Genomic DNA, 112480 nt, shown 5'->3' with positions numbered 1-112480 from the left:
AACCTCCGCCTCAAGGGCCTGAAGCTCTTCGGCAAGAAGCCCATGCCGATGTGGGGCTCCGACCTCTCGGGCATCGACTTCGACAACATCAAGTACTTCGTGCGCTCCACCGAGAAGCAGGCCGCTTCCTGGGAGGACCTGCCCGAGGACATCAAGAACACGTACGACAAGCTCGGCATCCCGGAGGCGGAGAAGCAGCGCCTCGTCGCCGGTGTCGCGGCCCAGTACGAGTCCGAGGTCGTCTACCACCAGATCCGTGAGGACCTGGAGGAGCAGGGCGTGATCTTCCTCGACACGGACACCGCGCTCAAGGAGCACCCGGAGCTCTTCCAGGAGTACTTCGGCACGGTCATCCCGGTCGGCGACAACAAGTTCGCGTCGCTGAACACCGCGGTGTGGTCCGGCGGCTCGTTCATCTACGTCCCCAAGGGTGTCCACGTGGACATCCCGCTCCAGGCCTACTTCCGCATCAACACGGAGAACATGGGCCAGTTCGAGCGGACGCTGATCATCGTCGACGAGGACGCCTACGTCCACTACGTCGAGGGCTGCACCGCCCCGATCTACTCCTCGGACTCGCTGCACAGCGCCGTCGTCGAGATCATCGTCAAGAAGGGCGGCCGCTGCCGCTACACGACGATCCAGAACTGGTCGAACAACGTCTACAACCTGGTCACCAAGCGCGCCGTGGCGTACGAGGGCGCGACCATGGAGTGGATCGACGGCAACATCGGTTCCAAGGTCACCATGAAGTACCCGGCCGTCTACCTGATGGGCGAGCACGCCAAGGGCGAGACCCTGTCCATCGCCTTCGCGGGCGAGGGCCAGCACCAGGACGCCGGCTCCAAGATGGTCCACATGGCGCCGAACACCTCCTCGAACATCGTCTCCAAGTCGGTGGCCCGAGGCGGTGGCCGCACCTCCTACCGCGGCCTGGTCGAGATCGGCGAGGGCGCCGCCGGCTCCAAGTCCAACGTGCTGTGCGACGCGCTGCTCGTGGACACGATCTCCCGCTCGGACACGTACCCGTACGTGGACGTCCGCGAGGACGACGTGACGATGGGCCACGAGGCCACCGTCTCCAAGGTCTCCGACGACCAGCTCTTCTACCTGATGCAGCGCGGCCTCACCGAGTTCGAGGCCATGGCCATGATCGTGCGCGGCTTCGTCGAGCCGATCGCGAAGGAGCTGCCCATGGAGTACGCGCTGGAGCTCAACCGGCTGATCGAGCTGCAGATGGAGGGCTCGGTCGGCTAGTCCCGACCGCCCCGCCCGCAGCACATCCACAGACGCAGACGCAGACCTGCTTAAGAGAGCGAGCAAGACGACAGCCATGGCTGAGGCTCAGAATATTCCGGCGGGCTCCACCACCGCCGGCGCGATCGCGGTGGCCGCCGAGTCCACCGTCGCCACCCGGATGAGCGCGCCCCCGTCCTTCGACGTGGCCGACTTCCCGGTCCCGCACGGCCGCGAGGAGGAGTGGCGCTTCACGCCGCTCGCCCGCCTCAAGGGCCTGCACGACGGCACCGCTGTCGCGGACGGCACGATGAAGGCCCAGATCGACGCGCCCGAGGGCGTCACCGTCGAGTCCGTGGAGCGCGGCGACGAGCGGATCGGCAAGGCCGGCACCCCCGTCGACCGGGTCGCCGCACAGGCCTTCTCCTCGTTCGCCAAGGCCACGGTCATCACCGTGCCCAAGGAGACCGTGCTCACCGAACCCATCCGGGTCGCCCTGCACGGCGAGGGCGGCACGACCTTCGGTCACACCGTCTTCGACGTGAAGCCCTTCGCCGAGGCGATCATCGTGATCGACCACACCGGTGACGGCGTGCGCGCCGCCAACGTCGACATCCTCGTCGGCGACGGCGCCAAGGTGACCTTCGTGTCCGTCCAGGACTGGGACGACACCGCGGTCCACACCTCGCAGCACAACGCCCTCGTCGGCCGTGACGCGAGCTTCAAGTCCGTCGTCGTCACCTTCGGCGGCGACCTCGTCCGCCTGCACCCGCGCGTCACCTACGCGGGCCCCGGCGGCGAGGCCGAGATGCTCGGCCTGTACTTCACGGACGCCGGCCAGCACCAGGAGCACCGCCTCCTGGTCACGCACGACGCGCCGCACTGCAAGTCGAACGTGGTCTACAAGGGTGCCCTGCAGGGCCAGGACGCCCACGCGGTCTGGATCGGCGACGTGCTGATCGAGAAGAGCGCCGAGGGCACCGACACGTACGAGATGAACCGCAACCTCGTCCTCACGGACGGCGCGCGGGTCGACTCCGTGCCGAACCTGGAGATCGAGACCGGCGAGATCGTCGGCGCCGGCCACGCCTCCGCGACCGGCCGCTTCGACGACGAGCAGCTCTTCTACCTGCAGGCCCGCGGCATCCCGGCCGACGAGGCCCGCCGCCTGGTCGTCCGCGGCTTCTTCGCCGAGCTCGTCCAGCAGATCGGTGTCGACGACATCGAGGAGCGCCTGATCGCCAAGATCGAGGCCGAGCTCCAGGGTTCCGTCTGATGAACTACGTCAAGGCCTGTGCGCTGAGCGAGCTGGAGGAGGACACCCCCAAGCGGGTGGAACTCGACGGCACGCCGGTGTCCATCGTCTCCACCGACGGGGAGGTGTTCGCGATCAACGACATCTGCTCGCACGCGAACGTCTCGCTCTCGGAGGGCGAGGTCGAGGACTGCATGATCGAGTGCTGGCTGCACGGGTCGGCCTTCGACCTGCGCACCGGCAAGCCCTCCGGTCTGCCCGCGACGCGCCCCGTCCCCGTATACCCCGTAAAGATCGAAGGGGACGACGTGCTCGTCTCCCTCACCCAGGAGTCCTGAGGTATCCATGGCAACGCTTGAAATCCACGACCTGCACGTCTCCGTCGAGGCCGAGAACGGCGCCCGCGAGATCCTCAAGGGCGTCGACCTCACCGTCAAGCAGGGTGAGACGCACGCCATCATGGGTCCGAACGGCTCCGGCAAGTCCACGCTGGCGTACTCGCTGGCCGGTCACCCGAAGTACACGATCACCGGCGGCACGGTGACCCTCGACGGCGAGGACGTCCTCGAGATGTCCGTCGACGAGCGCGCCCGCGCCGGCGTCTTCCTCGCCATGCAGTACCCGGTCGAGGTCCCCGGCGTCTCGGTCTCCAACTTCCTGCGCACCTCCGCCACCGCCATCCGCGGCGAGGCCCCCAAGCTGCGCACCTGGGTGAAGGAGGTCAAGTCCGCGATGGAGCAGCTGTCGATGGACCCGGCCTTCGCCGAGCGCAACGTCAACGAGGGCTTCTCCGGCGGTGAGAAGAAGCGCCACGAGATCCTCCAGCTGGAGCTCCTCAAGCCGAAGATCGCGATCCTCGACGAGACCGACTCCGGCCTGGACGTCGACGCCCTGCGCATCGTCTCCGAGGGCGTCAACCGCGTCCGCGAGACCGGCGAGGTCGGCACCCTGCTGATCACCCACTACACGCGCATCCTGCGCTACATCAAGCCCGACTTCGTGCACGTGTTCGCGAACGGCCGCATCGCCGAGTCCGGCGGCGCCGAGCTCGCCGACCAGCTGGAGAACGAGGGCTACGACAAGTACGTGAAGGGTGGCGCGACCGCGTGACACAGCTGCCTGGCCTCCTCGACATCGAGGCGATCCGCAAGGACTTCCCCCTGCTGGATCGTGTGGTCCACGACGGGAAGAAGATCGTTTACCTGGACAACGCTGCGACCTCGCAGAAGCCGCGCCAGGTGCTCGACGCGCTGAACGAGTACTACGAGCAGCACAACGCGAACGTCCACCGCGGCGTCCACGTGCTCGCAGAGGAGGCCACGGCGCTGTACGAGGGCGCCCGCGACAAGGTCGCCGCCTTCATCAACGCGCCGAGCCGCGACGAGGTGATCTTCACCAAGAACGCCTCGGAGTCGCTCAACCTCGTGGCGAACATGCTCGGCTGGGCGGACGAGCCCTACCGGGTCGACCGCGAGACCGAGATCGCCATCACGGAGATGGAGCACCACTCCAACATCGTGCCGTGGCAGCTGCTCGCGCAGCGCACCGGAGCGAAGCTGAAGTGGTTCGGCCTCACCGACGACGGCCGGCTCGACCTGTCCAACATCGAAGAGGTCATCACGGAGAAGACGAAGATCGTCTCCTTCACGCTGGTCTCCAACATCATGGGCACGGTCAACCCGGTCGAGGCGATCGTCCGGCGCGCCCAGGACGTCGGCGCGCTGGTGCTGATCGACGCCTCCCAGGCCGCTCCGCACATGCCGCTGGACGTGCAGGCGCTCGGCGCCGACTTCGTGGCCTTCACCGGCCACAAGATGTGCGGCCCGACCGGCATCGGCGTCCTGTGGGGCCGCCAGGAGCTCCTGGAGGACCTTCCTCCGTTCCTCGGCGGCGGCGAGATGATCGAGACCGTGTCGATGCACGCCTCGACCTACGCCCCCGCGCCGCACAAGTTCGAGGCCGGTACGCCCCCGATCGCCCAGGCCGTCGGCCTCGGCGCGGCCGTGGACTACCTGACCTCGATCGGCATGGACAAGATCGCCGCGCACGAGCACGCGATCACCGAGTACGCGATCAAGCGCCTCGCCGAGGTGCCCGACCTGCGGATCATCGGCCCCACCACGGCCGAGGACCGCGGAGCCGCGATCTCCTTCGTGCTCGGCGACATCCACCCGCACGACGTCGGCCAGGTCCTGGACGAGCAGGGCATCGCGGTCCGCGTGGGACACCACTGCGCGCGCCCCGTCTGCCTGCGCTACGGAATTCCGGCGACGACGCGAGCGTCTTTCTACCTGTACTCCTCTCCGGCCGACGTCGACGCGCTGATCGACGGGCTGGAGCACGTACGGAACTTCTTCGGCTGACGGACGAGGCGACGAGGACGCAGTGAAGCTGGATTCGATGTACCAGGAACTGATCCTGGACCACTACAAGCACCCGCACGGGCGTGGCCTGCGCGACGGCGACGCCGAGGTGCACCACGTCAACCCGACGTGCGGCGACGAGATCACGCTGCGCGTGAAGTACGACGGTGAGAAGCTGACGGATGTCAGCTACGAGGGCCAGGGCTGCTCCATCAGCCAGGCCAGCGCCTCCGTACTGAACGAGCTGCTCGTGGGCAAGGAACTGGCCGAGGCGCAGAAGATCCAGGCCGTGTTCCTGGAGATGATGCAGTCCAAGGGCAAGATCGAGCCCGACGAGGCCATGGAGGAGGTGCTGGAGGACGCGGTCGCGTTCGTCGGCGTCTCCAAGTACCCGGCCCGTGTGAAGTGCGCCCTGCTGAGCTGGATGGCGTGGAAGGACGCGACCGCCCAGGCCCTGGGCGACGCGGAGAGGAAGACGGCATGACCGAGAACGCGACGCCCGAGGCGTCGACCAAGCCGGCCACCGAGGAGGAGGTCCGCGAGGCCCTCTACGACGTGGTCGACCCCGAGCTGGGGATCGACGTCGTCAACCTGGGCCTGATCTACGGCATCCACATCGACGACGCGAACATCGCCACCCTCGACATGACCCTGACCTCGGCGGCCTGCCCGCTGACGGACGTCATCGAGGACCAGGCGAAGTCGGCGACGGACGGCATCGTCAACGAACTCCGGATCAACTGGGTCTGGATGCCGCCGTGGGGCCCGGACAAGATCACGGATGACGGTCGTGAGCAGCTCCGCGCGCTCGGCTTCAACGTCTGATCACCCCCGCTCGCGCAGGAGGGCCCCCGGCACGGTCGTGCCGGGGGCCCTCGGTGCTTTCCGGATCCCTCTCCGGATCCCTCTCCGGGTCCCTTTCCGGATCCTTTTCCTGATCGACGCCCCGGTCCGGACGGCTGTTCTCCGGGTGGACGGACGGCGTGCACCCCGTGTTGTCCACCGTCGCCGAATCTTCTCGACGGCCGTCACGACGTGGCGGCGCATACGAGAGGACCCCCTGTGACCGTTCGTTTCGCCGCCGGGACCGCCGGCCTCGCCGCGCTGCTGATCGCCGGGCTCACCGCGCCCGCCCAGGCCGTGACGTACGGGACGCCGACGATCGCGCTGTCCGCGTCCTACCTGTCCGGGGCCGTCGGGGCGACCGGGGACCCGGTCGTGAACGTCACCGTCGGCCAGAGCGGCGCCGACGTCTCGGCGCTGACGGTCAGCGCCTCGGCGTCGAGCAAGCCCTCGGTCGCCGGGACCGGGGACGTGAGCGTCACCGGCGCCGGGGCGGTCCGGCAGCTGGCCGTCACCGCGCGCGGCCGCGGCTACACCAACCTCACCGTCAAGGTCACCGGGCTGGGCGGCAAGACCGCCACCAAGACGCTGTACTACGCGGCCTCCGCCGCCGTGCAGAACCCGGCGGACGCCCGTTACCTCACCGGCTCGGCGGACGCCTCCGCCGCCGTGGACGTGGGCGGCGGGTACGCGGTGGTGGCCGACGACGAGTCCAACGTGCTGCGCCTGTACGACCGTTCCCGCTCGGGCGCGCCGGTCAAGACCTGGGACTTCAGCTCGCAGCTCGGTGTCAGCAAGGAGGTCGACATCGAGGGGGCGACCCGGATCGGCAACACCATCTACTGGACCGGCTCGCTCGGCAACAACAAGGACGGCGAGTACAAGGCGCCCCGGAACACGGTGTTCACCACCACGGTCAGCGGATCCGGCTCGGGCACGCAGCTGGCGTACGGGCGCTCGTACAAGAAGCTCCGTGACGACCTCGTCGCCTGGGACAAGGCGAACGGCAACAGGTACGGCTTCGCCGCGGGCACCGCGGACGGGGAGGCGCCGAAGCAGATCGACGGGTTCAACGTGGAAGGCCTGGAGTTCGCGCCGGGCTCCACGACCACCGCCTACCTGGGCTTCCGCGCCCCGCTGGCGCCGGCGGTGCCGGGCGGCAAGGCACTGCTGGTGCCGGTCACCAACTTCGACCAGGTCCTGGCGAGCGGGGCCAAGGCGGTCTTCGGGGCCGGTGTCGAGCTGGACCTCGGCGGGCTTGCCGTGCGGGACATCCGCAAGAACGCGGCCGGGCAGTACCTGATCCTGGCCGGCTCGTGGGCCGCCGACGACAACTCCGACCCGTACGCCCTCTACCAGTGGGACGGAGTCCCGGGACACGCCCCGGTCAAGCGGGCCGACCTGCCGACCACCGACCCGGGCGGCTGGGAGGCGATCGTGGAGGTCCCGGACTTGACGGCGGCGGGGGCCCGGGTGCAGCTGGTCACCGACAGCGGCTCCGCCGACCTGTACGGGGACGGCACCGAGGCCAAGGACCTGACGCACGCGGAGTGGAAGAAGGCGCGGGCGGCCTGGTTCACGCTGAACCCGTGATCAGGGACGGCGCGTGATCCCCGTGCTCAGGGGCTCGTGATCAGGGGCTCCGCCGCGAGCGACCCGGCCCGGTGCTCGCGGCGGAGCCGCCGGTCGGCGTAGAGCAGCCCGACGGCCAGCTGTGGGAAGGTCAGCAGCAGCGCCGGCGCGAGCAGCAGCCCGAGGGCGCCGAACCACTGCTGGAGGACGTACGAGGCCCCCAGCGCCAGTGCGCCCGCCGGAGCCGTGACACCGAGGGTCCGCCACCAGGCACCGCGCACCAGGCGGGCCGACCGGCGCAGGGCCGCCACCGGGCCGAGCGCCTCGTACCCGGCGGCCGTGGGCGCCAGGGCGAAGAGCACGGCGAGCCACAGGGCGACCGGGGCCAGGGGCAGCAGCCCGAGCGGCGGCAGCCCGGCGGCGAAGGCGGCGGCCCCCGGTCCGACGGCCGCCAGCAGGGCCAGCAGCCGCGCGCCGAGGACCGCAGGGGTCCTGGGCAGGGCGGCCCGCAGCAGCTCGCGCGCGGCCACCGGGCGGCCGAGCACGGCCGGCCGGAGCAGGGCCGCGGCCAGGGCGCCCGCCAGCGCCCAGCTGAACAGCAGGAACAGGGCGGTGGCCGGGACGAGGACGTAGACGAAGGCCCGGCTGCCGGCGGTACGGGTGAGGGAGGCGAGGGTGGCCGCCCCGCCGACCGCGGCGAGCAGGAGCAGCCCGCCGAGTTGGCCGAGGAGCAGGGCCCCGAGCAGCCGGCCCCCGTACCGGCGCAGCGCGGTGAGGGCGCCGCCGAGGATCTCCCGGGCGGCCAGCGGCCGCAGGGGTATCACCCCCGGCCGGGGAGCACGCGGGGGAAGCCAGCCGCCGCCCTGGTGGGTCCAATGCTGCGCCATGCGCCGCCCGCCCCTTCGTCGCCCGTCGCCCGTTGCCCGTCGTCCGTCGTCCGTCGTCCGTCGTCCGTCGTCCGTCGTCCGAGGAGGCGTCAGGGTAGCGCCGCGGGCCGCAGGAGTCCCGGGCCATGCGCGCGCGTCCGCATGTGTACAGGTGTACGTATCGATGTGTACTCTTGTACGCATGCCCTATGTCCTGCTCGCCGCAGCCATCGCCGCCGAGGTCGCCGGCACCACCGCCATGAAGTACAGCGACGGCTTCACGAAGCTGTGGCCCTCGCTCGGCACCCTGCTGGGATACGCCATAGCCTTCACCCTCCTCGCGCAGACCCTGAAGACCATGTCGGTCGGCACGGCCTACGCGATATGGGCCGGTGTCGGCACCGCCGCCATCGCCGCGATCGGCATGGTGTTCATGGGGGAGGCGGTCACCGCCGCGAAGATCGCCGGGATCGCCCTCGTGATCGGCGGGGTCGTCCTGCTGAACCTGGGCGGGGCGCACTGATGCCGCGGGGCGCGCGGCGCTACGACCCGGACCGGCGCCAGCGGATCATCGACGCCGCGATCCGGGTGGTGGGCGCCAAGGGCATCGCCGGGCTGAGCCACCGCAGCGCGGCCGCGGAGGCCGACGTACCGCTGGGCTCGACGACGTACCACTTCAAGACCCTCGACGACCTGCTGGTCGCGGCGCTGCGGCAGGCCAACGAGGGCTTCGCCCGGGCGGTGGCGCAGTCGCCGGCACTGGCCGATCCGGACGCGGACCTCGCGGGGGCGCTGGCCCGCCTCCTGGGCGAGTTCCTGGCGGTGGACCGGGGCCGGGTGGAGCTGGAGTACGAGCTCTACCTCGCCGCACTGCGCCGCCCGGCCCTGCGGCCGGTCGCCGCCGAGTGGTGCGAGGCCGCGTCCGAGGCGCTGGTCCCGAGGACCGACCCGGTCACGGCCCGGGCGCTGGTGGCGGTGATGGACGGCATCGGCCTGCAGGTCCTGCTGACGGACGCCGCGTACGACGAGTCGTACGCCCGTGAGGTCCTGGCCCGGGTCCTGCGCCCGAGGGCCTAGCGGGCTCAGAGGGCCGGAGGGCCGGAGGGCTGCAGGGCCGCAGGGTGTCCTGGAGGGCGGCTACGCCGTGCGCACCGCCGCCAGGGCCGTGCGCACGCTCGCCTCGATGTCGCGGATCGGGTAGATCACCTCGCGCACCGTGCGGTCGCGGTCGACGACCAGGGTCAGCCGCTTGATCCGGCTCACGCCCGCCGCCCGGAACGTCGGCAGCCTCAGCGCGGTCGTCAGTTCCAGGTCGGCGTCCGAGAGGAGCGGGAAGCGCAGCTTCTCCTGCTCCGCGAACTCCCGCTGCTCGTCCGGGCGCTGGGTCGAGACCCCGTGCACGGTGGCGCCGGCGGCCGTGAACTCCGCGAGCTGGTCGCGGTAGGTGCAGGACTCGAGGGTGCAGCCCTTGGCGCCCGGGATCCCGGCCCAGTCGGGCGGGTAGGACTCGGCCCGCGCGTAGGCGCCAGGGAAGAAGTACAGGACCGTGAACGGCGTGTCCGCCACCGGGTCGCCGAGCCCGCCGAAACGGTCCGGCAGCATCAGCTCCGGCACCCGCGTGCCGCGCAGCGCGTGGACCCGTTCCGCCTCGCGCGATGCCGCGTCGGTCGTCGCCGTCATCTCTCCCTCTCCCAGGACCCAGGTGTCTCCCCAGTCCTGGAGGGCCACCAGGACCGGCAGCAGCCCCCGCCCGCGCGGGGTCAGCCGGTACTCGTGCCGCACCGGACGCTCCTGGTACGGCTCGCGCGACAGCACCCCGGCCTCCACGAGCAGCTTGAGCCGCTCCGTGAGCACCTTGCGGGACACGCCCAGCTCGCGCTGGAGCTCGTCGAAGCGGTGCAGGCCGCGCGCGGTGTCGCGCACGATCAGCAGGGTCCACCAGTCGCCCACCACGTCGAGGGCCTGGGCGATGGCGCAGTCCGCGTCGCCGAGGTGTGTGCGCTGGGCCATGGGAGCTCCTTTGTCCGTTGACCCAAGGCTGTCATGCTGACATAGTCCGTTCCCAAAAGGAACTGACTAGCCGGATACGGGGGGCACGGGTGTGCTGCAGGGGTTCAAGGACATACCGAGGGTCGTGTGGCTGCTGGCTGCGGGGGTGTTCGTCAACGCCGTCGTCAGCTTCACCTTCGTCTTCGTCTTCCTCTACCTGACCGGCCCGCGCGAGCTCGGCGCCGCCCAGGCCGGCATCGTCACCGGGATCGGCGGCATCGGCCTGGTCGCGGGCAACTTCAGCGGCGGCTGGTACGGGGACCGCTACGGCCACCGCCGGGTGCTGCTCGCCGCCGCCACCCTCGCCGGAGTGGCCCTCGCGGTCATCCCGCTGCTGCCCACGCCGCTCCTCTTCGCGGCCATGCCGGCGGCCCAGTACGCCTCCGGCGTGATCCGGGCCGCCAACTCCGCACTGGTCGCGGTCACCGTCCCGGAGGGGGGCCGCCGCCAGGCCTTCGCCCTCGTACGGTGCGCGTCCAACGGCGGCTTCACCCTCGGACCGCCGCTGGGCGCCATGGTCGCGACCGGGCTCTCGTACGACTGGCTCTTCGTCGCCGACGGCGTCGGAACCCTCTTCTTCGCCCTCTGGACCGCCCGCGTCGTCCCGGCCCGCGGCGCACCCCGCACGACCTCCGCGGCCCCGGACGGGGGTCGGGGCCGCGGAATCGCCGCCGAACTGCGGGCCCGGCCGGCCCTGTTGGTGGTGCTCGGCGCGATCCTGGTGACCGACGTCGTCTACCGCCAGCAGTACTACACCTTCCCCGTCTTCCTCACCGACCACGGCCTGGACCCGCGCGCCTTCGGGCTCGTCATCGCCCTCAACGGCGGGGTGATCCTGCTGCTGGAGCTGCCCGCCGCCGTCGCGCTGCGCGAGCGGCCCGCGCTGCCGGTGATCGCCGCCGGGCTGGTGCTGGTCGGGGCCGGGTACGGGGCGCTGCTGTTCGGGGCGGGGATCGCGAGCGCCGTGGTGATGATGGTCCTGCTGAGCCTCGGGGAGATCCTCTACAAGACCACCGCCACCGCCTACGTCGCCGACGAGGCGCCCGAGCACGCCGTCGGGCGGTTCCAGAGCCTGTACGCGGGGATCTCGGTCAGCGGGGTCGTCATCGGCCCGCCGCTGGGCGGAGCGCTGTACGCCGCCGCGCCGGGGCTGCTGTGGCCGCTGTGCGCCGGGCTCGCGGCGACGGCGGGCGCGGCAGTGCTGTGGGCCTCGGCGCGCCGGCGCCGACACGCGCTCCGACCGGCACATGAGACCGGTTCGCAACCGCAGCCCGTCGCCGGTTAGGTTTCGGGCATGACTGCTACGCGTACCACCGGCGCCGTCGCCGCCGGACTTGCCACCCTCACCGCCGACGGCACCGTCCTCGACACCTGGTTCCCCGCCCCCGAGCTGATCGCCGAGCCCGGCCCGGCCGGCACCGAGCGCCTCACCGCCGAGCAGGCCGTGGAGCTCCTCGGCGCCGCCGCGGCCAAGGCGATCCGCAGCGACGCGGTCCGCGGCGTCGAGGTCGTAGCCGTCCGCACGGTCATCGCCTCCCTGGAGGACAAGCCGCTGGACGCGCACGACGCGTACCTGCGCCTGCACCTGCTCAGCCACCGCCTGGTCAAGCCGCACGGCCAGAACCTCGACGGCGTCTTCGGCCTGCTGACCAACGTCGCCTGGACCTCGCTGGGCCCGGTCGCCGTCGACCAGGTCGAGACCGTCCGCCTCAACGCCCGCGCCGAGGGCCTGCACCTGCAGGTCACCTCGATCGACAAGTTCCCGCGGATGACGGACTACGTCGCCCCCAAGGGCGTGCGCATCGCCGACGCGGACCGCGTCCGCCTCGGCGCGCACCTCGCCGAGGGCACCACGGTCATGCACGAGGGCTTCGTCAACTTCAACGCCGGCACCCTCGGCACCTCCATGGTCGAGGGCCGCATCTCCGCGGGCGTCGTCGTCGGCGACGGCTCCGACATCGGCGGCGGCGCCTCCACCATGGGCACCCTCTCGGGCGGCGGCAAGCAGATCATCTCGATCGGCGAGCGCACCCTGATCGGCGCCGAGGCGGGCATCGGCATCGCCCTCGGCAACGAGTGCGTCGTCGAGGCCGGCCTCTACGTCACCGCCGGCACCCGCGTCACCCTGCCGGACGGCCAGATCGTCAAGGCCCTGGAGCTCTCCGGCGCCGACAACATCCTCTTCCGCCGCAACTCGGTGACCGGCGCCGTCGAGGCCCGCCCGTACAAGGCGAACTGGGGCGGCCTGAACGAGGTCCTGCACAGCCACAACTGACGGTCGTACACGTCTGCGAGCGCCCTTCCGGACCCGGTGGTCCGGGAGGGCGCTCGGTCGTGGTCAGGGCGGGGCGGGCAGCGCCGTGCGGGCGCGCTCGATCTCGCCCAGGTACTGGTCCAGGCGGAAGCGGACCTCCTCGACCACCATGCCGTCGGCGCCGGGGAACATGAGGTCGGACCAGACGACCGTCTCCCCGCGCAGCCGGACCCGGATGGTCAGCCGGTCAGGTCCCGGGTCGGGACCTTCCTCGGCGGCCACGTCCACCGTGCGCGGGGTGTCAGCGGGGTGGAGCGGGCCGCCCGGGCGCAGGAGCAGTCCGGGGGCGAGTCCGGCCATCCTGCGGTCGCTGCGCGTGATCAGGTCGAGGCCGTCGACGAAGAGGTAGGTGTGCACCGCGGTGCACGCGGGCGGTCCGGGACACGTGCCGATGAGCAGCGTGCCGACCGTGTCCCGCGGGCCGGTGGGCGCCTCGGCCCTCAGCCTCCGCGGGGATCTACGAGGCATCCGCCCCAGGTGTCGTCATGGGCCGATCGTAGCGGCCGCACCCGCGTGGGGCCGCAGGTTTTGCGGGAGGTCAGGCGCGTGGCCCCGACGGCGTCCGGTACACCCCTCAGTGGAGCGGAATGGTGCGGATCAGGCCCGCGAAGGCCTGCTCCTCGGCCTCGGTCAGCTGGACCGACTCCATCGGGTGCGCGGCGGCGGTGCGCTGGGCCGGGATCATCGGCAGGGCCTCGACCGCTCGGCCGGTCTCCGGCTGCCGGACGCGGCCGCCCCACCGCATGTGGCCCAGACCGGCCACCCAGACGAGCGCTGCCACGAACAGGACGGCGAGGCCGATTTCCTGGGCGAGGGAGATCGAGGGGAACACCAGGATCCTCCAGGGGTGCGGGCGGTGCGAGCCGGGACAAGATCGGGCGTGCAGATACTCAACACCACAACCGGTCGATTCGGTGGAGATGTGGCGAGCGTCACGCCAGGGGCGAAAGTCCCTATCTCGCCCGCTACCGGCCCGTCACGGCCGCTCCAGCGGCAGCTTGAAGCCCTCGTGGCTGCGCGCGAAGCCCAGCCGCTCGTAGAAGCGGTGGGCGGCCGTGCGCCGCTTGTTGCTGGTGAGCTGGATCAGGCCGCAGCCGCGCCCGCGGGCCCGCTCGGCGGCCAGCCGCATCAGCTCCGCGCCGAGTCCCTCGCCCCGCCGGTCCGCGCGGACCCGTACGGCCTCCACCAGGGCCCGCTCCTGCCCGCCCTGGCCCAGGCCCGGTATGTACGTCAGCTGCAGGCAGCCCACGACGGTCCCGCCCCCGCCGGCCTCCGTGTCCGCGTCCGTGAGGACCAGCATCTCGTTGCGGGCGTCCGACTCGATCGCGGCGAAGGCCCGCTCGTGTTCCTCGCCCACCGGCATCGAGGCGGGGTCGAGGACCCGGTCCTCGTCGGCGAGCAGGGCGAGTACGGCCGGCAGGTCCCGGCGGGTGGCGATACGGAAGATCATGCCGGGATTGTGGCAGGGGGCCCGGCCGGGACGGCGGCCGGACCCCCTGCTGCTCCTGGCCCGGGGACTACGGGCGGAAGCGCAGCACCTGCGGGTCGTGGTCGCTGTTCTGAGCGGCGAACTCCGCGTTGATGTGCACGCTGTCGTACGTGAACTTCTTGATCGCCGGGCTGGTCAGGATCTGGTCCAGCACCTGGGCGTTGCCCTGGTAGACGTACGAGTAGCGCTCGGCCTTCGGCAGCGACTTGATCGCCGGGTACAGCGCCCCGCCGTCCGCCAGCGCGTCCGTGGTCGCGGAGAACTCGAAGTCGTTGATGTCGCCGAGGACGAGGACGTTGGCGTTCTTGTCCTCCGCCAGGATCTGCTTCACGAAGCCGTTCACGGCCTGCGCCTGGAGCAGCCGCTTGGCCTCCGAGGAACGCAGCGGCGGCTGGTGGTGCGAGGTCAGGCCCTCGTCGCCGCCCTTCGAACCGAAGTGGTTGGCGATCACGAAGACCGTCTTGCCGCGGAAGACGAACTCGCCCGCGAGCGGCTTGCGGCTGTCGGCCCACGCCGGGTTCGCGGGGTCCACGCGGCCGGGGGAGTGGGTCAGGTGGGTCTTGCCGTTCTCCTTGACGACGCCCGTCGCCGTGACCGCGTCACCCGGGGCGCGCTCGGTGAAGGAGACCCGCGCCGGGTTGAAGAGGAACACCTGGCGGATGTTGCCGCCGGGCTCGCCGCCGTCCTTCTTGTCCTCGGGGTTGACGGTCCGCCACTGGTAGGCCGGGCCGCCCGCCGCCGCGATGGCCGCGGTGAACTTGGTGAGGGTCTGCTCCGCCGAGACGGTGCCGTCGTTCTTGGCGCCGTTGTCGTCCTGGATCTCCTCCAGGGCGAGGACGTCGGGGGAGGCGAGGTTCTCGACGACGGCCTTCGCCAGCGCGTCGAACTTCTCCTGCGGGTCCGTCGGGTCGAGGTTCTCGACGTTGTACGTGGCGACCGCGAGCTCCTGCTCGGTCTGCGGCTTGGTCTTCTCGGGGGCGAGGGTGCCCGCCTTGACGGTGCCGAGGGTGCGGGCCACCAGCGTGTAGCCGCCGAACTGGTTGAAGTCCAGCGGGCCTTCCGTGGTGCCGGTCAGCTTGTCGCCGACGTTGGCCACGGGGAAGGGCTGCTGCGCGATCGGCGCGAGCTGCTGGATCTGCAGGCGCCCGGTGTTCTGGGACTCGTAGGAGCCGTAGACGGTGCCGCCGCGCTTGGCGGTGTTCTCCCAGCCCTTCACCGTGACCCACAGCTCGGAGTACGGGTCGGTGGCGCCGACGACGCGCGAGGTGCCGATCTTGACGTTCATGCCCTCGAGGGACTCGTAGTGGTCCAGGGCGTAGCGCGAGGGCTCCAGCGTCAGGCCGTTGATGCTGCCGCCGGCGGCCGGGTCGCCGGCCGGGGTGTACTCGGCGGGGACCGTGTACTCGTTGATCGCGGTGGCCTCGGGCAGCGCGTTGCCGGAGGAGACCACGGTGACGGCCGGCTTGGAGATCTGGGTCACCGACTGGTTGCCGGAGCTCACGCCACCGGGGATGTACTCGCCGACGGTGCCGGAGACCTTGACCGCGTCGCCCACGGCGACGGTCGGGACGGAGTTCGTGAAGACGAAGACGCCCTCGCTCGTCGCGTCGTTGTCGTCGGCGTCGGGGTCCTGGATCCAGAAACCGCGCGAGCCGTAGGTCCGCACGCCCGTCACGATGCCCTCGACGTCGGCGACCTGCTTGCCGTTGAGCGGGGATATCCGGGTGGTGCCCTGGATGTCGTGGATGCGTACCGGGTCGGCGGACGCCGCGCCCTCGGCCGCGTCGGCGGAGCCCGCGAGCAGGCCGGTGGCCAGCGCGGAGGCGACGAGGGCCGCGACGGCGGCGGAGCGGGGATGCGAGGAGCGCATGGTCAGGAAACTCCGGTGTGGGAGAGGGGTAGGGAGAGGCTGCGAACAGCGAGATCTGCGGGGGGTTGGTCAGCCCCCAAACGTCTACGCGCGTCAATTTCCTGTGTTGCCAGCAAAGTTGTCAAGCCCTCCAGGGGAGACGGCAGCTGACTGTGGGATGAACCAAAGGCGATGGCCCGCCGGGTGCGCCCGATATGCGTCTACGCTGGGTCGCCGTACGACGGCCACGGCTGTCATCTGCGCCACATCGGCCATGCCCGCACTGCCCCGTCATGTCGGCCATGTCGCCGGTTTTCGGGCGCGTATGACGGTCCGGCCGCCCGGCCGGACCGTCAGGGCCCGCCCGTCACCACCGCGTCCGCGAGGAGAGCCTCCCCATGTCCGCTGAGTCGCACCCCACACTGCCGCCGGTACGGCTGCACTCCGATGCGGAGCTGGCGCGCGACGCCCTCGGCGCCCCGCTGTTCGCGCGCGCCGTACGGCTGGCCCGCTGGGCCGGGCCCGCGACCCGCGTCGGGGTCGGCGGCGAGCTGGCGGCCGACCAGCTGCCCGCGGCCGCCGCCCATCTCGGCCTCGACACCGCGGACGAGGACGCCGCCGGGTACGCGAGCCAGGCCTGGCGGGTGGCCGTGGACACCGGCCTGGTGGACGTGACCGAGCCGGAGGAGGACGCGGCCGCCGAGGGCACCGCCGCGGCCGACAGCGTCGCGGAGGGCGCCGGGGAGGCGGGCGAGGAGCCGTACGGCACGGCCGCGCCCGGCGAGGACCTGGCGCTGGTGACGGGCGGGGCCCCCGGCGACGTCCTCGGCCTGTGGCGGGCGGCCCTGGAGGCGGTGCTCGCCGACGCGGCCGTGCCCGACCTGGAGGACCTGGTCGACGCGCTGGACGCGGGCGGGGAGATCGACTTCGACCGGCTGGACTGGAACCCGGGCCGGGAGGCGGACTTCCTCGACGAGGTCCTCGCCAACCTCTACCTGCTCACCGTCACCGAGGGCGGCGCCGCGGACCGGCCCATTCCGCTTCTGGTGCTGGCCGCGTCGATGGTCGTGCCCGAGGGAATGGGCGAGCCGACCGACGCCGTCCTGGAGCGGGTCTCGGACGCGATGATGCGCCTCGACGACCAGTTCCGGCAGCTGGAGCCGATCGGACTGGTGGAGTTCCGGCCCGTCGACGAGGAGCTGATGGCGCAGGCCGACGAGGACGGCCCGGGCGGTGCGACGGAGGCCGACGACGAGGACGTCTCCCGCTACGGCATGGTCCGCCTGACCCCCCTCGGCCTCTACGGGATCCGCGCCCGGATGCTGGAGGCCGGAGTGGAGGCCCCCGCGGTCGGCGAGCTGGCCGGCAAGGGCGCCGACGCCCTCCTCGACGCCGTCTCCGCCTACCCCGAGCACGCGGCGCAGGCCGAGATCGAGCAGTGGATGGCGGGCCGCAAGACGGCCGCCGCGGTCGCCGAACTGCTGGCCGCCGCGCGCGGGGACGACGAGGGCGGCCCGCTGCGCAGGCTGCGCTGCCAGCAGGCCCTCGCGCCGGCCGGACCGGAGGCCGAGCCGGCGGTCCGCGCGGTCCTGGCCGACGCGGAGCTCGGCGGGCTCGCCCGGGTCTGGATGGCGGAGCACGGCGTGGCCGACGTGCCGGCGCCCGCCCCCGAGATGGTCTTCTGGCTGACGGTCGACACGATCGCGGCGCAGCTCGCCGCCGACGGCGAGAGCGAGGAGCTGCCCCTCCTGATGGAGACCTTGACCGCTCATCACACGGGCTTCTTCGAGAAGGTGTGGCGCGTCGAGCACCCGTCGACGGCGCAGGTCCTGGAGGAGATGGGCCGGCTGCACCCGGACCGGAAGGCGGCGAAGGAGGCCCGCAGGGCCGCCTTCAAGGCGCGCTCGCGCAGGCCCTGAGGACCCGGTCCGGGCAGCCGGTGACAATGCGCCGTTCCTGGTCCGGAGTTGGCCATTGACGCCGACCGGCAAGGGGCCGGTCCCTCTTCGTGGGTAATTCAGCCGCCGTTCACGTGCGGGCGGGAGCGTGTGCGCCGACGACCGCACGACAGGCGCACCACTCCCCACCCCTGGAGACCCGATGCCGCTCAGCCGCAGAGACTTCACCGCCCGTACCGTCATCGCCGGCGCGGGAGTCGCGCTCACCGGGACGGTCGGCGCCCTCGCCACCGCTCCGGGGGCGCTCGCGGCCGAGGACGGTGCGGGCCGTGACGAGCACGGGCGGCCCTGTGAGCCCGGCTACGGCCCGCTCGTCCCCGACCCGGCCGGCATCCTCGCCCTTCCCGCCGGCTTCAGGTACCGCGTGATCACGCACAGCGGCGTCACCCGGCTGGAGTCCGGCGAGACCACCCCGTCCAACCACGACGGGACCGCGGCCTTCGAGGGCCACCGCGGCGTCACCCTGCTCGTCAACAACCACGAGCTCAAGGGCAAGCGGGAGAACTGGGCCCGCCCCGTCCCGCTCGCCGAGGGCCTCGTCTACGACCCGGCCGCGGCCGGCGGCTGCACGGTCGTCGAGGTCCGGCGCGGCGGCGAGGTCGCCGAATGGGTGGGCATCGCCGGTACCTCGACCAACTGCGCGGGCGGCGCCACCCCCTGGGACACCTGGCTGACCTGCGAGGAGAACTCCGACCTCGCCGGCAAGAACGGCATGACCAAGGACCACGGCTACGTCTTCGAGGTCGACCCGCACGACCGCCGCGCCAACCGCGACCCGCGGCCGGTCAAGGCCTTCGGCCGCTACGACCACGAGGCCGTCGTCATCGACCCGCGCCAGGGCCACGCGTACCTGACCGAGGACGCCTCCGGGCCCAACGGGCTGCTGTACCGCTGGACCCCGCCCCGCGGCTTCCGGCACGGGCGCGGCAGGCTCCGTACGCTCGCCGACGACGCCGGCGTGCTCCAGGCCGCCAAGTGCATCGACAGCTCGGGCCGGTTCGTCGACGACCTCTCGCGCGCCACGCGGATCGGCACCGTCTACGGCGTCGACTGGGTGGACGTGCCGGACCGCGACGCGCGCACCGTGCCGGTCCGCAAGCAGTTCGCGGACAGCGCGGTGACGCGTGGACGCAAGCTGGAGGGAATGTGGTGGGCCGATGGAGGCGCCTACTTCGTCTCCTCGTACGCCCGCGAGGAGAGCCCGGGCGCCGCGCACGACGGACAGGTCTGGTTCTACGACCCCAAGCGCCGCACGATCCGGCTGACCGTCCTCATCGGCGTCAACGCGGACCCGTCGGCGGAGGGCGGCTACGACGGCCCGGACAACATCACCGTGTCGCCGTACGGAGGCCTGGTCATCGCCGAGGACGGCTCGGGACTGCAGCATCTGTTCGGCGCGACCGAAACGGGCCGCACCTACCCGCTGGCGCGCAACGAACTGAACATCGGGTCGGCCGAGCAGCCCGAATACTCCGAATTCACCGGTGTCTGCTTCTCCCCGGACGGACGCACGCTGTACGCCAACATCCAGGACCCGGGCATCATGCTGGCCGTCACCGGGCCGTGGCGGCGCGCACACTGACGATCCGCCCGGCCGGCATCGCGGGCCTCAGTGGGCCGGGGAAACCTCCGCGCGGGAGGCCTCGGCCCACTCGGCGAGCAGGAACTCATACGCCTCGGAGGGCCACTCGCCGTCCACCCTGGTCTCCACGAGGTGCCGGATCGCCTCGTTCGCCTCGGCGGCGGACGGGCGGGCGGGCCCCGCGGGTGTGAAGGTCTCGTGCATGCTTCCAAGGCTACGGGCGGGCACTGACAGCCACCCACGGATTACGCGTGGCATCCATCACCCGCGGACCCGTCCGGTGGCCGCCCGTGCCCGCCCACCTGCTCAGAGTGCCTGCGCGGCGGGCTTGACCATGCCGCGCACTGTGCGCGACTTCACAAACTCGCCCATGGCCGTCATCTCCCACTCGCCGGAGAACTGACGGATCAGCTTCGCCATCATCACGCCCGTCTGCGGCTCGGCGCTGGTGAGGTCGAAGCGCACCAGCTCCTCGCCGCTGGCCGCGTCGATCAGGCGGCAGTAGGCCTTGGCCACGTCGGTGAACTTCTGGCCGGAGAAGGAGTTGACCGTGAAGACCAGCCCCGTGGCGTCCGCCGGGAGCCGGCCGAGGTCGACGACGATCACCTCGTCGTCGCCCGCGCCCTCACCGGTGAGGTTGTCCCCGGAGTGCTTGATGGCGCCGCCCAGGATGGACAGCTTGCCGAAGTAGCAGCTGTCGATGTGGTTGCGCTGCGGGCCGTACGCGATGACGGAGGCGTCGAGGTCGATGTCCCGGCCGCGGAAGGCCGGCTCCCAGCCCAGGCCCATCTTGACCTGCGAGAGCAGCGGGCGGCCGCCCTTGACCAGGGAGACGGTCTGGTTCTTCTGGAGGCTGACCCGGCCCTTGTCCAGATTGATCTTCCCGGTGGCGGGCGGGGCCGCCGGGGGCGCGGCGGGAGCGGGGGCGGCAGCCGGGGCCGGGGTGACCGGGGCGGGGGTGCCGGCACCGGCGGTGAGCCAGGGGGAGGGCTGGTGGACCGTCGGCCGGGCGGGCGGAGCGGGGGGTGCCGCGGGGGCGGCCGGTGCCGGCGGGGTCACGGCGGCCGCGGGAGCCGGTTCCTCGTCCACGCTGACTCCGAAGTCGGTGGCGATGCCGGCGAGGCCGTTCGCGTACCCCTGGCCGACCGCGCGGACCTTCCACACGCCGCCGCGCTGGTAGATCTCCACGACGACGAGCGCGGTCTCGGTGGCCAGCTGCGGCGGGGTGAACGAGGCGATCACCGCACCGCCGTCGGCGTTGCGCACGGTGGCGGTGGGCTCGATGCCCTGGAAGGTCTGCCCGGCGGCGTCGGGGCTGGCCGTGACCACGATCCGCTCGATGCCCGGGGGCACCGCGGAGGTGTCCACGGTGACCGAGTCCGGCGCCGCGCCGCCGCCGGACCGGTAGGCGACACCGGGCCCGGAGGGCTGGTTGAAGAAGATGAAGTCGGCGTCGGAGCGCACCTTGCCGTCCGCCGTGAGGAGCAGCGCGGACACGTCGAGCCGCACCGGCGCAGCCACGTCGACCGTCACGCTGACGGCGTTGAGCGGCAGGTTGGATCCAGGGGTCATAGCGGTCATGCCCGGAGAACGAGCGGAGGTGCTTTGCCGTTCCCTTACCTTCGGGGGATATTTCCGCCCCGGTTGCGGGGGTGGTTCTTGGCGGTGCGCTCGTTGCCGAACTTGTAGGAGCCGGTCCAGCGGGCCATCACGAGCTGCGGATCACCGCCCTCCACTTCGGCCAGGAACGCGGCGGCGCGGTTCCCGCGCAGGGTGGCCGCGGCGCGGCCCTGGTGGGTGATGACGACGCAACCGTCGCGCCGTACGTCGTACGTGAACCCGTGTGGTCTCGGCATGGCCCGCAGCCTGCCCCGCGCGGGGCGGGGCGGGCAACGGGATTGTTCGTGCGCGAGGGGCGGCCGGTGCGCGGGGCGCCGGGGCGCCGGGATTCGGGACGCCGGCGCGGTCGCTGCTCCCCGCCGGTCGGCCGCCGGTCGGAGGCGGGTCAGTCGCCGGTCACCCGGCGCGGGAGGCCCAGCGGATTGGCCTCGCGCAGCTCTGCCGGAAGGAGTGCGTCCGGCACCGACTGGAAGGCCACGGGCCGCAGCCAGCGCTCGATCGCCGTGCCGCCCACCGAGGTGGAGTGCGAGGTCGCCGCCGGGTACGGCCCGCCGTGGTGCTGGGCCGGGGCCACCGCGACCCCGGTCGGCCAGCCGTTGACGACGATCCGGCCCGCCAGCTGCGTGACCTGCCCGATCAGCTCGGCGGCCGGGCCGGGGGCGCCCTCGGCCTCGGCGGCCGACAGCTGGAGGGTGGCGCTCAGGTTCCCGCCGAGGCGCCCGAGGACCGCGCCCGCCTCGGACCGGCCCGCGTACCGGACGACGACGGTGACCGGGCCGAAGCACTCCTCCAGGAGGACGTCGTGCCCGTCGCCCGCGAGGAGGTCCTCGGCCCGCACCGTCAGATAGCCCGCCCCCACGGTGTGCTCGCCGCCCGATCCCGGGGTGACGGGGGCGTCGACGCCGGGCAGCGCGGCCCGCTCGCGCACCCCGGAGACGAAGTTCTCCCGCATCCGGTGGTCGAGCAGCACGCCGGGCTCGGTCTCGCCGAGGGCCTTGGTGAGCTCGCCGGTCAGCCGGTCGCCGTCCGGGCCGTCGGGCACCAGGACCAGGCCGGGCTTCACGCAGAACTGGCCGACGCCGAGGGTGACCGAACCGGCCAGACCGGCGCCGATCTCCTCGGCGCGCTCGGCGGCGGCGGCCGGGGTGACCACGACGGGGTTGAGGGAGCCCAGTTCGCCGTGGAAGGGAATGGGTACGGGCCGGGCGGCGGCCGCGTCGAACAGGGCCCTGCCGCCCCGGATGGAACCGGTGAATCCGGCGGCCGCGACCAGCGGGTGGCGGATCAGCTCCAGACCCGCGTCGAACCCGTGGACCACGCCCACCACTTCGGGCGGGAGCCCGTTCGCGACGGCCGCCCGGCGCAGCAGCGAGGCGCACAGCTCGGAGGTGGCGGGGTGGTCGGGGTGGGCCTTGACGACGACGGGGCAGCCCGCGGCCAGCGCGCTCGCGGTGTCCCCGCCGGGGACGGAGAAGGCGAGCGGGAAGTTGGAGGCGGCGTAGACGGCGACCACGCCGAGGGGAACCTTGTAGCGGCGCAGCTCGGGGCGCGGCGGGGTGAGGGAGGGGTCGGCGCGGTCGATCCGGACGTCGAGGTAGGACCCCTCGTCGACGGCGTCGGCGAAGGCGCGCAGCTGACCGGTGGTGCGGGCCAGTTCGCCGGTGAGCCGGCCCGGGCCGAGCGCGGTCTCGGCGTCGGCGGCCTCGATGACGTGGGCGGCCGCCTCGTCGAGCAGGGCGGCGGCGGTGCGCAGGAAGGCGGCGCGGACGGTGGCGTCCGCGAGCGGGCCGCGCGCGGCGTGCGCGGCCCGTACGGCTTCGTCCACCTCGCGGGGTGTGGCTTCCACCGCAACCTGCTCGCGCTGCTTCCCGGTGCGGGGGTCCACACTCCAGACTGGTGTCGTTGTCATGGCCCACTGCCTCCTGGATCGTTCAGTATTCTGAACGCAGTTCCGGTGGATGAATGATCACATCTGCTGCGGACTCTATTTCCGGGTCCTCCGCGTGACAAGAGGCGACCAGAGGGGAAGCAGGCGCATGACGACGACCGAGTCGGGGATCCCCGCCCAGGCGGCACCGGTCAAATCGGCGGTCCGGACCGTCCTGCTGCTGGAGCACTTCGCGGCCAGGCCGGGGCTGCACAGCCTGGCCGACATCCAGAACGACCTCTCCCTGCCCAAGTCCAGCCTCTACATGCTGCTGCGCACGCTGGTGAACCTCGGCTGGGTGGAGACGGACGCGACGGGTACGCGGTACGGCATCGGCGTACGGGCCCTGCTCGTCGGCAGTTCCTACATCGACGGGGACGAGGTGGTCGCCGCGGCCCGGCCCACCCTGGACCGGCTCTCCGACGACACGACGGAGACCATCCACCTGGCCCGGCTCGACGGGACGAGCGTGGTGTACCTGGCCACCCGGCAGTCCCAGCACTACCTGCGGCCCTTCACCCGGGTCGGGCGCCGGCTGCCCGTGCACTCGACGGCGCTCGGCAAGGCGCTGCTCGCCACGCACTCGGACGCGGAGGTGCGGGCGCTGCTGCCGCGGCGGCTGGAGGCGGTCACCGAGCACACGATCACCGACCGGGAGCAGCTCATCGAGGAGCTGGAGCTGGTGCGGGAACAGGGGTACGCGCTGGACCGGGAGGAGAACACGCTCGGGCTGCGCTGCTTCGGGGTGGCCGTGCCGTACCGCACGCCGGCCCGCGACGCGGTGAGCTGTTCGGTGCCGGTGGCGCGGCTGACACCGGGGCACGAGCAGGTCATCAAGGCGGCGCTGTTCGAGGCGCGCGACCGGCTGTCGGTGGTGACGCGCCGCATGTGACGGTGCGTGGGACGTCGGGTCCCGGACGGTTCCTCCCCCGCGCGGGGGAGGCGGTTCCCCAATGAGGGGGAGGTGGCGGGCCGCCGCGCACGGGACCGTTGGGGCATGACCACACGGGACGCTCGCACGAAGCACGCACCGCAGTACTCCGCCTCCGCCCCCTCCCCTTCTGCCCCCTCCCTTTCCGCGCCCTCCCCTTCCGTGCCCTCCTTCGACTCCGCCCCGGCTCCCGCTCCGGCAACCGGGGCCGGGGCCGGGAGGCGCGTCCTCGCGGCGGCGGCCCTGGCCGCGACGGCGCCGTACCTGGCGCTCAAGACCGCCTGGCTGGCCGGGAGCCGGATCGGGATACCGGACGGCAGCGTGCTGCTGGAGGCCGGCCCGTTCCTCACGGTGGCCAATGCCGTCACGCTGGCCATGGACGCGTGCGTGATCCTGCTCGTCCTGGTCCTCACCAGACCCTGGGGGCTGAGAACGCCCGCCTGGATGCTGACCGTTCCGGTGTTCACCGCCACCGGCCTGCTGACCCCGATCCTCCTCGGATTCCCGGGCCAGCTGCTCGTCCGGGCCCTGGGCTTCGGGGACGGCCCGGAGGTGGCGGCCGCGCGGGAGCCCTTCCTGGACTCCTGGGTCTTCATCGTCGTCTACACGGGATTCACCGTCCAAGGACTCGCCCTGGCCGGGCTGTTCGTGCCCTATGCGCGTCGGCGCTGGGGCCGGCGCTGGCAGGGCGCGGCGGGAGAGCGGCTGCCGTCGTCCACGGGGGTGGTGGCGGCAGCCGCGGCCTCGGGAGCCCTGGTCCTGGCCGCGTCGTTCCTCTACTGGGCCTTCGGCGGCACCGCCGGGCTGAGTGCGGAGCGGGCCGAGGCGTTCTCGGCGGAGAGCGCCGTCGGATCCGTGGCGCACGCGATGTGTGCGCTCGCCGCGGGAGCGGGAGCGCTGCTCCTGGCCCGCGGCGGGGCGCTCCGGGCGCGGTGGCCGCTCGGGCTCGCCTGGGTCGGTGGCGCAGCGACCCTGGCGTGGGGCGCCTGGCTGCTGAACGCCTCGCTGGGGCCGCAGCTCGGCGACGGTGAAGGACCGTCCGCCGCCGCGCAGTTGATCTACGCTGGCCAGATGGTCACGGGAGCGCTCACCACCGCCGTCCTCACCCGGTTCCTCATATCCCGACGCGAGAGCTGATGCGCCACGGCGCGGGCCGGCTGCTGGGCGCGCGGGCCCGACTGCGGTGGGTCCACCAGATCCTCGGCGGCGCCCTGCTGATGCCGTACTTCCTCCTGACCTCGGTGGCCGTCGGCTCGGCGGCCGGCGGAGCCAACGCCCTGTCCTCCCTGCCGCTGTCCCTCGCCGCCTACGCCGCGGCCCTGCCCCTGGTCGCCGCCACCGGGATGTACGCACTGGTCCGGCCGCTCTCGGTGACCGCCGTCCGGGCCATGTGCGCGGTGCCGGGGGAGCGGCTCGCCGAGGGGCCGGCGCGGTCATGGGCCGCCCGGGTGCGGGCATCGGCCTGGTGGACCCTGCACCTGGGGGTCGGAGCGCTGGTCAGCGGAATGACGCTGGCGGTGCCGCCCATGGCGGTGGTGCTGATCGTGCTGCCGTTCGTGAGCGGACTGCGCGAGGTCCGGCTGGGTTTCGGGTGGTTCAACACCGGTGTCGAGACGTACACGGCGCCGCTCCTCGGGATCGCCCTGCTGGCCGCACTGGCCGTGTGCGCGGCCGGGGCGGGGGAGCTGCTGGCCCGGCTGGCGCCCGTCCTGCTCGGGCCCACGGCGGCGGACCGGCTCGCGGCGGCCGAGGAGCGGGCGGCCGACCTGGCCGTGCGCAACCGGCTGGCCAGGGAGCTGCACGACGCGGTCGGCCACGCGCTCAGCGCCGTCACCCTCCAGGCGGCCGCGGCCCGGCGGATGCTGGACCGCGACCCCGACTTCGTACGGGAGGCGCTCACCGCGATCGAGGACACCACCCGGCGGACGGTGGGCGAACTGGACGCCGTACTGGGCCTGCTGCGCGAGGGGGACCCGGACCGGCCGGACGGTGCGACCGCCCCCGCGCCCACCCTCGCCGCCGACCTCGACGGGCTGCTGGCCCGCACCCGCGCCGCGGGCACCCCCGTGACCGCGCACCAGGACCCCGGGCCCGCGGGGGACTGGGCCCGGCTCCCGGAGACCACCTCCCGCGAGGCCTACCGGATCGTGCAGGAAGGCCTCAGCAACGCACTGCGCCACGGCGCCGGCCCGGTGGACCTGCGGATCCTCGTCCGGGCCGGCCACGACACCGCACGACGAGAACTGGAGATCACCATGACCAATCCGCCCGCCGCGCCCGAGGGCCGGGAGCCCCGCACCACCGGGGGCCGCGGGCTGCGCGGTTCCGCGGAGCGGGCCGCACTGCTCGGCGGCAGCGTCGAGGCCGGCCCCGACGGGGACCGGTGGCGGCTGCGCGCGGTCCTCCCGCTGGCCGGCGGCGGCCGATGACCGCCGCGGCCCCGGGGGGCCGGCCGCCGCTGCGCATCGTGCTCTGCGACGACGAGCGGATGGTCCGCACCGCGCTGCGGGTCATCCTGGAGGCGGAAGCCGACCTGGAGGTCGTCGGCGAGGCCGCCACCGGCGCCGAGGCGGTCCCGCTCGTGCGGTCCCTCGCCCCCGACGTGGTGCTGATGGACGTCCGGATGCCCGAGATCGACGGCATCCGGGCCACCGAGCAGATCCTCGCCACCATGGCCGAGCCGCCCAGGATCGTGGTCGTCACCACCTTCGAGAACGACGCCTACGTCTACGAGGCGCTGCGCGCCGGAGCCGTCGGCTTCCTCCTCAAGCGCGCCGACCCCGACGAGCTGATCGGGGCGGTCCGGATCGTCGCCCGCGGGGACTCGCTGCTCTTTCCGGCCGCCGTCCGCTCCCTCGCCGCCACCCACGCGGCGGCCGCCGCCCCGGCCACCGCACCGTGGATCGCCCGGCTCACCGACCGCGAGGCCGACGTACTGCGCCTGATGGCCACCGGACTGTCCAACCACGAGATGAGCGAACGCCTCGGGGTCGGCCCCCAGACGGTCAAGACCCACGTCGCGTCGGTCCTCGCCAAGACCGGATCCCGCGACCGCACGCAGGCGGTCATCGCGGCCTACGAGGGAGGATTCATCATGAGGAAAGCCTGAGAAGTCGGCCACAATCGGGGCAGAGCGGAACGCTTGGAGCCGCCGGGACGTCTTTTCGGGCGATGAACAAAACGATCAGGCGTGCGTCGGTCTTCTGTCTGCTCCTGGTGCTGGCCCTGCTGGTCCGGGTCACCTGGGTGCAGGCGTACCAAGGCCAGGCCCTCGCAGACGACAAGCACAACCGCCGCAATCTCATCGGGCAGTACGAGAACCCGCTGGGCAACATCATCGTGGGCGGGGAGGCGATCACCGGCTCGGAGAAGACGGGCGGCAAGGACTTCGGCTACAAGCGGACCTATGTCGACGGCCCCCTCTACGCGCCCGTCACCGGCTACAGCTCGCAGGCCTTCGGCACCAGCATGCTGGAGGGCGTCTACAAGAACGTCCTCAACGGTTCCGACAGCCGGCTGAAGACCGTGATGGACATGCTCACCAACAAGCGGGCCGACCCCGGCAACGTCCTCACCACCATCGACAAGGACGTGCAGAAGGCCGCCTACGACGCGCTCCAGGGCAAGCAGGGCGCGGCCGTGGCCATCGACCCCGCCACCGGCGAGATCCTCGCCGTCGTGAACAACCCCTCCTTCGACCCGGGCAGCATCGCCGGCGCCAACGACCAGAAGGCATGGGACGCGCTCTCCGCCGACAAGGGCAAGGCCCTGGAGAACGTGGCGCTCCGCAAGCCCCAGGCGCCCGGCTCCACCTTCAAGCTGGTCACCCTCACCTCCGCGATCGAGAACGGCCTGGTCACCGACATCGACCGGCAGACCGGCATCCCCGACCCGTACACGATCCCCGGCACCCGCACCCCGCTGCCCAGCGAGGCGGGCTCCGCGGCCTGCAACAACGTCTCGGTGCGCACCGCCCTGCGGCTGTCCTGCAACAACGTCTTCGCCGAGCTGGCCTCCAAGCTCGGCCAGGACAAGATGCGCGCAACCGCCGAGAAGCTCGGCTTCAACACGCAGATCGACACCCCGGTCCGCACCAACCCGCCGAGCAAGTACCCGTCCAAGAAGATGTCGATCGACCAGGTCGCGCAGACGGGTATCGGCCAGTTCGACGTCCAGGCCACCCCGCTGCAGATGGCCATGGTCACGGCCGCGATCGAGAACGGCGGCAAGCTCGTCGCCCCGCACATGGTCTCCGAGGTCACCGACGCCAACGGCAACGTGCTGGAGAGCTTCAAGGACCCGAAGTCCCAGCAGGTCATGAAGGAGAAGACGGCCTCGATGGTCCGGGACGCCATGCGCACGGTCGCCACCGAGGGCGGCGGCAAGCCGGCCCAGGTGCCGGGCGCGGAGGTGGGCGGCAAGACCGGTACCGCGCAGCGCGGTGTGAACAACAGCCTCGCGCCGCTGGCCTGGTTCACCTCGTACGGGAAGGCGAACGGCAAGCAGATCGCCGTGGCCGTGGTGATCGAGAACTCCGACACCGACCGCTCCGAGATCGGCGGCGGCAAGCTCGCCGCACCGATCGCGCAGAAGATGATGCAGGCCTGGCTGAAGAAGTAGCGGAAGGCGAGCACGCGGGGCTCCGCGCCCGACGCGCCGGGAACCGACGGGGTTCCCGGCGCGTATCTGTCTTCATGATCAGGAATGCGCGACCCGCCGACCTCGACGCCATCGCCGCCCTGCACACCAGGGCCCGGGCCACCTACTACCAGGGCCACATACCCGAAGAGGCCTACGCCGGCGAGGCCGAGCTGGCCCGCACCCGCGAGGGCTGGACCGCGGCCGTCGCCCGCGAGGCCGCCGAGGGCGGGGTGCTGTGCGCCGAGGAGGGCGGCGAGCTCACCGGGGTCGCGGCCTTCCAAATCCAGGAGGGCGGGACCACCCTCACCCAGCTCCACGTCGATCCGGTCCGCTGGCGCCGGGGCACCGGGGCCGCCCTCCACGGCGCCTGCCTGGAGGTCTGGCGCCGCGCGGGCATCCGCCGGGTCCGCCTGGAGGTCTACGAGCACAACCTCCGGGCCCAGGCCTTCTACGCCGCCCAGGGCTGGGCGCCCGACCCGTCCGCGCCCCCGTCGGGCAGCCACCTCACCCTCTGGCTGGACGTCGTCTGAGACCGCGTGGCCGGCCCCGCCCGCCACGCGGGATCCGTCGTGTCCGGGGAATGAGACGGCAGGGCGGTTGGTTCACACCACTGATGGTTGAACAGCAAACCGTCACCCCAGCGACCCCGGAGAGAAGAAGGATCATGCGCGTCGAGATCTGGAGCGACATCGCCTGCCCCTGGTGCTACATCGGCAAGGCCCGTTTCGCCAAGGGGCTGGCCGAATTCGCGCACCGCGACGAGGTGGAGGTCGTCTTCCGGTCCTTCGAGCTCGACCCGGGCAGCCCCAAGGGCGTGACCGCCCCCGTCGTGGAGATGCTCGCCAAGAAGTACGGCCGCACCCTCGACGAGGCGCGCGGCATGGAGGAGCACGTCGCCGCGAGCGCCCGCGCCGAGGGGCTGACGTACCGGACCGAGGGGCGCGACCACGGCAACACCTTCGACATCCACCGCCTGCTGCACCTGGCCGGCGCCAGGGGCCGGCAGGAGGAGCTGCTCGACCTCGCCTACCGGGCCAACTTCGGCGAGGAGCGCTCCGTCTTCGACCCGGAGGTGCTGATCGCGCTCGCGGTCGAGGCCGGTCTGGACGAGGCCGAGGCCCGCGCCGTCCTCGCCGACGGCTCCGCCTACGCCGACGAGGTCCGCGCCGACGAGCGCGAGGCCGCCGAGCTGGGCGCGAACGCCGTGCCGTTCTTCGTCCTCGACCGCCGCTACGGGATCTCCGGCGGGCAGCCGGCCGAGGTGTTCACCCGGGCCCTGGAGCAGGCGTGGGCCGGGCGCGAGGTGGAGGAGCCGGCGGCCGCGGCCGACGCGTGCGAGCCCGACGGGGCGTGCGCGGTCCCGCAGGCATAAAGTCCCGCAGGTATAAGTGTGACTTGGAGTGGGCGAGTAAAACTCGCCAATGGACTTTGAGTGCTTCCTGGCGCAGAGTTGACGGCATGGATCTTTCGATCGCCGAAGCGACCCGTGCCGAGTTCGCCCACTCCACCACCTATCTCAACTCCGCCAACTGCGGGGTCGTCCCGCGTGCCGCCGTCGCGGCCGTACGGGAACTGGCCGAGGCGGCGGGGGCCGGGATCCCCACCGGCTTCGGCGACTTCGACCGCGTGAACCGGGCCCGCGCCTCCTTCGCCCGCTTGGTCGGGGTGGACGCCGACCGGGTGGCCGTCGGCTCGGCCGTCTCCACCCATGTCGGCCTCGTCGCGGCCTCGCTCCCCTCCGGTGCGGAAGTGCTGTGCCCGGAGGGCGACTTCGCCTCCGTGATCAACCCGTTCGTGGTGCGGGACGACCTCAAGGTGCGGTTCGCGCCGCTGGAGTCCCTCGCCGAGGCCGTCGGCCCCGCCACCGCCCTGGTCTCGCTCAGCGCCGTACAGTCCGCGGACGGACGCAAGGCCGACCTGGCGGCGGTGCGCGGGGCGACGGCCGCGCACGGGGCCCGGATGCTGGTGGACGCCTCGCAGGCGGCGGGCTGGCTCCCCTTCGACGCCTCGCCGTACGACTACACGGTCGCCGTCGGCTTCAAATGGCTGCTCAGCGTCCGCGGGGCATCCTTCATGACCGTGTCGCGCGAGGCCCAGGACACCCTGACCCCGCTGCACGCCGGCTGGGTGGCGGCGGAGTCCATGTGGGACGCCGTCTACGGGCCGATGCCGCGACTGGCCGACTCCGCACGGCGGTTCGACGAGTCCCCGGCCTTCCTCGCCTACCACGCCGCGGAGGTCTCGCTCGCCCTCATCGAGCGGATCGGCATCGAGGCCGTGCACGCCCACGACACCGCCCTGGCCGCCCGTTACCGCGCCGGACTGGCGAGCCTCGGCCACGAGCCCGTGCCCGGCGATGCCGCCATCGTCTCCGTGCCGGGCCTGGACGCCCGGCAGCCCGCCCTGCAGGCGGCCGGCATCCTCACCTCGGCCCGCGCAGGCCTCCTGCGGGCCTCGTTCCACCTGTACAACACGGAGGCCGACGTGGACCGGCTCCTGGACGTGCTCTCCGCCTCCTGACGCCACGGGGTCCGCACGTACAGTGCCGCCATGAGCGATGTGAGCGATGTGCGCGATGTGAGCGGCACGGGCGACGTGCTGCACGTGAAGGGGCGGGTGCTGGTCGGGCCCGACGAGGTCCGCGACGAGCTCTGGGTCGTCGGCGGGCGCGTCTCCTACGAGCGCCCGCCCGGCGCCCGCGAGGTCACCACGGTCACCGGCTGGGTCCTGCCCGGGCTGGTCGACGCGCACTGCCACGTGGGACTGGACGCGCACGGCCCGGTCGACGCCGACACCGCCGAACGGCAGGCGCTCACCGACCGCGACGCGGGCACCCTCCTGATCCGCGACGCCGGCTCGCCCTCCGACACCCGCTGGATCGACGACCGCGAGGACCTGCCGAAGATCATCCGGGCGGGCCGGCACATCGCGCGCACCCGCCGCTACATCCGCAACTACGCCCACGAGATCGAGCCGGCCGACCTCGTCGAGTACGTCGGCCGCGAGGCGCGGCGCGGTGACGGCTGGGTCAAGCTGGTCGGCGACTGGATCGACCGCGACGCCGGCGACCTGACGGCCTGCTGGCCGCGCGCCGAGGTCGAGGCGGCCATCGCCGAGGCGCACAGGCTGGGTGCCCGGGTCACCGCGCACTGCTTCGCCGAGGACTCCCTGCGCGACCTCGTCGAGGCGGGCATCGACTGCATCGAACACGCCACCGGCCTCACCGAGGACACCATCCCGCTGTTCGCGGAGCGCGGGGTCGCCATCGTCCCCACCCTCGTCAACATCGCCACCTTCCCCAAGCTCGCGGCGGGCGGCGACGCGAAGTTCCCCCGCTGGTCGGCGCACATGCGGCGGCTCCACGAGCGGCGCTACGACACCGTCCGGGCCGCCTACGACGCGGGCATCGAGGTCTACGTCGGCACCGACGCCGGGGGCTCCCTGCCGCACGGGCTCGTCGCGGCGGAGGTCGCCGAGCTGGTCAAGGCCGGGATCCCGGCACTGGACGCCCTCTCCGCGACGGCCTGGGCGGCGCGCGAGTGGCTCGGCCGGCCGGGGCTCACCGAGGGCGCGCCGGCGGACCTCGTGGTCTACGACGCCGACCCGCGCGCCGATGTGGGCGTCCTGGCGCAGCCGCGACGGGTGGTCGTCGACGGCAGGGTCAGGGCCTGAGCGCGGTGCGGTGAGCGGCGCCGCAAATCGAAATCCCGCACGGAAACCACCCGTTGGGGTGAAGTGACCTCAGGTAGCTGCCCCGTCACCCACATTGAGTAAGGATTCCCAGGGTCGAAGCCGTCGGCGCGCGCGATGTCCCCCATTGGCCGCGCGACGGCACCCAACTCCCCGGGGGTTCCACCACCTTGAACAGCAACACCTTCCGCATGCCCGCGGCCGTTCTGCTCGCCACGGGAGCGGTCGTCCTGCTCACCGCACCGCCCGCCTCCGCCACGGGAGGCACCCCCGCCGGCGGAGAGGGCAGGTCCGGTGCCGTGGTCCTGCGCACCGGGCTGGACGTGGGCCTGCTCAACAAGACCGTGCACGTCCCGCTGAAGGCGACCCTCAACGAGGTCAGCGCCCCCGCTAAGGCCGAGAAGACCGCGCTGACCGTCACGCTGGACGGGGTCGAGGGGAACAGGCCGGTCAGCGTCCTGCGCGCGGACGTCGCCACCTCCAAGGCCACCGCGGACAAGACGAAGGCGGAGGCCGAGGCCAACCTGGCCAAGGCCCGCGTGCACGTCCCCGGGCTGCCGCTGCTCTCGCTGATCGAGGTGGAGAAGGTCACCTCCAAGGCCGTCTGCGAAGCCGGCAAGAAGCCGGTGGCCAGTGCGAACGTCCTGGGCACGGTGACCGCGCTCGGCAAGAAGGTCACCCTGTCGGCGGGCGGTCCCACCAAGGTCGAGGTGCCGGGGGTCGGCATGGTCAGCCTGGAGCTCTCCAGTACCGAGACCACTTCCACCACGGCCGCCGCGGCCGCGCTCCGGCTCAAGGTGGCCGTGAACCCGCTCAGCCTGAACGTGGCACAGGTGGACGGCGAGATCGTGCTGGCCGAGGCGCACTGCGAGTCCCCCAAGGGCTCCGCCCCGACGACGAAGGCGTCCGACCAGCCCGACATCAAGACCCAGACCGGCACCGGCACCGGCAGCGGTACCGGTACCGGCGGCGCCACCGAAGGCTCGGGCACCACCGCGAACGCCAACCTCGCCGAGACCGGCGGCGGTTCGCTCACCCCCTACATCACCGGCGGTGCGCTGACCCTGCTCGCGCTCGGCGGCGGCGCGCTCTTCCTGACCCGCCGCGGCAAGACCCAGTAGAGCCGCCGGGCGCTCCCGGCCCGGAGGCCGGCGCCCCCGGTCCGCGGGCCCACCGTGCGGCGCGGCCGGGGTACGGGACCGCGCCACCCGGCGAGCACATCGGAGGGGAGTGCTCAACGGGTGGCGTGGGCCAGTCCCTGTCCGCCCGCGCCCCGCGACAGCACGGCGTCGGTGACCTGCCGGTCGATCCGGGCGTACTCGTCGCGCTTCGCGGCCGGCAGCGCCTCGTCCGAGGCCGCGCAGGAGGCGCAGACGACGCGGAACGGCGGGCCCATGTCCGAGTACTGCGTGAGGTACTCGGCCTTCACCACCTCCCAGCGGCCCGGCCGGTCGGCCGCCGGGGCGAAGGTGAAGCGGGGGACCGAGGACTGGTTGCCGCGCAGCTTGTCGGCCGGGACGAAGCTGGCGACCTGGTCGCCCATGCCGAACACCACCCAGGTGCCGTTGATCTTCTCGTAGGGCTGCGGCACGTGGTTGTGCGTGCCGATGATCAGGTCGATGTCGGGGAGGCCGTCGGCCGAGCGGGAGGCGGTCAGCGCCTGCGCCAGTTCCTTCTGCTGCTCGTCGGGCGCCGTCTGCCACTCGGTGCCCCAGTGGACGCTCAGCACCACCACGTTCGCCCCGCCCGCCCGGGCCGCGCGGGCGTCGGCGATGATCCGGTCCTTGTCGATCAGGTTCACGGCCCACGGCTTGTCCCGGGGGAGCGGGATGCCGTTCGTGCCGTACGTGTACGACAGCTGCGCGACCTTCGCGCCGCCCGCGGAGAGCAGGGCCGGTGCCTTGGCCTCCTCCGCGCTGCGCGCCGAGCCGACGTGCGGGATGCCGACCCGGTCCAGGTGCTCCAGGGTGCGGGCCAGGCCCTCGTAGCCGTCGTCCAGCGTGTGGTTCGAGGCGGTGGAACACCCGTCGTACCCGGCGTCCTTGAGCGCGTCCGCCAGCTGGTGCGGGGCCTTGAAGGTGGGATAGCCGGTGTAGGGGCCGCCGGGGCGCCCGTACGGTATCTCGTGGTGGCATATCGCCAGGTCGGCGGCGGAGACCAGGGGTTTCACGCCCGCGAGTATCTTCGTGAAGTCGTACTCCCCGGCCTTGCCCGCGTCGTCCCCCGCCCGCTGGATGATCGACGGGTACGGGATGATGTCCCCCGTCGCCAGCAGGGTGAACGGCTGCCCTGCCGGAGCCGCGGGCACCGTCGGCGGGGACGTCGCGCCCCGGTCCGGCCCGTTCCCCAGGCGCTGCCCGGCGGCGGAGCCGCCGTCCCCTTCGAGCAGCTGCGGTACGGCGTACAGCGCGCCGCCCGCGACCACCAGTGCGGCCAGCGCCGTGCCTATCGCGGCGGATGCCTTCACTTTTCTGCCCCCCGTTGTTCGTCAGCCCGATGCGGGGATCCTCGAACGGCCCCGCCCCCGCAGCCATCGTAGGTGGGCCGTTCGGGTGAACCCGGGCCCGGAGCCCGGAGAAACGTGCAGGTCAGGGAACGGGGGGCAGGAAAGCGGGAGGTCAGCGGGAGGTCAGGGCGAGGGCGCGGTCCAGGGCCTGCAGCAGCCGGCCCGTCGTCGCCCGGTCGCGCACCGCCAGCCGGAGCCAGGTCCGGTCCAGCCCGGGGAAGGTGTCCCCGCGGCGGACCGCGAAGCCCAGGGCCCGCAGCCGGGTGCGGACCTCCGCGCCGTCCGCCACCCTGATCAGGACGAACGGCCCCTCCGCCACGCCCGCGACCTCCACCTCGTCGAACTCCGCGAGCCCCGCCAGCAGGTGAGCCCGGTCCACCGCGATCCGCCGGGCCGCCTCCTCCGCCTCGGCCAGCGCCGCCGGAGCCACGCAGGCCTCGGCCGCCACCAGGGCGGGCGTGGACACCGGCCACAGCGGCTGCGCCGCCGCCAGCTTCGCGATCACCTCGGGCTCGGCCAGCACGTAGCCGATCCGCAGTCCCGCCAGGCCCCACGTCTTCGTCAGGCTCCGCAGCACCACCAGACCCGGCAGGTCCGTCCGGCCCGCGAGGGCTTCCCGTTCGCCCGGGACGGCGTCCATGAAGGCCTCGTCCACCACCAGGATCCGCCCCGGCCGTGCCAGCCGTGCCAGGTCGACCGCGGGGTGCAGGACGGACGTCGGGTTGGTCGGATTGCCGATGACCACCAGGTCCGCGTCCTGCGGCACGGCCGCCGGATCGAGCCGGAACCCGTCCGCGGCCCGCAGTACCACCCGCTCGACCTGGTGACCGGCGTCCCGCAGGGCCGCCTCCGGCTCGGTGAACTGCGGATGCACCACGACCGGCCGTACGGCGCCCAGGGCCCGCGCGATCAGTACGAACGCCTCCGCCGCCCCGGCCGTCAGCAGCACCCGCTCGACCGGAAGCCCGTGCCGCGCCGCCACCGCCGCGCGGGCGGCCCGCCCGTCCGGATACGCGGCGAGGTCCCCGAGGGAGGCGGCGATCCGCTGCTTGAGCCACTCCGGGGGCGTGTGCGCCCGTACGTTGACCGCGAGGTCCACCAGGGCGGAGCCCGCGTCCACCACCTCGGCGTCCCCGTGGTGGCGCAGATCGTGCGCCTCGGCCGTGGCCACCGCGCAGGTCGCCGAGAGCGAGCGCCGCTTGGGCACGAGGAGTTCCCCGCCCGCCACCAGGGCGGCGGCCTCCGCCACCGAGGGGGTGCCGGTCGCGGCCCGTACCGCCTCCGAGGGGTGCGGTACGGCGACGGCGGCCAGCCGGTCCGCAGGATAGCCGAGAAGGGGCACGCCGAAACGTTCCGCCGCGCCGGCGATCCCCGGCTCGGCCGCCTTCACGTCCACCGTGGCCAGCGCCGTGACCGACTCCGCGGCCAGCCCGGCGCCCCGCAGGGTCTCCTCGACCAGGGCGCAGACCTCCTCGACGGAGACCCCCGCACGGCCGCCGACCCCGACCACCAGCCGCGTCGTGTACTCGCCCACTCCGGGGCCTCCCTCCGTAGTCACCGTCACCGGCACCTCACCCGACATCGGTCATTCATTCGTCAACACCGCTCCGCGGGCCCTCCGCGCGCGGACGTGCGCGCGGGCCGGGGAGTCTGTATTCAGGGGCACATGGCCGTGATCGTGGCGCTGGGCGCGTTCCTGATGACCCTGCTGGGCGGTTGGACGGCGCAGCGCGTCACCGACCGCCGCCACCTCGTGCTGGGCCTGGCCGGCGGGCTGATGCTCGGCGTCGTCGGCCTCGACCTGCTCCCCGAGGCCCTGCACGCGGCCGGCAGGGAGGTCTTCGGCGTCCCGCTCGCCCTGCTGCTCTTCGTGGCCGGCTTCCTGGTCGCCCACGTCGTCGAACGGCTGCTGGCCGTGCGGCAGGCCGCGCACGGCGCCGAGAACGGCGCGCGCGTCCCGCAGGTCGGGCTCACCGCCGCCTCCGCGATGGTCGGCCACAGCCTCGCCGACGGCGTGGCACTGGGCGCGGCCTTCCAGGTCGGCGGCGGGATGGGCGTGGCCGTCGCGCTGGCCGTGATCACCCACGACTTCGCCGACGGCTTCAACACCTACACGCTCACCAGCCTCTACGGCAACGACCGCCGCAAGGCCCTGATGATGCTCTTCGCGGACGCGGTCGCCCCGGTGGTGGGAGCCGCGTCCACTCTGCTGTTCACCCTTCCGGAGGAACCCCTCGGCGCGTACCTCGGGTTCTTCGGAGGCCTGCTGCTCTACCTCGCGGCCGCCGAGATCCTGCCCGAGGCGCACCACAAGCACCCCGCCCTGTCCACGCTGATGTGCACGGTGGGCGGGGTCGCCGGGATCTGGCTGGTGGTGGGCATCGCGGAGTGAGCCGGCGGGTCTCACCGCCGTGCTGCCGCGGCTTCCCGTACGGCCGCCGCGTGCGCGGCCGCGGCCTCGGCGAAACGGCGGGCGACGGACGGCTCCGCCGCCCAGTGCGTGTGCAGGTAGCTGGCGTGCACACCGCCCCGGACGAAGCCCTCGACCCGGCGCTCCGGGTGCGTGAACCCCCACGCGGGAGCCGCCCCGGCGCCCGGCTCGATCACCGTCCGGTGGAACTCGTGCCCGCGCAGCCGGGTACCGGCCGCCGCGAGCGAGCTGTCGGAGACCGCCACCGCCTCGCGGTAGCCGAGGGTCAGCCGCTCCGACATCCGCGCGTCCGCGTCGAGCACCCCGCACATGGGCTTCCCGTCCAGCGACCGCGCCAGGTACAGCAGCCCGGCACACTCGGCCGCCACCGGACCACCGGCCGCGGCGAAGGCCGAGACCGCCGCCCGCAGCGGTGCGTTGGCGGACAGCTCGGGCGCGTACACCTCGGGGAACCCGCCGCCGATCACCAGGCCGCCGGTGCCCTCGGGCAGCGCCTCGTCCCGCAGCGGGTCGAAGGTGACGACCTCCGCACCCGCCGCCCGCAGCAGCTCGGCGTGCTCGGCGTACGAGAACGTGAACGCGGCCCCGCCGGCCACGGCGACGACGGGCCGGCCGGACGGTGCGGCGTCCCCGCTGCCCGCCCGTGCGGTCGCCGGCGACCACGGCTCGCAGGGCAGCGGCGGGGCCGTCCGCGCCAGCGCCATCAGGGCGTCCAGGTCGCAGCCCGCCCGCACCTGTTCGGCCAGCGCCGCCACGGCGGCCAGCGCGTCGGCGTGCCGCTCGGCCACCGGCACCAGCCCCAGGTGGCGCGACGGCGTGGCCACCTGCGGGGCCCTGCGCAGGACGCCGAGCACCGGCATCCCGGCCTCCTCCAGGGCCTCCCGCAGCATCACCTCGTGCCGGTCGGAGCCGACCTTGTTGAGGATCACGCCGCCGAGGCGCACCTGCGGGTCGAAGGACGCGAAGCCGTGCACCAGCGCCGCGACCGACCGCGACTGCGAGGACGCGTCGACCACCAGCACCACCGGCGCCCGCAGCAGCTTCGCCACCTGCGCCGTCGACGCCAGCTCGCCCCGGCCCGCGGCCCCGTCGTAGAGCCCCATCACGCCCTCGACCACGGCGAGGTCGCAGCCGGCCGCCCCGTGCGCGAACAGCGGGGCGACCAGCTCCGGCCCGCACATGAAGGCGTCCAGGTTGCGCCCCGGCCGGCCGGTGGCCAGCGCGTGGTAGCCGGGGTCGATGTAGTCGGGCCCGGCCTTGTGCGGGGACACGGCGAGGCCGCGCTCCGCGAAGGCCGCCATCAGGCCCGTGGCCACGGTGGTCTTGCCGCTGCCGGACGACGGCGCGGCCACGACCAGCCGGGGCATGTCGAACGAGGTCACCACTCGATGCCCTTCTGGCCCTTCTGGCCGGCGTCCATCGGGTGCTTGACCTTCGTCATCTCGGTGACGAGGTCCGCGAACTCCACCAGCTTCTCCGGCGCGTTGCGGCCCGTGATCACCACGTGCTGGGTGCCGGGACGGCTCCGCAGCACCTCGATGACCTCGTCGACGTCGATCCAGCCCCAGTGCATGGGGTACGCGAACTCGTCGAGCACGTACAGCTTGTGCGTCTCGGCGGCCAGATCGCGCTTGACCTGCTCCCAGCCCTCCTTGGCGGCCTGCTCGTTGTCGAGCTGGGCGTCCCGCTGGACCCAGGACCAGCCCTCGCCCATCTTGTGCCAGACGACGGTGCCGCCCTCGCCGGAGGCGCCGAGCACCTTGAGCGCGTTCTCCTCGCCGACCTTCCACTTCGCCGACTTGACGAACTGGAACACCCCGATCGGCCAGCCCTGGTTCCAGGCGCGCAGCGCCAGCCCGAAGGCGGCCGTGGACTTGCCCTTGCCGGGCCCGGTGTGGACGAAGACGAGCGGGCGGTTGCGGCGCTGGCGGGTGGTGAGCCCGTCGTCCGGAACGACGGACGGCTGTCCCTGGGGCATTACGCGGCCCTCCTGGTGGTGTGGGAAGCGGGAGTGGTCACTGCGGTACGTACGTCCTTCACGAGCCCGGCCAGGGAGTCGGCCCGCAGCCCGTCGAGGGTGACGGCCGGCCCGCCGAGGTCGGCGGCCAGGGCCCCGGCCAGTCCCAGCCGGACCGGCCCCGACTCACAGTCGACGACCACGGACGCGACCCCCTCGGCGGCCAGCAGCCGGGCACTGCGCGACGTCAGCTCGCGCGGGTCGCCCCCGACGGCCCCGGCCGAGGTGGCCCGCCCGTCGGTGACCACGACCAGCAGCGGCCGGCGGCTCGGATCCCGGAGCCGCTCGATCCGCAGCACCTCGTGGGCCTTCAGCAGCCCGGACCCCAGCGGGGTGCGCCCACCGGTGGGCAGCTTCTCCAGCCGGGCGGCGGCCGCGTCCACCGAGGAGGTGGGCGGCAGCGCCAGTTCGGCGGCGGCGCCGCGGAAGGTGACCAGGCCGACCTTGTCCCGGCGCTGGTAGGCGTCCAGCAGCAGCGACAGCACGGCGCCCTTGACCGCGCTCATCCGCTGCCGGGCGGCCATGGAACCGGAGGCGTCGACGACGAAGAGGACCAGGTTGCCCTCGCGGCCCTCCCGGGTGGCCTGGCGCAGGTCGTCCTTGCGGATCACCAGGCCGCGCCCGGCGCGGCCGCGCGCCTTCTGGTGTGGGGCGGCCGCGTGCACGGTGGCCGCCAGGTGCAGCTTGGTGAGCTGGCCGCGGGGGCGCTGGGCGCCGGTGGTGCGGCCGTGCGCGGTGCGGGCGCGCGAACGCCGCCCGGCGGCGCCCTCGCCCAGCCCCGGAACGCTCAGCATCTTGGTCCGGAACGGCTCGGCCGCCCGTACGGCGGCCTGCTCGGGTCCGGCCTCCTGGGCGGGCGGCTGCGGGGCGCCCTCCGGGGCGTCGGCGGGCGCTTCGGCGGGTTCCGCCGGGGGCTGCGCGTCCTGGGGGCCGCCTCCCTGCGGGGGCACCCCGCCGCCGCCGTCGGGGCCGCCGCCGTCGTCCGGGCCCTGGGGGTTCTCGGGGCCCCCGTCCGGGTCGGGCTCCGGGTCGGTCCCGGGGTCCGGCTCCGGGTCCGGATCGTCCTGCGGCTCCTCGTCGGGGAACCGGTCGAGGATCTCGTCCAGCTTGTCCTCGTCCAGGCCGGGCGCGTCGAAGGGGTTGCGGCGCCGCCGGTGGGGGAGCGCGAGCAGCGCGGCCTGCCGGACGTCCTCCTTGAGCACGGTGGTCCGGCCCGCCCAGGCGGCCAGCGCGGTCGCGGTCCGCGCCATCACGATGTCGGCCCGCATGCCGTCGACCTCGAAGCCGGCGCAGGTCGCGGCGATCTGCAGGAGCGCGTTGTCCCCGAGACGGACCTGTGGCAGCAGCGCCCGCGCGGCCACGACCCGGGCGCGGACCTCGCTCTCGTCCCCCGACCAGCGGGCGGCGAAGCCCGCGGGGTCGTCCTCGTAGGCGAGCCGGCGGCGGACGACCTCCACCCGCTGGGCGGGCTCGCGGGAGGCGGCGACCTCCACGGTCAGCCCGAAGCGGTCGAGGAGCTGCGGGCGCAGCTCGCCCTCCTCCGGGTTCATGGTGCCGACGAGCAGGAACCGGGCAGCGTGCCGGACGGAGACGCCCTCGCGCTCCACGTACGAGGCGCCCATCGCGGCGGCGTCCAGCAGCAGGTCGATCAGGTGGTCGTGGAGGAGGTTGACCTCGTCGACGTAGAGGATCCCGCGGTGGGCGTCGGCCAGCAGGCCCGGCTCGAAGGCCTTCACGCCCTCGGCGAGGGCCCGTTCGATGTCGAGGGCGCCGACGAGGCGGTCCTCGGAGGCGCCGACGGGCAGCTCCACCATGCGGGCCGGCCGGGCGCTCCCCGGACCGTCCTCGTGCGGACCGTCGGGGCAGTCCGGATCCGGCGCGACGGGCGCGCACGAGAACCGGCAGCCGGGCACGACGTCGACGGCCGGCAGCAGCGCGGAGAGCGCGCGCACGGCGGTGGACTTGGCGGTCCCCTTCTCGCCGCGCACGAGCACCCCGCCGACCGCCGGGCTCACGGCATTCAGCAGGAGCGCCAGCCGCAGGTCGGTCTGGCCGACCACCGCGGTGAACGGATAGGGCGTGCTCATGCGATGCCTCTCTCTGTACGGGTACGGGTATGCGTGCGCGGGGCCCCGGGCGTCACGGGGCGCCCGGCGGGAGGAACGGGAGGCCGGCCGGGGCGCCGGATTCGATCAGCCGCAGCAGCGCGTCCGTGTCCGCGTGCTGTTCGATCAGGTCGCCCAGCAGGTCGAGCTGTTCCTCGCGCAGCGCGGCGAAGGAGGTGTCCGGAGCCGGTGTGAACCGCCGCCCGGCGGCCGCCGCCACGTCCCGCAGGAACGCCCGGCGGAAGCCGTCCGACTCCAGCGAGCCGTGCCAGTGCGTACCCCACACCGCACCCACCCGGCAGCCGTCCAGGAAGGGTTCCCCGCCCAGGACCTCGGCCACCCCGTGGTGGATCTCGTACCCGTCGACCGGCTCGCCGAGCGCGGTCCCGGTCGGGCGGGCCAGGGTCTTCTCGCGCTCGAAGCGGACGCGCACCGGCAGCAGACCGAGGCCCTCCACCGAGCCCGCCTTCGACTCGACGTCGTCCTCGATGTGCTCGCCCAGGGCCTGGAAGCCGCCGCAGATGCCCAGCACCGGCCGGCCCTCGGCGGCCCGCCGCGCCAGCGCGTCGGCCAGCCCCCGTTCGCGCAGCCACGCCAGGGCCTTCACCGTGCCGCGGGTGCCCGGTACGACGACCAGGTCCGCGTCGGCCAGCTCCTCGGCGCGGTCCACGAACCGCACGACGACCCCCGGTTCGGCCGCGAGCGCGTCGACGTCCGTGAAGTTCGACATCAGCGGTACCGCGCATACGGCGACCCGCAGCACGTCCTCGCCCACGGGCGGCGCCACCACGGACTCGCGGACGGCGCCCCGCAGCGAGACGCGCAGGCCGTCCTCCTCGTCGATGCCCAGCCCGTGCTGGAAGGGCAGCACGCCGTAGGTCGCCCGGCCGGTCAGGCCGCGCAGCATCTCCATGCCCGGCTCCAGCAGCGACACGTCGCCGCGGAACTTGTTGACCAGGTACCCGGCGATCAGCCCCTGGTCCTCGGGGGAGAGCAGCGCCGTCGTCCCGAAGAAGGACGCGAAGACCCCGCCGCGGTCGATGTCGCCGACCACGACCACCGGGAAGCGCGCGGCCCGCGCGATCCCCATGTTCACGATGTCGGTCCGGCGCAGGTTGATCTCCGCCGGACTGCCGGCCCCCTCGCAGATCACGGCGTCATACGTGCCCCGGAGCTGCTCCAGGCAGTCCGTGACGATGCCGAGGAGCTGTTCCTGCCGTCCGCCGTGGTAGCCGCGCGCGCTCATCTCGCCCACGGGCTTCCCCAGCAGCACGACCTGGCTGCTGCGGTCGCTGCCGGGCTTGAGCAGCACCGGGTTCATCAGCGCGGTCGGCTCCACGCGGGCCGCCTGGGCCTGCATCGCCTGGGCGCGCCCGATCTCGGCGCCCTCCCGGGTGACGAAGGAGTTCAGCGACATGTTCTGCGCCTTGAAGGGCGCCACCTTCACGCCCTGGCGGGCCAGCCAGCGGCAGATGCCCGCGGTGACCACGCTCTTGCCCGCGTCCGACGTGGTGCCGGCGACCAGCAGGCCCCCGCCGCGCCCCGTGCCGCTCATGCGCGTCCCCCTCGTACCCCTCGTGCCCGTCGTACCCCTCGTGCCACCAGCAGCCGGGTGGCCACGCAGGCGCCCAGGGCCAGCCACGTCACCTGCCGTGACAGCCGTACCGCCCGCTCGATGTCCGCGACCTCCACCGGCCGGCCCGCCCCGCCGTTCAGGACGGCCCGGTGCTCCACCCGGCCGCCGTAGGTCAGGGTCCCGCCCAGTCTGACGCCGAGCGCCCCGGCGAAGGAGGCCTCGACGGGACCGGCGTTGGGGCTCGGGTGCGCGGTGGCGTCCGCGCGCCAGGCGCGCACGGCTCCGCGCCGGTCGGGACCGGCGACCGCGGCGGCCAGGGCCGTCAGCCGCGCGCCGGGCCAGCCGGCGAGGTCGTCGAGCCGTGCGGAGGCCCAGCCGTAGCGCAGGTGGCGGGGGGACTTGTGGCCGACCATCGCGTCCAGCGTGTTGACGGCGCGGAACGCCAGCAGTCCGGGGACCCCGGCGGCGGCGCCCCACACCAGGGCCCCGACCACCGCGTCGGAGGTGTTCTCGGCGACGGACTCCACGACGGCCCGGGCCATCTGCTGTCCGTCCAGCGAGTGCGGGTCGCGGCCGCACAGGTGGGGCAGCCGCTCGCGGGCCACCTCGACGTCCCCGACGGCGAGCGCGCCGCCGATGGCACGGGCCTCCCTGCCCAGCGAGGTGCCGCCCACGACGGCCCAGGTGGCGGCGGCGGTCAGGGCGATACGGGCGGCCGCGGGCCGGGAGCGCACCGCGCGGGCGCCCAGCGCGCCGACGGCGGCCGCGCCCCCGACGCACAGCAGGGTGTGCAGGACGCCCCGGCCGCGGTCGTCACGCCACAGGGTGCGCTCGACTGCGGCGGCGGCTCGTCCGAAGGCGGCCACGGGGTGCCCTCGGCGGGGATCACCGAGGATCCGGTCGCCGATCAGGCCCGCCGTGGCGCCGTACGCGAAGACGCGATCGGCACGCATGGTGGCAGGTATGTCCTCACTCAGGGTCCGCGCCCTGGTTCGACGTGTCCGGCGGCGAGAGTTCCTGGCTCCCGGGGCGCACGCGCGGCGTGCGCTCCCCGGTGACAGTGGCGGGACCGCGCCGGATTCGCACCGGACTTCCTCTCCATGCCGCCGTATTGGCTCGGGCAGTCCACCACGCACCCGGAAGGCCCGTCAACTCGCCGTTGACCTGCGGTGCGGCAGGGCCGGGACGTGCGAAAGCTCCCCCCGGGACGAACCCGGAGGGAGCTCTCGCGCCCGGCCCGCGCCGGAGCGCGGGATCAGGCGGTGATCAGGCGACGATCAGGTAGATCCCGTACGTCACGGCCGCCGCGACGAGCGCGAAGCACAGGTACGCGCCGCTGCGGGCCAGGGTGGCGGTGCCGCCCTGCTCGGTGGCGGCCTCGTGCTTGGACAGGCCCACCAGGCCCAGGGTGAAGAGGGCCACGAGGGCGACGGTGGCGAAGAGGCTGACCCCGAAGACGGAGCCGAGCGCTTCCCAGTCGATCTTCATACTGCCGATTCCTCTGTGTGTCTCTGTCTCGGTCAGACCGTGGCGGCCGGAGCCGCCGGGGTCTGCGTCGCGGCCGGGATGGTGGCCTTGAGGTCTTCGTCCGTGACCGCGGCGGTGGTGCCGGCCGCGGCGACGGTGGGCGGGACGGTGACGGCCGCGATCGCCGTGGTGACGACGCCCGGCGCCTCGGCGTCCGCCTGCTCGACGTCGTTGACGTTGTGGTGGTCGACGACCTGGCGGCGCGAGATGAGCCAGATGGCCAGGCAGGAGCCGACCAGGAAGACGGTGACGGCGGCGATGCCGATGTCACCGGCGCGCATGACCAGCTCGGCACCGGCCGAGACCAGCGCGGCGGCCGGCAGGGTCAGGCCCCAGGCGACGAACATGCGGGTCGCGGTGGACCAGCGGACCACACCGCCCTTGCGGCCCAGGCCCGCACCCATGACCGCGCCGGAGCACGAGTGGGTGGTGGAGAGCGAGAAGCCCAGGTTCGAGGAGGCGAGGATGACGGACGCGGCCGAGGTCTGGGCGGCGAAGCCCTGCTGCGGCTGCAGGTCGGTCAGGCCCTTGCCCATGGTGCGGATGATGCGCCAGCCGCCCAGGTAGGTGCCCATCGCGATGGCCAGACCGGCGGAGACGATGACCCAGACCGGCGGGTTCGCGTCGGGCGTGAGCGCGCCGCCGGCGATGAGGGCCAGGGTGATGATGCCCATCGTCTTCTGCGCGTCGTTGGTGCCGTGCGCGAGGGAGACCAGACCGGCCGAGGCGATCTGACCGGCGCGGTAGCCCTTGGCGGAGGTCTTCTCGCCGACCTTGTCACCCAGCTTGTAGGTGAGCTTGGCGGCCAGGTACGCGGCGATGCCGGCGACCAGCGGCGCGGCGATCGCGGGGATGAGGACCTTGGTCACGACGACCCCGCCGTTGACCGCGCCGATGCCGGCGGAGGCGACCGCGGCACCGATCAGGCCGCCCATCAGGGCGTGGGAGGAACTGGACGGGAGTCCGACCAGCCAGGTGACGAGGTTCCAGAGGATCGCGCCGACCAGCGCGGCGAAGATCACCTCTGGCTGGATGCCTTCCTCGTTGACGAGACCCTTGGAGATCGTCTTGGCGACCTCCACGGACATGAACGCGCCGACGAGGTTGAGCACGGCGGACATGGCCACCGCGGTCTTGGGCTTGAGGGCGCCGGTCGAGATGGTGGTGGCCATCGCGTTGGCCGTGTCGTGAAAACCGTTCGTGAAGTCGAACACGAGAGCGGTGATGATCACGATCCCGAGGAGAAGCGTTATGTGCTCCATTTACCCAGGCTTCTGTTTGGCGTCAGTGGCTCGGCGAACGTAGGCAACCTGGATGAACGGAAGGTGAACTGGCTCCGGCGGAGCGGTGTACGGGCACGGGGCGGGATCGGGACATTCGTCCTGAATCTTGCGTAGATTTCAGCATAAACGCAGGCCAAAGCCGGGTGAATGAGCCCCTCCGCGTGTCCCCGGCGGCGCCCGCGATCATCCCCGGCGCCCCTCGAAAGAGACCCAGATCACTCTCCACGCGTAGACCCGGGAGGGTGCCCTCCGGTGGCTCGCCGGACTCTGCGCGACCACACTGGAACGGTGCGTACCGTGACAGCGACGGCAGCGGCCGTCACGACGACCCTCCTCGGGGCGGGCGCGGCCGCCGTGGCGGCCGGCCGGTACGCCGCCGATGCCGCCCTGCGCCCCCGGCCCGGCGCTCCGCTTCCCGGCGGACCACGGCTGAGCGTCCATTCCGCCGGCGACGGCAGGATCGCCCTGACCCGCTCGCTCGCCTCCCTGCGCCCCGGCGTGTACGGCCTGGCCGCGCCCGGAGTGCACGCGGTGGTCGGGCCCGTGCTCCCGGACGCCGCCCACGACCCCGACACCGTCGTGCGCCGGCTCCTCTCCGTCACCCACGGCAGCCTCACCCCCGGCACCCGCGTCACCCTCACCCCCCAGGTCCACATCGGCGACCCGCGCACCGCGCTCGGCCTCGACCACGCCGACGTGGACGTCCCCGGCGAGCTCGGCGCGCTGCCCGCGTGGTTCGTGCCCGCCGCCCGGGACACCTGGGTGATCACCGTGCACGGACTCGGCGCCGGCCGCGAGCACCCGATGGTCGTCATGCCCTTCCTGCACCGCCACCGGCTGCCCGTCCTGGACCTCGGCTACCGCGGCGACCTCGGCGCCCCCGAACCCCCCGACGGCCTCGGCCACCTCGGCGAGTCCGAGTGGCGGGACCTGGACGCCGCCATCCGCTACGCCCTGCGCTACGGCGCCCGGCGCGTGGTCCTGCACGGCTGGTCCACCGGCGCCACCATGGCCCTGCACGCCGTCGAGCGCTCCGCCCTCGCCGACCGGATCTCCGGCCTGGTCCTCGACTCGCCCGTGCTCGACTGGCACACCACCCTGCGCGCGCTCGCCGCGGCGCGCCGCACCCCGGCCCCGGTGCTGCCGCTGGCCGTGCGGGCCGCCGAGGGCCGCGCGGGGCTGCGCGCCGACCGGCTGCCGCCCGGCGCCGACCCCGGAGCGCTCAAGATCCCCGTACTGATCTTCCACGGCCCCGACGACACGTTCGCCCCCTGGGAACCCTCCCGGCGGCTCGCCGCCGCCCGCCCGGACCTGATCACCCTGCACACCGTCCGGGAGGCCGGGCACGGGGCGATGTGGAACGCCGATCCCGCCGGATACGAGGAGACCCTGCGCCGCTTCCTCACCCCTCTGATGTGAAGGCCGTGTGACGGACCGGGCCCTGCGGGCGGGTTGTCCCGGTCTGCCCCTGGGACCAGTGGGGAAGGAGCCGATTCCGTTTGGGCTTTCGGCCAGTGACGGGCGAGACTGCTTCCGTGACGTCCCGAAAGCCTGATGAGCAGTTGGCTCGCGACTCCAGACTCCGACTCGTCTCCCCGCGCTCCGTCGCCGCGGCACGCAAGGCGGTGACCGACCGCCGCACCCGCCCCGCCCCGCGCCCCCCGGCGGGCACACCGGCCACCGCCGACCTCGCGAACCGGGCCCGGGCCTCGCTGGCGGACGCCGTACGCCTGACCCGCTGGGCGGAACGCAACCTCGGCGCGGTGGACGGGGGCCGGCCCGCCCCCACGGGAGCCCTGCCCGCCGCCGATGTCGAACGCGCCGCCGACGAGCTGGGACTGACGCACGGCCAGATCCGGGTCGGCTGGGACCGCGCCCGACTCGCCGGCCTGGTCGAGGTGCACGGCGGCCACGCCCGCCCCGGCTGGCGGCTGCGCGCCTGGGACCGCGACGACACCGCCGTACTGCGCGGCTGGGTCGCCCTCTTCGACGCCTGGTCGCTGGTCCACCCGGCCCCCGCCGACATCGCCCCCGCGGCCGTCGCCGAGGTCGTCGAGGCCATGCCCCAGCTGCTCTCCCTGCTCCAGCTGTCCGCGGGCCCGGTGACCGTCCCCGACCTGCTGGACCTGCTCGGGCAGCGCGTCACCGAGCTGCGCGACGAGCGCTGCGAGATCCCCTACGAGGCCGAGCCCGCGACGGCGCTGACCGCCGCGGCCGGCTCCGCCGAGGCCCGCCCCGTACCGCTCGCCCGGCTGCTGCGCTGGGCGCTCGGCGGGCTCGCGGCCGTGGACGCGGTCACCCTCGGACCCGCCCGGGCCACCCTCACCCCGCTCGGCAGCTGGGCCGTCTGGGTCAAGCTGGAGCAGATCTGCGTCGCGGCGCAGAGCCCCGCCGGGAACATCGAGCAGTCCGCCGCCGCCATGCTGCACGGCTGCGCGCGGCTCACCCCCGGACCGGCCCGCGCCGAGTACCAGGCCTGGCTCGCCGCCCGGCCCGTCGGCCACGCCGTCGCCGAACTCCTCCAGGCCGCCCGCGGCGAGGACGCCCTGCTGCGCGGCCTCGCCTTCGAGGCGCTGCGCGTGGTCGGCGCCCCCGCGGAGCCCGAGGTGCGCGCCGCCGTGCGCGAGCCCGCGCTGCGCCCGTACGCGCTGCTCTGGCTCGCCGTGCACGACGGCGTCGACCCCGACGAGGCGCAGGACGTGCTCACCGCGGAGGAGTCGACCTGGCTGTGGGTGGACACCGCCGCCGCCATCGCCGACCACGGCGAGGCCGAGCTGCTGGCCCGCCACCTGGACTCGGCCGTCCGCACCACCGTCCCCCGGCTGCTGGACGAGGTCCGCGCGGTCGGCCATCCGCGCACCGTGCAGGTCCTGGTCGCGCTGGCCGCCGCCCACCCGGACCCGGCCCTGGCCAAAGCGGTCCGCCGGGCCGCCTTCCAGGTCCACACCGGCGGCGCCTGACCCCCGCGCTACGCGCGTACGCGCCGCGGACCGGGCCGGTTCCGCGGCGCGCACGTTCCCGCGGTGCGTAGGTTCCCGCGGTGCGCACGGTGCGCGGCGCGAGCGTCCCCGCGGCCCTCAGGCCTGGGGTGCGTAGGTGCCGAAGCTCCAGATGTTGCCCTCGCCGTCGCGGGCCATGTAGTCGCGGGAGCCGTAGTCCTGGTCGGTGGGCCCCATGAGGATCTCCACACCGTGCTCGACGGCCCTGCGGTGGTGGGAGTCCACGTCCTCGACGACGACGTAGACCCCCGAGGGGCCGGCGCCCTCCATGGCCTTGTCGAACGCCCCGCCGGTGCCCTTGCTGCCCAGCATCACCACACCGTTGCCGTACGCCAGCTCCGCGTGCACCACCGAGCCGTCGTCCCCCTCGTACACCGCGACCTGGCTGAAGCCGAAGGCCTCGGTCAGCAGCTTGATCGCCGCCTTCGCGTCGCGGTAGACCAGCGTGGGACAGATGGACGGAACGCCTGCCATGACGATCACTCCCTCTCGTGACGGTGACCCGCGTCACACAGCATGGCAGGCGCCGCCGACGGTCAGCGGAAGGTGTTGCACTGGGCCATGTCGCCGGTCCGGTAGCCCTGGTAGAACCACTGCTGGCGCTGCTCGGCCGAGCCGTGCGTCCAGGACTCCGGGGTCACCCGGCCCTGGAACTTCTCCTGGATCCGGTCGTCGCCGACCGCGGCCGCCGCGTCCAGCCCGTCCCTGATGTCCTGGTCGGTCAGCGTCGTGATCAGGGGGCGCCCCGTGGACTCGTCCGGGGTCCGCGTCGCGTTGTGCGCCCACACCCCCGCGTAGCAGTCGGCCTGCAGCTCCACCTTGACCGCGTTGCTGTTCGCGCCCTGCCGCCCGTCCTGGGCCCGCTGGAGGGTGCCGGTCAGGTTCTGGATGTGGTGCCCGTACTCGTGGGCCACGACGTACGCCTGGGCGAAGGGGCCGCCGCTCGCGCCGAACTTCGTCCGCAGCTCGTTGAAGAAGCCCAGGTCCAGGTAGACCTGCCGGTCGGCGGGGCAGTAGAAGGGGCCCACGGCCGAGGTCGCGGCCCCGCAGGCGGTGTTCACCCGGCCGGTGAAGAAGACCGTCGACGCCGGGCTGTACTGGCCGCCGCGCCGTGTGAACTCCTGCCGCCAGAAGTCCTGTGTGCTGTTCACCACTGCCACCAGCCGGCAGTCCTCGCGCGCGTTCGCGTCCTGCCCCGTCCGGCACGCCTGCTGGACCTGGTTGACGGAGGACGCCGCGGGAGCCGGCTCCTCGTCCCCGGAGGACAGCCCCAGCTGCTCGGGACCCACGCCGAAGAGCAGGCCCATGATGAGCGCGAGGATGCCGACGAGGCCGCCGCCGATGGTGGCCTTCCCGCCCGGGATGCGACTGCCACGCACATCCTTGACCTCGGACGTGTCCAGATTGGCGTTGTCGTCGAACTGCATCCCGCACCGCCCTCGATCCGTGAGGCAGACGCGGCCGCACGGCCGCCCCTGCGGCGAGTATCAACCCGTTCATCCCGATACGCGCCCCGGCTCCTCCTCGGGGGCGGCTGGGCCGAACGGGGGACACGGGCGGCGGACCGGACCGGCCGGGCCGCTCCGCCGCCGCCCCGGAAACCAGTTGCACACCCCCGGTAGAATGTCTCCCATGGCAAATCTCCTCGCGGATTAACGGCGTCGAAGCCTCGCGTCCCGCCCCCTTCCGCCGTCCCGACCCGCCCTGGAGTATTTCCGTGATCACCGCCACCGGCATCGAGCTGCGCGCCGGCGCCCGCGTCCTCATCGAGTCCGCCTCTTTCCGCATCGCCAAGGGCGACCGCATCGGCCTGGTCGGCCGCAACGGCGCCGGCAAGACCACCCTCACCAAGTGCCTCGCGGGCGAGGGCCAGCCCGCGGGCGGCTCCATCACCCGTTCGGGCGAAGTGGGCTACCTCCCGCAGGACCCCCGCACCGGTGACCTCGACGTCCTCGCGCGCGACCGGATCCTGTCCGCCCGCGGTCTCGACGTCCTCATCAAGAAGATGCGGATGAACGAGGAGCGCATCGCCACCGGCTCCGGCGCCACCCGCGAGAAGGCGCTCAAGCAGTACGAGCGCCAGGAGACCGAGTTCCTCACCAAGGGCGGGTACGCCGCCGAGTCCGAGGCCGCGACCATCTCGGCCGCGCTCAGCCTGCCGGACCGGGTCCTCGGCCAGCCGCTGCACACCCTCTCCGGCGGTCAGCGCCGCCGCGTCGAGCTGGCCCGGATCCTCTTCTCGGACGCCGACACCCTGCTCCTCGACGAGCCGACGAACCACCTCGACGCCGACTCGATCGTCTGGCTGCGGGACTACCTCAAGAACTACCGCGGCGGCTTCGTCGTGATCTCCCACGACGTCGACCTCGTCGAGACCGTGGTGAACAAGGTGTTCTACCTGGACGCCAACCGGTCCGTGATCGACGTCTACAACATGGGCTGGAAGCTCTACCAGCAGCAGCGCGAGGCCGACGAGAAGCGCCGCAAGCGCGAGCGCCAGAACGCCGAGAAGAAGGCCGCGGCCCTGAACTCCCAGGCCGACAAGATGCGCGCCAAGGCCACCAAGACGGTCGCCGCGCAGAACATGGCCAAGCGGGCCGAGCGGCTGCTGTCCGGCCTGGAGGCCGTCCGCGTCTCCGACAAGGTCGCCAAGCTGCGCTTCCCGGACCCGGCGCCCTGCGGCAAGACCCCGCTGACCGCCGAGGGCCTGTCGAAGTCGTACGGCTCCCTGGAGATCTTCACCGACGTCGACCTGGCCATCGACAAGGGCTCCCGCGTGGTCATCCTCGGCCTCAACGGCGCCGGCAAGACCACCCTGCTGCGCCTGCTCGCGGGCGCCGAGCAGCCCGACACCGGCTCGGTGGTACCGGGGCACGGCCTCAAGCTCGGCTACTACGCCCAGGAGCACGAGACCCTGGACCCCGACCGCACGGTCCTGGAGAACATGCGCTCCTCCGCACCCGACCTGGACCTGGTCGACGTGCGCAAGACGCTCGGCTCCTTCCTGTTCTCCGGGGACGACGTCGACAAGCCCGCCGGTGTGCTCTCCGGCGGCGAGAAGACCCGTCTGGCCCTGGCCACGCTGGTCGTCTCCTCGGCGAACGTGCTGCTCCTCGACGAGCCCACGAACAACCTCGACCCGGCCAGCCGCGAGGAGATCCTGGGCGCGCTGCGCACCTACAAGGGCGCCGTCATCCTCGTCACCCACGACGAGGGCGCCGTGGAGGCGCTGGAGCCGGAGCGCATCATCCTGCTCCCGGACGGCGTCGAGGACCTGTGGGGACCGGACTACCGGGACCTGGTGGCCCTGGCCTGACCCCCGCCCCGGCCCGGCCGGGGAGCTGCCGGGACGCCGTCCCGGCTCTGATCCACATCCTTATGGATCATTCGGCTCAGGGGTGATCCATCATCTGAGTGAGACGGTCTCGTACCGTTGCGCGCCGTACGACGGCCCCGGCCGCACCCGCGAGGGTGCGCGACCGGGGCCTTCGTTTTCCCGCGGTCCGGCCCCTGACCTGGAGATTCCCCGGGAGGAGGGTGAAGTGTGACGGAAGTCATGCGGCGGAAGGGGAGATTCCGTTCTGCCCGTGTGTCCACGGCTCGGGAAATGCCGCCGTACCGACCTTGCTGAATGGGTGGCCAGGAAGCCGGGGAGGGGTGATCATGAGAAGTCCAGAGCGCACTTCCCATGAGGAGGCACGGGTGGCCGAGACTCTGAAGAAGGGCAGCCGGGTTACCGGCGCCGCGCGCGACAAGCTCGCGGCAGACCTGAAGAAGAAGTACGACTCCGGTGCGAGTATCCGGGCGCTGGCCGAGGAGACCGGCCGGTCCTACGGATTCGTCCACCGGATGCTCAGTGAGTCCGGGGTATCGCTGCGCGGCCGCGGTGGCGCGACGCGTGGCAAGAAGGCGGCTACGGCCTGACCCCGGTCCATCGGATCCCACGTTCCAACGGCTTCAAGGCTCACATGATCCGACGTTCCCTTCGGTGACCCCCGGTCGGCCTCCCGGCCGACTGGGTGGTTACTGTGCAGTCACTTAGGCCGAGCTTGCGGCCGACTGCACACCGGAGGCACACGGATGGCTCTGCTCGACAAGGACGGCGTTCGACTCACCGTCGACGACACGGTCGCCACGGTGACACTGACCAATCCGGCCAAGCGAAATGCCCAATCCCCCGCGCTCTGGCGGGCTTTGGCCGAGGCGGGCAGGTCGTTGCCGGGCACCGTCCGGGTCGTCGTGCTGCGCGGCGAGGGCAAGTCCTTCTCCGCCGGTCTCGACCGGCAGGCGTTCACCCCCGAAGGCTTCGAGGGCGAGCCGTCCTTCCTCGATCTGGCGCGCGGTTCGGACGAACTGCTCGACGCCACGATCTCCGAGTACCAGGAGGCGTTCACCTGGTGGAGGCGTAACGACATCATCTCCGTCGCCGCCGTGCAGGGGCACGCGATCGGCGCCGGCTTCCAGCTCGCACTCGCGTGCGACCTGCGCGTGGTCGCCGACGACGTGCAGTTCGCCATGCGCGAGACGAGCCTGGGCCTCGTCCCCGACCTGGCCGGCACCCAGCCGCTGGCCTCCCTGGTCGGATACGCCCGCGCGCTGGAGATCTGCGCGACGGGCCGCTTCGTGCATGCCGAGGAGGCGGAGCGCGTCGGCCTCGCCAACCTCGTCGTCCCGGCGGACGAGCTCGACGCCGCCGTCCAGGACCTGACCACCGCCCTGCTGGCCCCGCCGCGGGACGCCGTCATCGAGACCAAGACCCTGCTGCGCAGCGCGCAGACCCGTACCTACGACGACCAGCGCGCCGCCGAGCGCGCGGCCCAGGCCCGTCGCCTGCGCGACCTCGCGGGCCTCTCGGACTGACCCGTCGCCCGCCCCACCGGAGGCCGGAAAGCGCCCCGGGACCACGCCGACCGGCGTAGTCCCGGGGCGCTTCGGCGTCCGCGCGCCTAACGTGGTGCGGAGTGAGTCCGTACACGTGAAGGGACACGCGATGACCGAAACCGCATCAGGGGGCTCCCACAAGGCCGCCGGCGACCGGGGGCGCACGACCATCGCGGACGGGGTGGTCGAGAAGATCGCCGGACTGGCCGCCCGTGAAGTGGTCGGCGTGCACGCCCTGGGCAGCGGCCTCTCCCGCACCCTCGGCGCCGTCCGCGACCGGGTTCCCGGCGGCGGGAAGTCCGCCTCGGTCACCCGGGGCGTGAAGGCCGAGGTCGGCGAGGTCCAGACCGCCCTCGATCTGGAGATCGTCGTCGACTACGGCGTGTCGATCCGTGACGTGGCACGGGCTGTCCGTGAGAACGTCGTCTCCGCGGTCGAGCGGATGACCGGCCTGGAGGTCGTCGAGGTCAACATCGCCGTCAGCGACGTCAAGCTGCCCGACGAGCCCGACGAGGAGCCGGAGTCCCGACTCCAGTAGCCGAGAGGAACCCGCACATGAGCATGGCGGTCGCCGGCATGTTGGCCGGCATGGCCCTGGGCTTCGCCGGCTACTTCGGCGGATTCGGTGCCTTTCTGCTGGTGGCGGCCCTCGGAGCCGTGGGCTTCGTCGCCGGCCGCTTCCTCGACGGGGACCTGGATCCCGGGGACCTGTTCCGCCGCCGCGACGACCGGCGCAGGTGAGGCGCGATGAGCAGCCTGCCGCAGGCCACTCCACCGGGCCCCGCCGCGCCGGAGGCCGCCGCCCGCGCCACCCCGCAGGCGGTGGCCGCCGCGGACCGCGGGGCCACCCGCATCGCCGACCGGGTCGTCGCCAAGATCGCCGCCCAGGCCGCCCGGGAGGCGCTCCCCGCGCTCTCCGGCGCGCCCCCGCAGGCCACCGTCACCGTGCACCACGACATCGCACGCATCCGGGTGAGCCTGGAACTGCACTACCCCTCCGACCTCGCCGCCCAGTGCGCGGCCGTACGCAGCCGGGTCACCCGCCGTGTCGAGGAGTGCGCGCAGATGTCCGTGCCCGAGGTCGACATCGACATCGAGCATCTGCACTCCGCGCACACCCGCACCGCCGGCGCACGGGACCGGCGGCTGCGGTGACGGCGACCCGGTTCCGGTCCGCCCGCCGCATCCCCGCGGCCCTCGTCGCTCTGGTCGTGCTCGGGGCGGTGGGACTGCTCCTGTACGACCTGGCCGCCGTACGGGCCGACCGCCCCGCCATGGCCTGGCGCCGCGAACTCGCCCACCGGCTGGAGGTCCACACCCCGGCGGACCTGCCGGTGCAGCTCGCCGGCGGAGCGCTGGCCCTGGCCGGGGCGGTCCTCCTGCTGCTGGCCGTCACCCCGGGGATCCGCAGGATCCTCCCCATGCTGAGCCCGGACCGGGACGGGGAAGCGGGCGAGGGCCCCCCGCTGCGCGCCGGGATCGGCCGCCGGGACGCGGCCCAGGTCCTGCGGGACCGGGCCATGGAAGTGCCCGGCGTGCGGTCGGCCCGGGTCCGCATGGGCCGCTCCCGGGTCCGGGTGCGGGCCACGTCCCACTTCCGGGAACTGGACGAGGTACGGGCCGACCTGGACGCCGTCGTGGCCGTCGGCATCGAAGAGCTGGGCCTCGTGCGCCCGCCGCGGCGGCGCGTACGGGTCAGGAGGTGAGCGGATTGCTCGGGACGGTGAACCGGATCCTGCTGGCGGTGGCCGGAGCGGTCCTGCTGGCGGCCGGGGTCGTGCTGCTGACGGCGGCACGCCCGCTCAGGGGCCGTGCGCAGCCGCTGCTGAGCGCCGCGGACCGGCGCCGGTACCTGCACGCCGACGGCTGGGCCTGGTGGGTGCTAGTCGCGGCCCTCACCGTGTGCCTGCTGCTGGCGCTGTGGTGGCTGCTGTCCCAGCTGCGCCGCTCCAGGCTGCGGGAGGTCGCCGTGGACACCGGGGACGGGGCCTTCGCCGTACTGCGCGGGCGCGCCCTGTCCGACGCCGTCGCCGCGGAGGCCGGAGCTCTGGACGGGGTCGCCGACTGCCGGGTCGTCCTGCGCGGGCGGCGCGGGTCGCCCGCCCTGCGGGTGGCGGTCGAACTGGAGCCCCACGCGGTCCCCGCGGACGCGCTGGCGGGGCTGGCCGGGCCGGTCCTGACCCACGCCCGGACCTCGGCGGGCCTGTCGGAACTGCCGGCGGAGGCCCGCTTCAAGGTGACCTCCCACCGGGCCCGGCGCGTCAGCTGAGGACGCGCCGGGCCCGGACACGGAGAGCCGGGCCGGGACGGACGGTCAGAAGCCGTGCCGGGAGCCGCCGTCGACCGGGAGCATCACGCCCGTCAGGTACGAGGCGGCCGGCGAGAGCAGGAACGCGGCCGTGCGGCCGAACTCCTGCGGGGAGCCGTACCGGCGCAGCGGGATGCGGGACTCGTTGCCCGCACGCGCCGCGGCGGCGTCGCCGGACAGCGCGTCGAGCTCCCGCACCCGGTCGGTGTCGATGCGGGCCGGCAGCAGGCCCACGACGCGGATGCCGCGCGGACCGAGTTCCACCGAGAGGGACTTGGCGAAGCCGGCCAGGCCCGGGCGCAGGCCGTTGGAGATGGTCAGGCCGGGGATCGGCTCGTGGACCGAGCCCGACAGGACGAAGCCGATGACCCCGCCCTCGCCCAGCACCGCGGCGGCCGCCCGGGCGAGGCGCACCGCGCCGAGGAAGACCGACTCGAAGGCGGCCGCCCACTGCTCGTCGGTGCTGTCGACGGCGAAGCCCGGTACGGGGCCGCCGACGCTGATGAGGATGCCGTCGAAGCGGCCGAAGCGCTCGTGCGCGGTGGCGATGAGCCGCGCGGCGGCCGCCGGGTCCGCGTTGTCCGCGGCCGCCCCCACGGCGTTCGGGCCGAGTTCGGCGGCCGCGTCGGCCGTCCGCTTCTCGTCCCGGCCCGTGACGATGACCTTCGCGCCGTCGGCGATCAGTTCCCGGGCGGAGGCGAAGCCGAGGCCGCGGCTGGCCCCGGTGACGATGTAGACACGGTCCTTCAGTCCAAGATCCATGCCCGACACGCTACGCCGTCGCGGGCTCCTGTTCGGCCGCTTCGGCCCGGGCCGCCGCCTCCTCGCGGTCGCGCTTCTCGCGCCGTACGAGGACCAGCCAGCCCACCGGCACCGCGGAGGCGAACAGCCACCACTGGACCGCGTAGGCCATGTGCGCGCCGATCGAGTCGTGGTCGGGGTCGGCGACGGTCTCGGGGCTGTCGTCCGCCGGGGCCGGGTCGGTCAGTTCCAGGTACCCGCCGAGGACCGGCCGGCCCAGGGACTCGGCCTGCTGCTCGCTGTTGATGAGCATCACCTGACGGTCGGGCAGGCCCTTGCGGTCCTTGATGCCGCTGCCGCCGCTCGTCTCGTCGGCCTTCAGCCGGCCGGTGACCGTGACCTCGCCCGCGGGCGCGGTCGGCACCGGCGGGTAGGCGCGCGGGTCGCCGCCGCCCGCCACCCAGCCGCGGTCGACCAGGACCACCCGGCCGTCGGCGAGGACGAGCGGGGTCAGGACGTGGAAGCCGACCTTGTCGTCGTTCGAGGTCCGCATCCGCACGACCACCTCGTGCGCGGAGTCGTAGGTGCCGGTGGCGGTGACCGCGCGCCAGAAGTCGGCGCGGGGGACCTTGTGGCCGGGGGAGGTGACCTCCGTCATCGGGACCGGCTTCGCCCGCAGGTTCGCCTCGATCAGCTGGTTCTGCGCGACCCGGTGCACATGGCGGTGGTACTGCCAGAACCCGAGTTTGATCATCACGGGGATGAGGACGAGGGCCATGAGGGTGAGGCACACCCACTGCCGGGTCAGCACAAAGCGGTACACGCCCACGACGGTACCCCGGCCGACGAGGACCCCGGCGGCCGGGTGGCCCTCCGGGGTCGGGGGGAGGAGGAGGAAGCGGTCAGACGTGGTCGACGATGCCCACCTTCCCTTCCGCGCGGGCGCAGTGCCCGCCGCAGAACCACTGGCCCTCGACCTCGACGCCCTGTCCGATGATCTGGACCCGGCAGTGCTCGCAGATGGGCGCCATGCGGTGGATGGCGCAGGAGAAGCAGTCGAAGACGTGCACCGCGCCCTGCGCGTGCACCTCGAAGGACATGCCGTAATCGTTTCCGCAGACCTCACAACGTGCCATGCGCCGCATGCTGCGCACGGCGGAGCGGCGGAACAAGATCCACCCTGGTGAGTCGCCGCGCGGACACCCGCCCGGACCAACGGCCGGCGGCCGGTCCGCTCGTTCCCCGGGTGCTCCCGGTCACTCCCCGGCCGGGGCCACGTCCCGCAGCAGCTGCGTGAAGGCCGCCTCGTCGACGACCGGGGTGCCGAAGGACTTCGCCTTGACCGTCTTCGAGGTCGCCGAGTCCGGGTCGTTCGTCACCAGGAGGCTGGTGAGCCGCGACACGCTCGTCGCGACGTGCAGGCCCGCCTCGATCGCCCGGTCCTCCAGCAGCTCCCGCTCCACCGAGGTGTCGCCGGAGAAGGCGACGCGCATGCCCTGCTTCAGGGGCTTGCCGTCCTCGAACCGCCCCGGGTTGGGGTGCGGGCACGCCGGCCGCTTGCGCGAGGGGCGCCAGCTGCCGCCCCGGTACGACGCCTGCTGGCCCACGCGCGGGGCGGCGGCCGAGTCCGACCACTCGGTCAGCGGCCGGCATTCCAGCAGCGGCAGGCGCACGCCGCCCTCGGCCGCGGCGTGCAGCGACGGACGGAAGGCCTCCGCGAGCACCCGGGCGTCGTCGAGCGCGTGGTGGGCGCGCTGCTGCACCACACCGAAGTGCGCGGCGAGCGACTCCAGCTTGTGGTTGGGCAGCGGGAGGTTCAGCTCCTTCGACAGGGCGATGGTGCACAGCCGCTGACGGACCGGCGCGGTCGTCTCGGCGCGCGCGTACTCCCGGGCGATCATCTGCCAGTCGAAGATGGCGTTGTGCGCGACCAGCACGCGGTCCGCGAGCCTGCCGGCGAACTCCTCGGCGATGTCCCGGAAGAGCGGCGCGCCTTCGAGCACGTCACTCGTCAGACCGTGGATCCACACCGGCCCCGGGTCCCGCTGCGGGTTGACCAGGGTGTACCAGTGGTCCTCCACGTTGCCCTGTGCGTCGAGCCGGTAGACGGCGGCGGAGACTATCCGGTCGTCGCGAGCGAGTCCGGTGGTCTCCACGTCGACGACCGCGTACCCCTGCGGGTACGCGGTCGGCCACGTCGTCTCTGCGGTCGTACGGTCGTCGAGCATGGTCACAGAGGATATCGGCACGGACTGACACCGTTGCCCCACCCTCGGTCAGCCCAGCGCTGAGACCAGGTCCCCGGCGGCCAGCTGTTCGAGCCCGCAGCCGTCAACGGGCCCCGGCAGCAGCCGGTACACGGACCCCCGCGCACCGGCCGGCGCCACGTCGCCGTCCACCAGCGCGAGCAGCGCCGACCTCCCCGAGGCGGCGGCGCCCGCGAGGGCGTCCACATCGGGCGAGGCCAGCACGGAGTCCGGATCCGCCAGCCCGAGCAGCCGCCCGGCGAACGCCGCGGTGTCCTCGTCCCCCCGGCGCCGGTAGGTCCACAACTCGTCGGGGTCGCTGGGCCGGGGGGTGCGGCGCAGCACGACGACCTCGCCGCAGCGGGCCGCCGCGTGCCAGCCCGCCAGCTCCCACAGGGTGGTGCGGCCGGTGGAGAAGTACTGGAAGAGGTCGCGGCCGATCCGGGCCAGGTCGTCCTGGTGCGCGTACACGCTGTGGTAGCCCTCGTCGTCGGGCAGGTGCACGTCGGTCCACAGGAAGCCGCGCCGCTCCAGGTCGACGAGCAGCGGCACGTGGATCCGGGAGTTGCCGACCAGGTCGTAGCGCTGCCGCACGGTCCGCGGGTCGTAGCGCGCGGTGCGCCCGGACCGGCCCGGCAGCGCCATGAAGCCGGCGAAGGCGTCGGGCAGCAGCTCGAAGGGGATGTTGTTGTAGCTGAAGACGACCGGCATGGCGAAGCGGACGCCGGTGTCGGCGAGGGCGTCGAGGTCGATGTCCACGTACTCGCTCGCCCCGGCGGGTGCGGGGGCGGAGGTGAGGTCGCCGGAGTGCACCACGGCCCGTCCGCCGTACACGAGGCTGGTGTAGTCGCACAGGCCCGCGTAGTTCCAGTCGGAGTCGAACAGCACCACCGACAGGTCGAGGTCCACCCTCTTCTTCGGCGGCTCCATCCAGTGCAGGAACATCCGCAGCACCTCGCCGTCCGGCAGCGCCTGGAAACTGCCCTTGGGGACGGTGACCAGGGCCTTGGCCGCCGCCCGCTCGGCCGAGGGGACGTGCAGGTGGGCCAGGCGCGAGTCGAGGACCGCCACGTCGTACGGCTCGGCAGCGGCCAGCCGGCGCAGCAGCTCCCGCTCGAACAGGCCGGTCACCGCAACGGTCACGGCCTCGGCGAGCGGCACCCGGGTGTCGTCCACGGTGTAGGAGTGCGCGACCTGTCCGCGCGGGAAGAACACCCGCCGGGTGCCGGGCAGATGGCGGACCCGCAGCCGTCCCAGCGCGGACAGCACCGGCCCCGGCCCCGCCTTCGGCAGCCGCTCCGCCAGCACCGCCGCCACCCGCTCGGGCAGGGCGTCGGCCGCGTACCGGCGCAGCAGGTGGTCGAGGCGCCGTACGAGTTCCCCGGGCCGCTCCGCGAGGACGGCGAGGGCGAGGTCCGGGTCGGCGCCGCGCAGCGCCTCCTCCGCGCGGCCCGTCCAGGTGGCGGCCCTGATGCGGGAGCCGTCGACCCGTACGGCCTGCGGGTGCTCGGCGGCGGTGGCCAGCAGGGCTTCGCCCAGCGCGGTGCCCCGGACGTCGGTCTCGCGCAGCACGGCGAAGGCCAGGGCGGCCCGCGGGTGGCGCCCGTACTGCTCGAAGGGGTGCAGGATCTCGGCGGCCCGCTTCCACGGGTCGGGGTGGCGCAGGACGTCCTCGACGAGCAGGGCGGGGTCCAGCGCGTCCAGCAGGGCGAGCAGTTCGCGGCGCAGCGGGCGCGGCAGGGACCGCATCCGGGGCGGCGCGAGCAGGTCGGCCTCGCCGCCGGACCAGACGGCCAGGAGCCGCAGGACGTCGGTGGCGGTGGTCAGCCGGCCGGGGAGCAGGGCCCGTACGGCCTCCCGGGTACGGCGCTCGCGCAGCAGGGTGCCGAGCACCATGGCCTTGGTCTCCCGCACCGGGACGGCCTCCGGCAGCCAGTCGAGGCCGGCCGGAGCGGCGGCGAGCAGCACCCGGGCCTCCTCGGTGTCCTGGGCCGACAGCGGGGTCCGGCGGGCGAGCAGCCGGCCGAGGGCGGTGACGGAGTCGGCCGCGCGGTCGGTGCCCAGGACCAGCAGCCGCAGCGGGCCCGGGCTCTCGCCGGGCGCGGGCCGGCCGGGCCGCTCGGCGGCCGGGTCCAGGAAGGGGTCCGCGAGGTCGATCCGGCGGTGGCAGATCGGGCAGCCCGTGTAGGCGGCGCCGTCCCAGCAGGACCGGCAGACCAGGTGGGCGCAGGGGGAGACGGGGTGGACGCTGCCCACGGTCGCGCACAGCACGCACGGCTGGGCGGGCCACTGCAGGAGGAGTGCGAAGACGCGGTCGAGCCACAGGGCGTGGGTGTCGTCGGGCACGGAGGCCGGAAAGGTGCGGAACAGCGGCATGTGGGTGCGGTCCGCGCCCAGCAGGACGTCGATGTCGCGGACGAGCGAGGTGCCGGCGTCGGCGAGCCCTGCGGGGCCGAGCCAGGCGAGTGCGGAGCGCAGCGGCGCCGTCAGGGCGAAGCCCCGGTCGAGGAGTTCGGCCTCCAGGGCGGTCAGGCCCTCGGCCGTGGACGGATCGCCGGGGCGCGGCCCGGCCTGGTCGACGTACACGGTGTGGAGACGGCGCAGCAGGACGGTCGACAGCTCGGGCAAAGGGGGGATTCCTCCGGAACCGGGGAGAGGTGTGGGGCGGGGGCGGAGAGGGGACGCGCTGCGTGGTCATCGGAGAGGTGAGAAGGAAGCACGTCGCGGAGCCGCCCCCGCGCAGCAGATACAACCACGGCCGGAGCGGGGCGCAAACCGATTTACGGACCGGTTCTACGGGCCGGCTCTACGGGCCGGTTCCACGGACGGTCCGCGGGCCCGGCGGCGCTGCCAGCAGGGCCGCCACCAGGGCGCGTACGGACAGCAGGAAGAGCCGCTCCGGATCCGCGGGCCGGGCCAGCGCGCGGGCGAGGGCCGGGTCGTGGGGGGCCGCGGCCGGGTCCCAGAGCTCGCTCTCGGCCGGGGACTGGGCCGGGGAGCGCTCACGGTTGCGCTCGACCAGCAGGAACCCGACGATCTGGAACTGCACGGCGCGCACCGCGTCGGCGGCCCGGGCGCCGCGCAGCCCCGCGGCGTGCACCTCCTGGACGAGCGCCTGCTGCGCGGGCAGGAACATCCGCTCCGTGAGACCGCGTTCGTGGACCATCGCGATCAGGTGCGGGCGCCCGCGCAGCTCGCGGCGCAGGATCCGCGCCACCGATTCGATCCGCTCCGCCGGGGTGCGCCCGACGGGGGAGAGGGCGCCCATCTCCTGCACCGTCCGCTCCACGAGCGCGTCGAGGAGGGATTCCCGGTTGCCGACGTGCCAGTAGATGGACGTCACCGCGGTGCCCAGCGCGGCGGCGAGTGCCCGCATCGTGAGGGCGGCCGGACCGCGCTGCTTGACCAGGGACGCGGCGGCGTCCAGCACCTCGTCCCGGGTCAGCGAGGATCTGGCCATGGCAGCGGTCCACCGATCTGTCGAGTCGTCAGTTCTCGTGTGTGCACGGGGGTTTACCCTTCATCGCCCGCGGTGTAACTGTGTTACAGACCCGAACCGAGAGGTGGTGCGAGACATGGCACGCGTACGGTACGGAGCGCGCACCGAGGCCGAGATCGCCGCGTCGCGCGAGAAGAGTTCCAAGCTCCCCGACATCTGGTCCACCGGCGTGGTGGCCGTCTGGGAGACCGATCCCGACGTGGTCGCCGCGGTCCTCCCGCCGCCGCTCAAGCCGGGCGATCGGCCCCTCGTACGGGCGAACATCAGCAAGGTGGACCTGCCCGGCTACCCCCTCGGCGCCGGCTCGGTGGCCGTCGCCGCCCGGCACGACGGGGTGGAGGGCTGGTACCCGCTGGTCATGCCCATGACCCACGAGCGCGCCCTGACCGGCGGCCGCGAGGTCTTCGGCGAACCGAAGAAGCTGGGCGAGGTCACCGTCGAGCGCGACGGCCTCGTCGTGCGCGCCTCCCTCGCCCGGCACGGGATCGCCTTCGTCGAGGTGCGCGGCGCCGTGGACCGGCCGCTCCCGCTGCCCGAGCCCACCCGGAAGACCGACTTCTACTTCAAGTTCCTGCCCGCCGTGGACGGGTCGGGCTTCGACGCGGACCCGGTCCTCGTGCACTGCGTCCGCAACGAGAAGGTCCGCAAGCTGGAGCACGTCACCGGTGACGTCGTCCTGCGGGAGTCGATGTTCGATCCCGTGGCCGACCTCCCCGTCCGCCGCATCGTGGAGATCACCCTCGGCGAGAAGACCACCGACCAGAAGGGCCGGGTCGTCGAGCGGGTCAGCGCCCAGGCCCTGCTCCCGTACATCCACCAGCGCTACGACGACCCGATGCAGATCCTCGACGGCCCCCCGGAAGGGAGCCTGTGAGATGCGGCTCGAACCGGGACAGACGGCCGTCGTCACCGGCGCGGCGAGCGGCATCGGCCTCGCCATGGCCCGCCGCTTCGCCGCCGAGGGACTGCAGGTGGTCCTCGCCGACGTCGAGGAGGCCGCCCTGCGCAAGGCCGCCGACGAACTCGCCGCGGACGGGGCACGGGTACGGGCCCGGACCGTCGACGTCAGCGACCGCGACAGCGTGCTCGCCCTCGCCGACGCCGCCTACGAGGCCTTCGGCGCCGTCCACGTCCTCTGCAACAACGCGGGCGTCGGCTCCGGCGCCGAGGGCCGGATGTGGGAGCACGAACCGAACGACTGGAAGTGGGCCTTCTCCGTCAACGTGTGGGGCGTCTTCCACGGCATCCAGGCCTTCGTCCCCCGCATGATCGCCGGCGGCGCCCCCGGCCACGTCGTCAACACCTCCTCCGGCGACGGCGGCATCGCCCCGCTGCCCACCGCCTCCGTCTACGCCGTCACCAAGGCGGCCGTGGTCACCATGACCGAGTCCCTCTACGCCCACCTCAAGGCGGAGGGCGCGGCCGTCGGCGCCTCCGTGCTCTTCCCCGGCCCGCACATGCTGCGCACCGGACTGTGGGAGTCCCACCGCAACCGGCCCGAGCGGTACGCGAAGCAGCGCCCGCGCAGGACCCCGTACCGCAGCCTCGACCAGTACGAGGCCGCGATGAGGCAGGCCGGCCACGAGGTGGACTTCACCCCGGTCGAGGAGGTCGCGGAGCACGTCGTCGACGGCATCCGCGCCGACCGCTTCTGGATGCTGCCGCCGAGCGAGCACAGCGACCGGCAGATCCGCGCCCGGTCGCAGTCGATGCTCGACCGCGCCAATCCCGCCTACCTGGAGAGCTTCATCCTCGACTGAGGAGCGTCCGCCATGAGCGACAGCACGCATGACAGCACCAGCGACACGCCGTACGAGGACCCGTACCTGATCATCTCCTCCGACTGCCACGCGGGCCTGCCCACCGAGCAGTACCGCCCCTACCTCGACTCCCGCTTCCACCGCCAGTTCGACGAGTTCCTCGGCCAGCGCGACGCCCGCCGCGCGGAGGCCACCCGGCTCGGCGTCCGCAACGAGGCCTTCGCCGAGAAGTGGTTCCACGACCACGAGGAGGGCCTGCGGGGCGGCTGGGACACCGGGCAGCGGCTGAAGGAACTCGACGGCGACGGTGTGGCCGCCGAGGTCGTCTTCCCCGACGCGGACGCCGTCGACAGCCAGACCGCGGCCCCCTTCGGGGTGGGCCTCGGGCTCTCCGGCGACCAGGACCCCGAACTCGGCATGGCGGGCGCGCAGGCGCACAACCGCTGGCTCGCCGAGTTCGTCTCGCAGACCCCCGAGCGCCACTGCGGCGTCGCCCTGCTGCCCATCACGGGCGAGCCGGACAAGGTCGTCGCCGAGGTCCACCGGGCCAAGGAGTCCGGGCTGGGCGCGCTCATGATCCCGGCCATGTGGGTGGACAAGGCGCCCTACCACGACCGCCGCTACGACCCCGTCTGGGCGGCGGCCGCCGAGACCCGGATGCCGATCGTCACCCACTCCGGGTCCTCGCCGCGCCACGAGTACGGCGACCACCTGGGCATCTTCGTCTCCGAGGTCACCTGGTGGCCGGCCCGCCCGCTGTGGTTCCTGCTCTGGTCAGGGGTGTTCGAGCGGCACCCGGGCCTGAGGTTCGGGGTCGCCGAGTCGGGCTGCTGGTGGCTGCCGAACCAGCTGTGGTTCATGGACCGCCTCTACCTCGGCGCGCACGGCGGCAAGAAGCTCTCGCCGTTCGAGGAGCTGAAGCGGCCGCCGAGCGAGTACCTGGACCGCCAGGTCTTCGTCTGCGCCACGAACACCAAGCGGCGCGAACTGGCCCAGCGCTACGAGATCGGCGTCGACAACATCCTGTGGGGCTCGGACTTCCCGCACCCCGAGGGCACCTGGCCGAACACCCGGACCTGGCTGAAGAACACCTTCCACGACATCCCGGTCGACGAGACCCGCCGGATGCTGGGCCTCGCAGCGGCGGAGGTCTTCGGCTTCGACACCGGGGCGCTGGCCCCGATCGCCCGCCGGATCGGCCCCACCCCGGCCGAGCTGGGCCAGTCCCCGGACCAGGCGGCGGTGGCGGCCTCCTGGGCGCGCTCGCGCGAGGTGGGCCGGCACTGGCTGACCGACCACGACTTCCCGGTACTGGGGGTGTCGCGGTGACCGGCGACGACCGCTACACGGTGATCTCGGCGGACTGCCACGCGGGCGCCGACCTCCTGGACTACAAGCCGTACCTGGAGAAGCGGTACCACGACGACTTCGACGCGTGGGCCGCCACCTACGTCAACCCGTACGAGGACCTCCTCGCGGACACGGCGGACCGCAATTGGAACTCGGCGCGGCGCCTGGCGGAGCTGGAGGCGGACGGCATCGTCGCCGAGGTCGTCTTCCCCAACACCATCCCGCCGTTCTTCCCCAAGGCCTCCCTGATGGCGCAGCCGCCGACGGCCGCGGAGTACACGATGCGCTGGGCCGGGCTGCAGGCCCACAACCGCTGGCTGGCGGACTTCTGCGCCGACGCCCCGGGCCGGCGGGCGGGCGTCGCGCAGATCCTGCTCAACGACGTCGACGCGGCGGTGGGGGAGATCCGCCGCACGAAGGCGGCGGGCCTGACGGGCGGCATCCTGCTGCCCGGCGTCCCGCCCGGATCCACCGTGCCCGAGCTGTACTCGGCCGCCTACGACCCGATCTGGGCGGTGTGCGACGAGCTGGACGTCCCGGTCAACCACCACGGCGGGTCGGCCTCGCCGCCGCTGGGCGAGGAACCGGCGGCCCGGGCCGTGTTCATGGTGGAGACGACCTGGTTCTCGCACCGGGCCCTGTGGCACCTCGTCTTCGGCGGGGCGTTCCGGCGCCACCCGGGCCTCAAGCTGGTCCTGACGGAGCAGGGCTCCGGCTGGATCCCGGGCGTGCTGGACATGCTGGACTACTACCACGGCCGCCTGGTCGCGGCGTCGGCCACGGCCGAGGCCAAGTTCGGGGCGGGCCTGGCCGAGGCGATGGGCCGGGGCCCGAGCGAGGTCTGGCGGGACAACTGCTTCGTGGGGGCCAGCTTCATGCGCCCCCACGAGGTCCCGCTGCGGCACCGGATCGGCCTCGACAAGATCATGTGGGGCAGCGACTACCCCCACGACGAGGGCACGACCCCGTACTCCCGCGAAGGCCTCCGCATCGCCTACGCGGGCCTCCCGCGGGACGAGGTCGCCGCGATGGCCGGCGGCAACGCGGCCCGCGTGTACGGCTTCGACCTGACCCTGCTGGACGCCCTCGCGGCGAAGCACGGCCCCCTGGTCTCGGAGGTAGCCGAACCCCTGACGCAAGCCCCGCCGGAAGCCACCAGCCCGGCCTTCGCCAAGGGCGGCTCGGTCCGCGTCTGGTAGCCCCCGGCTCCCGCCGGGGCGGCTCCTAGTGGAACCGGAGCCGCCCCGGCGGGAGGGCCTCGCCTCCGCGCACGTCGGTGCCCCCGTAGACGTGGACCGTGAGGTCGGGCAGCTCGCTGAGGGGCGCCAGGTCCACCGTGCCGCAGGCGCTCAGCGACAGCGTCCGCAGCTTCGAGAGCTTGGCGATGTGGCGCGAGACCTGCGGTGGGAAGTCGCAGTCGGACAGGAACATGCTGGTCAGGTCCGGGAAGCGCAGGAACTCCTCGGGATCCGGCCGCCGCCGGTGGATCATCTGGAGGAAGTGCAGATCCGGCACCCGCGCCATGGTGCGCAGCTCCGCGCCCTGGCGGTCTCCGGCGATGCTGAGCGACCGAAGCCCCGTCCAGCGCTCCAGGCCGTCCAACGACGTGTCCTCCGTACCCTCGAACAGCCAGAGGCCGGTGAGCTCGTTGAGCGTGGGAAGCTCGCCGACCGACCGGTAGCCCTCGGTGGAACTGAGCCCGAGCGTGGTGAGCGAAGGCAGTTCGCGGAGCACGTCGAGTCGGACGTCAGGGCTCCCGGAGAGGAAGAGGCTCTGCAGGGGGATGCCGGCGACGGCGTTGATGTCCCTGACGGCGGGACACACGGTGAGAGCCAGGTGCTCGAGTTCCCGGAGCGAGGACAGCGGAGCGACGTCGGTCAGGTCGGGGGAGTCGAGGACGTACAGCATCTGGAGGTCGGTCCGCCCGGACACCTCCGGTGGGATGCGATCGGCCTTGAACAGCCGGAGCCGGCGGAACTGCGGCAGAAGGGCGAGGCAGGCCAGTTGCTCCGGCGTGTGCAGGGACAGCAGGGCGCTTTCGTCCGTGATCCCCGAAAGCACGGCCGAGGCGTAGGCTGCGGCGTCGAAGCGCCCCCACGCCTGATCGAGTTCGGACAGCGCCTCGGGCCGCACCTCCTCGCGGAACCGCCGGATCACCTCCAGCGCCCGCTCACCACCGACCAGGGAGGCCGTCCGGATGGTGGCCGCCGTCTGCGGCTCGCTCAGGTCGTCACCGGGCCGGGGCAACAGGTCGAGGACCAACGAGCCGGCCTTGGACAGCTCTTCCGCCTGCTCCGGGCCGCGCGGCGGCAGGAGTTCCGCCACGCGGGCCCTCACCTCCGACCGGATTTCCGGTTCCAGTTCGGGGGCGTGTTCCAGGCAGGCCGCCGCCAGGAGCACCAAGCGGTTGCGAACGCTCTTGACCTTGTCCGCGCGGCGCAGAAGACCGCGCAGGATGCGGGTGCGTTCATCCGGGCGGGCGTGGCCCACCGCCATGCGGACCACGTCGTCCCAGGTGTCGTCATGGGCGTTCTTCACCAGCACGCCGAAGTCACGCGCCTCCACCGCTGCTTTGGCGCCCAGGTAGTCCTGGAAGGTGCGGTGGACGAAGACGACGGAGCCCGGCACCGGCTCCAGGAGCAGACCGCTGCGGATCAGCAGGTGGGTGAAGACCTGCGCCGCGCCGCCCTGCGCAGCAACCTGCGGCATCGAGTTCAGCCACTCGGCAACCATCTCGACGGCCTCGTCCCGGTCCGCCTCCACCTGACCGTTCCTGATCAGCCAGTAGGCGAACCGCTGGAGCAGCGCAATCTGTTCGTCGCGGGTGAGGTAGACGCCCTCCACCCCGCTGATCTCCCGTTCCGTGTCCCGCCGGATCAGGAGCATGTCCAGGGCGGCGTCGTACAGCTCCTTGCGCGCCCGGGGAAGGTGCATCCTCCGGTCCCGGTTCAAGGCGCAGAGCAGTGCGCACATCAGGGGGTTGGTGGCGAGCCGGGCCAGGTCTCGGCGGGCCGACACCGCTTCCAGCAGCGAGGCCTCGTACGCGTCGAGGTCCTCGCCGGGGCATTCGGCGCGCGCCGCCCGGTGCCAGTGCGAGACGAAGGCCCGGACGTCGTCCAACTCCATCGGGAGCAGCGAGTGCGGCGTGAAGCCCTGTCCTGCCAGCCAGTCCTCCGGCACGGCCGACGGGCGGGTCGTCACCACGTACCGTGCCTTCGGGAACGCAGCGATCAGAGATCGCAGCCAGGCTTCCGTGCGGGTGCGCAGCCGCTGCGGGACCTCGTCCACACCGTCCACCAGTACCAGCGCCCGGCCGTTCAGCATCAGGTCCTCGGTCCAGCCGGCCGGCGCCGACAGGGGCACGCCCGAGGCGCGCAGGAACTCCTCCGGCAGGGGGAGCGCCTCCGCCGTGGTGAACGCGCGCAGGCGCAGGACGAACGGGACGCACATCGCCCACGGCCCCTCGGCCTGCCGGGCCGCGTTCAGCGCCAGCCACTGCATCAGCGTGCTCTTGCCCGAGCCGGCCGGGCCGCGGAGCAACACCCGGTCCGCCGAGCCCAGGGCATGCTCGGCCCTGACCGGGCTCGGGTGCATGCCCGGCTCGCCCGGCATCAGCTGCTGCTCGCCGCTGACCGTGAGGCTGATGTAGGCGAGGTCCAACGGCCACTCCTGCCGCGCCCGGTCGGTGGTCAGGCCGAAGAGCTGGAGGCGGCTGTGGGCCTGCGCCACGTACTGTGCGTATTTCTCCTCGAATGCGTGTGCCGCACCCCCGTTGCGGGCCGCCATCCGTTCCACCGCACGCTGGAGCTCGCCGGTCCGGCGGATCAGCTCCACGTCCGACCGCGCCCCGAAGCCCGGCAGGGTGGTGATGTACTCCACCGCGTGCGCGCAGCAGAGGGAGACCATGTGGCGGTAGACGGCCTCGGCGGCCTCGTCCAGACCCGCGCCGCGCGGCGGCAACAGCAACGCTGCCAGTGCCGTCGGATCCAGGTCCGCAGCGAAAAGGGCCTCCGCGTCGAGCATCCCCAATGCGGCGAAGGCATCGCCGACCGCATCGATCACCGCCAGACGCTCGTGTTGCGGCAGGCAGTTCGAGTCCTCGCCGAGGCGTGCGGCCAGCACCCGGGTCAGCCGGCGGACCTCCGGCTCACCCAGTTCCTCCGGGCGGCTCCAGCGGGCCGCCGGGCGCACGGGGTCGGCTACCAGGCCCGCTCCCGGCGCGCGACCCAGGAGGGACTTCACCAGGGCGCTCGCTGCCGTCCCCGCCACCCGTAAGAGAACCGTCTCGAATCCCGTCATTCCCCGCCCTCCCCGAACCGACGGTAACCTCGATGGATACCGATCGGTAACAACCTCTAGCGGCACCCCCGAAGGCGCCTCTATGGTGCGGACATGCCGAACCTGCCCGATGTCGTGCTGTGGTCCATACCCGCCTTCGTGCTGCTCACCGTCATCGAGCTGGTGAGCTACCGCCTCCATCCCGACGAGGATGCGGCCGGCTATGACACGAAGGACGCCGTCACCAGCATCAGCATGGGGCTCGGCAGCATCGGATTCGACCTGCTCTGGAAGATCCCGGTGGTCGCGGTCTTCACCGCCGTCTACGAACTCACCCCGCTGCGGGTGCCGTTGCTGTGGTGGACCATCCCGCTGATGCTGCTCGCCCAGGACTTCCTCTACTACTGGCAGCACCGCGGCCACCACGTGATCCGCATCCTGTGGGCCTGCCACGTGGTCCACCACAGCAGCCGGAAGTTCAACCTCACCACCGCCCTGCGCCAGCCCTGGACCAGTGCCACGACCTACTGGTTCTACCTGCCGATGGTGGCCGTCGGGGTGCACCCGGCCGTGATCCCCTTCTGCTACGGCATCAACCTGCTCTACCAGTTCTGGGTCCACACCGAGCGCATCGGCAAGCTGCCCCGGGCCTACGAGTACGTCTTCAACACCCCGTCCCACCACCGCGTCCACCACGCGTCCCAGGGCGGCTACCTCGACCGCAACTACGGCGGCATCCTGATCATCTGGGACCGGATGTTCGGCTCCTGGGTGGGCGAGACCGACCAGCCCGTCTACGGGCTCACCAAGAACATCGACACCTACAACCCGCTGCGCGTCGCCACCCACGAGTACGCCGCCATCGCCCGGGACGTGCGCGCCGCCCGGAGCTGGAGCGAGCGGGCCGGCCGGGTCTTCCGCGGCCCCGGCTGGCAGCCCGCGGCATCGGTCCAGGCGGCCCCGGCCGCCCAGGCCGCCGCACCCGCGGCGCAGGCCGCCGCGCCCGCTGCCGCCGCCGTGCCCGCGCCCGCCGCCGTGCCCGCACCCGCCCCCGACCCGGCCGCCGTACAGGAGACCACCGCGTGAGCACCGCCGAGTCCACCGGCCGTCCCGGCCCCTCCTGGGCCGCCGACCGGGCGGTTCCCGGCCGGGAACGCCTCGGCCGCGTCGCCCTCGCGTCCTTCGCCGTGGCCGCCGCAGCCGACCTCGGCTCGCTGCTCGCCGACTGGCACCTCGGGCACGTCATCGCCAAGCCGCTGCTGATGCCGCTGCTCGTCGCCTACGTGATCACGCGCGGCGCGCCCCGCCTGCTGGTCGCCGCCCTGCTCTTCGGCTGGGGCGGTGACCTGGCCCTGCTCTTCGACGCCGAGGCCGCCTTCCTCGTCGGCATGGGCTCCTTCGCCGTCGGGCACGTCTGCTACCTCGTCCTGTTCGGCAAGCGGCCCGCGAACGCGCTCCTCGGCGGCGGCTACGTGCTGGCCCTCCTCGGGACCGTCGCCCTGCTCTGGTCCGACCTGCCCGCGGACCTGCGGATCCCGGTCGCCGGCTACAGCCTGCTGCTGACCGCCATGGCCTTCCGCTCCAGCGCCCTGGGCCTGCGGGCCGGCATCGGCGGTGCGCTGTTCCTGCTGTCCGACACGCTCATCGCCTCCGGTGTCGCCGCATGGCCCCAGCTGCCCCGCCCCGACTTCTGGATCATGGCCACCTACCTCGCGGCCCAGTACCTGCTGGCCACCGGAACGACCACCCGCGAAGCAGGCGTACCGTAGGACGGTCATCAGTCGTACAAGACTGAACAACCCCGAGCCGGAGGACTGCACCACCATGCGCGCCACCGTCATCCACGCCCCGCACGACATCCGCGTGGAGGAGGTGCCCGACGCTGCGATCCAGCGCCCCGAGGACGCCGTCGTCCGCGTCCTGCGTGCCTGCATCTGCGGCAGCGACCTGTGGGCCTACCGCGGCGAGGCCCAGCGCCAGCCCGGCCAGCGCATCGGCCACGAGTTCCTGGGCGTCGTCGAGGAGACCGGCCCGGCCGTGTCCGGCCTGCGCGCCGGCGACCTGGTCGTCGCGCCCTTCATGTGGTCGGACGGCACCTGCGAGTACTGCAAGGAGGGCCTCTACACCTCCTGCGACCACGGCGGCTTCTGGGGCTCGGTCGGTCACGACGGCGGCCAGGGCGAGGCCGTGCGCGTCCCGCACGCCGACGGGACGCTGGTGAAGCTGCCCGCCGAGGCCGTCTCCGACGACCACCTGCTCACCGGCCTGCTCGCCCTCTCCGACGTCATGGGCACCGGCCACCACGCCGCGCTGGGCGCGGGCGTGCGCGCGGGCTCCACGGTCGCCGTGGTCGGCGACGGCGCGGTCGGCCTGTGCGGCGTCCTCGCCGCCAAGCGCCTCGGCGCCGAGCGGATCATCGCCCTGGGCCGCCACACGGTCCGCACCGACATAGCCAGGCTCTTCGGGGCCACCGACGTCGTCGCCGAGCGCGGCGAGGCCGCCGAGGCGGCCGTGCGCGAGCTCACCGGCGGCCGCGGCGCGCACTGCGTCATCGAGGCGGTCGGCACCGAGCAGTCCATGCGCACGGCGGTGAACATCACCCGCGACGGCGGGGCCGTCGGCTACGTCGGCGTCCCGCACGGCAGCGGCACCGGCCTCGACCTCGGCGTCATGTTCGACCGCAACATCACCCTGCGCGGTGGTGTGGCACCGGTCCGCGCCTACATCCCGGAGCTCCTGGAGGACGTGCTCGGCGGGGTGATCGACCCGGCGCCCGTCTTCGACCGCGCCGTGTCCCTGGACGAGGTCCCGGACGGCTACCGCGCGATGGACGACCGCAGCGCGCTCAAGGTCCTGATCAAGCCCTGACCCCCGGGAGGGCGCGGGCGTGAGCGCGGACGGGCCGGGCGGGGTGATCCCCGCCCGGCCCGTCCGTTCGTACGCCGGTCCGTTCGTACGCAGGTCCGTGCTACGCCCGTCCGTCGGCGCGTGCGCCGCCTCGGACTACTTCACGGCCTTGAGCGCGTCCACGACGCCGTAGCCGTAGTAACCGGTCTGGCCCCACTTGGCCTGGCAGGTGGTGGCGTTGATCAGCGCGCCCGTGGCGTCGTAGATCTGCGCCGGGCAGGCCGCCTTGGTGGACTGCGCCTTCAGCATCGCCTGGAGCTGCGACGGCGTGGCCGACGGGTGGGCGCTCTTGAGCAGCGCCGCGACGCCCGCGACGTGCGGGGCGGCCATCGAGGTGCCCTGCTTGTAGCCGTAGCCGCCGCCCGGGACGGTCGACAGCACGCGCCCGTTGGCGTCCGGGGTGGCCGGGACCTGCCACTTGTCGCCGCCGGGGGCCGCGACGTCCACGACCCCGAGGCCGTAGCTGGAGTAGTACGAGCGCAGGCCCTGGTCGCCGGTCGCGGAGACGGTGACCACGCCCGGCAGCTGCGTGGGCAGGTCCAGGCAGACCTTCGGGTCGATGGTGCGGGTGACCGGGGTGGTGTCGTTCGGGCTGGTGGTGTCCTCCAGGGTGGCCGCGGCCAGGTCCTGGTTGGAGTTGCCGGCCGAGGCCACGTGCAGCGTGCCCTTGCGCTCGGCGTACTTGGTCGCCCGCCCGATGGCCTCCACCAGCGCCTTCTGGTCGTCGTCCGACTTGCAGTTGAAGAGCCACGGGTCGACGTAGTAGCTGTTGTTGGTCACCTCGATCCCCTTCTCGGCGGCGAACATGAAGCCGCAGACGACCGCCTCGGTGTAGAAGAGGCTGGTCCCGGGCTCGCTCACCTTGATCGCGGCGATCTTCACGCCGGGCGCCACACCGCTGATGCCGACGCCGTTGCGCGGGGCGCCGATGGTGCCGGCCACGTGCGTGCCGTGGTCGCTGCCGTCCGCGTACGGGCGCCAGGCGCCCTCGGTGGTGTCCGCGACGCCGCCGACGCAGTTGGCCGACTGGCCCTTGGAGAAGTTCGGGGCGAGGTCGGGGTGGGTGTCGTCCACGCCCGTGTCGATGATGCCCACGGTGACGTTCCGGCTGCCATCGTTGATCTTGTGAGCCTCGTCGGCCTTGATCGTCCGCAGGTCCCACTGGTTGGGCTCGAGCGGCTCCTGGCCCTCCTGGGCCTGCGCCGCCGCCTTGGCGGCGTCCGCCTCGCTCAGCCGCTGGGTCGCGCCCTCCTCGGTGGTCTGCACGGCCGACATCGGGGCCGTCCGGGTGGCACCGACCGACACGAACAGCCCACGCTGGGCGCGCAGCTGCTTGGCGAAGTCCGGGTTCTGGGAGTGTGCGACGAGGACCCCGATCTGCTCGTAGGCCGTCACCACCGTTCCGCCGGCCCGCTCGACTGCCTTCTTCGCCGCCTTCACGGTGGCGTACGCGTTCAGGTTCGCCACGTACGACAGCTTGGGGCCGGTGGTCGCGGCCTTCGAAGCCGTCGGCGCGTCCGCGGACCCGGCCAGCGGGGCGGCGGAGGCCGACACCGAGGGCAGCAGGGCGAGCGAGGCGGTGAGCGCCAGGCCGACCGGTACGGCGAGGGCACGCCGGCGGACGGATCCCAGATGAGCCATGGGTTCTCCAGATCATCTTGAAAAAGCCGTCCGCACGCGGTCGCGTCGGACGGGTCCATGACAAGTGAACCTAGTGCCGCCGTTCCCTTTTCCGCCATCAGTTCGAGAAATCAGTTCCCGAAGAATCCACGGGTGTTGAACCGTCCCGACACGCCGGCCGTGCCGTTGACAGAGGGGGGTCAGCGCCATCGGCCCCCCCACACGGAGGTTGTTTTGTCCGTCGTCCCCACCGCACCTGCGTCACAAGGAGATTCCCCCGTGACCACCGAAGCAGCGCCGCCCCCGGGCAGCGCGGGAACGCCCCTGGCGGGCCCCACGGCCGATGAGTACGTGAGCGTCCAGCAGAGCCCCGAGTTCGCCGAACTCCGCCGCTCCTACCGCTCCTTCGCCTTCCCGCTCACCGTGGCCTTCATCGCCTGGTACCTGCTCTACGTCCTGCTGTCCAACTACGCGGGCGGCTTCATGGGGACCAAGCTCTTCGGCAACATCAACGTCGCCCTGGTGCTCGGCCTCGCACAGTTCGCGACGACCTTCCTCATCGCCTGGCTCTACGCGCGCCACGCCGCCGCCAGGCTCGACCCCCGGGCCGAGGCCATCAAGGCGCGGATGGAGGCCGCCGAATGAGCGCGACGCACCACCTGACGACGGTCGCGGCCGGCGCCTCCGAGCACCGGCCGCTCATCATCACCCTGTTCGGCCTGTTCGTCGTCGCCACCCTGATCATCACGGTCTGGGCCGGCCGCCAGACCAAGGACGCCGCGGACTTCTACGCGGGCGGCCGCCAGTTCACCGGCTTCCAGAACGGCCTGGCCATCTCCGGCGACTACATGTCCGCCGCGTCCTTCCTCGGCATCGCCGGAGCCATCGCCCTCTTCGGCTACGACGGCTTCCTCTACTCCATCGGCTTCCTCGTGGCCTGGCTGGTCGCCCTCCTGCTCGTCGCCGAGCCGCTGCGCAACTCCGGCCGGTACACCATGGGCGACGTCCTCGCGTACCGGATGCGCCAGCGGCCCGTCCGCACCGCGGCGGGCACCTCCACCATCGTGGTCTCGATCTTCTACCTGCTGGCCCAGATGGCCGGCGCCGGCGTGCTGGTCTCGCTGCTCCTGGGCATCACCAGCGACGGCGGCAAGGTCGCGGTCGTCGCCCTGGTCGGCGTCCTGATGATCGTCTACGTGACCATCGGCGGCATGAAGGGCACCACCTGGGTCCAGATGATCAAGGCGGTCCTGCTGATCGCGGGCGCCCTGCTGATCACCTTCCTGGTGCTGCTGGAGTTCGACTTCAACGTCTCCGACCTGCTCGGCAAGGCGGCCGAGAACAGCGGCCAGGGGGCCAAGTTCCTCGAACCGGGCCTGAAGTACGGCAAGGACTCGACCTCGAAGCTGGACTTCATCTCCCTCGGCCTCGCCCTCGTCCTCGGCACGGCCGGACTCCCGCACATCCTGATCCGCTTCTACACGGTGCCCACCGCCAAGGCCGCCCGGAAGTCCGTGAACTGGGCCATCGGCATCATCGGCGCCTTCTACCTCATGACCATCGCCCTCGGCTTCGGCGCGGCGGCCCTGCTGGAGCGCGCCGACATCCTGGCCTCGAACAAGGCCGGCAACACCGCCGCGCCCCTGCTGGCCCAAGCCGTCGGCGGCGGTGCGGACTCCACCGGCGGGGCCGTCCTGCTCGCCGTGATCTCCGCGGTCGCCTTCGCCACCATCCTCGCCGTGGTCGCGGGCCTGACCCTCGCCTCCTCCTCGTCCTTCGCCCACGACCTGTACGTGAACGTGATCCGCAAGGGCAAGGCCACCGAGCGGGAGGAGGTCCGGGCCGCCCGCTGGTCCACGGTCGTCATCGGCGCCGTCGCCATCGGCCTCGGAGCCCTGGCCCGCGACCTGAACGTGGCCGGACTCGTCGCGCTCGCCTTCGCGGTCGCCGCCTCCGCCAACCTGCCGACGATCCTCTACAGCCTCTTCTGGAAGCGCTTCAACACCCAGGGCGCGCTCTGGTCCATCTACGGCGGCCTTGTCTCGGCGGTCGGCCTGGTGCTGTTCTCCCCGGTCGTGTCCGGAAAGCCCACCTCGATGTTCAAGGACGCGGACTTCTTCTGGTTCCCGCTGGAGAACCCGGGGATCATCTCCATCCCCCTCGGCTTCCTCCTCGGATGGCTGGGAACCGTCCTCACCAAGGAGAAGGCCGACCCGCAGAAGTACGCCGAGCTGGAGGTGCGCTCCCTCACCGGAACAGGGGCGGTCTGACATCGTCCGAACACCCAGCGTGGCCGTGTCGTAGTTCCCTACGACACGGCCACGTCACGTCTCGTTCATTCGGGCATCACGCAACGACACACGCGTCCCGTAGTCTCGAAATAGAACGCGTGGAGTAGAGCCAATGTCGCGCGTATGTCTACTTCCGGACAGGGGAGGGGGCCCACAGTGCTTCTCGACACCTATGGCCGCGTGGCCACTGACCTGCGCGTCTCGCTCACCGACCGGTGCAATCTGCGCTGTACGTACTGCATGCCCGAAGAGGGCCTCCAGTGGCTCGGCAAGTCCGACCTGCTCACCGACGACGAGATCGTCAGGCTGATCCGCATCGCCGTCACGCAGCTCGGCATCACCGAGGTCCGCTTCACCGGCGGTGAACCGCTGCTGCGGCCCGGCCTGGTCGGGATCGTCGAACAGTGCGCGGGGCTGGAGCCCCGCCCCAAGATGTCGCTGACCACCAACGGCATCGGCCTCAAGCGCACCGCGCAGGCCCTGAAGGCCGCCGGCCTGGACCGGGTGAACGTCTCCCTGGACACCCTGCGCCCCGAGGTCTTCAAGACCCTCACCCGCCGCGACCGGCACAAGGACGTCATCGAGGGCATGGCCGCGGCCCGCGACGCGGGCCTGACCCCCGTCAAGGTCAACGCCGTGCTCATGCCCGGACTCAACGACGACGAGGCCCCCGACCTGCTGGCCTGGGCCGTCGAGAACGAGTACGAGCTCCGCTTCATCGAGCAGATGCCGCTCGACGCCCAGCACGGCTGGAAGCGCGACGGCATGATCACCGCCGGGGACATCCTGGAGTCGCTGCGCACGCGCTTCACGCTCACCGAGGAGGGTGCCGACGAGCGCGGCTCCGCCCCGGCCGAGCGCTGGGTGGTCGACGGCGGCCCCGCCACCGTCGGCGTCATCGCCTCGGTCACCCGCCCGTTCTGCGGCGCCTGCGACCGCACCCGGCTCACGGCCGACGGCCAGGTCCGTACGTGCCTGTTCGCCACCGAGGAGTCGGACCTGCGCGCCGCCCTGCGCTCGGGCGCCCCGGACGAGGAGATCGCCCGGCTGTGGAAGGTGGCGATGTGGGGCAAGAAGGCCGGATCCGGCCTCGACGACCCGTCGTTCCTGCAGCCCGACCGCCCCATGTCCGCGATCGGCGGCTGACCGGTCCGTCCCGGCGGCCGGTACGGACCAGCCGCCGCGCACGGGGAGAGGCAGGGGCGGCGGCGCCGGGTCAGCGCAGGCGCTCCGAGCCCTCCGGCTGCACCCACTCGTCGAGTTTCACGACGTCCTTGAGGAAACCGCGCACGCCCAGGAACTGGGAGAGGTGCTCGCGGTGTTCCTCGCACGCCAGCCACGTCTTGCGCCGCTCCGGCGTGTGCAGCGTCGGGTTGTTCCATGCGAGGACCCAGACGGCCGCGGCACGGCAGCCCTTGGCCGAGCAGGTGGGGATCTCGTCGGGAGCGGGGGAGTCGGAGGAAGTCACGACCTCACCCTAGAACGGAAAGGCGACGCCGAGCAGCCACGGGGGGAGCTGCCCGGCGTCGGTCCGTCGCTCCGACGGGGGATGCGGAGCGCGTGAGCAGTATGTCACGCAGGACCCGGTGCGGTGCACCGGAACTTCATGATTGATCTGAGCTTTTATTGAGGTTTCCCGCGTCCAGTGCCGGACGCACGGGAGCCGGGACGAAGTGGGAGGGCAGCGACGGCGTCGACTCGCGGCCCGCGTTGGCGATGACCACGGCCACGTAGGGCAGCAGGGCGCCCGCGACGAGCGTCACGACGGCCACGGGGCGCGACACGTTCCACAACAGCACGGTCGCGATGACCGACAGGGTCCTCACGGCCATCGAGATCACGTAGCGGCGCTGGCGGCCCCGCACGTCCTCGGCGAGCCCCATCCGGGCGCCGGTGATCCGGAAGACCTCGGCCCCGTTCTGCTTCTGTCGCTTCACCCGTTCCACGTCCTACCACCGATCGCCGGCCGGTCCTTCCCCGGACCGGACCCTCCCACGGTACGCGGCCCACGCCGCCGCGGGGACAGGGGGACCCCCATGGCGCCGCCCGAAATGCGCGGTACGCCGTACGGGTCGACACTGGGCCCACGTGCGCACACCGCGCCAGGAGGAGGCTGGACATGAGCTGGTTGTGGGCGATCATCGTCGGTTTCGTGCTGGGGCTGATAGCCAAGGCCATCCTGCCGGGCAAACAGCACCAGCCGCTGTGGCTGACCACGCTGATGGGCATCATCGGCAGCGTCCTCGGCAACGCCGTCGCCGCCTGGATCGGCGTCGCCGACACCCGGGGCATCGACTGGACCCGCCACCTCCTGCAGCTCGTGGGAGCGGTCCTCTTCGTCTTCCTCGGCGAAATGGCCTACAAGGCGATGCGCGGCGGCAGCCGCCAGACCACCTAGGCGCGGAACATGCCGGAGGGGCCGGCCGGACCATCGGTCCGAACCGGCCCCTCCGCCGTGCTCCGCGACCCCCGCGGGGGTCGGGTGTCAGGCGCCGGTGACCTCGACCGCCGCCAGGTTCTTCTTGCCGCGGCGCAGGACCAGCCAGCGCCCGTGCAGCAGGTCCTCCGCGGCGGGGACCGCGTCCTCGGCGGTGACCTTCGCGTTGTTCACGTAGGCCCCGCCCTCCTTCACGGTCCGGCGCCCGGCCGACTTGCTCGCGACCAGACCCGTCTCCGCCAGGAGGTCCACCACCAGACCCAGCTCCGACACCTTGGCGTGCGGCAGCTCCGACAGGGCCGCGGCGAGCGTGGCCTCGTCCAGCTCCGCCAGGTCGCCCTGGCCGAACAGCGCGCGCGAGGCGGCGATCACCGCGGCGCACTGGTCGGCACCGTGCACCAGCGTGGTCAGCTCCTCCGCCAGCGCCCGCTGCGCGGCACGCGCCTGCGGCCGCTCGGCGGTCTGCGCCTCCAGCTCCTCCAGCTCCTCACGGGACTTGAAGGAGAGGATCCGCATGTAGGTGGAGATGTCCCGGTCGTCCACGTTCAGCCAGAACTGGTAGAACGCGTACGGGGTGGTCATCTCCGGGTCCAGCCAGACGGCCCCGCCCTCGGTCTTGCCGAACTTCGTGCCGTCCGCCTTGACCATCAGCGGGGTCGCCATCGCGTGGACGTGCGCGTCCGGCTCGACCCGGTGGATCAGGTCGAGGCCGGCCGTCAGGTTGCCCCACTGGTCCGAGCCGCCCTGCTGCAGGGTGCAGCCGTGGCGCCGGTACAGCTCCAGGAAGTCCATGCCCTGGAGGAGCTGGTAACTGAACTCCGTGTAGCTGATGCCCTGGTCCGACTCCAGCCGCTTGGCGACCGAGTCCTTCGTCAGCATCTTGTTGACGCGGAAGTGCTTGCCGATGTCCCGCAGGAACTCGATGGCGGACATGCCCGCCGTCCAGTCCAGGTTGTTGACCAGGACCGCGGCGTTCTCGCCCTCGAAGGACAGGAACGGCTCGATCTGCGAGCGCAGCCGGTTCACCCACTCCGCGATCACCGCGGGGTCGTTCAGGGTGCGCTCGGCGGTCGGACGGGGGTCACCGATCTGTCCGGTGGCCCCGCCGACCAGCGCGAGCGGCCGGTTGCCCGCCAGCTGCAGCCGCCGCATCGTGAGCACCTGCACCAGGTGGCCGACGTGCAGCGAGGCGGCGGTCGGGTCGTAGCCGCAATAGAACGTGACCGGACCGTCCGCGAAGGCCTTGCGCAGCGCTTCTTCGTCGGTGGACTGGGCGAAGAGCCCGCGCCACTTCAGTTCGTCGACGATGTCCGTCACGGTCTCTCGACTCCTTACGTTTTGTGGAAATGCCGTGCTCAGTCTAGGTGGGTCAGACGCCCTTGCTCACCGAACTCATGTTGAAGTCCGGGATGCGGACAGCGGGCATCGCGGCCCGCGTGAACCAGTCGCTCCACTCGCGCGGCAGGGTCTTCTCCGTCCGGCCCGCCTCCGAGGCCCGCGACAGCAGGTCCACCGGGGACTCGTTGAAGCGGAAGTTGTTCACCTCGCCCACGACCTGCCCGTTCTCCACCAGGTAGACGCCGTCCCGGGTGAGGCCCGTGAGCAGCAGCGTGGCCGGGTCCACCTCGCGGATGTACCAGAGGCAGGTCAGCAGCAGGCCCCGCTCGGTGTCCGCGACCATCTCGTCGAGGGTCTTGTCGCCGCCGCCGTCGAGGATCAGGTTCCCGAAGCCGGGGGAGACCGGCAGGCCGGTCAGGCCGGCGGTGTGCCGGGTCGTGGACAGCCTGGCCAGCTCACCGTCCTTGATCCACTCGGTCGCCGGCACCGGCAGGCCGTTGTCGAAGACCGAGCCGCTGTCGCCGGAGCTGTGCGCGATGACGAACGGGGAGCACTCCAGGCCCGGCGCGTTCGGGTCGCTGCGCAGGGTCAGCGGCAGCTCGGTGAGCCGCTCGCCGAGCCGGGTGCCGCCGCCGGGCTTGGAGAAGACCGTACGGCCCTCCACCGCGTCCCGGGCCGCCGCCGACCACATCTGGTAGATCAGCAGGTCCGCCACGGCTGTCGGCGGCAGCAGGGTCTCGTACCGCCCGGCGGGCAGGTCGATCTTCCGCTCCGCCCAGCCCAGGCGCACGGCGAGCTCCGCGTCCAGCGCGGTCGGGTCCACGTCCTTGAAGTCCCGGGTGGAGCGGCCGGCCCAGGCCGAGCGCCTGCGGTCCGGGGACTTCGCGTTGAGCTCCAGCGTGCCGTTGGGCTGGTCGTGGCGCAGCCGCAGGCCCGTCGAGGTGCCGACGTACGTGGAGACCAGCTCGTGGTGGGCGAAGCCGTACAGCTCCCGGCCGCCGGCCCGGGCCCGGGCGAAGGCCTCGCCGAGCGCCGGGGCGAAGTCCGCGAACACGGCGGAGCCGGTCTCGGCCGGGGCGTCGGCGAAGTCCGGCGACGCCGGGGTCCCGGTGACCAGCGGCTGGGCGTCCTCGGCGGGACCCGCGCCCCGCGCGGCCGCCTCGGCGGCCCGCACCAGCGGCTCCAGGTCCTCCGCGGTGACCGCGGAACGCGACACGACCCCCGAGGCCGCGCCCTCCTTGCCGTCGACGGTGGCGATGACCGTCAGGGTCCGGCCGCGGGTGACGCCGTTGGTCGTCAGGGCGTTGCCGGCCCAGCGCAGGTTGGCGCTCGACTCCTCGTCGGCGATGACGACGCATCCGTCGGCGGTGGACAGCTCAAGGGCCCGCTCGACGATCTCGTGCGGCTTGGTCGATCGGCTCATCGGCCGGCCTCCTGCGTGGTGTTCAGACTGTGCTGTCCCGGGTGGCGACCCCCGGACCCCCGGCAGATCCCGTGGTGGGCGTGCGCGCTCATCGGCCGGCCTCCTGCGTGGTGTTCAAGATGTTCACGTCGCGGAACAGCGCGGAGGGGCAGCCGTGCGAAACCGCCGCGACCTGGCCCGGCTGGGCCTTTCCGCAGTTGAAGGCGCCGCCCAGGACGTAGGTCTGCGGGCCGCCGACCTTCTCCATCGAGCCCCAGAAGTCGGTGGTGGTGGCCTGGTAGGCCACGTCGCGCAGCTGCCCGGCCAGCCTGCCGTTCTCGATCCGGAAGAACCGCTGCCCGGTGAACTGGAAGTTGTAGCGCTGCATGTCGATCGACCAGGAGCGGTCGCCGACCACGTAGATCCCGCGCTCCACGCCGCCGATCAGGTCCTCGGTCGACAGCCCGCCGGGATCCGGCTGGAGGGAGACGTTCGCCATGCGCTGCACGGGCACGTGCGCGGGGGAGTCGGCGAAGGCGCAGCCGTTGGAGCGGCCGAGGCCGGTCAGCTTCGCGATCCGCCGGTCCAGCTGGTAGCCGACCAGGGTGCCGTCCTTGACCAGGTCCCAGCTCTGCGCCTGGACGCCCTCGTCGTCGAAGCCGACGGTGGCCAGCCCGTGCTCGGCGGTGCGGTCGCCCGTCACGTTCATGATCGGAGAGCCGTACCTGAGCTTGCCCAGCTGGTCGAAGGTGGCGAAGGAGGTCCCCGCGTACGCCGCCTCGTAGCCCAGCGCCCGGTCGAGCTCGGTGGCGTGGCCGATGGACTCGTGGATGGTGAGCCACAGGTTGGACGGGTCCACGACCAGGTCGTAGCGCCCGGCCTGGACGCTCGGCGCCCGCATTTTCTCGGCGAGCAGGCCGGGGATCTCCTCCAGCTCGGCGTTCCAGTCCCAGCCGGTCCCCGTCAGGTACTCCCAGCCGCGGCCGGCGGGCGGGGCGATGGTGCGCATCGAGTCGAACTCGCCGGTGGTGCCGTTGACGGCGACCGCCGTGACCTGCGGATGGATCCGGACCCGCTGCTGCGTGGTCGTGGTGCCCGCGGTGTCGGCGTAGAACTTGTTCTCGTGGACGGCGAGCAGCGAGGCGTCCACGTGCGCGACGCCGTCGGCCGCCAGCAGCCGGGAGCTCCAGTCGGCGAGCAGTGCCGCCTTCTCGGCGTCCGGCACCTCGAAGGGGTTCACCTCGTAGGCGGAGATCCACGTCTTGTCCGCGTGCACCGGCTCCTCGGCGAGCTCCACGCGCTCGTCCGAACCGGCGGCCTTGATCACCTGGGCGGACAGCTTCGCCATGGCCACGGCCTGCGAGGCCACCCTGGCGGCGCCGTCCATGGTCAGGTCGACGCCGGAGGCGAACCCCCAGCTGCCCGCGTGCACGACCCGGACCGCGTAGCCGAGGTCGGTGGTGTCGGACCCGCCGGAGGGCTTGGCGTCGCGCAGCCGCCACGAGGCGCTGCGGATCCGCTCCAGCCGGAAGTCGGCATGCTCGGCGCCCAGCGCGCGGGCCCGGGCGAGCGCCGCGTCGGCGAGCGCCCGCAGGGGCAGCGCGGTGAAGGCCGCGTCGATGGAATGGGGCACGGAAGTCCTCCCGGGGTCTGGGACGGTCGCCCCGATCATGTCGCGATCGGGGCGCTTGTGCCTACATCTTTCTGTAGGGATTCGACAGAGCCCGCTGCGAGGCCCTGTCGGGGGTCGATTCCCCGTACGAGCGATGCGACCTATAGGTTTTCGGTATTCAGACCGCTAGCGAAAGGGTGATCCGTTGAGCCGCTCGGTTCTCGTCACCGGAGGAAACCGGGGCATCGGCCTCGCCATCGCCCGAGCCTTCGCGGAGGCGGGCGACAAGGTCGCGATCACGTACCGGTCGGGTGAGCCGCCGCAGGCCCTCACCGAACTCGGTGTCCTGGCGGTGCGCTGCGACATCACCGACTCCGAGCAGGTGGAGCAGGCCTACAAGCAGATCGAGGACGCGCACGGCGCGGTCGAGGTGCTCGTGGCCAACGCCGGCATCACCAAGGACACGCTGCTGATGCGGATGTCCGAGGAGGACTTCGCCTCGGTCGTCGACACCAACCTCACCGGCACCTTCCGGGTGGTCAAGCGCGCGAACCGCGGCATGCTTCGCGCCAAGAAGGGCCGCGTCGTCCTGATCTCCTCGGTCGTCGGGCTCCTCGGCTCGGCGGGGCAGGCGAACTACGCCGCCTCCAAGGCCGCGCTGGTCGGCTTCGCCCGCTCGCTCGCCCGCGAGCTGGGCTCCCGCAACATCACCTTCAACGTCGTCGCGCCCGGCTTCGTGGACACCGACATGACGAAGGTGCTCACCGACGAGCAGCGCGCGGGGATCGTGGCCCAGGTGCCGCTCGCCCGCTACGCGCAGCCCGAGGAGATCGCGGCAGCCGTCCGCTTCCTGGCGTCCGACGACGCCGCGTACATCACCGGAGCCGTCATTCCCGTTGACGGCGGATTGGGCATGGGTCACTGATCACCATGAGCGGAATTCTCGAGGGCAAGCGCATCCTCATCACGGGTGTGCTGATGGAGTCCTCCATCGCCTTCCACACGGCCAAGCTGGCGCAGGAGCAGGGCGCCGAGGTCATCCTCACCGCGTGGCCGCGCCCGTCCCTGACCGAGCGCATCGCGAAGAAGCTGCCCAAGCCGGTCAAGGTGATCGAGCTCGACGTCACCAACGACGAGCACCTGGCCCGCCTGGAGGGCCTCGTCCGCGACGAGCTCGGCGGCCTCGACGGCGTCGTGCACTCCATCGGCTTCGCGCCGCAGGACGCCCTCGGCGGCAACTTCCTGAACACGCCGTTCGAGTCGGTCGCCACCGCCATGCACGTCTCGGCGTTCTCGCTGAAGTCGCTGACCATGGCCTGCAAGCCGCTCTTCCCGGCGGAGGGCGGGGCCGTCGTCGGCCTCACCTTCGACGCGCAGTTCGCCTGGCCGCAGTACGACTGGATGGGCCCGGCCAAGGCCGCCCTGGAGGCCACCAGCCGCTACCTCGCCCGCGACCTGGGCAAGGAGAACATCCGCTGCAACCTGGTCTCGGCCGGTCCGATCGGCTCCATGGCCGCGAAGTCCATCCCGGGATTCGGCGAGCTGGCCGAGGTCTGGAACACCCGCTCCATGCTGTCGTGGGACATGAGCGACCCGGAGCCGACCGGCCGCGGTGTCGTCGCCCTGCTGTCGGACTGGTTCCCGAAGACCACCGGCGAGATCGTCCACGTGGACGGCGGCGTCCACGCGATGGGTGCCTGACCCCAGGTCATCACCCGGTGTCCGTACGGCGGCGGCCGCGCTTCCCTCCGAGGGGGCGCGGCCGCCGCCGTTGCGGTGTCCGCCGGCGTCCACCGCGACGGCGGCGGACTTCGCTCGCATGTTCACCGGCCGGCCGGATCTTCCCGAGTCGAAAACCTGGACAGATGCCTGCAAACTGGCCGAGTCGGGATCTTCCCGGCTCCGGCGGGGAGGAGGCAGGAGTGCGCACCAGGCCGAGCCGAGCGGTATCGATACTGGTCACATCGGTGATCGTGACCGGACTCCTGATCCCGGCCGTGGCCGCGCAGCCCTCCGGAGACGAGGCGGTGCCGGGCGTCGAGGTAGGGGCTCCGGCCGTGGTGGACCTCTCCGGCATCCCTGCCGAACCCCCCGTGCAGCCCTCCCGGCCCGCCGCCGACGAACTCTTCGGCGCCGACTGCGCCACCTCCATCGAGGGCTCCTCGGTCACCGCGCACTGTCACAACGCCTATCCGGAGACCGACCTGGTGAGCCTGCACGTCGAGTGCGACCGCTGGTGGGACCTGGACGGCGACGGCGCGGCCGTGGCGGTCGGCCCGGCCGCCCGGGTCGAGCTCACCGGCCGCTGCTGGAAAGAGGTCCGCGCGGCCTGGGTCGGCCACCGGCGGCAGTGACCGCGTGCCCCTGGGCCTGCCGGGCGCCTCGCTTCACCTGCCGAGACAGACGAACGGGTAGCCCGCGGCCTCCGAGGCGGCCGCGTCCCCGTCCCCGCGCCGGATCGCCTCGATCAGCCGCGCGTGGTCGACGTGGGCGGCGGGGTCCAGCACGGTGCCGACGTCCGCCCTCAGCCAGTCGGCCACCAGCTCGCCGAGGTCCGCGTACAGCTCGATCAGCACGTCGTTGTGCGAGGCCGTCACCACCGCCATGTGCAGACTCACGTCCGCCGCCACGAAGACCTCCGCGTCACCGCCCGCCCAGGCCTCCTCGCGGCGCGCCAACAGGGCGTCCAGCTGGCGCAGGTCCCGTTCCGTGCGCCGCTCCGCCGCCAGCCGGGCCGCCGAGGACTCCAGCGTGGAGCGGACCTCGGCGATGTGCCGCGGCTCGGCCCCGGCGAAGCGCCGGTGCATGACGCCGGCCAGCTCGCTCGTCGCGATCACGTACGTGCCCGAGCCCTGCCGGATGTCGAGCAGGCCGTTGTGCGCCAGCGCGCGCACGGCCTCGCGCACGGTGTTGCGGGCGACGCCCATCAGCTCCACGAGCTCCGGCTCGGTGGGGATGCGCGAGCCGACCGGCCACTCGCCGGAGGTGATCTGGTTGCGCAGTTGGGCGATCACCTGATCGACGAGCGCGGAGCGCCGGGGCGAGGTCAGCGGCATGGGTTCCTCTCACGAGCGGACGGCTACAGCGACAATGGCAACGACAGCGACTGGACAACCAATCATCCCATGATTCTATGATGGTTCAATGTCCGACGTAGAAACCAAGACGTTCGCCCGGCCCGCCGCAGACCGCGCCGCGGTCCCCATCCCGCACGCGGCGGCGCAGCCGACCTGGCTCGGCCCGGTGCTCATCGTCGGAATCGTCCTGGCCGCCCTCAACCTGCGCCCCGCCATCACCAGCCTCGGCGCCCTCTTCGAGGAGACCCGCACCGGCCTGGGGATGAGCGGCACCGTCGCCGGACTGATCACCTCCGTCCCGGCCCTGTGCTTCGCCGTCTTCGGTGTCACCGCACCCCGGCTCTCCCGCCGCTTCGGCCCGGTCGCCGTCGTCTGCGCCGGCATGGCCGCCGTCGCCGCCGGCCTGCTGATCCGGCCCTTCGCGAGCGGCGCCGCCGGCTTCCTGGCCGCCAGCGCCCTCTCCCTGGCCGGCATAGCCCTCACCAACGTGCTGCTCCCGGTGATCGTCAAGCGCTACTTCCCGGACCGGGTCGGCACCATGACCGGCCTCTACTCCATGGCCCTGGCCGCCGGCACCTCGCTCGCCGCCGCCGCGACCGTCCCGCTGACCGGCGCCCTCGGCGGCAACTGGCGCGCCGGCCTGCTGGTGTGGGCCTGCCTCGCCCTGGCCGCCGTACTGCTGTGGCTGCCCATCGCCCGCGCCGCCCGGCGCGCCGACCGGGACCAGGCCGCGGCCGCCGGCTCCGGCGCGAGCTCCGCCGTACGGGCCGACGCGGGCCCGCGGATCGTCCGCAGCCGCACCGCCTGGGCCCTGGCCTGCTACTTCGGCCTCCAGGCCACGGGCGCCTACATCACCATGGGCTGGCTCCCGCAGATCTTCCGCGACGCGGGGGTCTCCGCCTCCACCGCCGGCGTCCTGCTCGCCGTCACCATGGTCATGGGCGTCCCGCTCGCCTTCGTCATCCCCGGCCTCGCCGGCCGCATGAAGAACCAGGGCGCCATCGCCGTCACCCTCGGCGTCTTCGGCCTCACCGGCTACCTCGGGCTCTACTTCGCCCCCGCCGCCGGAGCGTGGGCCTGGGCGCTCCTGCTCGGCGTCTCCAACTGCGCCTTCCCCCTGGTCATCACCATGATCGGGCTGCGCGCCAAGTCCCCGGCCGGCGTCGTCAAGCTCTCCGCCTTCGCCCAGAGCACCGGCTACCTCATCTCCATCCCCGGCCCGCTCGTCATCGGCACCCTCTACCAGCACAGCGGCGGCTGGGACCTGCCGCTCGCCCTCATGGCGGGCCTCCTCGTCCCGCAGATCGCCCTCGGCGTCCTCGCGGGCAGGGACCGCACGATCGAGGACGAATGCGGCATGCGAGACTGACCGGCATGTCACCCGTACTCGAACCGAACCCGGAGGGCGGCCGCCGGAAGCTCGGCCTCGTCCTCGGCGCCATGCTCGTCGTCTCCGTGATCATCTCCGTGATCGCGACGATCGCCTCACCCTGACCCCGGTCGCGGCCGTGACCGTGCCGGTGTCCCCGGAACCGGCACCGGTACCGGCCGCCGCACGCGCGGGTGGGGATATCCCCACCAACCCCTAGGGGGTCAGGCTCAGGGTGAAGTGGGGTGTGCCCCGGATGGGAACCGCCGTCCCGGATCCATAGATTCGGATACGCAGCGAGCCAGTCCGGTCCACACACCCACGGAGGCGGCCATGTCGGCCCCCACGCACACCAGGTCCCTCCCGTCCGCCCGCAGGACGCGCACCGCCACCGCCGCGAGCACCCGGCTGCACTGGTGGGCACTGGCCCTGCCCGCGCTCGCCTTCGGCCTCCTCCTGCTGCTCCTCGCCGGATCCGGCGAGGCCCACGCCGCCACCGGCGAGGTCTCCGGTCTCGTCCAGGTCGCCGAACAGCTCCTGCGCGCCGTCGGCTGACCTCCCGAGCGCCCCTCACCACCCGGTATGAGCCCCCTCAACACCCTGCGCCCCATGGCCCGTTTCGTGCGAAGCTGGGAGCCATGAGCGCAGACACACCCCGCAGGATCGCCCTCCTCCGGCATGCCAAGGCAGACTGGCCCGACGTGTCCGACCACGACCGTCCGCTGGCGGAACGCGGCCGCAAGGACGCCCCGGCCGTCGGTCTGAAGCTCGCCGAGACCGGCATCGTCTTCGACCTGGCCCTCTGCTCCACCGCGGCCCGCACCCGCGAGACCTGGAAGCTCGCCGTGCAGGAGATGCCGCACCGGCCGAAGACCCACTACGAGGAGCGGATCTACGACGCCTCGCCGGGCGAGCTCATCGCCCTGCTGAACGAGACCTCCGACGAGGTCTCCGACCTCCTCGTCATCGGCCACAACCCCGGCATGCACGCCCTCGCCGACGCCCTCGCCGGGCGCGCGGAGGGCGACACCCTGGCGCGGATGACCCGTACGGGATTCCCCACCGCCGCGCTCGCCGTCGTCTCCTTCACCGGCTCGTGGAAGTCCCTGGAGCACGGCGTGGGCACCCTGCTCGACTACTGGACGCCCAAGGGGCACTGACCGCACCGCCGCCCGAACGCCGCCCGCGGCCGTCGCGCCGGCGCACGCGAAGGGCCCCGGCAGCCGCACCGGCCGCCGGGGCCCCTTCGGGTCCTGGTCGGGTGCTCCGCGCACCCGTGGCGGGTCAGGCCAGGTCCGCGGCCTCGATCTCCTCGCGGGTGATCCCCAGCAGGTACAGCACGGCGTCGAGGAAGGGCACGTTCACCGCCGTGTGCGCGGCCTCGCGGACCACCGGCTTGGCATTGAAGGCCACGCCCAGCCCGGCCGCGTTCAGCATGTCCAGGTCGTTGGCGCCGTCGCCGATGGCCACCGTCTGCGACAGCGGCACGTCGGCCTCCGCGGCGAAGCGGCGCAGCAGCCGGGCCTTGCCCGCCCGGTCCACGATCTCCCCGGTGACCCTGCCCGTCAGCTTCCCGTCGACGATCTCCAGGGTGTTGGCGGAGGCGAAGTCCAGCCCCAGGCGCTCCCGCAGGTCGTCCGTCACCTGGGTGAAGCCGCCCGAGACCACGCCCACCTGGTAGCCGAGCCGCTTGAGCGTACGGATCAGGGTCCGCGCACCCGGGGTCAACTGGACCTCGGCGCGCACCTTGTCGACGACGGACGCGTCCAGGCCCGCCAGCAGGGCCACACGGGCGTGCAGCGACTGCTCGAAGTCCAGCTCGCCGCGCATGGCCCGCTCGGTGACCTCGGCGACCTCCGCCTCGCACCCGGCGTGGGCGGCGAAGAGCTCGATCACCTCGTCCTGGATGAGGGTCGAGTCCACGTCCATGACCACCAGGCGCTGCGCCCGGCGGTGCAGGCCGGCCGAGACCACGGCGATGTCCACGCCGATGTGCGAGGCGGCCGTGGCCAGTGCCGTGCGCAGCGGCTCGGTCTCCACGCCGGAGACGGCGAACTCCACCGCGGTCACCGGGTACTTGGCGAGCCGGAAGATACGGTCGATGTTGCCGCCGGCCCCGGTGATCTCCGCGGCGATGGCGGCCGTGGACTCGGCGGTGAGCGGGTGCCCGAGCACGGTGACGTGGGACCGGCCGCTGCCGCGCGGCCGGTTGTCGCCGGTGCCGGAGAGGATCTCCGCCTGCAGCTTGAGCGATTCGGCCCAGCTGTGGACGGTGGCCCGCAGGTCGCCCTCGGTGCTGCCGACGGGCTTGGTGACGAGGGCGCACAGGACGATGCGGCCACGGGTGACGACCTGCTCGATGTCGACGACGTCGACGGAGTAGGCGGCGAGGGTGTCGAACAGCCCGGCGGTGATCCCGGGACGGTCCTTGCCGAAGATCTTGACGAGGAGGGTGGGGACGTCGGAGGTCTGCGATGCGCTCATGGTGCCCTCACCGTATCTTCCCGGCTCCCGCGACAGGACCCCCGTCCCATTTCCTGAACGTGCCGCGTCCTGCCCGGCCGTCACCGCGGCGGGGCGGGCGGCCCCGGCGGATTCGGCGGTTTCGGCGGTTTCGGCGGTGGCGGCGGGGGCGGCGGGGTGAAGGGCGGCCGCTGCGGGGGCCGGGTGCGCCGCGGAGGGCGGGGCGGGACGCCGGTGACCGTCACGTCCCACGAGACGTCCGGGTCCAGGAACGGCCCGGCCCACTCGGGAGGCGGACCCGCTCCGCCGGGCGCACCCGCTCGACCCGGTGCACCCGGACCGCCCGGACCCGACCCGTACGGAGCCCCGGGCGCGCCGGGGTCCACCGCGGCGGGGGCGGCGGCCGGGACGGCCACCGCCCGACGCCGGCCCGCCGGCAGCGCACCGGCCCCGCCGGCCAGCGCACCCCACACCACGCCCAGCAGCAGGGCGTACGGGACGTCCCCCCGCAGCTCGACCCCCGCGTCCACCACGTCCACCCCCAGCACCGCGAGCGAGGCGTCCGCCGACACCCGCGTCAGCCGCACCAGCACCGCCAGGGCCACCCCGGTCACCGCCCCCAGCCGCACCGCGCACCCCGCGACGCCGCCCCCGGGCGTGCGTACGGCCGCCAGCACGCCCGCGGCGAGCAGCAGCAGCGACACCCCCACCACCAGCAGCCAGACCCGCCCGTCGTACTCCGCGAGCCGGGCCACCGTCACCGGCTCCCGCGCGGAGGCCGACAGCAGGTCGTCCAGCGGATCGGGCAGCAGCCGCGCCGGCTCGCCCGATGCCCCGCCGCGCAGCGGAACGGACAACCCCAGCAGCACCCCCAGCCAGCTCCCGTTCGGAGCGCCCAGCAGCGCGGCACCGAGCACCCGCTCCGGATCGTCGTCGCCCAGCGCCGCCCACACCGCCGCGGCCAGTCCCGCCGCCACCGCGACCAGCAGCACCGTCACCACCGCCGAGGCGGCGGGCCGTATCCGGGCGAGGGCGGCGGGCCCGCGCCGCGACACCAGCAGCGCCACCGCCAGTACCGCGAGCGCCCACACGCCCGCGCCCAGCAGGGTCGGCCCGGCCTCCACGGCGAAGCCCACCCGGGTCCGTGCCTCGACCAGGTCCCCGACACGGTCCGGCAGGAGCCCGCCGATGTCCCCGATCCCCGGCGCCTCGACCCGCACCGGGGTGCTCGGCAGCGCCGCGCCGTCGAGGGTGACCACGTCGTGCCCGGCCCACGCGAGCCCGCCCGCGGTCGCGACGAGCAGCGCCGTGAACGCCACGACCCTCGCCGCCGTCTCGCCCGGACCGGCCCCGGCCCGCAGCGAGCGCAGGAACACCCCCGCCAGTACCAGGGCGCCGGCCAGCGACACCCCCAAGGGCATGACGTCCAGGGAGGTTTCGGCCCCCGCCCCGGCAACCCCGAACACCGAGACGTCACCCGAAGGGTCCACGGTTCCACCGACCGCGAGAACCACCACGGCGGCCGTCATCGGCCCGAGCGACCCCCCGGCGGCATCGGCGCCCAGCAGGTGCAGCCCCAGGCCGGCCACCCCCGCCATCACGATCAGGGACCAGCCCACGGCGGCCACGGCGGACAGGAGCACGTCTGACCAACGGATGCGGCGCACGCGGCGACCCCCCGATGCATGCCGAGCGGTATGCGACGGAACTCCCGGGCGAGAAGTCCCGTATCTCACTCTCCGGGTGACTTTCGACCCCGTCAACGGGCAGACGTAGACGCCCGGGCAAGGCCCGGATTCCACATACGGCTGCAGGCCTGAAATAGTTCCCCCGGATGTTCGCCATCCCTAGACTCCCTGACGTCATGGGGGAATCTCGGGGGACTTAAGTGGGGCTGGAGTGCCGGAACTCGTACTGGAATTGAATGGCAGGACCTGGACGCTCGATCCGTCCAGGTCGTACTCGCTGGGGCGCGACCCCCAGGGAGACGTGGTGATCGACGATGCCCGGGTGTCGTGGCGGCACGCCACCATCGCCTGGAACGGCCAGGGTTGGGGGCTCGAGGACCACGGCAGCACCAACGGCACCTACGTGCAGGGGGCGAGGGTCCAGCAGACCGCGCTGGTGCCCGGCACGCCGGTCCACCTGGGCAACGCCACCGACGGACCGCGGCTGAATCTGAGCGCCGCCGCCGCGCCGCAGCCGGCCGTGGCACAGCAGGCGCAGCAGACCCCGGCCCAGGCGTACGCACAGCCCCAGGCCGCGGCCTACCAGGCTCCGCAGCAGCCCCAGCAGGCCTGGAACCAGCAGCAGCACCAGCCGCAGCAGCCGCAGGCCCACCTCCCGCAGCAGCAGGGCGGCGGCGCCGCGCCCCGCCAGGCGCAGGGCGGGGCACCGCACTACGCCGGCGACCGCAGCCCGACGACGTTCCACCAGCTCTCGCTGGGCCACGTCATGCGGATCGGCCGTGCGCTGGAGAACGAGCTGGTGGTCTCCGACCTCCAGGTCTCGCGCCACCACGCCGAGTTCCACTCGATGCCCGGCGGCCGCTTCGAGATCCGCGACCTCGGCAGCCACAACGGCACCTACGTCAACGGTCAGGCGCTGCCCAAGTCCGGCACCCAGCTCCTCGGCCCGAACGACATCGTCGGCGTCGGCCACTCGACGTTCCGGATCGTCGGCGACCGCCTCGAGGAGTTCGTCGACACCGGTGAGGTCTCCTTCTCGGCCCGCCACCTCACGGTCACGGTCGACGGCGGCAAGCAGATCCTCAAGGACGTCACCTTCGGCGTCCCGGAGAAGTCGCTGATCGGCGTCATCGGCCCGTCCGGCTCCGGCAAGTCCACCCTGCTCAAGGCGCTGACCGGCTACCGGCCCGCCGACCAGGGCGACGTCCTGTACGACAACCGCAACCTGTACAAGCAGTTCGCGGAGCTCCGCCAGCGCATCGGCCTGGTCCCGCAGGACGACATCCTGCACAAGGAGCTGAAGGTCAGCACCGCGCTCAAGTACGCGGCCAAGCTCCGCTTCCCCGGCGACACCGCCGAGTCCGAGCGCGCCGCCCGCATCGACGAGGTGCTGCGCGAGCTCAAGCTGGACATCCACAAGGACAAGAAGATCACCGCGCTCTCCGGCGGTCAGCGCAAGCGCGTCTCCGTCGCGCTGGAGCTGCTCACCAAGCCGTCGCTGATCTTCCTGGACGAGCCGACCTCCGGCCTCGACCCGGGCATGGACCGCGACGTCATGCAGCTGCTGCGCGGCCTCGCCGACGACGGCCGCACGGTCCTCGTCGTCACGCACTCCGTCGCCGAGCTGTCCCTCTGCGACAAGCTGCTGGTCATGGCCCCCGGCGGGTCGGTCGCCTACTTCGGCCCGCCGGACGAGGCGCTGAACTTCTTCGGCTACGGCACGTGGGCGGACGTCTTCTCGGCCTTCGAGAACTACCGCGACTACGACTGGGCCGGCCGCTGGAAGGGCTCCCAGCACTACCAGCTCTACGCCGCCGAGCTCGACGCGGTCGCCCCGCAGCCGGTCGTCATGCCCTCCGCCCAGCAGATGCGCCCGGCCAAGCCGCAGGGCTGGGGCTCGCAGCTGTGGACGCTGATCCGCCGCTACGTGTCGGTGATCGCCTCCGACAAGGGCTTCATGGGCCTGATGCTGATCCTGCCGGCCGTCCTGGGCGTGGTCTCCACGGTCATCCCCGCGACCTTCGGCCTGGCGCCGCCGACCCCGCCGTCGCGCTTCAACGGCGACGCGGGCACGATCATGCTGATCCTCGCGGTCGGCATGTGCTTCTCCGGTGCCGCCAACTCGGTGCGTGAGCTGATCAAGGAACGGGTCATCTACGAGCGGGAGCGCGCGACCGGCCTGTCCCGGTCGGCGTACCTCATGTCGAAGGTGATCGTCCTCGGCTTCATCACGGCCATCCAGGGCGTGATCATCTGCGCGATCGGCTTCGCCCCGCGCGACCTGCCCACCGAGGGCCTGCTGATGCCGCCGGCCGTCGAGCTGTGCGTGTCGGTCATCGCGCTCGGCTTCACCTCGATGATGTTCGGCCTGGTGATCTCCTCGCTGGTGAAGACCGCCGAGAAGACCATGCCGCTGCTGGTCATGTTCGCGATCGTCCAGGTCGTCTTCACCGGCATCCTCTTCCAGGTCTACGACTCCCCGGGCCTGGAGCAGTTCGCCTGGCTGATGCCGTCCCGCTGGGCCGTCGCCGCCGCCGGCACCACCCTGAACCTCGGCAAGCTCATGCCGCCGTGGGACCAGGACAACCCGACCAACACCGACCCGCTCTGGGACGCCACGGTCGGCCAGTGGAGCCTGAACATCATCATCCTGCTGGCCATCGGCATCGCCTGCGGGTTCCTGGTCCAGCGCCTGCTGGCCCGCCACGAGCCCGAGGTCATGCGCGCGGGCAAGTAACACCTCACGGCGGACATGCCGAAGGGCGGCACCCGGGATCCGGGTGCCGCCCTTCGGCGCGTGTGGGGTGGGCGAGGACCGCCGCAGGCCTAGTAGGCGCTGTTGACGTTGTCCATCGAGCCGTACCGGTCGGCCGCGTAGTTGCAGGCGGCGACGATGTTGGCGACCGGGTCGTACTGGTCGAACTTGGTGCCCTTGACGTGGTACGCCTTGAAGGTCGGGAGGATGACCTGGAGCAGACCCTTGCTGGGGATGCCGTTCTGGGCGTTGATGTCCCAGTTGTTGATCGCCATCGGGTTGCCGCTGGACTCACGCATGATGTTGCGGTGAATGCCGGCGTAGGTGCCCGGAATGTTCTCCTTCTTCATGATGAAGAGGGCTTCCTTGATCCAGCCGTCCAGGTTGTTCGCGAACACCGGGGTGCGGGCGGCGGAGCGGCTCGCGGCGGCCTTCTGCTCGCGGGCCTTCTTCGCGGCGGCCTCGGCCTTGGCCTTGGCGTCGGCGTCGGCCTTCGCCTTGGCGGCGACGGCGGCGGCCTTGGCGTTGGCGTTGGCGATGACCTGCTGGGTGGAGAGGTGGCCGTACAGCGCCTTCGTCTGCGTGCCGTTCACGGCCTGGCTCCAGGCGACGGGGGCGGCCGAGATGGTGGTCTCGGCCTCGGCGGCGTCGGCGGGGACGAGGGAGAAGGCGACGGCGGCGGCGCTCAGCGTGGCGACACCGGCGATGGACAGCTTGTGTGCCTTCGTCAGACGACTGTGACCGGGGGTGCGGGAAGCAGACATGGCGGGGCAACCTCTTCGAATAGCGGGAGCCGCAGGAAGGCGCCTTGCGGATCCGGGATCCGCGGCGCCTGGCGACGGGAGCAATTCTTAGCGGCGGCAAAATCCTGTGGCAAAGGTGTGACGTACGATCCCGCTTAGTGGATCAGGGGCGGGCGCCGAAGGTCGATTTCCGGCCTTGGTACCGGCCCTGCCCGCCCTGACGGGACCTGCACTCTTCCACTAGGGAGCTTCGTAAGTGATGTGGGTCCTATGCCGGGGCTCACACCGCCCTTACGCCGTTCTCACCATGCGTTGCTTCAGCAATGCTGTCCGTGACGGTTGTCATCCTTGAGTAGCAGATGGACGTCGCCGAACTCGTGCCAGAGGCAGAGCCGGGCCAGCGCCTGCGCATACCCGAGCCGTACGGCGGCACGCCCCGCCACCGCCTCCAGCATCAGGAGGTGGGATGCCTCGGGCTCGTGCAGCCCGGTCAGCAGGCCGTCCACCGCCCGCACCCCGCGCTCGGGCGTCACCACCAGATCGGTCCACCCGCCCGCCGCGCGGACCACCCCGCGCGCGTCCGCCGCCGACTCCAGCGCCCGCACCGCGGTGGTCCCCACCGCGATCACCCGCCCGCCCCCGGCCCGCGCGGCGTTCACCAGCGCCGCCGTGGCGGCCGGCACCGCGTACCGCTCCGGGTACGGCGGCTCGTGCGACTCCTGCGAGGCCACCCCCGTGTGCAGGGTCAGCGGGGCGAACTGCACTCCCCGGCTCACCAGCCGCGCCACCAGTTCCGCCGTGAAGGGCCGGCCCGCGCTCGGCATCTCCGCCGACCCCGACCCGTCGGCCGCCGGCACCGCGAACACCGTCTGGTACGCCGACAGCGGCTGGTCACGCTCCGTGTAGGCGTACCGGATCGGCCGCCCGTGCTCCCGCAGCAGCTCCGGGACCGCGTACGGCGCGGGGGAGGGCCGCGCCCACCACAGCCGGTCCGCGTCCGCGGCGAGGGGCTCCTCCAGGACCAGGCGGCGGCCGCCCGGCAGCTCCACCACCGCACCGGCCGGTCCGCCGGGGTGCGGCCGGGTCGTCCCGCGGTCCGCCGGGCTGCGCAGTTCCACCGCCCAGCGGCCGTCGTCCCCGCGCGTCGAGAAGTGCACCACCAGGTCCTCGCCGCCCAGCCGGGCGTCCACCGCCGCCGCGAGGGTGGCCGAGGTGTTCACCACCAGCACGTCGCCGGCCCGCAGCAGGTGCGGCAGCTCCCGGAAGGCGTGCAGCGACACCTGCGTGCTGCCCCGGGACACCAGGAGCCGTACCGCGTCCCGGCCCAGCCCCGGCCCCCGCTGCTCGGCCGGAACCCGCGCCATGAGTTCGCGAGGAATGTCCGTTATATACAGTCCCGAAATCGAGCTCTCGCGTCCCGCCGCCCACCGGCTCCGCATTCCGACGCCCCGGCCTGCCCCGATGCTCCCGGTCATCGCCGCGCCCCGTCGCCCGCGGAGGGCCCGGCCACGCCCGCGGAGGGCCCGGCCACGCCCGCGGAGGGCCCGGCCACGCCCGCCGAGAGCCCGGCCACGTCCGCCGCGGGCCCGGCCAGCCCCTCCGCCGTGTACCGCCCGCTCGGCAGGCCCCGCTCCAGCAGCCGCAGCAGCACCGGGGCCACCTCCTCCGGAGCCGGCAGCCCCGCCAGGTCCTCGTCCGGCTCGGCCGCCGCCATCATCCGCGTCCGCATCGAGCCCGGATCCGCCCACCACACCCGCAGCCCCGGCTCCTCCACCGCCAGCACGGCCGACAGCAGGTCCACCGCCGCCTTGGTCGCCCCGTACGCACCCCACGTGGCGTACGGGACGACCGCGGCGTCCGAGCTGATGTTCAGCACCGCCCCCGCCGCCGAGGCCCGCAGCAGCTCCAGCCCCTCCTGGACCAGCCCCAGCGGCCCCAGCACATTGACCTCGAACGCCTCGCGCAGCCCGGCCCGCGGCTGCTCCGCCAGCGGCACCAGCGGCTCGGCCCCCAGCACCCCCGCGTTGTTCACCAGCAGGTCCAGCCCGCCCAGCTCCCGCGCGGCCGCCACCAGCGCCGCCCGGTGCGCCTGCGAGGACACGTCCCCGGCCACCGCCACGACCCGTACCCCCGCGGCCCTCGCCCGCCCGGCCGCCTCCTCCAGCGCCGCCGCGCCCCGCGCGCTCAGCACCAGGTCCCAGCCCCGCGCCGCCAGCTCCCCGGCCAGCGCCCGGCCGAGCCCCCTCGACGCCCCCGTCACGATCGCCACCGACATGACAGCACCCTCACTTCGTCCCGATCAGCAGATGCCCTCAACCTAGGAACGGGCGGGCCGCCCCCGCGTCGGCCGCCGGCCCCACCCGTACCGGTCCCTTGGACCTACGCCCCGCGACGTGCCCCGTGTCCCTCCACCGCCCGATTCCGCAGGTCACGGCCGCCGGTACGGTGAGGCCATGACCTCAAGCCCCCTGCCGGGCGGACCCCGCAGCGGCCTGGCCGCCGTGAGCACCGCGCTGCTGGCCATGAGCCGCCGCCTGGAGGTCCGCGACGTCCTGCGCACGATCGTGGTGTCGGCCCGCGAGCTGCTGGACGCCGAGTACGCGGCCCTGGGCGTCCCGGACGACCACGGCGGCTTCGCCCAGTTCGTCGTCGACGGCATCAGCGCCGAACAGTGGCGGCAGATCGGCCCGCTGCCCCGGCAGCACGGCATCCTCGCCGCGATGCTCCACGAGAACGGCCCCGAGCGACTGGCCGACGTACGCAAGGACCCCCGCTTCGGCGGCTGGCCCTCCGCGCACCCCGAGATGTCCGACTTCCTGGGCATGCCCGTCCGCGACGGCGACGAGATCCTCGGAGCGGTCTTCCTCGCGAACAAGCGGAGCGCCCCCGACGGCACCCACCGCGTCTTCACCGACGAGGACCAGGACCTCCTCTCCCTCCTCGCCCAGCACGCGGCCATCGCCCTCACCAACGCCCGGCTCTACGAACGCAGCCGCGAGCTCACCATCGCGGAGGAGCGCTCCCGCCTCGCCCACGAGCTGCACGACGCCGTCAGCCAGAAGCTCTTCTCCCTGCGCCTCACCGCCCAGGCCGCCGCGACCCTCGTCGACCGCGACCCGGCCCGGGCCAAGGACGAGCTCCAGCAGGTGGCCGCCCTCGCCGCGGAGGCCGCCGACGAACTGCGCGCCGCCGTGACCGAGCTGCGCCCGGCGGCCCTGGACGAGGACGGCCTGGTGGCCACCCTGCGCACCCACGTCCACGTACTCGACCGCGCCCACACGGCACGCGTCACCTTCAGCTGCGACGGTGTACGGGCCCTCCCCGCGGCCCAGGAGGAAGCGGTGCTCCGCGTCGCCCAGGAGGCCCTCCACAACGCCCTGCGCCACTCGGAAGGGGACCGCGTCGAGGTCACCCTGGCCCGCACGCCCACCGGGGGCGCGGTCCTCAAGGTCGCCGACTCCGGCAAGGGCTTCGACCCCCTGGCCGTCCGGCGGGCGGGCCGCCACCTGGGCCTGGTCTCCATGCGGGACCGCGCGAGCGGTGTAGGAGGCGGCCTCACCGTGCACTCGGAGCCCGGTCGGGGCACCACGATCGAGATGGAGGTACCCGGTGGCTGACAGCACCGGCCGAAGCGGCGGCCGTGGCGGCCGCATCCGTGTCCTGCTGGTGGACGACCACCAGGTGGTCCGGCGGGGCCTGCGCACCTTCCTGGAGGTCCAGGAGGACATCGAGGTGGTCGGGGAGGCCTCCGACGGCGACGAGGGCATCGCCCGCGCCGAGGAGCTGCGGCCCGACGTGATCCTCATGGACGTGAAGATGCCGGGGACCGACGGCATCGAGGCCCTGCGCCGACTGCGCGAGCTGGCCAACCCCGCGCGGGTGCTGGTCGTCACCAGCTTCACGGAGCAGCGGACCGTGGTGCCCGCGCTGCGCGCCGGCGCGGCCGGATACGTCTACAAGGACATCGACCCCGACGCGCTGGCCGGAGCCATCCGCTCCGTCCACGCCGGCCACGTCCTGCTCCAGCCGGAGGTGGCGCAGGCCCTGCTCTCCCAGGAGGACCAGGGCTCCCCGGCGGGCCGGCCGGGCTCGCTGACCGACCGCGAGCGCGAGGTCCTGGGGCTCATCGCGGACGGCCGCTCCAACCGCGAGATCGCCCGGGCCCTGGTGCTGTCCGAGAAGACGGTCAAGACCCACGTCTCGAACATCCTGATGAAGCTGGACCTTTCCGACCGGACCCAGGCCGCCTTGTGGGCGGTCAGGCACGGAATCGCGGAGTAGACGGACCGAATCGGACCGTCTCCTTCCGGTATGCGGTTCAGCTGAGATTCATACGGTCGGGTGTATGTAGCCCACATGGCGTACCCCCGGGCCCGGGGCCGCCGTTCTCCATGGCGTGCCGCGGCGGCTGGTCGCGGCAGACGTACTGGAGGACGAGAACGTGAAGAACTTCAAGAAGGCCGCAGCCGTCACCATGATCGCGGGCGGCCTCCTCGCCGCCGGCGCCGGTGTCTCCTCGGCGCACGGCGGTGCGTCGGCGGAGGGCGAGGCCCTGAACTCGCCCGGCGTGGCCTCCGGGAACCTCATCCAGGCCCCGGTGCACGTCCCCGTGAACGTCGTGGGCAACACGGTCAACGTGATCGGCCTGCTCAACGGCGCGTTCGGCAACAGCGGCGTCAACGCCTGACCCCACCCCACTCGCGGCCCCGCTTCCCCCCTCTCCCTGGAAGCGGGGCCGCGTGGCGTGTCCGGCCGGGTGACCCCCGCGCGAGCCTCACCCCGCCCGCCCGGCCCGCGGTCCTAGCGTGACCGCATGACGAGGAACCGGGACATCGCCGGACGAACCGTCGCCGTGCTCTGCGCGGCGGTGGCCCTGACCGGACTGACGGCCGCACCCGGGTCGGAGCGGCCCGGCCGCTTCGTCTACGTCGCGAACCTCCACTCCGACACCGTCTCGGTCGTCGACACCCGCTCGGGCACCGCCGTGGACGGCATTCGCGTGGGGGACGGGCCCGACAGCGTGGCCCTCGGCCCCGACGGCTCCCGCCTCTACGTCACCGACTCCGCGGCGGACACCGTGTCCGTGGTCGACACCCGCACCAGGACGGTCGTCAAAACCGTCGGAGTCGGGCACGAACCGAGCCGCGTGGCGGTCTCCCCGGACAACAGGAGCGTCTACGTGTCCAACGTCGGCGCGGGCACCGTTTCGGTGATCAGCACCCGCACCCTCACCGTCACGGACACCATCGCGGTGGGCGACGCACCCCTGGGCCTGGCGGTCACACCCGACGGACGCACCCTCTACGTCGCCACCGCCGGCGCCGACAGGGTCTCGGTGGTCGACACCGGCAGTGGCACGGTCACCGGCGCCGTACTCGTCGGCGACGGACCCACCGCCCTCGCCCTCGCCCCCGACGGCTGCCACCTCTACGTCTCCAACCTGAGCTCGGACGACGTCTCGGTCGTCGACACCCGGACCGGCACGGAGACCGACCGCATCCCGGTCGGGGACCAGCCCGCGGGCATCGGAGTCCTTCCGGACGGCAGCCGCGTCTACGTCGCCGACGTCGGGTCGGACGACGTATCGGTGATCAGCACCCGCGGTCTCGCCGTCACCGACACCGTCGCCGTGGGCGACGGCCCCAACGGCCTCGCCGTCGCCCCGGACGGCCGCACCGTCCACGTCAGCAACTTCGACTCGGACACCCTGTCGGTGATCGACACCGGCACGGCCGGCACGACGGCCACCATCCAGGTCGGCGACGGCCCGACCGGCGTCGCCGCGCAGCCGGCCCCGCGCTGACCCCGGCACGCGGCGTTCGGCCCGTCGCCGCCCACCTCCGCGCCACGGGGCCCGGGGCCACCCCTCGGCCCCGCCAAGGGCGGGCCTCCAGCGGCAGCCGGGAGAGTCCACGGCGCGGCCCGGCGGAGCGTCAGCCCTGCTCGCGCTGCTCGACGGCCGCGTTGTACGCCGCCACCAGCGCCCGCCGAGCCACCCGCTCCACCGGCCGCAGCGCCTCCGCCCGCGCCGCCATCTCCGAGGCGGCCACCGCACCCCCGTGCCCGCTCTCGTACGCCAGCGACACCATCAGATCCACCCGCTGCGCCAGCGCCAGCACCCGTACCGCCCGGGGCGGATACCCCGGCGCCAGCGCCTCCCGCCCCGCCTCCGCCCGCGCCCGGTACGCCGACAGCGCCGCATCCGCCACCGGACCCGACCCCGCCACGTCCAGCCGGGTCAGCACCACGGTCGCCTCGCGCAGCGCCTCCGCCAGCTCCCGCTCCGCCTCGCCGAGCGACGGCACGTCCGCCGGCGGTGCCTCCCGTACCGGCAGGCAGTGCCACGTCACCGAGACGTGCACGTCCCCGGCCGGACCGGCCTCGGCCACCTCCGGCACCAGCCCCAGCGCCGCCCCCACCGCGACGACGGCCTCCTCGGCCTCCAGCGCCCGCGCATTGAACTCCGGCGGGCCGCTCAGCCCCAGCGGGTGCCCCGGCGCCGGCAGCGCCACCCGCAGCCCGCTCACCCCCAGCGCGCGCAGCCGGCCGAGCGCCAGCGTGAGCCCCACCGGACCCGACTCGCCCGGCAGACCCTCCACCCGGTGCACGGCGTCCTCGCCCACGATCGACATCGCGGCCTCGTCGGGCGAGACCAGACCGGCCAGCAGCGCGTTCCCCCAGGCGGCCAGCCGCCCTGAACGTGGTTCGAAAAGCATCCCCCCACTTTACGGATCGCCACCCGCACCGGGCCCCGGCCCCGGACCCCACCCCGAGTGGCGTAGGTTTTCCCCTGGGGCTGCGTCTACCGGCGCACAGTGAACCGTGACTGCAAGGGGTGACAACACGCTCATGAGCGATGTTCTGGAGCTGGTGGACGTATCCGTGGTCCGCGAGGGCCGGGCTCTGGTGGACCAGGTCTCCTGGTCGGTGAAGGAGGGCGAGCGCTGGGTGATCCTCGGCCCCAACGGCGCCGGCAAGACCACACTGCTGAACCTCGCCTCCAGCTACCTCTTCCCCACCAAGGGCTCCGCCACCATCCTCGGCAGCACCCTCGGCAAGGTCGACGTCTTCGAGCTGCGCCCCCGCATCGGCATGGCCGGCATCGCGATGGCCGACAAGCTCCCGAAGCGGCAGACCGTCCTGCAGACCGTCCTCACCGCCGCCTACGGCATGACGGCCACCTGGCAGGAGGAGTACGAGGCGGTCGACGAGCAGCGCGCCCGCGCCTTCCTGGACCGGCTCGGCATGACCGAGTACCTCGACCGGAAGTTCGGCACCCTCTCCGAGGGCGAGCGCAAGCGCACGCTGATCGCCCGCGCGCTGATGACCGACCCCGAGCTGCTGCTCCTCGACGAGCCCGCCGCGGGCCTCGACCTCGGCGGCCGCGAGGACCTCGTACGCCGCCTCGGCCGTCTCGCCCGCGACCCGCTCGCCCCCTCCATGGTCATGGTCACGCACCACGTCGAGGAGATCGCCCCCGGCTTCACCCACGTCCTGATGATCCGTCAGGGCAAGGTCGTCACCGCCGGCCCGATCGACCTCGAACTGACCTCCCGCAACCTCTCGCTCTGCTTCGGCCTCCCCCTGGTCGTGGCGCGCAACGGTGCCGACCGCTGGACCGCCCAGGGCCTCCCGCTGGGCTGACGCCCCCTGTTGCGGGCAACCGGCCCCGGTCACCCTCCGGGTACGGGCCCCCGCACCCTGTCCCGACCGCGCCCACCCGACCTACCATGACCACGTGGACATCGACGCGTGGGTGTGGTGGCTCATCGGTGCGGTCGGACTGGGCATCCCCCTGGTCCTGACCGCCATGCCGGAGTTCGGCATGTTCGCCGTCGGGGCGGTGGCGGCAGCCGTCACGGCGGCCCTCGGCGGGGGAGTGGTGGCCCAGGTCCTGGTCTTCGTGGTCGTCTCGGTCGCGCTCATCGCCGTCGTCCGGCCCATCGCCAACCGGCACCGCGACCAGCGCCCCCAACACCGCAGCGGCATCGACGCGTTGAGGGGCAGAACCGCCGTCGTCCTCGAACGCGTCGACGGCAGCGGCGGCCGCATCAAGCTCGCCGGCGAGGTGTGGTCCGCCCGCGCCCTCGACACGGACACCAGCTTCGAACCCGGCCAGTCCGTCGACGTGGTGGAAATCGACGGGGCGACCGCCGTCGTGATGTGACCAAGCAGCCTGCTCGCGGCCCCCAGGTCTGCGAGACTCCGATCAACGGGGCAGCACAGACAGCCGGAAGGGCACGGGGAACCGCATGCAACCGATCATCATCGTCCTGATCATTCTGGTGGTTCTGGTCTTCATCGCACTGGTCAAGACGATCCAGGTGATCCCGCAGGCCAGCGCCGCCATCGTCGAGCGGTTCGGCCGCTACACCCGCACCCTCAACGCGGGCCTCAACATCGTCGTCCCGTTCATCGACTCGATCCGCAACCGGATCGACCTGCGCGAACAGGTCGTCCCCTTCCCGCCGCAGCCCGTCATCACCCAGGACAACCTCGTCGTCAACATCGACACCGTCATCTACTACCAGGTGACCGACGCCCGGGCGGCGACGTACGAAGTGGCCAGCTACATCCAGGCCATCGAGCAGCTCACCGTCACCACGCTGCGCAACATCATCGGCGGCATGGACCTGGAGCGGACCCTCACCTCCCGCGAGGAGATCAACGCCGCCCTCCGCGGGGTCCTCGACGAGGCCACCGGCAAGTGGGGCATCCGCGTCAACCGCGTCGAGCTCAAGGCCATCGAGCCGCCGACCTCCATCCAGGACTCGATGGAGAAGCAGATGCGCGCCGACCGCGACAAGCGCGCCGCGATCCTCCAGGCCGAGGGTGTCCGGCAGTCCGAGATCCTGCGCGCCGAGGGCGAGAAGCAGTCCTCCATCCTGCGCGCCGAGGGTGAGGCCAAGGCCGCCGCGCTCAAGGCCGAGGGTGAAGCGCAGGCCATCCGTACGGTCTTCGAGTCCATCCACGCCGGCGACGCCGACCAGAAGCTCCTCGCCTACCAGTACCTGCAGATGCTCCCGAAGATCGCCGAGGGCGACGCCAACAAGCTCTGGATCGTGCCCAGCGAGATCGGCGACGCGCTCAAGGGCCTCTCCGGAGCCATGGGCAACTTCGGTCCCCTGGGCGGCGGTTCGGGCTTCAACCCGCAGAACTCCGGCAAGGACGGCGGCGGCATCCCGGCCGCGCGGGACAAGGACTCCGCCGAGCGCCGCGAGCAGCCCCCGATCGACTGACCCGGGCGATCCCGGCCGGACCCCGGCGACCGACCCCGTCGAACGACCGCGCACGCCCCCTGATGCATGATCAGTGAGGCCCCTCGACCTTCATGGCGGGGAGGCGACTCACTCATGCAAAGGGGATGGCACAGTCCATGTCCATCTGGGAATCACTCGCGGTCCTCGCCGCCGGCATCGGCGCGGGCACGATCAACACCATCGTCGGCTCCGGCACCCTGATCACCTTCCCGGTGCTGCTGGCCACCGGCCTGCCGCCGGTCACGGCCAACGTCTCCAACACCCTCGGCCTCGTGCCCGGTTCCATCAGCGGCGCCATCGGCTACCGCAAGGAACTCAAGGGCCAGCGCGCCCGGATCCTGCGGCTCGGCTCGGTCTCCCTGGTCGGCGGGCTCGCGGGCGCGGCCCTGCTCCTCGCCCTGCCGTCGGACTCCTTCGACACGATCGTGCCCGTACTGATCGGACTGGCCCTCGTCCTCGTCGTCCTGCAGCCCCGGCTCGCCGCGTCCCTGCGCCGGCGCCAGGAAGCCGCCGGGGGCGACACGTCCCACCCCGACGGCGGCCCGCTGCTGCTCGGCGGGATGCTGTTCTCCAGCGCCTACGGCGGCTACTTCGGTGCGGCCCAGGGCGTGCTCTACCTCGGCCTGATGGGCCTGCTGCTCCAGGACGACCTGCAGCGCATCAACGCCGTCAAGAACGTCATCGCCGCCCTCGTCAACGGCATCGCGGCCGTCTTCTTCCTCTTCGTCGCCGAGTTCGACTGGACGGCCGTGCTCCTCATCGCCGTCGGCTCGACGATCGGCGGCCAGATCGGCGCCAAGGTCGGCCGGCGCCTCTCGCCGACCGTCCTGCGCGGAGTCATCGTGACGGTCGGCATCCTCGCGATCGTCCAACTGCTGGTCCGCTGAGTGACGTAGCAGATCTACGCCACTCAGCGCAGGCGTCCTAGGCGGAACGCTCCAGCCACTCCGGGAGGCCCTCCTGCCCGGCCACCCCCAGCGCGAGAAGCATGGCGTCCGCCGGCGACGGTACGAAGGGCTTCCGGAGGAGCGGCATCCCCGCCTCCTCCGGAGTCCGGGCCGCTTTGCGGTGGTTGTCCTCGGCGCAGGACGCCACCGTGTTCAGCCAGGTGTCCCCACCGCCCTGGGCCCTCGGCAGTACGTGGTCCACCGTGGTCGCGCGCCGGCCGCAGTACGCGCACCGGTGCTGGTCCCGGACCAGCACCCCCCTCCGCGACCAGGGAGCATGTCTTCGGAAGGGCACCCTGACGTACCTGCAGAGCCTGATCACCCGGGGCATCGGAAGATCCATGGTGGCGGCGCGGACATGCAGATCGGGGTGCGACTGTTCGACGACGGCCTTGTCCTGGAGCACCAGGACCACAGCCCGGTTCAGCGTCACCGTCGACAGCGGCTCGAAGCTCGCATTCAGCACCAGCGTGTCCCGCATCTCGCCCACCTCCCGTGTGCAGGCCCGCGACCACCATGGCGGCAGGGCCCGCAACCACTCTGGCCGCGCGCGCCACGCGGGACAACGCAATAAAAATGCCCGGTCCCGGCCTTCTTTAGACCAGGACCGGGCAAACGCCGGGCGAACGATCAGCGCGCGGCGGGCGCCTCGTACTCGGCGACGAGCTGCGCACGCCCCAGCGCGTGGAAGCGCAGGTGGAAACCGACGACGGCCGGGGAGGAGTCCTCGTCCGGGCCGAGCTGCTCCCGGTCCACCGCGTACACGGTGAACACGTACCGGTGCCGCTCCCCGCGCGGCGGGGCCGCGCCGCCGAAGTCCCGGGTCCCGTAGTCGTTGCGCGCGTGCACGGCGCCCTCCGGCAGACCGGGGAAGTCCCCGGTGCCCGCGCCGGCCGGCAGCTCCGTCACGGAAACGGGCAGGTCGAAGAGGACCCAGTGCCAGAACCCGCTGCCCGTCGGCGCGTCCGGGTCGAAGCAGGTCACGGCGAAGCTCTTCGTCCCCTCGGGGAAGCCCTCCCAGCGCAGCTGCGGCGAGACGTTCTTCCCCGTCAGCACCTGGGCGGCGTGCAGGTCGGCTCCGTGGGAGACGTCCTCGCTCGTCACGGTGAACTCGTGCACCTCGGGGTGGAAATCATGGGGGAGCGGCGCCCTGTCGCGGTCGGACACGTCGGAACCTCCTGGTCGGAACGGAAAACCCCTGCAAACACGGAGCCTAGGCCTCCGGCAAGAGCGTTGCTTACCCTGCTCGGCGTGAAACGCACAAGATCATCTACTTCCCGGCTGGTCGCGGCGGCCGCCTGCACGGCCGCCGTGGCGACCGGCCTCGTGGCCGCGCCCGCGGCGCAGGCGAGCGGCACGGCCCCGTCCACCCCGGACGTGACGCGCAAGGAGCAGATCCTCTTCCGCTCCGGCACCGCGGGCTACGGCTGCTTCCGGATACCCACCATGGTCCGCACCGGGCAGGGCACCCTGCTCGCCTTCGCCGAGGCCCGCACCTCCCCGTCCTGCGCCGACCGCGGCCCCATGGACATCGTCGTACGCCGCTCCACCAACGACGGCCGCACGTGGGGGCCCATCAAGGTCGCCCTCTCCGGCAGCGACACCGACCCCGAGGCCCCGTACACCCGCGGCAACCCGGCCCCCGTCGTCGACAAGATCAACAACAGGGTCTTCCTCCTCTCCACCGGCGAATCCACGGTCCCCGGCGACAAGCGGATGCCGTACGTCCAGGAGAGCGCCGACGACGGCCTCACCTTCGGCGCACCCACCCGGCTCCAGCGCATGAGCGCCTCGCACGACGCCACGAGCTGGTTCGGCACCGGCCCCTCCCACGGCATCCAGCTCAAGAACCCCAAGTACGCGGGACGCCTCGTCGTCGGCGCCTACGAGAACTCCACCTCCACGAAACAGCTGGCCGGCGTCTACTACAGCGACGACTTCGGCAAGACCTGGAAGGTCAGCGAGGAGGACAACGCCCTCGTCGCGAACAAGATCAAGCCCACCGAGCCGTCCGTCGTCGAACTCCTCAACGGAGACGTCTACATCGGCGCCCGCAACGAACGGCCCGGCACCGAACCCCACCGCACCCGCGCCCTCAGCAAGGACGGCGGAGCGACCCTCTTCAATGAGACGGCCCCCGACGGCACGACACGCCTGCCCCCGCACCAACCCGTCCCCAGCCTCGTGACACCGCAGATCCAGGCCTCGCTGCTGGCCCTGGAGAAGACCTACCAGCAGACCAGCGGAGACACCCTCATCGCGGCGGCGCCCTCCCACCCCGAGGCGGGCAAGCGCGAGCAGATGAAGATCCGGTACTCCCTCGACGGCGGCGAGAGATGGACCGACGCCCCCAACGGCCTGATCAACGCCGACCGCATGCAGGCGCCGGAGAAGTACCCGGACCGGGCCGGCTACTCCGACCTCGCCGAACTCGCCGACGGCGAGATCGGCATGGTCTACGAAGGCGGCGCCACCTTCTCCGCCGCGCACATCTACTTCAAGCGCTTCCACCCGGCCGACCTCGGGATCCCCGGCCAGGCCCGCGGCGGCCCCAGGAACACCCAGCAGGCACCGCTCCCCGGCCGGACCACCCCCGACAACACCCCCCAGGCCAACGACGCCCACCTCACCGGGAACACCACCCTCGAACCGGGCCGGTTCCGCCAGGCCCTCACGCTCACGGGCCCCGGCTCCTACGCCGACATCCCCTACGCCCCGGCCATCGACCCGGGCGCGGCCGACGCCACGTACTCCTTCCACTTCAAGCACCGGCAGGACGCCGCCAACGCACCCCGCGTCCTGATGTGGGGCTACGGCCAGGGCGCCGCCACACCGCAGGTCTGGATCCGCGCGTACCCGAAGGACAACAAGATCGTCGCCAGGGTCGAGGGCACGAACGGCCAGGCGGTGACCGCCACCGTCGACGCCCCGGCAGCCTTCGCCGACGACGAGTGGCACTTCCTGAGCCTCGTCCGCGAGGGCAACGCCGTCCGCCTCACGGTCGACGACGCGCACGGCACCACCACGGGCACCCTCTCCGGTCCCCTCTCCACCGGCCACCAGGGCATCCGCCTGGGAGCCAAGCCCAACGACACGGCCCAGGACCCGCTGACCGGCTCCCTCGACGACTTCCGCATCCACGGCAAGGCCCTCGACACCGACGAACTGGGCAGGGTGCGCACCGGCGCCGCGGCCGCCGCCACGACCACCGACGCACTCCGGATCCACCTGCCCTTCCAGGTCGTCGACACCGCCGAAGACCCGGGCAGCCCCACCCCCGTCGCCATCGCGGACGACGTCTCCGGCAACGGCGCCGACGCGACCGTCCTGCTGACACCCGGCAAGAAGCCCGTCACCGTCACCCCGGACGCCGAGCACCCGGCCGCCGCCCGCATGGGCAAGTACGCCCTCCAGGTCGACGCCGACCACCAGGGCCTCGACGTCCCCCACACCCCTGCCGTGGACACCGACGACAAGGACTTCACCCACACCCTCTGGTTCCGCCACAGCGCCACCGCGGCCACCCCCCGCTCCGTCCTGCTCTGGGCCTACGGCGTAGGCACCGAGCAGGCCCCGCAGCCCTCGCTGTGGGTGCGCTCCGACCCGAAGAACAACAGGCTCGTCGCCCTGGCAGAGACCGCCACCAGCAAGGTCGAGGTCGAGGTGAAGGACACCCTCGCCGGCCGCACCGCCTTCGGCGACGACACGTGGCACCTGCTCACCGTCACCCGCGCGGGCGGCGCCCTCAGGGTCACCGTCGACGCCGACCACCGGGCGGAGAAGCCGGGCCTGACCGGATCCTTCACCGCCGGCCGGCCCGCCTCCCTGGGCCTGCGCCTCGGCTCCAGGCCCACCGGCAACGAGATCTTCACCGGTTTCCTCGACGACTACCGCCTCTACAAGCGGGCCCTGACCGACGACCCGGCCGCACCGAACGACGAACTGGACAAGATCCGCGCGGCCGGCTCGGGCACCGGAAGCTACCCCGCCGGCGCCTCCGTGTGGTGGAACATGGAGCACGGCACCGTCCAGGTCCACGACATGTACAACCGCCCCCAGAACGGCCCGGCCACCCCGGACCGCACCGTCCACGGCAACAACGCCTACGTCCGGGGCACCCCCGGCATCACCGGCACCGGCGGGAGGTTCGGCGGAGCCCTCGACCTCGACGGCGACGACAGCGTCGAACTCCCCTACACCGACTCCGAAGCCCTCGGCAGCACGGACTTCACCCTGGCCACCTGGGTCCGCTTCGACCCCGCGGCCATCCCCCTGCCCGCACCGGGATCCCAGCAGGCCGACCCCACCCCGGTGATCGCCTGGGCGTACGGCGTCGGCGCGACCGAGCGCCAGCTGTGGCTGCGCGCGGACCCGCGCGCCGGCCGGCTCGTCGGCCTCATCCAGACCGAGAACGCCACCACGGTGGCGAGCATCCCCGACAGCCCGTTCCGCACGGCCAAGGACCGGTTCCACCACGTGGTGCTCAAGAGGGAGGCGGGCAAACTGACGCTGAGCATCGACGGCTCCCGGGAGAACGCGGTCGACGGGACCGAACCGCTGTCCTGCCCGCCGGCCCCCGGCACCTGCCGGCCCGGCTCGCTCACCCACGGCGACGCCTTCAAGGTGACGGGCTTCCACCTCGGCACCCGCCCCGACGGCTACGGACCGTCCCGCTTCAAGGGCTCCCTCGACGAGTTCACCCTCGTCCGCCGGGCCCTCTCGGACACCGAGACCACGGCCCTGCGGGACGGCAACACGGTGCCCGCCACCGACCGCGCCACGGTGGCCCACCTGTCCTTCGAGAAGATCACCACCACGGGTTACGCCCGCATGTAGTCCCGCACCCGGAGACGGGGACGGAGACGGGGACGGGCCCCGGACGCCACTGGCGTCCGGGGCCCGCCCCCGTTCTCACGCAGGTCAGAACCAGTTGCGCTGGGAGCCCACCGAGGCGATCCACTGGTTCAGGTACGCGGCCCAGTCCGTCCCCTGGTACGACTGCAGACCCACCTGGAAGCAGCGGTAGGTGTCGCTGCCCTCGCTGAATAGCCCGGGCTTCTTGTCCATCTCCAGGACGACGTCCATCTCCCGGCCGTCCGAGATGAAGGTCAGCTCGACCTGGTTCAGCCCCCGGTACTGCGACGGCGGCAGGAACTCGATCTCCTGGTAGAAGGGCAGCGTCTGCCGCGTCCCGCGGATGTGCCCCCGCTCCATGTCCGCGCTGCGGAAGGTGAAGCCCAGCTGGCGGAAGGCGTCCAGGATCGCCTGCTGCGCCGGCACCGGGTGCACGTTGATCGCGTCCAGGTCGCCCGCGTCCACCGCGCGCGCGATCTCCAGCTCGGTGCTGACCCCGATGTTCATGCCGCGCAGGTGCTGCCCCGCGAAGTGGGTGATCGGCGTCTCCCAGGGGATCTCCAGCGCGAACGGCACCACGTGAAGGGCGCCCGCCTGCACCTGGAAGGCACCGCCGAGGCGCTGCTTGGTGAAGACGACGTCCTGCTTGTACTCCTGGTCACCACCCTCGACCTCGACCCGCGCCTGCAGCCCGACGGACAGCCCCTCGATCTGCTGCTCCACGGATCCGCCCTGGATCCGCACCTCGCCCTGGACGATCCCGCCCGGAACGACGTTCGGCTCGGTGATGATCGTGTCCACCGAAGCACCACCGGCACCCAGGCTCGCGAACAGCTTCTTGAAGCCCATGCTCAAACTCCCCTTGAACGATCTGGCGACTACGCCGCGACTACCCCTTACAAACGCGGAACCTTAGGCCCCGGTTGCAGGTGGGCGCGGTCCACTACGCTCGACCGGATGAGCGCGCGTCTCGACCGTACGCCCCTTCCCCGGTCCTTCTTCGACCGCCCGGTCCTCACGGTGGCCCCGGACCTGCTCGGCCGCACCCTCGTGCGCCGTACCGAGGAGGGCCCCCTGGAACTGCGCATCACGGAGGTGGAGGCGTACGAGGGGGAGTCCGATCCGGGCTCCCACGCCTACCGCGGGCGCACCGCGCGGAACGCATCGATGTTCGGCCCACCCGGACACGCGTACGTCTACTTCATCTACGGCATGTGGTTCAGCCTCAACCTCGTGTGCGGTCCGCCGGGGCACGCGAGCGGTGTCCTGCTGCGCGCAGGGGAGGTCACCAGGGGAGCCGAGCTCGCCGCCAAACGTCGACTTTCAGCCAGAAGTCCGCGAGAACTCGCCAAAGGACCGGCCCGCCTGGCCACGGCCCTGGACGTGGACCGCTCGTTGGACGGGACCGACCTCTGCGGGGGACCCGATGCGCCCCTGTCCCTGCTCACGGGCACTCCCACCTCGCCCGACCTGGTGAGCAGCGGTCCGCGCACGGGCGTCGGCGGGGCCGGCGCGGACCACCCGTACCGGTTCTGGATCACCCACGACCCGACGGTGAGCCCGTACCGCGCCCACGCGCCGCGCCGCCGCTCAACTTGACTCGCCCCTGCCGGACGCCTAACGTAGTTCGAGCCGCTTTTACGGGGCACTGCCATCGGCAGACCCGGAGCGGTCAACCCACTACCTACGACCTACCCCTGGCGGGGCTCTATTCGGCATGCCCGAATTCCCGGCCGGTGACTCGATTATGCGTCACAAGGGAAAAGCGCTAACGTGGTGGAACGCCGAAAGGCAAAGACCCCCAACGGTCACCGAATTCAAATCCGAAGCCGGAAACGGCACGGAAATGATCTGGTAGAGTTGGAAACGCAAGACAGCAGAACGAAAGCCCGGAGGAAAGCCCCAGCCAATGTTGCTGAGGGTGAGTACAAAGGAAGCGTCCGTTCCTTGAGAACTCAACAGCGTGCCAAAAATCAACGCCAGAAGTTGATACCCCGTCCACTTCGGTGGATGAGGTTCCTTTGA

109 protein-coding genes and 1 riboswitch (1 of these 110 cut by a window edge) are annotated in these 112480 nt (G+C 72.7%); of the genes, 64 read left to right on the top strand and 45 right to left on the bottom strand.

Going from position 1 to position 112480, the window contains the following annotated elements; translation table 11 throughout:
- From sufB to AB0O53_RS10930, 8 genes are all read left to right on the top strand, one after another.
- A protein-coding gene (gene sufB, locus AB0O53_RS10965) for a Fe-S cluster assembly protein SufB (RefSeq protein ID WP_350994833.1) crosses the window boundary here: on the top strand, positions 1–1257 show its 3' portion. It extends 159 nt beyond the left edge of the window; only the last 1257 of its 1416 coding nucleotides appear in the window; its start codon lies beyond the left edge, outside the window; the stop codon is at positions 1255–1257.
- 76 nt (positions 1258–1333) lie between these two features.
- Complete coding sequence (gene sufD / locus AB0O53_RS10960; RefSeq protein ID WP_365194611.1) at positions 1334–2512, top strand: Fe-S cluster assembly protein SufD; 1179 nt, start codon at positions 1334–1336, stop codon at positions 2510–2512.
- Positions 2512–2829 carry a bifunctional 3-phenylpropionate/cinnamic acid dioxygenase ferredoxin subunit gene (locus AB0O53_RS10955; RefSeq protein WP_136232716.1) on the top strand — a complete coding sequence of 106 codons (318 nt, stop codon included), beginning with the start codon at positions 2512–2514 and terminating at the stop codon, positions 2827–2829. Before sufD ends, AB0O53_RS10955 begins: the two co-directional genes overlap by 1 nt.
- Positions 2830–2836: 7 nt before the next feature.
- Entirely contained in the window at positions 2837–3601 is a 765-nt protein-coding gene (gene sufC, locus AB0O53_RS10950; RefSeq protein ID WP_350994829.1) for a Fe-S cluster assembly ATPase SufC, read from the top strand.
- Entirely contained in the window at positions 3598–4854 is a 1257-nt protein-coding gene (locus AB0O53_RS10945; RefSeq protein ID WP_183069570.1) for a cysteine desulfurase, read from the top strand. Before sufC ends, AB0O53_RS10945 begins: the two co-directional genes overlap by 4 nt.
- A 22-nt stretch (positions 4855–4876) precedes the next feature.
- Complete coding sequence (gene sufU / locus AB0O53_RS10940) at positions 4877–5338, top strand: Fe-S cluster assembly sulfur transfer protein SufU (RefSeq protein ID WP_030846233.1); 462 nt, start codon at positions 4877–4879, stop codon at positions 5336–5338.
- On the top strand, positions 5335–5679 hold the full coding sequence (locus AB0O53_RS10935; RefSeq protein WP_030027092.1) for a metal-sulfur cluster assembly factor: 345 nt from the start codon (positions 5335–5337) through the stop codon (positions 5677–5679). The genes sufU and AB0O53_RS10935 overlap by 4 nt, the downstream gene beginning before the upstream one ends.
- 279 nt (positions 5680–5958) lie before the next feature.
- Positions 5959–7290: a hypothetical protein gene (locus tag AB0O53_RS10930; RefSeq protein WP_350995078.1), complete on the top strand. Its 1332-nt coding sequence runs from the start codon at positions 5959–5961 to the stop codon at positions 7288–7290.
- A 26-nt stretch (positions 7291–7316) separates the two neighbouring features.
- Here the strand turns inward: AB0O53_RS10930 and AB0O53_RS10925 are convergent, their stop codons facing one another.
- Positions 7317–8156, bottom strand: a complete 840-nt coding sequence (locus AB0O53_RS10925; protein WP_365194609.1) for a hypothetical protein — start codon at positions 8154–8156, stop codon at positions 7317–7319.
- A 181-nt stretch (positions 8157–8337) separates the two neighbouring features.
- Here AB0O53_RS10925 and AB0O53_RS10920 point away from each other — a divergent pair, with 181 nt between their 5' ends.
- On the top strand, positions 8338–8658 hold the full coding sequence (locus AB0O53_RS10920; protein WP_365194607.1) for a DMT family transporter: 321 nt from the start codon (positions 8338–8340) through the stop codon (positions 8656–8658).
- On the top strand, positions 8658–9212 hold the full coding sequence (locus AB0O53_RS10915) for a TetR/AcrR family transcriptional regulator (protein WP_350994825.1): 555 nt from the start codon (positions 8658–8660) through the stop codon (positions 9210–9212). Before AB0O53_RS10920 ends, AB0O53_RS10915 begins: the two co-directional genes overlap by 1 nt.
- A 60-nt stretch (positions 9213–9272) precedes the next feature.
- Here the strand turns inward: AB0O53_RS10915 and AB0O53_RS10910 are convergent, their stop codons facing one another.
- Positions 9273–10145, bottom strand: a complete 873-nt coding sequence (locus AB0O53_RS10910) for a winged helix-turn-helix transcriptional regulator (RefSeq protein WP_350994824.1) — start codon at positions 10143–10145, stop codon at positions 9273–9275.
- A gap of 94 nt (positions 10146–10239) precedes the next feature.
- Here AB0O53_RS10910 and AB0O53_RS10905 point away from each other — a divergent pair, with 94 nt between their 5' ends.
- Positions 10240–11469, top strand: coding sequence for an MFS transporter (locus tag AB0O53_RS10905; RefSeq protein WP_365194828.1), 1230 nt, complete (start codon positions 10240–10242; stop codon positions 11467–11469).
- A 9-nt stretch (positions 11470–11478) separates the two neighbouring features.
- On the top strand, positions 11479–12459 hold the full coding sequence (dapD, locus tag AB0O53_RS10900; RefSeq protein ID WP_365194604.1) for a 2,3,4,5-tetrahydropyridine-2,6-dicarboxylate N-succinyltransferase: 981 nt from the start codon (positions 11479–11481) through the stop codon (positions 12457–12459).
- Between the two features lie 63 nt (positions 12460–12522).
- Here the strand turns inward: dapD and AB0O53_RS10895 are convergent, their stop codons facing one another.
- The 4 genes from AB0O53_RS10895 to AB0O53_RS10880 form a co-directional block, all read right to left on the bottom strand.
- Positions 12523–12966, bottom strand: coding sequence for a hypothetical protein (locus AB0O53_RS10895; protein WP_350994822.1), 444 nt, complete (start codon positions 12964–12966; stop codon positions 12523–12525).
- A 106-nt stretch (positions 12967–13072) separates the two neighbouring features.
- Positions 13073–13330: a hypothetical protein gene (locus AB0O53_RS10890; RefSeq protein WP_350994821.1), complete on the bottom strand. Its 258-nt coding sequence runs from the start codon at positions 13328–13330 to the stop codon at positions 13073–13075.
- Between the two features lie 144 nt (positions 13331–13474).
- Positions 13475–13948 (bottom strand): GNAT family N-acetyltransferase, encoded by a 474-nt coding sequence (locus tag AB0O53_RS10885; protein ID WP_350994820.1) that lies wholly within the window; start codon positions 13946–13948, stop codon positions 13475–13477.
- Between the two features lie 67 nt (positions 13949–14015).
- Positions 14016–15857: a DUF8508 domain-containing protein gene (locus AB0O53_RS10880; protein WP_350994819.1), complete on the bottom strand. Its 1842-nt coding sequence runs from the start codon at positions 15855–15857 to the stop codon at positions 14016–14018.
- A 377-nt stretch (positions 15858–16234) separates the two neighbouring features.
- On the opposite strand from AB0O53_RS10880, the gene AB0O53_RS10875 reads away from it, so the two are divergent.
- Together AB0O53_RS10875 and AB0O53_RS10870 are read left to right on the top strand one after the other, a co-directional pair.
- Positions 16235–17755 carry a hypothetical protein gene (locus AB0O53_RS10875; RefSeq protein WP_365194601.1) on the top strand — a complete coding sequence of 507 codons (1521 nt, stop codon included), beginning with the start codon at positions 16235–16237 and terminating at the stop codon, positions 17753–17755.
- Between the two features lie 181 nt (positions 17756–17936).
- Positions 17937–19376: an alkaline phosphatase PhoX gene (locus AB0O53_RS10870; protein WP_350994815.1), complete on the top strand. Its 1440-nt coding sequence runs from the start codon at positions 17937–17939 to the stop codon at positions 19374–19376.
- A 27-nt stretch (positions 19377–19403) separates the two neighbouring features.
- Here AB0O53_RS10870 and AB0O53_RS10865 read toward each other — a convergent pair whose 3' ends face one another.
- From AB0O53_RS10865 to AB0O53_RS10850, 4 genes are all read right to left on the bottom strand, one after another.
- Positions 19404–19580: a hypothetical protein gene (locus tag AB0O53_RS10865; RefSeq protein WP_168714754.1), complete on the bottom strand. Its 177-nt coding sequence runs from the start codon at positions 19578–19580 to the stop codon at positions 19404–19406.
- A gap of 102 nt (positions 19581–19682) precedes the next feature.
- Positions 19683–20948 carry a TerD family protein gene (locus tag AB0O53_RS10860; protein ID WP_350994813.1) on the bottom strand — a complete coding sequence of 422 codons (1266 nt, stop codon included), beginning with the start codon at positions 20946–20948 and terminating at the stop codon, positions 19683–19685.
- Positions 20949–20992: 44 nt separating this feature from the next.
- Positions 20993–21232 carry a hypothetical protein gene (locus AB0O53_RS10855; RefSeq protein WP_350994811.1) on the bottom strand — a complete coding sequence of 80 codons (240 nt, stop codon included), beginning with the start codon at positions 21230–21232 and terminating at the stop codon, positions 20993–20995.
- A 149-nt stretch (positions 21233–21381) separates the two neighbouring features.
- Complete coding sequence (locus tag AB0O53_RS10850; protein WP_350994809.1) at positions 21382–22905, bottom strand: aldehyde dehydrogenase (NADP(+)); 1524 nt, start codon at positions 22903–22905, stop codon at positions 21382–21384.
- A 127-nt stretch (positions 22906–23032) separates the two neighbouring features.
- Between AB0O53_RS10850 and AB0O53_RS10845 the strand changes: the two genes are divergently transcribed.
- From AB0O53_RS10845 to AB0O53_RS10800, 10 genes are all read left to right on the top strand, one after another.
- Positions 23033–23815, top strand: coding sequence for an IclR family transcriptional regulator (locus AB0O53_RS10845; protein ID WP_350994807.1), 783 nt, complete (start codon positions 23033–23035; stop codon positions 23813–23815).
- Between the two features lie 105 nt (positions 23816–23920).
- Positions 23921–24991: a hypothetical protein gene (locus tag AB0O53_RS10840; protein ID WP_365194595.1), complete on the top strand. Its 1071-nt coding sequence runs from the start codon at positions 23921–23923 to the stop codon at positions 24989–24991.
- Complete coding sequence (locus AB0O53_RS10835; protein ID WP_350994803.1) at positions 24991–26283, top strand: sensor histidine kinase; 1293 nt, start codon at positions 24991–24993, stop codon at positions 26281–26283. The genes AB0O53_RS10840 and AB0O53_RS10835 overlap by 1 nt, the downstream gene beginning before the upstream one ends.
- Entirely contained in the window at positions 26280–26963 is a 684-nt protein-coding gene (locus tag AB0O53_RS10830) for a response regulator (RefSeq protein ID WP_350994801.1), read from the top strand. Before AB0O53_RS10835 ends, AB0O53_RS10830 begins: the two co-directional genes overlap by 4 nt.
- A gap of 62 nt (positions 26964–27025) precedes the next feature.
- Complete coding sequence (locus tag AB0O53_RS10825; protein ID WP_350994799.1) at positions 27026–28474, top strand: peptidoglycan D,D-transpeptidase FtsI family protein; 1449 nt, start codon at positions 27026–27028, stop codon at positions 28472–28474.
- Positions 28475–28548: 74 nt separating this feature from the next.
- Complete coding sequence (locus AB0O53_RS10820) at positions 28549–29025, top strand: GNAT family N-acetyltransferase (RefSeq protein WP_365194591.1); 477 nt, start codon at positions 28549–28551, stop codon at positions 29023–29025.
- A gap of 134 nt (positions 29026–29159) precedes the next feature.
- Positions 29160–29867, top strand: coding sequence for a DsbA family oxidoreductase (locus tag AB0O53_RS10815; RefSeq protein ID WP_350994795.1), 708 nt, complete (start codon positions 29160–29162; stop codon positions 29865–29867).
- Between the two features lie 86 nt (positions 29868–29953).
- Positions 29954–31015, top strand: a complete 1062-nt coding sequence (locus tag AB0O53_RS10810) for an aminotransferase class V-fold PLP-dependent enzyme (RefSeq protein WP_365194587.1) — start codon at positions 29954–29956, stop codon at positions 31013–31015.
- 30 nt (positions 31016–31045) lie between these two features.
- Positions 31046–32167 (top strand): amidohydrolase family protein, encoded by a 1122-nt coding sequence (locus AB0O53_RS10805; protein WP_350994791.1) that lies wholly within the window; start codon positions 31046–31048, stop codon positions 32165–32167.
- Positions 32168–32355: 188 nt separating this feature from the next.
- Complete coding sequence (locus AB0O53_RS10800; RefSeq protein WP_350994789.1) at positions 32356–33306, top strand: SCO1860 family LAETG-anchored protein; 951 nt, start codon at positions 32356–32358, stop codon at positions 33304–33306.
- Positions 33307–33419: 113 nt separating this feature from the next.
- Here AB0O53_RS10800 and AB0O53_RS10795 read toward each other — a convergent pair whose 3' ends face one another.
- Together AB0O53_RS10795 and cobC are read right to left on the bottom strand one after the other, a co-directional pair.
- Entirely contained in the window at positions 33420–34652 is a 1233-nt protein-coding gene (locus AB0O53_RS10795) for a CapA family protein (RefSeq protein WP_350994787.1), read from the bottom strand.
- Between the two features lie 151 nt (positions 34653–34803).
- On the bottom strand, positions 34804–36273 hold the full coding sequence (cobC, locus tag AB0O53_RS10790) for an Rv2231c family histidinol phosphate aminotransferase CobC (protein ID WP_403139910.1): 1470 nt from the start codon (positions 36271–36273) through the stop codon (positions 34804–34806).
- 84 nt (positions 36274–36357) lie between these two features.
- Between cobC and AB0O53_RS10785 the strand changes: the two genes are divergently transcribed.
- Positions 36358–37083 carry a ZIP family metal transporter gene (locus tag AB0O53_RS10785; RefSeq protein WP_350994783.1) on the top strand — a complete coding sequence of 242 codons (726 nt, stop codon included), beginning with the start codon at positions 36358–36360 and terminating at the stop codon, positions 37081–37083.
- 11 nt (positions 37084–37094) lie between these two features.
- On the opposite strand, the gene AB0O53_RS10780 is transcribed toward AB0O53_RS10785, so the two are convergent.
- The 7 genes from AB0O53_RS10780 to AB0O53_RS10750 all read right to left on the bottom strand — a co-directional run bounded on the left by AB0O53_RS10780 (position 37095) and on the right by AB0O53_RS10750 (position 45609).
- Complete coding sequence (locus AB0O53_RS10780; RefSeq protein WP_365194825.1) at positions 37095–38489, bottom strand: cobyrinic acid a,c-diamide synthase CobB; 1395 nt, start codon at positions 38487–38489, stop codon at positions 37095–37097.
- Positions 38490–38500: 11 nt separating this feature from the next.
- Positions 38501–39100: a cob(I)yrinic acid a,c-diamide adenosyltransferase gene (gene cobO, locus AB0O53_RS10775; protein ID WP_031149039.1), complete on the bottom strand. Its 600-nt coding sequence runs from the start codon at positions 39098–39100 to the stop codon at positions 38501–38503.
- Positions 39100–41226 carry a putative cobaltochelatase gene (locus AB0O53_RS10770; RefSeq protein ID WP_365194583.1) on the bottom strand — a complete coding sequence of 709 codons (2127 nt, stop codon included), beginning with the start codon at positions 41224–41226 and terminating at the stop codon, positions 39100–39102. The genes cobO and AB0O53_RS10770 overlap by 1 nt, the downstream gene beginning before the upstream one ends.
- Before the next feature lie 52 nt (positions 41227–41278).
- The gene (locus AB0O53_RS10765) at positions 41279–42799 is read right to left on the bottom strand and encodes a cobyric acid synthase (RefSeq protein ID WP_350994779.1); all 1521 of its coding nucleotides are present in this window, start codon (positions 42797–42799) and stop codon (positions 41279–41281) included.
- A complete protein-coding gene (locus AB0O53_RS10760) occupies positions 42796–43773 on the bottom strand; it encodes a cobalamin biosynthesis protein (RefSeq protein WP_365194580.1) in 978 nt (325 codons plus the stop codon). The genes AB0O53_RS10765 and AB0O53_RS10760 overlap by 4 nt, the downstream gene beginning before the upstream one ends.
- 58 nt (positions 43774–43831) lie before the next feature.
- A riboswitch (cobalamin riboswitch) is annotated at positions 43832–43917 on the bottom strand.
- Between the two features lie 169 nt (positions 43918–44086).
- Complete coding sequence (locus AB0O53_RS10755) at positions 44087–44308, bottom strand: hypothetical protein (protein WP_030849642.1); 222 nt, start codon at positions 44306–44308, stop codon at positions 44087–44089.
- A gap of 32 nt (positions 44309–44340) precedes the next feature.
- Complete coding sequence (locus AB0O53_RS10750; protein ID WP_350994775.1) at positions 44341–45609, bottom strand: inorganic phosphate transporter; 1269 nt, start codon at positions 45607–45609, stop codon at positions 44341–44343.
- A 309-nt stretch (positions 45610–45918) separates the two neighbouring features.
- Here AB0O53_RS10750 and AB0O53_RS10745 point away from each other — a divergent pair, with 309 nt between their 5' ends.
- Together AB0O53_RS10745 and AB0O53_RS10740 are read left to right on the top strand one after the other, a co-directional pair.
- Positions 45919–47049 carry an alpha/beta hydrolase family protein gene (locus AB0O53_RS10745; RefSeq protein ID WP_350994773.1) on the top strand — a complete coding sequence of 377 codons (1131 nt, stop codon included), beginning with the start codon at positions 45919–45921 and terminating at the stop codon, positions 47047–47049.
- Positions 47050–47165: 116 nt separating this feature from the next.
- On the top strand, positions 47166–48590 hold the full coding sequence (locus AB0O53_RS10740) for a hypothetical protein (protein ID WP_403139914.1): 1425 nt from the start codon (positions 47166–47168) through the stop codon (positions 48588–48590).
- Between the two features lie 117 nt (positions 48591–48707).
- Here AB0O53_RS10740 and AB0O53_RS10735 read toward each other — a convergent pair whose 3' ends face one another.
- Positions 48708–49103 (bottom strand): VOC family protein, encoded by a 396-nt coding sequence (locus AB0O53_RS10735; RefSeq protein ID WP_350994771.1) that lies wholly within the window; start codon positions 49101–49103, stop codon positions 48708–48710.
- A gap of 62 nt (positions 49104–49165) precedes the next feature.
- Positions 49166–50056, bottom strand: a complete 891-nt coding sequence (ypfJ, locus tag AB0O53_RS10730; protein ID WP_365194575.1) for a KPN_02809 family neutral zinc metallopeptidase — start codon at positions 50054–50056, stop codon at positions 49166–49168.
- A gap of 290 nt (positions 50057–50346) precedes the next feature.
- Here ypfJ and AB0O53_RS10725 point away from each other — a divergent pair, with 290 nt between their 5' ends.
- The 8 genes from AB0O53_RS10725 (at position 50347) to amaP (ending at position 55779) form a co-directional block, all read left to right on the top strand.
- Complete coding sequence (locus AB0O53_RS10725) at positions 50347–51945, top strand: ABC-F family ATP-binding cassette domain-containing protein (protein ID WP_060180243.1); 1599 nt, start codon at positions 50347–50349, stop codon at positions 51943–51945.
- A gap of 386 nt (positions 51946–52331) precedes the next feature.
- On the top strand, positions 52332–52553 hold the full coding sequence (locus AB0O53_RS10720) for a helix-turn-helix domain-containing protein (RefSeq protein WP_030010789.1): 222 nt from the start codon (positions 52332–52334) through the stop codon (positions 52551–52553).
- A gap of 156 nt (positions 52554–52709) precedes the next feature.
- The gene (locus AB0O53_RS10715) at positions 52710–53489 is read left to right on the top strand and encodes an enoyl-CoA hydratase/isomerase family protein (protein ID WP_031149030.1); all 780 of its coding nucleotides are present in this window, start codon (positions 52710–52712) and stop codon (positions 53487–53489) included.
- Positions 53490–53619: 130 nt separating this feature from the next.
- Positions 53620–54048, top strand: coding sequence for an Asp23/Gls24 family envelope stress response protein (locus AB0O53_RS10710; protein ID WP_350994765.1), 429 nt, complete (start codon positions 53620–53622; stop codon positions 54046–54048).
- Between the two features lie 17 nt (positions 54049–54065).
- The gene (locus AB0O53_RS10705) at positions 54066–54251 is read left to right on the top strand and encodes a hypothetical protein (protein ID WP_030662934.1); all 186 of its coding nucleotides are present in this window, start codon (positions 54066–54068) and stop codon (positions 54249–54251) included.
- A gap of 6 nt (positions 54252–54257) precedes the next feature.
- Complete coding sequence (locus tag AB0O53_RS10700; RefSeq protein ID WP_350994763.1) at positions 54258–54665, top strand: Asp23/Gls24 family envelope stress response protein; 408 nt, start codon at positions 54258–54260, stop codon at positions 54663–54665.
- A complete protein-coding gene (locus tag AB0O53_RS10695) occupies positions 54566–55216 on the top strand; it encodes a DUF6286 domain-containing protein (protein WP_434094434.1) in 651 nt (216 codons plus the stop codon). The genes AB0O53_RS10700 and AB0O53_RS10695 overlap by 100 nt, the downstream gene beginning before the upstream one ends.
- Complete coding sequence (gene amaP, locus AB0O53_RS10690) at positions 55213–55779, top strand: alkaline shock response membrane anchor protein AmaP (protein ID WP_350994759.1); 567 nt, start codon at positions 55213–55215, stop codon at positions 55777–55779. The genes AB0O53_RS10695 and amaP overlap by 4 nt, the downstream gene beginning before the upstream one ends.
- A gap of 45 nt (positions 55780–55824) precedes the next feature.
- Here the strand turns inward: amaP and AB0O53_RS10685 are convergent, their stop codons facing one another.
- From AB0O53_RS10685 to AB0O53_RS10660, 6 genes are all read right to left on the bottom strand, one after another.
- Positions 55825–56580 carry an SDR family oxidoreductase gene (locus AB0O53_RS10685; RefSeq protein ID WP_350994757.1) on the bottom strand — a complete coding sequence of 252 codons (756 nt, stop codon included), beginning with the start codon at positions 56578–56580 and terminating at the stop codon, positions 55825–55827.
- A 10-nt stretch (positions 56581–56590) separates the two neighbouring features.
- Positions 56591–57382: an SURF1 family cytochrome oxidase biogenesis protein gene (locus tag AB0O53_RS10680; protein ID WP_365194568.1), complete on the bottom strand. Its 792-nt coding sequence runs from the start codon at positions 57380–57382 to the stop codon at positions 56591–56593.
- 79 nt (positions 57383–57461) lie between these two features.
- Positions 57462–57695: a metallothionein gene (locus AB0O53_RS10675; protein WP_075972011.1), complete on the bottom strand. Its 234-nt coding sequence runs from the start codon at positions 57693–57695 to the stop codon at positions 57462–57464.
- A 120-nt stretch (positions 57696–57815) separates the two neighbouring features.
- A complete protein-coding gene (locus AB0O53_RS10670) occupies positions 57816–58787 on the bottom strand; it encodes a DEDDh family exonuclease (protein WP_350994752.1) in 972 nt (323 codons plus the stop codon).
- Between the two features lie 48 nt (positions 58788–58835).
- On the bottom strand, positions 58836–61433 hold the full coding sequence (locus tag AB0O53_RS10665; RefSeq protein ID WP_365194564.1) for an MXAN_6230/SCO0854 family RING domain-containing protein: 2598 nt from the start codon (positions 61431–61433) through the stop codon (positions 58836–58838).
- A 178-nt stretch (positions 61434–61611) separates the two neighbouring features.
- On the bottom strand, positions 61612–62265 hold the full coding sequence (locus tag AB0O53_RS10660) for a TetR/AcrR family transcriptional regulator (RefSeq protein WP_350994748.1): 654 nt from the start codon (positions 62263–62265) through the stop codon (positions 61612–61614).
- 115 nt (positions 62266–62380) lie between these two features.
- On the opposite strand from AB0O53_RS10660, the gene AB0O53_RS10655 reads away from it, so the two are divergent.
- Genes AB0O53_RS10655 through AB0O53_RS10640 form a run of 4 tightly spaced genes read left to right on the top strand, consistent with a single transcriptional unit; the run spans position 62381 to position 66613 of the window.
- The gene (locus tag AB0O53_RS10655; protein WP_350994746.1) at positions 62381–63178 is read left to right on the top strand and encodes an acetoacetate decarboxylase family protein; all 798 of its coding nucleotides are present in this window, start codon (positions 62381–62383) and stop codon (positions 63176–63178) included.
- 1 nt (position 63179) lies between these two features.
- Positions 63180–64064 carry an SDR family NAD(P)-dependent oxidoreductase gene (locus AB0O53_RS10650; RefSeq protein ID WP_365194559.1) on the top strand — a complete coding sequence of 295 codons (885 nt, stop codon included), beginning with the start codon at positions 63180–63182 and terminating at the stop codon, positions 64062–64064.
- Positions 64065–64076: 12 nt separating this feature from the next.
- On the top strand, positions 64077–65393 hold the full coding sequence (locus AB0O53_RS10645; protein ID WP_365194556.1) for an amidohydrolase family protein: 1317 nt from the start codon (positions 64077–64079) through the stop codon (positions 65391–65393).
- Positions 65390–66613, top strand: coding sequence for an amidohydrolase family protein (locus tag AB0O53_RS10640; RefSeq protein WP_350994740.1), 1224 nt, complete (start codon positions 65390–65392; stop codon positions 66611–66613). Before AB0O53_RS10645 ends, AB0O53_RS10640 begins: the two co-directional genes overlap by 4 nt.
- 25 nt (positions 66614–66638) lie before the next feature.
- Here AB0O53_RS10640 and AB0O53_RS10635 read toward each other — a convergent pair whose 3' ends face one another.
- Positions 66639–69713: an NACHT domain-containing protein gene (locus AB0O53_RS10635; RefSeq protein ID WP_365194554.1), complete on the bottom strand. Its 3075-nt coding sequence runs from the start codon at positions 69711–69713 to the stop codon at positions 66639–66641.
- Between the two features lie 93 nt (positions 69714–69806).
- Between AB0O53_RS10635 and AB0O53_RS10630 the strand changes: the two genes are divergently transcribed.
- From AB0O53_RS10630 to AB0O53_RS10620, 3 genes are read left to right on the top strand one after another with little or no spacing between them, the layout of a single operon-like run.
- A complete protein-coding gene (locus tag AB0O53_RS10630) occupies positions 69807–70778 on the top strand; it encodes a sterol desaturase family protein (RefSeq protein ID WP_365194551.1) in 972 nt (323 codons plus the stop codon).
- Positions 70775–71461, top strand: coding sequence for a lysoplasmalogenase (locus tag AB0O53_RS10625; protein ID WP_403139924.1), 687 nt, complete (start codon positions 70775–70777; stop codon positions 71459–71461). The genes AB0O53_RS10630 and AB0O53_RS10625 overlap by 4 nt, the downstream gene beginning before the upstream one ends.
- A 55-nt stretch (positions 71462–71516) precedes the next feature.
- Positions 71517–72560 carry a zinc-dependent alcohol dehydrogenase family protein gene (locus AB0O53_RS10620; RefSeq protein WP_350994734.1) on the top strand — a complete coding sequence of 348 codons (1044 nt, stop codon included), beginning with the start codon at positions 71517–71519 and terminating at the stop codon, positions 72558–72560.
- A 135-nt stretch (positions 72561–72695) separates the two neighbouring features.
- On the opposite strand, the gene AB0O53_RS10615 is transcribed toward AB0O53_RS10620, so the two are convergent.
- Positions 72696–74240 (bottom strand): S8 family serine peptidase, encoded by a 1545-nt coding sequence (locus AB0O53_RS10615; RefSeq protein WP_350994732.1) that lies wholly within the window; start codon positions 74238–74240, stop codon positions 72696–72698.
- Positions 74241–74498: 258 nt separating this feature from the next.
- Between AB0O53_RS10615 and AB0O53_RS10610 the strand changes: the two genes are divergently transcribed.
- From AB0O53_RS10610 to moaA, 3 genes are all read left to right on the top strand, one after another.
- Positions 74499–74864 (top strand): DUF485 domain-containing protein, encoded by a 366-nt coding sequence (locus AB0O53_RS10610; protein WP_350994730.1) that lies wholly within the window; start codon positions 74499–74501, stop codon positions 74862–74864.
- Positions 74861–76489, top strand: coding sequence for a monocarboxylic acid transporter (locus tag AB0O53_RS10605; protein WP_365194548.1), 1629 nt, complete (start codon positions 74861–74863; stop codon positions 76487–76489). Before AB0O53_RS10610 ends, AB0O53_RS10605 begins: the two co-directional genes overlap by 4 nt.
- A gap of 177 nt (positions 76490–76666) precedes the next feature.
- Positions 76667–77656, top strand: coding sequence for a GTP 3',8-cyclase MoaA (moaA, locus tag AB0O53_RS10600; RefSeq protein WP_350994726.1), 990 nt, complete (start codon positions 76667–76669; stop codon positions 77654–77656).
- 70 nt (positions 77657–77726) lie between these two features.
- Here the strand turns inward: moaA and AB0O53_RS10595 are convergent, their stop codons facing one another.
- Together AB0O53_RS10595 and AB0O53_RS10590 are read right to left on the bottom strand one after the other, a co-directional pair.
- Positions 77727–77978, bottom strand: a complete 252-nt coding sequence (locus tag AB0O53_RS10595) for a hypothetical protein (RefSeq protein WP_350994724.1) — start codon at positions 77976–77978, stop codon at positions 77727–77729.
- 136 nt (positions 77979–78114) lie between these two features.
- A complete protein-coding gene (locus AB0O53_RS10590; RefSeq protein ID WP_350994722.1) occupies positions 78115–78447 on the bottom strand; it encodes a DUF3099 domain-containing protein in 333 nt (110 codons plus the stop codon).
- A 182-nt stretch (positions 78448–78629) separates the two neighbouring features.
- Between AB0O53_RS10590 and AB0O53_RS10585 the strand changes: the two genes are divergently transcribed.
- Complete coding sequence (locus AB0O53_RS10585) at positions 78630–78908, top strand: GlsB/YeaQ/YmgE family stress response membrane protein (protein ID WP_350994720.1); 279 nt, start codon at positions 78630–78632, stop codon at positions 78906–78908.
- An 87-nt stretch (positions 78909–78995) separates the two neighbouring features.
- Here AB0O53_RS10585 and tyrS read toward each other — a convergent pair whose 3' ends face one another.
- The 3 genes from tyrS to AB0O53_RS10570 form a co-directional block, all read right to left on the bottom strand.
- On the bottom strand, positions 78996–80264 hold the full coding sequence (gene tyrS, locus AB0O53_RS10580) for a tyrosine--tRNA ligase (RefSeq protein WP_365194543.1): 1269 nt from the start codon (positions 80262–80264) through the stop codon (positions 78996–78998).
- Positions 80265–80316: 52 nt separating this feature from the next.
- On the bottom strand, positions 80317–81708 hold the full coding sequence (locus tag AB0O53_RS10575; protein WP_350994716.1) for a metallopeptidase TldD-related protein: 1392 nt from the start codon (positions 81706–81708) through the stop codon (positions 80317–80319).
- 88 nt (positions 81709–81796) lie between these two features.
- Positions 81797–83359 carry a TldD/PmbA family protein gene (locus AB0O53_RS10570; RefSeq protein ID WP_434094433.1) on the bottom strand — a complete coding sequence of 521 codons (1563 nt, stop codon included), beginning with the start codon at positions 83357–83359 and terminating at the stop codon, positions 81797–81799.
- A 145-nt stretch (positions 83360–83504) separates the two neighbouring features.
- On the opposite strand from AB0O53_RS10570, the gene fabG reads away from it, so the two are divergent.
- From fabG to AB0O53_RS10555, 3 genes are all read left to right on the top strand, one after another.
- The gene (gene fabG / locus AB0O53_RS10565; protein WP_031148971.1) at positions 83505–84224 is read left to right on the top strand and encodes a 3-oxoacyl-[acyl-carrier-protein] reductase; all 720 of its coding nucleotides are present in this window, start codon (positions 83505–83507) and stop codon (positions 84222–84224) included.
- Between the two features lie 5 nt (positions 84225–84229).
- Positions 84230–85000: an enoyl-ACP reductase FabI gene (gene fabI, locus AB0O53_RS10560; protein WP_030849743.1), complete on the top strand. Its 771-nt coding sequence runs from the start codon at positions 84230–84232 to the stop codon at positions 84998–85000.
- A gap of 356 nt (positions 85001–85356) precedes the next feature.
- The gene (locus tag AB0O53_RS10555; RefSeq protein WP_403143273.1) at positions 85357–85653 is read left to right on the top strand and encodes a hypothetical protein; all 297 of its coding nucleotides are present in this window, start codon (positions 85357–85359) and stop codon (positions 85651–85653) included.
- A gap of 33 nt (positions 85654–85686) precedes the next feature.
- Here the strand turns inward: AB0O53_RS10555 and AB0O53_RS10550 are convergent, their stop codons facing one another.
- Positions 85687–86355: a FadR/GntR family transcriptional regulator gene (locus AB0O53_RS10550; RefSeq protein WP_365194538.1), complete on the bottom strand. Its 669-nt coding sequence runs from the start codon at positions 86353–86355 to the stop codon at positions 85687–85689.
- An 88-nt stretch (positions 86356–86443) separates the two neighbouring features.
- On the opposite strand from AB0O53_RS10550, the gene AB0O53_RS10545 reads away from it, so the two are divergent.
- From AB0O53_RS10545 to AB0O53_RS10530, 4 genes are all read left to right on the top strand, one after another.
- Positions 86444–87745 carry a CynX/NimT family MFS transporter gene (locus AB0O53_RS10545; RefSeq protein WP_365194536.1) on the top strand — a complete coding sequence of 434 codons (1302 nt, stop codon included), beginning with the start codon at positions 86444–86446 and terminating at the stop codon, positions 87743–87745.
- Positions 87746–87750: 5 nt separating this feature from the next.
- Complete coding sequence (locus AB0O53_RS10540) at positions 87751–87870, top strand: SGM_5486 family transporter-associated protein (RefSeq protein ID WP_257855467.1); 120 nt, start codon at positions 87751–87753, stop codon at positions 87868–87870.
- A 208-nt stretch (positions 87871–88078) separates the two neighbouring features.
- Positions 88079–88300: a hypothetical protein gene (locus tag AB0O53_RS10535; RefSeq protein ID WP_365194534.1), complete on the top strand. Its 222-nt coding sequence runs from the start codon at positions 88079–88081 to the stop codon at positions 88298–88300.
- Positions 88301–88383: 83 nt separating this feature from the next.
- Entirely contained in the window at positions 88384–88905 is a 522-nt protein-coding gene (locus AB0O53_RS10530) for a SixA phosphatase family protein (RefSeq protein ID WP_037930673.1), read from the top strand.
- Positions 88906–89029: 124 nt separating this feature from the next.
- Here AB0O53_RS10530 and serB read toward each other — a convergent pair whose 3' ends face one another.
- A complete protein-coding gene (serB, locus tag AB0O53_RS10525) occupies positions 89030–90229 on the bottom strand; it encodes a phosphoserine phosphatase SerB (RefSeq protein WP_350994703.1) in 1200 nt (399 codons plus the stop codon).
- Between the two features lie 80 nt (positions 90230–90309).
- Positions 90310–91875: a streptophobe family protein gene (locus tag AB0O53_RS10520; protein WP_365194531.1), complete on the bottom strand. Its 1566-nt coding sequence runs from the start codon at positions 91873–91875 to the stop codon at positions 90310–90312.
- 232 nt (positions 91876–92107) lie between these two features.
- On the opposite strand from AB0O53_RS10520, the gene AB0O53_RS10515 reads away from it, so the two are divergent.
- Complete coding sequence (locus AB0O53_RS10515) at positions 92108–94633, top strand: ABC transporter ATP-binding protein/permease (RefSeq protein WP_434094431.1); 2526 nt, start codon at positions 92108–92110, stop codon at positions 94631–94633.
- Between the two features lie 89 nt (positions 94634–94722).
- On the opposite strand, the gene AB0O53_RS10510 is transcribed toward AB0O53_RS10515, so the two are convergent.
- The 3 genes from AB0O53_RS10510 to AB0O53_RS10500 all read right to left on the bottom strand — a co-directional run bounded on the left by AB0O53_RS10510 (position 94723) and on the right by AB0O53_RS10500 (position 97669).
- Entirely contained in the window at positions 94723–95415 is a 693-nt protein-coding gene (locus AB0O53_RS10510; protein ID WP_350994700.1) for a transglycosylase SLT domain-containing protein, read from the bottom strand.
- 296 nt (positions 95416–95711) lie between these two features.
- A complete protein-coding gene (locus AB0O53_RS10505) occupies positions 95712–96833 on the bottom strand; it encodes an S-adenosylmethionine:tRNA ribosyltransferase-isomerase (RefSeq protein ID WP_365194820.1) in 1122 nt (373 codons plus the stop codon).
- Between the two features lie 32 nt (positions 96834–96865).
- Positions 96866–97669: an SDR family NAD(P)-dependent oxidoreductase gene (locus AB0O53_RS10500; protein ID WP_365194528.1), complete on the bottom strand. Its 804-nt coding sequence runs from the start codon at positions 97667–97669 to the stop codon at positions 96866–96868.
- Between the two features lie 193 nt (positions 97670–97862).
- Between AB0O53_RS10500 and AB0O53_RS10495 the strand changes: the two genes are divergently transcribed.
- The 4 genes from AB0O53_RS10495 (at position 97863) to AB0O53_RS10480 (ending at position 101197) form a co-directional block, all read left to right on the top strand.
- Positions 97863–99011 (top strand): GAF domain-containing sensor histidine kinase, encoded by a 1149-nt coding sequence (locus AB0O53_RS10495; protein ID WP_350995067.1) that lies wholly within the window; start codon positions 97863–97865, stop codon positions 99009–99011.
- Entirely contained in the window at positions 99004–99675 is a 672-nt protein-coding gene (locus AB0O53_RS10490) for a response regulator (RefSeq protein WP_350994697.1), read from the top strand. Before AB0O53_RS10495 ends, AB0O53_RS10490 begins: the two co-directional genes overlap by 8 nt.
- Before the next feature lie 160 nt (positions 99676–99835).
- Entirely contained in the window at positions 99836–100081 is a 246-nt protein-coding gene (locus tag AB0O53_RS10485) for a chaplin (RefSeq protein ID WP_031148940.1), read from the top strand.
- A gap of 126 nt (positions 100082–100207) precedes the next feature.
- Complete coding sequence (locus tag AB0O53_RS10480) at positions 100208–101197, top strand: YVTN family beta-propeller repeat protein (protein ID WP_365194525.1); 990 nt, start codon at positions 100208–100210, stop codon at positions 101195–101197.
- Positions 101198–101327: 130 nt separating this feature from the next.
- On the opposite strand, the gene AB0O53_RS10475 is transcribed toward AB0O53_RS10480, so the two are convergent.
- Entirely contained in the window at positions 101328–102110 is a 783-nt protein-coding gene (locus tag AB0O53_RS10475) for an Rv1486c family protein (RefSeq protein ID WP_350994694.1), read from the bottom strand.
- A gap of 133 nt (positions 102111–102243) precedes the next feature.
- On the opposite strand from AB0O53_RS10475, the gene AB0O53_RS10470 reads away from it, so the two are divergent.
- From AB0O53_RS10470 to AB0O53_RS10455, 4 genes are all read left to right on the top strand, one after another.
- Positions 102244–103038, top strand: coding sequence for an ABC transporter ATP-binding protein (locus tag AB0O53_RS10470; protein ID WP_031148933.1), 795 nt, complete (start codon positions 102244–102246; stop codon positions 103036–103038).
- 94 nt (positions 103039–103132) lie between these two features.
- Positions 103133–103561 (top strand): NfeD family protein, encoded by a 429-nt coding sequence (locus AB0O53_RS10465; protein ID WP_266502562.1) that lies wholly within the window; start codon positions 103133–103135, stop codon positions 103559–103561.
- An 85-nt stretch (positions 103562–103646) separates the two neighbouring features.
- Positions 103647–104633 (top strand): SPFH domain-containing protein, encoded by a 987-nt coding sequence (locus AB0O53_RS10460; RefSeq protein ID WP_030849804.1) that lies wholly within the window; start codon positions 103647–103649, stop codon positions 104631–104633.
- A gap of 137 nt (positions 104634–104770) precedes the next feature.
- A complete protein-coding gene (locus AB0O53_RS10455) occupies positions 104771–105541 on the top strand; it encodes a sulfite exporter TauE/SafE family protein (RefSeq protein WP_365194520.1) in 771 nt (256 codons plus the stop codon).
- A gap of 37 nt (positions 105542–105578) precedes the next feature.
- Here the strand turns inward: AB0O53_RS10455 and AB0O53_RS10450 are convergent, their stop codons facing one another.
- Positions 105579–106082, bottom strand: a complete 504-nt coding sequence (locus AB0O53_RS10450) for an HNH endonuclease (RefSeq protein WP_365194518.1) — start codon at positions 106080–106082, stop codon at positions 105579–105581.
- Between the two features lie 149 nt (positions 106083–106231).
- Positions 106232–106768, bottom strand: a complete 537-nt coding sequence (locus AB0O53_RS10445) for a YbhB/YbcL family Raf kinase inhibitor-like protein (RefSeq protein WP_350994688.1) — start codon at positions 106766–106768, stop codon at positions 106232–106234.
- 84 nt (positions 106769–106852) lie between these two features.
- On the opposite strand from AB0O53_RS10445, the gene AB0O53_RS10440 reads away from it, so the two are divergent.
- Positions 106853–110437 carry a LamG-like jellyroll fold domain-containing protein gene (locus AB0O53_RS10440; protein ID WP_365194517.1) on the top strand — a complete coding sequence of 1195 codons (3585 nt, stop codon included), beginning with the start codon at positions 106853–106855 and terminating at the stop codon, positions 110435–110437.
- An 84-nt stretch (positions 110438–110521) separates the two neighbouring features.
- On the opposite strand, the gene AB0O53_RS10435 is transcribed toward AB0O53_RS10440, so the two are convergent.
- Positions 110522–111304 (bottom strand): sporulation protein, encoded by a 783-nt coding sequence (locus tag AB0O53_RS10435; protein ID WP_350994684.1) that lies wholly within the window; start codon positions 111302–111304, stop codon positions 110522–110524.
- A 108-nt stretch (positions 111305–111412) separates the two neighbouring features.
- On the opposite strand from AB0O53_RS10435, the gene AB0O53_RS10430 reads away from it, so the two are divergent.
- Positions 111413–112054 (top strand): DNA-3-methyladenine glycosylase, encoded by a 642-nt coding sequence (locus AB0O53_RS10430; RefSeq protein ID WP_350994682.1) that lies wholly within the window; start codon positions 111413–111415, stop codon positions 112052–112054.
- 153 nt (positions 112055–112207) lie between these two features.
- Here the strand turns inward: AB0O53_RS10430 and AB0O53_RS10425 are convergent.
- Positions 112208–112480 (bottom strand): hypothetical protein (locus tag AB0O53_RS10425; protein ID WP_365194515.1); only part of this gene is annotated, 273 nt, incomplete at its 5' end.

The sequence above is a fragment of the Streptomyces erythrochromogenes genome (assembly GCF_040684695.1).
GTDB lineage: Bacteria > Actinomycetota > Actinomycetes > Streptomycetales > Streptomycetaceae > Streptomyces > Streptomyces erythrochromogenes_C.
The sequence above is the reverse complement of the archived record's forward strand: the minus strand, read 5'-3'. Positions and strand labels throughout refer to the sequence as shown.

Bases quoted from the DNA above. Each gene is read 5' to 3' on its own strand.
- AB0O53_RS10750 (WP_350994775.1), bottom strand. From the start codon at position 45,609: ATGGAGCACATAACGCTTCTCCTCGGGATCGTGATCATCACCGCTCTC.
- AB0O53_RS10510 (WP_350994700.1), bottom strand. From the start codon at position 95,415: ATGTCTGCTTCCCGCACCCCCGGTCACAGTCGTCTGACGAAGGCACAC.
- AB0O53_RS10500 (WP_365194528.1), bottom strand. From the start codon at position 97,669: ATGTCGGTGGCGATCGTGACGGGGGCGTCGAGGGGGCTCGGCCGGGCG.
- AB0O53_RS10670 (WP_350994752.1), bottom strand. From the start codon at position 58,787: ATGCTCGACGACCGTACGACCGCAGAGACGACGTGGCCGACCGCGTAC.
- sufD (WP_365194611.1), top strand. From the start codon at position 1,334: ATGGCTGAGGCTCAGAATATTCCGGCGGGCTCCACCACCGCCGGCGCG.
- AB0O53_RS10630 (WP_365194551.1), top strand. From the start codon at position 69,807: ATGCCGAACCTGCCCGATGTCGTGCTGTGGTCCATACCCGCCTTCGTG.
- AB0O53_RS10780 (WP_365194825.1), bottom strand. From the start codon at position 38,489: ATGCCCCGGCTGGTCGTGGCCGCGCCGTCGTCCGGCAGCGGCAAGACC.
- AB0O53_RS10815 (WP_350994795.1), top strand. From the start codon at position 29,160: ATGCGCGTCGAGATCTGGAGCGACATCGCCTGCCCCTGGTGCTACATC.
- AB0O53_RS10875 (WP_365194601.1), top strand. From the start codon at position 16,235: ATGTCCGCTGAGTCGCACCCCACACTGCCGCCGGTACGGCTGCACTCC.
- AB0O53_RS10910 (WP_350994824.1), bottom strand. From the start codon at position 10,145: ATGGCCCAGCGCACACACCTCGGCGACGCGGACTGCGCCATCGCCCAG.
- AB0O53_RS10450 (WP_365194518.1), bottom strand. From the start codon at position 106,082: ATGCGGGACACGCTGGTGCTGAATGCGAGCTTCGAGCCGCTGTCGACG.
- AB0O53_RS10685 (WP_350994757.1), bottom strand. From the start codon at position 56,580: ATGGATCTTGGACTGAAGGACCGTGTCTACATCGTCACCGGGGCCAGC.
- AB0O53_RS10715 (WP_031149030.1), top strand. From the start codon at position 52,710: ATGGCTCTGCTCGACAAGGACGGCGTTCGACTCACCGTCGACGACACG.
- AB0O53_RS10430 (WP_350994682.1), top strand. From the start codon at position 111,413: ATGAGCGCGCGTCTCGACCGTACGCCCCTTCCCCGGTCCTTCTTCGAC.
- AB0O53_RS10460 (WP_030849804.1), top strand. From the start codon at position 103,647: ATGCAACCGATCATCATCGTCCTGATCATTCTGGTGGTTCTGGTCTTC.
- AB0O53_RS10935 (WP_030027092.1), top strand. From the start codon at position 5,335: ATGACCGAGAACGCGACGCCCGAGGCGTCGACCAAGCCGGCCACCGAG.
- AB0O53_RS10650 (WP_365194559.1), top strand. From the start codon at position 63,180: ATGCGGCTCGAACCGGGACAGACGGCCGTCGTCACCGGCGCGGCGAGC.
- AB0O53_RS10470 (WP_031148933.1), top strand. From the start codon at position 102,244: ATGAGCGATGTTCTGGAGCTGGTGGACGTATCCGTGGTCCGCGAGGGC.
- AB0O53_RS10760 (WP_365194580.1), bottom strand. From the start codon at position 43,773: ATGCGTGCCGATCGCGTCTTCGCGTACGGCGCCACGGCGGGCCTGATC.
- AB0O53_RS10605 (WP_365194548.1), top strand. From the start codon at position 74,861: ATGAGCGCGACGCACCACCTGACGACGGTCGCGGCCGGCGCCTCCGAG.
- sufC (WP_350994829.1), top strand. From the start codon at position 2,837: ATGGCAACGCTTGAAATCCACGACCTGCACGTCTCCGTCGAGGCCGAG.
- ypfJ (WP_365194575.1), bottom strand. From the start codon at position 50,056: ATGCAGTTCGACGACAACGCCAATCTGGACACGTCCGAGGTCAAGGAT.
- AB0O53_RS10820 (WP_365194591.1), top strand. From the start codon at position 28,549: ATGATCAGGAATGCGCGACCCGCCGACCTCGACGCCATCGCCGCCCTG.
- AB0O53_RS10435 (WP_350994684.1), bottom strand. From the start codon at position 111,304: ATGGGCTTCAAGAAGCTGTTCGCGAGCCTGGGTGCCGGTGGTGCTTCG.
- AB0O53_RS10825 (WP_350994799.1), top strand. From the start codon at position 27,026: ATGAACAAAACGATCAGGCGTGCGTCGGTCTTCTGTCTGCTCCTGGTG.
- AB0O53_RS10845 (WP_350994807.1), top strand. From the start codon at position 23,033: ATGACGACGACCGAGTCGGGGATCCCCGCCCAGGCGGCACCGGTCAAA.
- AB0O53_RS10865 (WP_168714754.1), bottom strand. From the start codon at position 19,580: ATGCACGAGACCTTCACACCCGCGGGGCCCGCCCGCCCGTCCGCCGCC.
- cobC (WP_403139910.1), bottom strand. From the start codon at position 36,273: ATGTCGGGTGAGGTGCCGGTGACGGTGACTACGGAGGGAGGCCCCGGA.
- AB0O53_RS10735 (WP_350994771.1), bottom strand. From the start codon at position 49,103: ATGGCAGGCGTTCCGTCCATCTGTCCCACGCTGGTCTACCGCGACGCG.
- AB0O53_RS10955 (WP_136232716.1), top strand. From the start codon at position 2,512: ATGAACTACGTCAAGGCCTGTGCGCTGAGCGAGCTGGAGGAGGACACC.
- AB0O53_RS10455 (WP_365194520.1), top strand. From the start codon at position 104,771: ATGTCCATCTGGGAATCACTCGCGGTCCTCGCCGCCGGCATCGGCGCG.
- AB0O53_RS10705 (WP_030662934.1), top strand. From the start codon at position 54,066: ATGAGCATGGCGGTCGCCGGCATGTTGGCCGGCATGGCCCTGGGCTTC.
- AB0O53_RS10585 (WP_350994720.1), top strand. From the start codon at position 78,630: ATGAGCTGGTTGTGGGCGATCATCGTCGGTTTCGTGCTGGGGCTGATA.
- AB0O53_RS10635 (WP_365194554.1), bottom strand. From the start codon at position 69,713: ATGACGGGATTCGAGACGGTTCTCTTACGGGTGGCGGGGACGGCAGCG.
- AB0O53_RS10830 (WP_350994801.1), top strand. From the start codon at position 26,280: ATGACCGCCGCGGCCCCGGGGGGCCGGCCGCCGCTGCGCATCGTGCTC.
- AB0O53_RS10885 (WP_350994820.1), bottom strand. From the start codon at position 13,948: ATGATCTTCCGTATCGCCACCCGCCGGGACCTGCCGGCCGTACTCGCC.
- AB0O53_RS10770 (WP_365194583.1), bottom strand. From the start codon at position 41,226: ATGAGCACGCCCTATCCGTTCACCGCGGTGGTCGGCCAGACCGACCTG.
- AB0O53_RS10860 (WP_350994813.1), bottom strand. From the start codon at position 20,948: ATGACCCCTGGATCCAACCTGCCGCTCAACGCCGTCAGCGTGACGGTC.
- AB0O53_RS10505 (WP_365194820.1), bottom strand. From the start codon at position 96,833: ATGCGGAGCCGGTGGGCGGCGGGACGCGAGAGCTCGATTTCGGGACTG.
- AB0O53_RS10535 (WP_365194534.1), top strand. From the start codon at position 88,079: ATGTCGGCCCCCACGCACACCAGGTCCCTCCCGTCCGCCCGCAGGACG.
- AB0O53_RS10710 (WP_350994765.1), top strand. From the start codon at position 53,620: ATGACCGAAACCGCATCAGGGGGCTCCCACAAGGCCGCCGGCGACCGG.
- AB0O53_RS10810 (WP_365194587.1), top strand. From the start codon at position 29,954: ATGGATCTTTCGATCGCCGAAGCGACCCGTGCCGAGTTCGCCCACTCC.
- AB0O53_RS10475 (WP_350994694.1), bottom strand. From the start codon at position 102,110: ATGCTTTTCGAACCACGTTCAGGGCGGCTGGCCGCCTGGGGGAACGCG.
- AB0O53_RS10700 (WP_350994763.1), top strand. From the start codon at position 54,258: ATGAGCAGCCTGCCGCAGGCCACTCCACCGGGCCCCGCCGCGCCGGAG.
- AB0O53_RS10675 (WP_075972011.1), bottom strand. From the start codon at position 57,695: ATGGCACGTTGTGAGGTCTGCGGAAACGATTACGGCATGTCCTTCGAG.
- AB0O53_RS10850 (WP_350994809.1), bottom strand. From the start codon at position 22,905: ATGACAACGACACCAGTCTGGAGTGTGGACCCCCGCACCGGGAAGCAG.
- AB0O53_RS10785 (WP_350994783.1), top strand. From the start codon at position 36,358: ATGGCCGTGATCGTGGCGCTGGGCGCGTTCCTGATGACCCTGCTGGGC.
- AB0O53_RS10915 (WP_350994825.1), top strand. From the start codon at position 8,658: ATGCCGCGGGGCGCGCGGCGCTACGACCCGGACCGGCGCCAGCGGATC.
- AB0O53_RS10540 (WP_257855467.1), top strand. From the start codon at position 87,751: ATGTCACCCGTACTCGAACCGAACCCGGAGGGCGGCCGCCGGAAGCTC.
- AB0O53_RS10615 (WP_350994732.1), bottom strand. From the start codon at position 74,240: ATGGCTCATCTGGGATCCGTCCGCCGGCGTGCCCTCGCCGTACCGGTC.
- AB0O53_RS10755 (WP_030849642.1), bottom strand. From the start codon at position 44,308: ATGAAGATCGACTGGGAAGCGCTCGGCTCCGTCTTCGGGGTCAGCCTC.
- AB0O53_RS10575 (WP_350994716.1), bottom strand. From the start codon at position 81,708: ATGAGCCGATCGACCAAGCCGCACGAGATCGTCGAGCGGGCCCTTGAG.
- AB0O53_RS10660 (WP_350994748.1), bottom strand. From the start codon at position 62,265: ATGGCCAGATCCTCGCTGACCCGGGACGAGGTGCTGGACGCCGCCGCG.
- AB0O53_RS10645 (WP_365194556.1), top strand. From the start codon at position 64,077: ATGAGCGACAGCACGCATGACAGCACCAGCGACACGCCGTACGAGGAC.
- fabI (WP_030849743.1), top strand. From the start codon at position 84,230: ATGAGCGGAATTCTCGAGGGCAAGCGCATCCTCATCACGGGTGTGCTG.
- AB0O53_RS10925 (WP_365194609.1), bottom strand. From the start codon at position 8,156: ATGGCGCAGCATTGGACCCACCAGGGCGGCGGCTGGCTTCCCCCGCGT.
- AB0O53_RS10655 (WP_350994746.1), top strand. From the start codon at position 62,381: ATGGCACGCGTACGGTACGGAGCGCGCACCGAGGCCGAGATCGCCGCG.
- AB0O53_RS10855 (WP_350994811.1), bottom strand. From the start codon at position 21,232: ATGCCGAGACCACACGGGTTCACGTACGACGTACGGCGCGACGGTTGC.
- serB (WP_350994703.1), bottom strand. From the start codon at position 90,229: ATGAGCGCATCGCAGACCTCCGACGTCCCCACCCTCCTCGTCAAGATC.
- AB0O53_RS10880 (WP_350994819.1), bottom strand. From the start codon at position 15,857: ATGCGCTCCTCGCATCCCCGCTCCGCCGCCGTCGCGGCCCTCGTCGCC.
- AB0O53_RS10545 (WP_365194536.1), top strand. From the start codon at position 86,444: ATGTCCGACGTAGAAACCAAGACGTTCGCCCGGCCCGCCGCAGACCGC.
- AB0O53_RS10620 (WP_350994734.1), top strand. From the start codon at position 71,517: ATGCGCGCCACCGTCATCCACGCCCCGCACGACATCCGCGTGGAGGAG.
- AB0O53_RS10550 (WP_365194538.1), bottom strand. From the start codon at position 86,355: ATGCCGCTGACCTCGCCCCGGCGCTCCGCGCTCGTCGATCAGGTGATC.
- AB0O53_RS10805 (WP_350994791.1), top strand. From the start codon at position 31,046: ATGAGCGATGTGAGCGATGTGCGCGATGTGAGCGGCACGGGCGACGTG.
- AB0O53_RS10895 (WP_350994822.1), bottom strand. From the start codon at position 12,966: ATGCCTCGTAGATCCCCGCGGAGGCTGAGGGCCGAGGCGCCCACCGGC.
- dapD (WP_365194604.1), top strand. From the start codon at position 11,479: ATGACTGCTACGCGTACCACCGGCGCCGTCGCCGCCGGACTTGCCACC.
- AB0O53_RS10570 (WP_434094433.1), bottom strand. From the start codon at position 83,359: ATGATCGGGGCGACCGTCCCAGACCCCGGGAGGACTTCCGTGCCCCAT.
- AB0O53_RS10480 (WP_365194525.1), top strand. From the start codon at position 100,208: ATGACGAGGAACCGGGACATCGCCGGACGAACCGTCGCCGTGCTCTGC.
- AB0O53_RS10530 (WP_037930673.1), top strand. From the start codon at position 88,384: ATGAGCGCAGACACACCCCGCAGGATCGCCCTCCTCCGGCATGCCAAG.
- AB0O53_RS10765 (WP_350994779.1), bottom strand. From the start codon at position 42,799: ATGAGCGGCACGGGGCGCGGCGGGGGCCTGCTGGTCGCCGGCACCACG.
- AB0O53_RS10920 (WP_365194607.1), top strand. From the start codon at position 8,338: ATGCCCTATGTCCTGCTCGCCGCAGCCATCGCCGCCGAGGTCGCCGGC.
- AB0O53_RS10840 (WP_365194595.1), top strand. From the start codon at position 23,921: ATGACCACACGGGACGCTCGCACGAAGCACGCACCGCAGTACTCCGCC.
- AB0O53_RS10835 (WP_350994803.1), top strand. From the start codon at position 24,991: ATGCGCCACGGCGCGGGCCGGCTGCTGGGCGCGCGGGCCCGACTGCGG.
- AB0O53_RS10870 (WP_350994815.1), top strand. From the start codon at position 17,937: ATGCCGCTCAGCCGCAGAGACTTCACCGCCCGTACCGTCATCGCCGGC.
- cobO (WP_031149039.1), bottom strand. From the start codon at position 39,100: ATGCCCCAGGGACAGCCGTCCGTCGTTCCGGACGACGGGCTCACCACC.